Source organism: Rhodococcus sp. C3V, assembly GCF_029269915.1.
GTDB lineage: Bacteria > Actinomycetota > Actinomycetes > Mycobacteriales > Mycobacteriaceae > Rhodococcus_F > Rhodococcus_F qingshengii.
In genome coordinates, this window is record NZ_JARJBE010000009.1 from 170,898 (window position 1) to 282,385 (window position 111,488).

Here is a 111,488-nt window from a genome sequence, read left to right on the forward strand (position 1 = left end):
CGGCGTCGTAGTGAACCGTCCGGTCCGACGCTCAGCGCGCGCGAACGTGAGGTTCTCGGATTGATCGCGCAGGGCGCCAGCATCCCGGTCATCGCCTCACAACTCTTTCTTGCGCCCTCCACCGTCAAAACCCACGTGCAGCGCCTCTACGAGAAACTCGGAGTCAACGATCGAGGCGCGGCCGTCGCCGCTGCAATGCGGCAGGGATTGTTGGAGTGAGCAAGCGTCACCGAAGCACGTACGTGACGTTCATGGCCGGGTAACCCGAGGTCATCGTCACCGTGACGTCGTGGCTGTCGGGGGCGTGCGTACCGCCGGCATCCGCCCTGGTCTTCGAGTTGGTAGCACTGAAGACAAACACCCCACCGTCGTCGGAGCGGTACGTGAGCACGATGGGGAAGTCGTTCTGGTTCTTGCTCGTGGCCACAACGTTCACGTTCATGTTGGGGAGGATGTAGTCCGCCGGCGGGACGACCCAGTCGCCGTTCGGATTGGACGCGTGGACCAGATACAGGGCCCCGCGGCCCGAATTGCTGATCATCGCCGTCGTGACGGATGTGTCGGTCATCGACTTCACCGTGTTCGTACCGGCGGAGCGGGCAACCAGAGCTGCCATGCTGAGGCCGGAGAAGGAAAGTGCTTCAGGTCGAATTGTGTTGGTGCTCATCATGTTCTCCTCGATTTGTCGGTCTCGGTGACCGTGTGTTTCTGTGATGAGACAACTATGGCCCCGAAATCCCTTCGGGTCTGTCCACCTACGGGTCCGAGTGCTGGACGACATCGCTGTCCCCCGATCGGTGGACACAGCGCTCTCCGCCCACCCAGTGTCATGGGGTGGAGGCTTCGCCCACCCCGTGTCATGGGGTGGAGGCTCCGCCCACCCAGCGGGAGAACCTGTTCCTCTACCATTCAACCCACTCGTAGCGTGGCCACCATGACCGATCCTGACTTCTCCACCGCACCACTCGACGTCGTAGTCATCGGCGCCGGCGTCGCCGGCATGTACGCCATGCACCGACTTCGCGAGCAGGGGCTGCGTGTCCACGGCTTCGAGGCGGGCTCCGGAGTGGGCGGCACGTGGTACTTCAACCGCTACCCGGGCGCACGCTGCGATGTCGAGAGTTTCGACTACTCCTACTCGTTCTCCGAAGAGTTGCAACAGGATTGGGACTGGAGCGAGAAGTACGCCGCGCAACCGGAGATCCTGTCCTACCTCGATCACGTCGCCGATCGCTTCGACCTACGCAGTGGGTTCACTTTCGATACCCGTGTCCTGAGCGCACAGTTCGACGAGGACTCGTCGACGTGGCGAGTGCACACCGACGGTGGTCATGACGTCACCTCGCGGTTCGTGGTGTGCGCCACGGGCAGCCTCTCGACCGCGAACGTTCCGAACATTGCAGGTCGCGAGACTTTCGGCGGTGAGGTCTTCCACACCGGCTTCTGGCCGCACGAGGGCGTCGATTTCACCGGCAAGCGAGTGGGAGTGATCGGCACCGGATCGTCGGGCATCCAGTCCGTTCCGTTGATCGCCGAGCAGGCCGATCACCTCTTCGTGTTCCAGCGGTCCGCGAATTACAGTGTGCCGGCGGGAAACACGCCTCTCGATGACAAACGACGCGCAGAGATCAAGGCCGACTACGCCGAGCGTCGAGCGCTGTCCAAGCGCAGTGGCGGTGGATCTCCGTTCGTTTCGGACCCTCGCAGTGCGCTCGAGGTATCCGAGGCCGAGAGAAACGCGGCCTACGAAGAGCGGTGGAAGCTCGGCGGTGTCCTGTTCGCCAAAACCTTCGCCGACCAGACCAGCAACATCGACGCCAACGCGACGGCGGCCGCATTTGCCGAGGCCAAGATCAGATCGGTGGTCGAAGATCAGGCCATCGCCGACCTGCTGATCCCGAACGACCACCCCATCGGGACCAAGCGGATCGTGACGGACACCGACTACTACCAGAGCTACAACCGTGACAACGTGAGCCTGGTCGATCTCAAGAGCGCACCGATCGAGGCAATCGACGAGGCCGGGATCAAGACGACCGACTCGCACTACGAACTCGACGCATTGGTGTTCGCCACCGGCTTCGATGCGATGACCGGGGCACTCGATCGCATCGAGATCCGCGGCCGCAACGGCGAGACCTTGCGAGAGAACTGGCATGCGGGTCCGAGAACCTATCTTGGTTTGGGAGTTCACGGCTTCCCGAACCTGTTCATCGTCACCGGGCCGGGCAGCCCGAGTGTGCTGTCCAACATGATTCTCGCTGCCGAACAGCACGTCGACTGGATCGCCGACGCGATCAACCACCTCGATTCGGCGGGCATCGACACCATCGAGCCGAGTGCCGAAGCCGTGGACAACTGGCTCGAGGAGTGCTCACGCCGGGCGTCGGCAACATTGTTCCCATCCGCGAACTCCTGGTACATGGGAGCCAACATCCCGGGAAAGCCGAGGATATTCATGCCCTTCATCGGAGGCTTCGGTGTCTACTCCGACATCTGTGCAGACGTGGCAGCAGCGGGATACCGAGGCTTCGAACTGAACAGCACGGTGCACGCATGAGCCGGCTGGAGGGCAAGCGGGTACTCGTGACGGGTGCTGCCGGAGGAATGGGACGCTCACACTGTGAGCGGCTCGCCGAGGAAGGCGCGTCCGTGATCGCGTTGGATGTCGAACAGGCACAATCGGGGTTGGCGGAAACCGCTCAGGCAGTGCGTGATCGAGGCGGTATCGCGGTGACCGGTGTGGCGGATATTCGGGACTTCGACGGTCTGGCCGCCGTCGTGGCCGAGTGCGTTACCGAACTCGGCGGGTTGGACGTCGTGGTCGCGAATGCAGGTGTGTACGACACGCCGGGACCGTCGTGGACCATCGATCCTGCAGTGTGGAACCGCTCGCTGGACGTCAATCTGACCGGGGCGTGGCACACCGTCAAGGCCTGCGTTCCGCACTTCGGCGACGGTGGATCCGTCGTTCTGGTCAGCTCGACAGCGGGAATCAAAGGTATTGCCGGAGCAAGTCATTACAGCGCAGCCAAGCATGCCGTGGTGGGCCTGGCCAGAACGCTGGCCAACGAGTTGGGGGCGCAGAGTATCCGCGTCAACTCCGTGCATCCGGGTTCGGTACGTACCCCGATGATCATCAACGAGCGAGTGTTCGCGAACCTGTGCCCGGACATCGAGAATCCCACCGAAGCAGACGCTGCTGCAGTGCTCAGCGCTCGCAACTTGCTGCCCGTTCCCTGGGTCGATCCGGTGGACGTCAGTAATGCGGTCCTGTTTCTCGCATCCGCGGAGTCCCGCTACATGACCGGCTGTCAGTTGGTTGTCGACGCCGGCCTGACCCAGAAAGTGTGAATTGATGACTTCTCGATTGGAAGGCAAGATCGCGCTGATCACGGGTGCGGCACGAGGAATCGGGCGGGCTCAGGCCGTGCGTTTTGCCGAAGAGGGCGCGGACATCATCGCGGTCGACGTGTGCACTTCGGTGGAAACCACAGTCACGCCGCCCGCGACGGAGGCCGATCTCGATGAGACAGTGGCGCAGATCCGGGCGCTGGGGCGAAAGGTCGAATCTGCGGTAGTGGACGTTCGGGATCTCGAGGCACTACGCAGTGCCGTGGACTCGGCCGTCGGAATGCTCGGTGGTCTCGACATCGTCTGCGCTACAGCTGGTATCACGTCCTCCGACGGGGCCCTGACCATGTCGGAAACGATGTGGCAGACCATGCTGGACGTCAATCTGACCGGCGTCTGGCACACCACGACCGTCGCGGCTCCGCACTTGATCGCGCGGGGCGGGGGATCGATGACACTCACAAGCTCCATCGCCGGACTTCGGGGGCTGGTCGGAGTCGCGCACTACACCGCAGCCAAGCATGGAGTCGTTGGTCTGATGCGTTCGCTGGCAAAGGAACTGGCTCCGCACAACGTACGCGTCAATACGGTCCATCCCACCAACGTCGACACCCTCATGATTCAAAACCCGTTGGTGCGCGGCAAGTTCCGCCCCGATCTCGAGAACCCGACGCGCGAAGAATTTGCTGCCGCAGCGATGACGATGAACATGCTCGCCATTCCGTGGATCGAACCGGTGGACGTAGCGAACGCTGCTCTGTTCCTGTCTTCCGACGAGGCTCGCTACATCACGTCGGTCGCCCTGCCGGTGGATGCAGGAAGTTCGTCCCGCTGAGGTTTCGAACAGCTGAAATCTTGAACAGCTGAAATCTTGAACAGCTGAGGTTTTGACACGCTGAGTTCCGCCACGGTGTGTAGCGTCGGTTTCACCTAACCGAAAGGCGTATACCGTGGCGGAACGGCGCTATCTGGAAGTCACCGTCGGGACCAACATCGTGATGGTCCTCGACCACCGCACGGTGGAGGTCTTCGACCGCACCGCCGCGAGCACGAGCGAAGTGGCTCGTTGGCATGTCGAACACATTGCGGTGAAGGCGAAACCGTCGAAGTCGGGACTGAAACTCACCATCGGGAACAGGCTCGCCGACGACTCGATCGCGGTAGCGGGTCCACGGGCATCGCTGACTGTTCCGCCGGAGAACGAGGCAGCCGTCATCGCGTTCTTCGACGAGGTCAAGGCTGCTCGGGTGTGAATCGGCAGAAGACCTTCGGCGCGGATGATTCGGGTTCTCTAGTCGAGCACGTCGTGCGCTGCCACGAAGATCGGGCCGGACGCACTTTTGTCGGGATCTCGGGAATCGAGGCTTCCGGAAAATCGACGATCGCGGACGAGTTGGCTGCCGGTATCTCGAAGTCGGGCCATGACTTCATCATGATCCATGGGGACGAGTTCTCGACTGCGAAAGCGGTACGGAACAAAGATCCTGACACGGTGCGTGGGTATCTCGAGGATGCGTACGACTATTCGAACCTGAGTAGCCGTGTGATGGTGCCGCTACGGTTGGCCGAAGTTACCGAAATTTCCTACGTCTCGACTGATCCGGAGACAGACGAATCGGTGGTGTCGAAGCCACGAGTCCCGGATCGCGCCATTGTGATCGTCGAGGGAGTGCTGCTTTTTCGCGGACTGATGCGAGATCAGTTCGACCTACGAATCTGGGTTGAAGCAAGCTTCGACGAGTCCTTGCGGCGTGCGAAGGGACGTCCGCGAGATGTGAGCTATTACGGGACGGCCGAGGCGATAGCGTCCCGGTACGAATCCCGGTTTCATCCGGCGCAGAGGATTCATCTGCGTGACGATCGACCACAACTGACCAGCCACGTAATCGTGCGTGGCTAGTCAGTCGAAAGGCCGGCGATATCAAGCTTTACGCGCGGCGGCATGGGCCCCGGCGACACGGCCGAATGCGAAGGCGTCGGCAATGTGGAATCCGCCGTCCTTCGCCGCGCTGTAGGTGGAACTGACCGCGCCCGCGGCGTAGAGGCCAGGAATCGGATTGCGGGCAGTATCGAGTACGCGGGAATGACCGTCGCGGCGCGGCCCACCGCTACTCCATCCGAGCAGTGGCGACCCGGAGACGGCGTAGAACGGAGCGGTAGCCACCGGGGCCAAAGTTTCGGGATTGCGGCCGAACGAATGGTCGATGCCGTCCGCGCACGCCTCGTTGTAGCGTCGCACGCTCGTTTCCACGACTGTTGGGTCCAGTCCTAGTTTCTCGGCGAGTTCGGCGAGCGTGTCCGCCTTTAGGATCCATCCCTTGTCGATCTCGGCTTGATTGTCCGAGCTCCACTCGTACCCTTCGTCGAGAACCCTGTGGCCGACGGGCAGTGCGTCGCGGCCGGGGCTCAGCTGTCCGGCCAACCTCATCGTCTCGTCGAAGACGACGTTCATCGGTTGCACCGGAAAGTGTTGGTAAGAACCCTCTCTGAACACATGACCATGCCGCATTTCGGCTGACTCGTCGGTGAAGCGTCTACCTTCCCGGCTGAGGAACACATAGTTGTGCGCGTTCCACAGTGCGAGGAAGAATCCAGTCGGATTTTCGAGGTCGCCGGGAATTCCCGTAATGGTCATCATGTTGTTCATGTGCCACAGATCGGCGCCCACGGCCTGTGCCATGCGGTGACCGTCGCCGGTTGCCGATGGTGAGCCCCAGATCTTCGGATTCTCCAGACGCAAGTAGTCGCGCACCATCGTCGGATTTGCTTCGAATCCTCCGGTGGCAAGGATGACGCCCCGGCGTGCCTTGATCTGCGAAGTCTTTTCACCCGAACGGATCTCGACTCCGGTCACCGCTCCGGATTCATCCGTCAGCAGTCCGGTGGCTTCGGTGTCGAATAGTGTTGTGACGCCGCGTTCAGCGAGAGCGGAGACGAGGAACCGGTAGAGAAGTTCATTGCCCATCTTCCCTTCGACGGTGTCCATCCCTGCGTAACAAGAACTTCCGTCAAGTTCGGCGAACTCTGCCGCGGAATGGAAATCGCCGGTCATCGCTACAGTTGCACCCAGACTGCGGATCCAGTCGGACAGTCCGTGAGTGTTCTCGGCCCAGGCATCGATGACGTCCTCGGCAACGGGGAACTCCCCGTTCAACGAACGCAGGAAGGTTCGGGCGGCAGCGGGGTCCTGGTTGACGAACCATCCACTGCCGGACAGTCGAGTGTTGCCGCCCGCGGAATCAGGTCCGCTCTTTTCCAGAATCACGACCGATGCGCCGTCGGCGTGCGCTTGGAGCGCTGCGGCCGATCCGGCAGCGCCCGATCCGATGACGAGTACGTCGACAATATTATCCATGTCACAGAAGGTATTGCGGAATGGTGGTGCGGCGAACCCACCTTCCCGATGAGCGAGAAAGCCAGTGGTCGACGCCGCAGAGACGTCGCCCCGCAGGCACGTCGGGGGCCAGGCGAGGTAGCGGTTCAGTGCGTCGGGGGTGGCGCCAAAAGTGCGATATCGCGCTGTGACGTTTTCGAGACCCTAGCGTTATAGATGTGGTTGTGTCGGCGAAACCTGCCGGTGGCAGAGTTCGTCTGGAACGCAGTGACCGACACGGTTGGTTATCCGACGCACAGTGATTCATCGCTGATTCGAGCGGTGGGGCACGCCGAGTCCAGACAAGAGGCTTTCATGACTACGATCAACGAACGTTCTTCAGCTGCAAATGTTCTCGATCTCTTTGACAGCGCCGGCCGAGAAGGGCATCGGTACAGTATCGACGTGGAAAGCTACACCCCTTCGTATGCGGTACTGAGACTTGCCGGAGAATTGGACATGGGTCAGCGGGTGGAATTGGTGCACGCGCTCGACCGACTTCTCCTGGTCGGAACCGATATTCACGTCGATCTCTCCGGCGTGACCTTCATGTCGTCCGGAGTGGCGAATGCCGTTGTCGATGCTGCGGGGCGTGGCAACAACCGCATTCGCTTGTTTGCCCCGACGCGAGCGGTCTCCATGATCTTTCAGGCTCTCGGCGCCTCCGAACTCATTGCGGGCGATGCCACGTCGACTGCTGATGCTCTCGGTGCTTGAGCCGGAAACAACTCCCACGAACGATGTGAAGTGAGCAGTGCTCGATACGCGTTAACTTGGTATCTGGTCTGATCTGCGTGTCGATGTGCACTTTGCGGCGCGGGATCGGGTTGTCGTCACCGGGTTGCGCCGAGATTTGCGGTAGTCTCGTTCGGTGTCGAGCAGCCGGCGCTGCCATCGACGCGTCCGGCCGCATGAACGCTTGGTGGTCCCGACTCGTAGTGAAGAGCCACACCATGGCGTATGACACCAGCAACGGTTCGACATCGTCGAATTCTCCGATCACCCAGTTCTCCGATGTGATTGGTCTGGAAGTAAGCATGCAGTTCGCACCGATACGCCGCCTCGACGACCACGCACTTGCAGGCGCCGAGTTGCAATTGCGTGGGCCTGACAATTCCTCTCTGTGTTCGGCGCATGCCCTCCGTCGCGCCTCGCAATTGATGCAGCAACGCTCGGAATTCGACAGTCACAAACTGGCCATGTCCCGTACTGCACTCGCATGCACCGTCGCGGATCGCCTGCCGTTGCTGGTGGCAGTCGACTCGGCTTCCCGAGCAGCTCTGAACGCTCCTGGTATCGAAGGAGCGACGAGAAATCTGCAACGGATCGTCATCACGGTTGACAGCGCATCGGTGCTTACCGATCCCCACAACTCTCTGGCAGTGATCAGAGAAGCCCGCGCGGGCGGTCGTCTGATTGCACTCGACGGTGTCGGCATCGACAGGCACTCGGCGACACTTCTGTCTTTGGTCGAACCCGACATCATTATCACTTCCGCTGAATTGCTTTCCAAGGCAGCATATTTCGAAGTGGGAACGACGGTGCACGCGCTCGGCGCCTACGTCGAGCGATCGAACGCGATTATCCTTGCCGAGGGTGTCGACTCGGAATCGTCCCGTCTTGCCGCAATCACCATCGGAGCCACATACGGAACGGGTGAGTTGTATCCCGCAGTCGACGATCCGAGTTCACTATTGTCCGAACCGGTCGTCGCGATGCCCGACAGTCCGGTGTGGAGTGATCCCATCCCCGAGGTGGGCACTCCCTACTCGATCGTGTCTGCTCACAGCCGGATCCGGCGCGGTACCAAGCGTCTGTTGATCCAACTGAGTAAGTCTCTCGAAGCGCAAGCCGCCACATCGGGTTCCTCGATGCTTGTTCTGGGCACCTTTCAACAAGCCGAGCATTTCACCGCATCCACAACAGCACGGTGGCGTCACCTCGCCGACACCGTAGGGTTTGCCGGTGTCTACGGTGTCGGACTGTCCGTGATGCTCGACGGTAAGGTTCAACACGCGCCACTCGACCCGGGTGATGATCTCGTCAACGAGTGGACGGTCGTCACTCTGGGACCGCACCATGCGGCGATGCTGTCGGCGCGAGATCTTCATGACAACGGTCCAGATCTCGAGCGGACCTTCGACTTCGTGCAAACCTACGATCGCACCGCCGTCACCCAGGCAGCGCACTCTATTCTTCGTCGTTACCCCACGACGAATTCGTGAAACCGGTGCCGAGGGTCTCGACGTTCGCCGCGAGCGCTGCCCGACCGGCGATCGTGGCTAAGGATTGGCCGGGCGCCGCGCAGCACGTCTCTTTGCTGCAGAGTTGAGTAGATACCTTTCGGCGACCGTGTAGTCCGTGACGGTTGCGCCATCCGGCGCTGTGGTGTGGGTGAGCAGTTCGAGATAGCGGCGACGGAAGACATGGGCGTCGGATTCTGCGAGTAGGAACTCCGCCGCTGCGACGACCTCTGGTTTCGGAGCAGCGCGTGCATGCCGGTTTCGGGCAGGCCGAGTGCTCATGTTTTCCTCTGGATTTCGAAAGCGTCTGTGCCGGTAGTCATGTGCGAGTTGATCTTGACGTCGGTTCGGTCGCTACCGGTCATGAGAAGTCGTGAGTGGTTTCAGATCGATCGGCTGTCCGTCGGAGGGGAACGGCAAGGACATGTAGTTGAGAGGGGCGGTGTAGCCGGGCGCGACCTGCCAATCGAAGCGTGTGAGCAGGTGGTGCATGATCGCTTTGATTTCGACGCCGGCGAAATGCATGCCGAGGCATTTGTGCACGCCTCCACCGAACGGTTCCCAGGCATACCGGTGCACCTTGTCTTCACGTCGGTGGTCCGCGAAACGTTCGGGATCGAAATGTTCGGGGTCGGGCCAGTACTGCGGCATGTGGTGAGTGAAATGTGGCACCACTGACACGTAGGTCCCAGCGGGTACGAAGTGGTCCTGTATCTGGGTGTCACACACCGCTCGGCGAGCCATGACCGGCACGGGAGCGACGAGTCGGAGGCATTCTTTCATCACCAGGTCCAAGCCGGCGAGTTGGTCGAGTTCGGCATAGCTCGGCGTCGACGTACTCAGTGCGAGTGATTCCGCTCGACATCTGTTCTGCCACTGCGGATTCTGGCCGAGATATTGCATCATTGTCGAGATGGTGATGGTGGAGGTGTCATGTGCGGCCATCAGCAGGAAGATCATGTGATCGATCACCTCGCTGTCGCTGAAGCGCTGTCCGGTGTCTGATTCGATGTGACAGAGAACGGAAAACAGGTCGTCGGTTTCGCGTGAACGGCGCGCAGGTAGGTAGCGGCGGAAGAAGTTTTCGAGGGTTCGGCGCCCGTCGAGGCCGCGCTTCCATCTGGTGCCGGGAACTCGATAACGGATCACCGAGGTTGCAGCTTGCACGCAATCGACGAAAGCTTTTTTCACAGAGTCGATTTCGTTTTCAGTGGTCCCTTCCGCGCCGCCCATGAAGATGTCGGTCGCCAGGTTGAGTGTGAGAGCTTTGAGGGCGGTGTAGGCGCGGAACCCTTCGGACGGAGACCAGGCGTCGAGCGCGGAGGCGATCGCGGGATTCAGCACGTCCACGGTCTTTTCGAGACGCGATCTCGTGAAGGCTTGTTGCATGATGCGTCGTTGTCGTAGGTGCTCTTCGGAGTCGAGAAGCATCAGACCCCCGTGAAAGAAGGGACCGATGAGCACTGACCAACCGTCGCTGTTGACAAAAGCGCGGTCCTTGTTCTGGAGAACTTCTTGGCATGCGTCGGGTCCGAGGGCTGCGACCCACCGTCTACCGGCCATCGAGAACCACGAGACTTCGCCGTAACGATCCCAGCGTTTTTGCATCAGAGCGAGAGGGTCGCGGATGTATTCGAAAGTTTGCCCTATTCCGGGTAGTCCCGAATTGCCTGAGATGGGACGCAACTGCGACCGGATGGGTGGAGCGGCCAGGATTTTCGACATCACGTACCTGCCTTCCGTTTGCATCTGACAGTAGCGCCTGTCAGATGGGGGTAGTCTGCGTCACAGTCGCGTCGTCTGTCAAGATCGACTCATGGCTTCTCCCACACCCCGTCGATATGCCGGTCTGAGTGGTGAGCAGCGGGCAGCGCTTCGGCGTGAAAGCCTGCTCGCAGCAGGACTGGACGTGTTTGCGGCCGCGGGCAGGCAGGGTGCCACCATGACCGCCATCTGCGCGCATGCCAAGCTGACAGAGCGATATTTCTACGAGAGTTTCACCAGCAGGGACGAACTCCTCCAGCAGGTTTTCGACGGAATCGTCGACGAGGTGCGCGTGGCCGGAATGGCTGCACTCCGAACGACCGATGGGACACGGGAGGAGCGCGTGCGGAGCGCCATTGCTTCGTTCGTCAACATCCTGACGGACGATCCTCGAAAAGGGCGTGTCGCGATGGTCGAGTCGGTGGCTTACGAGCCGCTGCGCACTCACCGGCGGGGAGCGCTGCGTGGGTTCGCGCAGATGGTGGCCGACGAGGCTGCGCTCTTGTACGGCGATCGAGCTTGGCCTCCCCATCAGGGTGAGATCAACGGATTACTGTTCGTGGGCGGCCTGGCCGAATTGGTGACGGCCTGGCTGAACGGCGAGATCGACATCACGCCCACTGAGATCGTGGATGCCGCAACCTACCAATTCACATCCACAGCGCACCGATGAAGCGCGAGGTCGGCGATGAGGGTCGCCAACTCTAGTCGGCGGCATGTGTCGTGATGCGAGGCAGTTTCGGGTCTGAATTGTCGATGACACTGTCCGCGCGGGTCCAGGGCTCTGCAGCCGCGAAGTACAGACGTTGGCCGCCGACATAACGGTTCATCGACGGGTGTTCCGGATCCGCGTTCGTTCCGTCGCGAAGGTTCATTCGCTCGGCGGTGATCTCGAAAGGCACGTCGAGAAAGATCGAATAGTCCCATCGGGAAGCAAATTCGTCCCGATGCAGAAAGAGTCCCTCGACGAGGACTACGGCTCCATCGGCTGCATGCAGGTACGCGTCGCTGTCCCGTCGTAGTCGGTACTCGCGGTTACCTCCCGGTCTCAGAGGGGCGAGAACATGACGTTCGAGGGCGTCGTAGTCGTAGCTGTCGAGCCAGAAGCCTTCCGGTGACAGCCGACCTCTGCGATGGCGAATCTCCGGCGGATTGAGGAAGTCGTCGACGTGAATCACAATGACGGGGCGTTCATTCAGCTGTGCTGCAAGACTTTTCGTGAATGTCGTCTTGCCGCTCCCGTCGACGCCGTCGATCGCGACGACGGGAGAGCCGCGCAGCGCGTTTATTTCGGCGGCCAAGGTCTCGAAGACCGTCTTGGTGCTCATCGAGCAGTTCTTCCCGCGCTCGTAGCGACGCGAAGAGGCCCGGTGTCGTACAGGATTCGGTGGCCGTCTTCGAGGACGCGTCGAGTGCCCGCGTCGAGCGGAAGGTCGGCCCAGCTCTCGCTCGCGAAATTCAGTTCGACGAGGAGGCCGGACCGTAGGCGGAAGCGTCGTTCTCGGACTGGCCCCCAGTTGGCGGCTCTGATGAATCGCGCGTCGGGGCGGAGCCGGTCGAACCAGTCTTCATTTGCGAGCGCGTTCGCGTCGTCGGCCAGGATCATCAGATCAAGATCACTCGCCATACGCTCCGCGCCGCGCGCGTAGGACCCGACCAGCGCTACAGCTTTGACGTCATCGTGCTCAGCGGCCCATCGTTCGACGTCGACGAGCAGCGCGTTCACCGCACGTCTTCGTCCCTTCAACCTTGCTGACATACCGGCATCATTCCCCATCGCCACCATTGTCCGTAGCTTCGCCGAGACCTCTATCCTGGAACTGTCGGTGACAAGCCAGGGGAGGGATGCGTATGTCCAAGGAAGTATCGGCGGGTCTGGCTGTTGGTGCGATGGTTCTTGTTGCAGGCTTGATCTGGACTGGATTTCCCCTCGACACGTATTCGATTGTCGCCGTGATCTTTGCAATGTGCGGTGGATTCATCACTTGGATCTACGTACGCGCAAATGAAGAGAGCACCGGAGACGCTGCGACGAAAGAAAGAAATCAATGAAGACGATCATCGTGTGTACCTCTGTCTCCCATGGCAATACGAAGCTGATCGCCGACGTCATCGGAGAAGTTCTCGATGCTCGCGTGGTCGAGCCCGGTAACATCGACGCCGCGCAGCTCGCCGACTACGACCTGGTTGGGTTCGGCTCCGGCATCTACCTACGCTCGTACCACGCAGATTTACGCTCGTTCGTCGAGGCACTCCCCGAAGAACGGCGATCCAAGGCTTTTGTCTTCGCCACCAGTGGTTTTCCTGACAAGGGGATTCATCGCTTCTCGCGTCCACTGGTTCAGTTGCTCGAACAGAAGGGCTTCGATGTGGTCGCAGCCTTCTCGTCCCGTGCGTGGGATACCTATCTCCCGTTCAAGCCGTTCGGCGGTATCCGGAAGGGGCGGCCGAACGCCGACGACTTGGAATCGGCGCGCATGTTCGCCGAAATGCTACGCGGAAGCGTTCAGGACAGCTTGCCCGGCACCGGGTAGCTGCGCAGGCTCATCTCCAGCTCACCGGCGTCGGCAAGGTCGTTGATCGTCTGGCGCAGAGCGCCACACGTCCGTTGAGCGTTGGCACGGCTGTTCACGCGACCCAACTCCGGGCACACTTCCTGCGACTCTTCGAGCCATTGGACGCTGGTGTGCGCTTCGCTGTACTTCTCGACGAGGACGCGATTTCCGCAGTTGCGGCAACTGACCTGACGCATCAGCGTGCAATCAGATCGGCCGGTGACCAGAAGGCGCGCATGCTCGTGATCTTGGCGTCCTCGTCGAAAGTCATGACGTCGATCGGTTCGACCTCGTAGACCTGATCGCCCACCGGTGTGACGACGCGGAAGTGGAAGGCCGCGCTGGATCCGCTCACCCGCAAGGTAAGCAGTTCCGTCTCTTGCGAACCGCCCTCGAGAGCGCCGTAGAACTCGGTGATCGCGGCCTTGCCGACGCGGGGTTCGCTGCCGACCGGGTCTTCGAGCGTCGCGTTCTCGGCGTAGAGGGCGGCGATGTCCGCTGACGATCCGCGAGCCACGGCGTCGAGGTAGGTGGTAACCGTCGCCGTGATCGCGGCCGTGGTGTCTGGTTCGAGAGTGGTCATCGAGTTAGTCCGATCAGTCGAGAAGTTCAGGGTCTGACAACTACTTCGGACGCTATCGGTGCGGGCTCGATTCGGCGCCGGCATCTCCCACGCAGCGGGACAGCCTGAGCACTCAGGCGTCGAAGCGCCCGAACCCGCCGCGATAGAACAGAAGCGGACCGTCGTGGCGCAGCACGTTCAGATCGGTGATGCGTGCGACGACGATGGTGTGATCACCGGCGTCGTGCTCCTGCTCGACCGTTGCTTCGATGCGGGCGAGCGCGCCGCTGAGCGCCGGAGCACCGTTGCCGGCGGCATCCCACTCGACGCCGAGGAACTTGTCCGTCCCGCCGCGCGCGAACGCCGAACACATGTCCTGCTGATCGTGGGCGAGAACATTGATGCAGAGAGTTCCCGTTTCGCGAAGCTTCGGCCAACTTGTCGACGTCTTCGCCGGGCAGAACGAGAGCAACGGGGGATCAAGCGATACCGAGACCAGGGACTGGCAGGTGAAGCCGAGGGGTGAACTTCCATCGTGAGCGGTGATGACGGTGACGCCGGTGCAGAAATTGCTCATCACGTTGCGAAGTGTGCGTCCGTCCAGAACTGGCGGCTCGGCGTTTTCCACGGTCATGTCGTCTCCTTGTTCAAATCTTTTGTCAAAAACTCTGCAAACAGCCTTCGGAAGCAACGATGTGTGGCGCCGCGGCCGTAATCCAGCGGCAGTCCCACTCAATGGCAGCAATGGCTTCTCGGCACGGGTCAGGACCGACCGAGTGTCAGGTGGAGGGGTCTCGGGCAAATTTGATCCCGCTCAGCGGTCCGTTCGGATTCTACGAAACCAGCAAATGACCAGTGATTGTTAGACTTCGGGCATGTCCGAACCTGATGACGTGTCCCGAGGACTTCCCGCTACCAGCTGGGCAGTGCTCGGGATGCTGACGTTCGGGGAGGAATTGACCGGAAACGATTTGAAGAAGTGGGCTGACTGGAGCGTCGGCTTCTTCTACTGGAGCCCGTCCATCAGCCAGGTGTACGCAGAACTGAAGAAGCTCGAAAGCATCGGGTTCGTGGAGTCCCGGGTCGTCTCCGAACCAGGGGTGCGAGGCAAGCGCCTCTACTCGATCACCCAATCAGGAACCGACGCAGTCCGGACGTGGTCACGGGAGGCGCCGGTGGAAGTCCCGGTGCTCAAGCACGGTGTGATGTTGCGTCTGTGGATGGGACACCTCAACGAACCCGAGCGACTGAAGGCGCTGGTGGAAGCCCACATCGCCAATGTCGAAGAGCAGATTCGACGCGCGAAACTCCACGCAGATCATGCCGAGAACGAGCCGGCCTGGTCGTTCCCGGTCATGACGTTGCGATGGTCGGAACGGTACTTCCGAGCCGAGATCGAACTTGCTCGCGAACTGCTCGACGACATCGATCGTGCGACCGCCGAGTTCGCGAACGTCGCCGAGCACGACCGACTGGGATCACCGTTGCCCTCGACGCCTGGCAAATGGAAGAACGTCGAGGAGTACGTGTTGGCGCTCGAGCAAGCCGGGCTCACCGGCAACGGTTCGAGTATCTGAGTCAGGCCCCGGCTGCGGTCGGCATGTTGCGCAGCAGATGACGACGTTGCAAAGTCGGAGTGACGCTCAGCGATCCGCCGTCGATGCCTCGCCAAATGGCAGCGGCCGCCATACGGACCGGCGCTGCGCTGACGTGGTCGAGGCGGAGGGCCTTCGACGGCGCGCAGATGGATACCGCGGCGACGGCGCGGCCGATGGGGCCGATCGGTGCCGCAAGACAGCTGAATCCCGGTAGGCCGTTTCCGGATTCGAAGGCAACCCCGGACTCGCGGATTCTGGCGAGGTGGGGCAGTGCGTAGCCCGAGGACTTCGGCGAACCGAACGCGAGCAGTGCCTGACCGATCGCAGTGGTCTCGGCGCGGCGTCGACCACCGACACGCGTCGGCACTGCGGCGGCGAGGCGTCCGCCGATCTTCTCCATGTAGACCACATCGGGCCCGTCGAGGATGCCGAGGTGAACCACAAATCCGGTGACTCGGTAGAGCTCATGGAGAAGGGGCATGGCTGCAGCGTGGAGGCGGTCCTGATGAACCGCGAGCGATCCCAGTTCGACGAGGCGCATACCGAGTTCGTAGTCACGGCCGTCGCGACGCAGCCAACGCATCGAGACAAGACGTTCGAGCATGCGGTGGGCAGACGAGCGGGGAAGGCCCGTGCTCCGAACGACTTGAGCGAGCGTCAACCTGCCGGGACCGTCGAAGGCGTCGAGAACCAGCGAGACGCGATCGAGAATTGCTGTCGGGGCCGAATCGGCGCCTAAAGCATCCACAGCCTGCAGTGTCATCGTGTACCTCACTTCTCTTAGAGCTCCACAACCAGTGAACTGGCTATTTCAATTAGAAATAGTGTCATAGAGTTACGGATTTGTGAAGTGGATCACCGGTCTGTTTTCGGGCGCGTCGCGGTGGAAACGACGAGGGGGTTTGCGCGAATGCTCGCGCAAACCCCCTCGTCGTTTAACTACTGGCAGGTATTACATCGCCACCGGCAGGTATTGATCGCCACCGGCGGTACTACATAGCTGCCAGTGGTTCGCTTCCGGACCAGTCGTGGCCCCAGTAGCTGTCAGCGGTGATCTCCTCGGAGGAGTACGAGTCCTGATCCACCCTCGCGCCCTCGGTGCCGAACTCGATGTCCCAGCCGCCGGGTGCGCGGACGTAGAAGGAGATCATCTTGTCGTTGGTGTGACGACCCAGGGTCGACGACACGGAGAATCCGTCCTTCATCACGCGGTCGAGTGCCTGGCCGACGGCGTCGAGGGTGTCCACCTCGACCATGATGTGAATCAGGCCGGGTGCGCCGCCGTGCGGTGCCGGGCACAGGGCCAAGCTGTGGTGACGCTCGTTGACGCCCATGAAACGGATTCGCAGCGGCCCGAATTCAGGCGGGGCCGGCAGGCGGAAGGCGCCGCGCGGGTAGAAGCCGAGCACCTCGGTGTAGAAGTCGAAGCTCGCAGCACTGTCCATGACGGGGAGTACGACGTGGCCGAGACCCTGTGAGCCGGTGACGAATCGAGCGCCGAAGGGCGTCACCACGGGGCTGTGGTCGAGGATCGCTCCGTGGAAGACCTCGATGGCTGCTCCGCCGGGATCGGTGAAGGCGATGACCTCTTCGACCCGTCGAGCATCTGCTTCGGCGAGCGAAAGCTGCTCGACCTCGGTGCCGTTCTTTTCGAGTGCTTCTTGAACGCGGCGCAGTGCGGCGTGGTCGGCGACCTCCCAACCGATGTTGACGATCTCGTCGCGCTCACCCTCGACGACGACGATGCGAGCAGCACGCTCGTCGAGTCGTAGGTAGAGCGCGTTCTCGTCCGGCCCACTGCCCTTGGCGAAGCCGAGAACGTCGAAAGCGAAAGTGCGCCAACGTGCCATGTCGTTGGTCGAGATCTTGACGTAGCCAAGTCCCTTGATGTCGGTGCGTGTCATCGTGTCTTTTTCCTGTCGATTTCTTGTGTCGAAGTCTGATCAGATCATCGCCCGCAGCGGACCCTGCGGGTCTGCGCCGAGACGGCTCAGTGATGCGGCGTGGAAAACGGTGCTCGGCACGTGAATTGCGTGATGCTGTCCAGCATGAGCATCGCGCCAGAATCGCTGAAGCGGCTTGTCCATCCGCAATGCGTTGCCACCGCAGCGTGGGTAGACCTGATCGATTGCGTTGACGGCGCGCCAGGCGGCCTGTACCTGAGTCTGACGTCCCTCCGCGCGCTGCTCGAAGGTCACTTCCTTGCCAGCGTCCACTCGATCCCACATGCGGTCGACGTTGGCAAGCAGGGTGTCGCGCGCAGCCCGGATGTCGGCGGTTGCCTGACCGATGGCGAACAAGGTGTACGGGTCGTCCTTGATCGCCGTGCCCTGCGCGTTGATGCGATCGGCTTGGTACTCGTTGGCGTGGAAGAGCATTCCCTCGCAGATGCCGATCGTGGCGGCGGTGATTCCGAGGGGGAAAATGTTCGACCACGGCATGAGGTACAGCGTCTCGGTGCGCCCGTACTTGCGCACTGCCGTGCCGTCGATGACCTCGTCGCAGTCCATGACACGGTAATCGGGGACATACGCATCCTTGACTACGAGATCCTTGGAGCCGGTGCCGCGAAGTCCCATGACATCCCACGAGTCTTCGATGATCTCGTAGTCGGTGCGCGGAATGATCACATGGAGCATGCGCGGCGGCATCTCCATGTTGCCGTCCTTGTCGCACGCCATCGCGCCGAGGAATGCCCAGTCGCAATGGTCGGTACCGGAGGAGAACTGCCAGCGACCGGAGAACTTGTAGCCGCCGTCGGTGGGGATGCACATTCCGCCGGGCATGTACGGCGATGCCATCCAGGTGTCGGGATCGGATCCCCAGATCTCCTGCTGCACCTTGGGATCCGCGAACGCGAGTTGCCACGGGTGAACTCCGACGATCCCGTGGACCCAGCCGGCCGACGGGTTCAGTGAAGCCATGCGCATGACGGTTTCGGCGAATTCGCGCGGATGCGCCTCCATGCCGCCATGCTCCTTGGGCTGCAGCATGCGGATGGAACCGATTGCCTTCATCTTCTTGGCGGTGTCGTCGGCCACCCGGCCGATCCGCTCGGCCTCGATGCCTTCGGCGAAGATGTCGTCGGCCATCGCGTTGATCTGTTCGAGCACTTCGTACGTCATGTTGTTCCTTGCATCCAGTCTGGTTGTCTCAGCAGTGTTTTCGACTGCGGATCAGGAGGTTGTCTCGAGTGCCTGGGCGTCGCGTGCGGCAACGTTTTCGGCGACTTCCCGCTTCCAGCTCTCCACTGCGCGGGTGGTGTCGATCTCGAATTCGAAGCGCTTCGTCATGTCTTCCGTGACATTCTCGACGTCGGTGTAGAACTGGTTGTACCAGCGACGCAACTGGTAAACCGGGCCGTCCTCCTCGGAGAGCAGTGGGTTGTCGATCGGAGCTTTGTTCTTCCAGATCTCCACGTCCTGAAGGAATCCCATCTCGACGCCCTCGGTGAACTGCGCGGCCATCGCGGCAGTGGACTCGTCGTCCATACCGGGTAGCTTCTTGACCATCGCGCCGTACTGCAGGACGAACGCATTGTTCGAGATCGGGTAGTGGCAGTTGATCAGGACGGTCTCGATGATCTGCCCGTTGGCTTCGCTCTTGATCCAGTCGATCATGTACGACGGTCCGAAATATGAAGCATCCGAACGGAGCACAGCGTTGGGATCGCCGTAGTTGGTGCCGCTGATGACGTCCTCACGTCCCACCGATTCCATGTACTGGCTCGCGACATGACCTTCGAAGATGTTCTTGAAGTACTTGGGGAACGAGTAGTGAACGTAGAAGAAGTGGGCCATGTCCACGACGTTGTCGACGATCTCGCGGCAATGAGAGCCTTCGATGGTGAGCGTGTTCCAGCTCCAGTCGCTCCACTCATCGCTTCCGAAGCCCTCGATGTCGGGGATCGTGACCTCGGCGGGCGGGGGATTTCCCTGGGGATCGTGCCAGACGAACAGCTGACCGTTCTTCTCGAGAGTGATCCATGCCCGCGTCTTGGCCAGCGGCGGAACGCGTCGTGCGTAGGGGATCGCCGTACATTTTCCGTTACCGCCCCAACGCCAGTCGTGGAACGGGCAGGCGATCGAATCGCCCTTGACGGTTCCGTGAGCAAGGTTGCCACCCATGTGGCGGCAGTATGCGTCGAGAATCTTGATGTCGCCCTTGCTGTCGGCGAAGACGACAAGGCTGGTGCCGAATGCCTCGATCTGGTGGGGCTGACCGTCGCGATAGGTATTGCTCAGTCCGAGGCAGTGCCATCCACGTGCGAACCGTGCGGGAGGCGCTGCCGCTTCGATTTCTCGAATTTCCTCGCCGGCGCCCGTCTGCGTCGGGGTGTCCGTAGTGGTGAGTGGGCCGGTTCCGAGTGCCATGTCTTCCTCCGAGCCGCGTCTTGCGACGCTCCAGTGATGTGATCCGTCTCATACAACGACGAAGCGTCCGCTGGAGATACGGCAGTTCCCGCTGGATGGAACGCCTACTCGGTGACCTGCAGAGATTCAGCTCGCGAGTGTCGCCACATCGTCGATCGCGTAAGTCGCCCAGGCCCGGGCAGTGACGACCCCAGCGGGATCGGTAGCGACCAGAGCTACGTCGGCCACGCTCTCGTGGTCCTTCTCGTACGTCGCGAGCACTGTCACGGAGCAGTGCAGATCTGCTCCCGTGGAAGTCGCGGTGGAACGTCCGCGGAAGCGTCGTAGTGACGCCGAGCCGTAACGACGAGCAGCGAAATCAGCAAGGGCGGCAACGGAATCGGTTCCGGTGCCCGCTGTCGGGACTTCCCGGACGAAGACCTCGGCCACCAGATGTCCGGTCTGGTCGTGGTATTCGGTGATCCGCTCGAGTGTCGAACTCAACGCCCTCACGGATCCGGTGAGCAGTGCGCCGGGATCGGGGCGTCCGAAGAACACGACGTCCTGCTCGACGACGGCCCCGTCGGGTGCCGAGCGCACGGTGCCGTACAACGAGTCGAAATCGGAGAGGAGCGTGGTGGCAGTACGCGGAGCAGTTGCCGTGAAGTGGGCGGTACCGAGGTTGGTAGTCATGACACTCTCCGTTGGACGCGACCGAGACGCTGTCGTCTCGGTGGGTACATCGACGCTAACCACCGCTCTCGCGGGTGACGACGGGCTTCCCGCTGATCGGGAGCATTCTCGGATTCGATCGAAGAGGTGGAACCTGTTCCAGTTTTGTGCAATTCTGGATATCGTATCCGTGACCGGGAGCACATCTCGATGACTGCACGCGCCGAGCAGAAGGAAGACCAGATGACAGACGAGTTCGCTGACCTGCACCGACCGGTATACGGTCCGGACCTGCTCATCACCGCTCTGGAACGCAATCACGACAAGCCCGCGCTGTACCTCGGCGACGTGATCCTCACCGGCGGTCAGATGCGCGATCAGATCAGCTGCTTCGCCCAGGCGCTCGCGTCTTTGGGAATCACTCAGGGCACCAGCACCGCGATGCTGTCGAAGAATCGCCCCGAGGTTCTGATCAGTATGGGCGCGACCATGATCACCGGCTGCCGGGCGAGCGCCTTGAACCCGATGGGATCGCTCGACGACCACAAGTACATCGTCGACGACGCCGAGATCGAGACGCTGATCTTCGATCCCAATGCCTTCGAAGAGCGTGCCGCCGAGTTGAAGGCGTCGTCACCCTCGTTGACCAACGTGCTCTCGATGGGGCCGTCCGAGGTGGGAATCGACATCCTCGCGCTGGCTGCCACGTTCGAGCCCGCGCCGCTGAAGGCAGCGCACGTCGACGCCGAAGACGCCAGCAGCATGGTTTACACCGGTGGAACGACCGGCAAGCCCAAAGGTGTTGTCGGATCCTTCCGTTCGGGTGCTGCGCTCAATCAGATCCAGATGTCGGAGTGGCAGTGGCCCGAGGACAACCGCTTCCTCATCTGCACGCCACTCTCACACGCAGGTGCAGCGTTCTTCATCCCGACCTTGCTGCGCGGCGGTGCGTTGATCGTCCTGCCTGCCTTCGAGCCAGGTGCTGTGCTCGAAGCGATCGAGAAGCACAAGATCACGGCAACCATGTTGGTGCCCACCATGATCTACATGCTCATGGACCACCCCGATCTGCCCAAGCGGGACATCTCGAGTTTGCAGACGCTGTTTTACGGAGCGTCCGCGATGTCTCCCGCCAGACTGCAGGAGGGCATCAAGAAGTTCGGTCAGATCTTCTTCCAGTTCTACGGTCAGACCGAGTGCGGCATGACTATCTCGGTGCTGCGCAAGGAAGAACACCTCGCCGACGATCCGGCCCGCCTCGCCACGTGTGGGCGTCCGGTGCCGTGGCTCGACGTCCGGTTGCTCGACGACGACCTCAACGAGGTGCCGCAGGGAGAACTCGGTGAGATCTGCGTCCGTGGCCCGCTGATCATGAAGGGCTACTGGAAGAAGCCGGCCGAAACCGCCGAGGCGTTCCGGGGTGGTTGGCTGCACACCGGCGACATCGCGCGCAAGGACAAGGACGGGTTCATGTCCATCGTCGATCGCAAGAAGGACATGATCGTGACCGGTGGTTTCAACGTGTTCCCCCGCGAAATCGAAGACGTGATCTCGGCGCATCCGTCCGTCGCGTCGGTGGCGGTAGTCGGTGTGCCGGACGACAAGTGGGGCGAAGCCGTCAAGGCCTGTGTCGTACTTCGTGCCGGACTGACCGTCGACACCGAGGAACTGGTCGACAAGGTGAAGGCAGCCAAGGGTTCGGTTCACGCTCCCAAGAGCATCGACTTCGTGGAATCACTCCCGCTGACACCGCTGGGCAAGCTGGACAAGAAGGCGCTGCGCGCGCGGTACTGGGAGACCAGCGCCCGCGCGGTCTAGGAACCAGCGTCGTGTAGCGAAGGGTCAGCGTTTCCAGACGTAACGACGTTCCGGGCGGCCCACCACTCCGTATTTCAGCGAAGTGGTGGACCGCCCGGTTTCGTAGAGGTATTCGAGGTAGCGCCTCGCGCTCGCGCGTGAGATGCCGACCCTCTCGGAAATGTCTGTGGCCGAGGCGGGTTCGGTTTCGTCTCGTAGTGCTGCCTCGACCAGCTGAAGGGTCTCAGGACTGAGTCCTTTCGGTAGACCCTTGAGGGACGACGCCGTTGTCGCGCCACCTGCCACGCCGAAAGCCTCGTCCACCGCCTCCTGTTCTGCTTCGCCGGAGCTGTCGAGATTCGCATATGTCGATCGGTAACGCTCGAGACGCTCACGGAGAACCTCGAACGTGAAGGGCTTCATCAGGTAATGCACGACGCCGCTGCGCAGCGCTTTCTTGACCGAGCCGGCCTCGCGCTCACTAGTGATGACAAGAACATCCAGCTCCGGTGCCAGCTCGCGAAACGGGGCGATCAGATCGAGTCCGGTGGTGCCGGGCAGGTGGACGTCGAGAAGCACCAGGTCGGGTTGCAACTCACCGACTGCGGCCAGCGCGGTCTCGGCCGAATGGGCAACGCCGCACACTTCGAAACCGTCTATCCGTGAGACGAATCCGCTGTGCACCTTCGCCACCATGAAGTCGTCGTCGACCACCAGTACCCGGATCATGCGCCCTCTCCGTCGTGTAGGACTGCGCTGAAGACAGTCCACTCGATGTCCTCTGCCGAACGAGTGCTCACGGTGACGTCGCCGCCCCGCCGACGACACGTCAGGCGCACCAGCGCCAAACCGAAACCGTGTCCGTCACTCGATTGTCCCTTGGTGCTCCAACCCTGGCCGAACACTCTGTCGCGATTCTCCGGCGCGATACCGGGGCCGGCGTCCTCGACCCGCACTTCGACCGCGGTGCCGCGGCCCCGAATCGACAACCGAACCTTGCGGCGCGCGGCTTCCGGCATCTCACCGACGGCGTCGACGGCATTGTCGACGAGGTTTCCGACCACTGTCACGAGATCTCGTCCGAGTCTGCGGTCCACCGGTTCCAGATGCGTGTCCGCCGCCAGCTCGACCGTGACCAACCCCTGTGCAGCAGCACCTATCTTGGCGATCACGAGTGCGGCGGTGCCGACGTCGGCGATCTTCTCGGTCACGGTCGCGCTGACCTGCGCGCGCTCCATGGTCAGACCCTCGACGTAGCCGACCACCTCGTCGTATTCGCCGAGCTGGATGAGGCCGGAGATGGTGTGCAGTTGATTGTCGAACTCGTGGATGTGGGCGCGTAGTGCGTCGGTGCTGGTTTTGGTCACGTCGAGTTCTTCTTCCACGGAGCGCAATTCGGTGCGGTCGCGGAAAGTGGTGACCGACCCGATGGTGCGGCCTTTCGATTCGATCAAGACGGTGTTGAGGACGAGCAGGCGATCGCCGACAAGAACCAACTGATCGGATTCGGTTGTGCCGGAGGTCAGTACACTCTGGAGGCGGTCGTCGAGACCGAGGTCCCGCACCGATCTACCGGCGCTGCCGCGTGGGATGTCGAGGAGTTGGTGGGCACTGTCGCTCATCAGCACCACCTTTCCCTGCGCGTCGAATGCGATGACGCCTTCCTTGAGACCGCGCAGCATTGCTTCACGTTGGCGAACCAGGTCCAGGATCTCGCCGGCTTCCATGCCGAGAGTCTGCCGTTTTACCCTGCGGGCCAACAGGATCGACCCGACGCCGCCGAGAAGGGATGCCACCGCGAGGTATACCAGGAGATTCGGTGCAGACTGCAGCAGCCGTGTCCAGATCGAGGGGTACTCGATGCCGACGATCGCGGTTCCGGTAATCGCTCCTTCGCTGCCGAGAATCGGAACGTGCGCCTCCACGGCCTTGCCGGAGGGCGTGTCGACCAAACCCGTCCACGACCGATCCTCCGTCTGACGTGCGTCGATGCCGACATCACCGGGACGCGTCGAAATGACGACACTGCCGTCGGCGTCGGCAAGCGAGACGTAGGTGACGCCCGAGATGGCGCGTACCGAGTCGACCGAACCTTGTAGTCCGGAGCGGAGACGGGTCTGCGCCTGGGGGAGTAGCTCGCGTACTGCCGGATTGGCTGCGAGCGATTCCGCTGCCGAGAGTGCGCGACGTCCCTCCTCGCGTTGGAAACTCGCGGACGACTGCGCGAGGGAGAGGGCGGTGACGCACACGAGAACTGCAACGACGATCAGAAGTTGCAGTTCGAGAAGTTGTGTCGCCAGAGTGTGCCGGCGGCGAAACAGCCGGGCAAACAGAGACGACTTGCTCTCTCGCTCCGCCTGCTCGTTTCCTGAGGACACCAGCCAGACCCTAGCCTTCAGTTCGATGCCGGGAAAGCGGCCGTTCGTGAGCACAATGAGCACAAATCAATTTGCTTTCCCAATGGTGACCCCAGTCACAAAGTGCGTCAGTATGAAACCTGTTCACACATCGGTACCGGCAGACAAGGACGAAGCCATGAGCACATCGAAGCGGCTGAGCAGGCATATCGCCCTGCTCGGTGCCTGCGCGATGACTCTCGTGCTCTTGACCGGATGCACTCCGGTCGAGTCCTTCGTCGCCGGTGGCCGAGCGGGTGAGAGTTCCGAAGAACTGCGCGTGCTGGTGCCCTCGGTGGCCGGTGGTGGTTACGACCTGACCGCCCGGACCATGGTGCAAGCACTGGCCGACGAAGGGACCGTCGACGCCGACGTCGTTGTGCTGCCCGGATCGGGCGGCATCGTCGGACTCAACCGGTTGGCTCTCGAAAGCGGGAATCCCGACCTACTCATGGTCATGGGGCTCGGAGTTCTCGGTTCGCTCGAGATACTGCCGTCCGAGCACACACTTGCCGACGTTACACCGATTGCGAGACTCGTCGAAGAACCGGAAGCGCTACTGGTTCCAGCAGATTCACCGTACAAAACTCTCGCCGATCTGACGCAGGCCTGGGTGGCGGATCCGTCGTCGATCTCGATCGGCGGTGGTTCGAGTGAAGGTGGACCGGACGGGTTGTTCCGCCTTCTGTTCGCACGGGCGGTCGGCGTCGATCCGTCGCGCTCCCCGTACCGCATCTACGACGGCGGCGGCGAACTGCTTCCCGCACTGCTCACGAGGCAGGTCGACGTAGCCGCCACCGGTATCGGTGAGTACCTCGATCAGATTGCGGCAGGCACGGTTCGGGTCCTTGCGGTCAGCTCGCCGGCCCGTACCCCGGCGGTGGATGCGCCCACGATGGCGGAGTCTGGCGTCGACGTCACGTTCACCAATTGGCGCGGCCTCATGGCGCCGCCGGGCCTGACGGACGATCAGCGTCAGCACTTGCAGAATTTGGTGCGGGATCTGGCGGCAAGTCCGCGCTGGAACGAGCTGTCTCGCCGAAACGGTTGGAACAGTGCAGTTCTCACCGAACCCGAGTTCTCCGCATTCCTCACCGATCAATCCCGGTTCGTCGACGCAACACTCGATCCGCCCGGCATCAACTGAGCACTACCGAAGTTTCGTTTCACCTCCACGAAGGTCACCGGCTCGATTTGCCGTGCCGTTTTTCTCGGCAATTCAGCACTAAAGGAGTTCATCATGCTCGTCACACTCGGCTTCCTCATGGTTGCGGTGTTCATGTTCCTGATTCTCACCAAACGCGCGACCCCGGTGGTGGGACTGACTCTGGTTCCGGTGGCCTTCGGACTACTTGCCGGGGCGGGCCTCGGAATCGGCGACATGATCACCGACGGCATCAAGTCGCTCGCACCCACCGCGGCGCTGTTGTTCTTCGCGATCATCTTCTTCGGAATCATGATCGACGTCGGCCTCTTCGATCCGCTGGTCAAGCTCATCTTGCGGATGGTGCGAGACGATCCGATGAGGCTCGTGGTCGGAACCGCAGTGCTCGCGATGGTGGTCTCGCTGGACGGAGACGGTTCGACGACCTTCATCATCGTGACCTCGGCGCTGCTTCCGCTCTACCTCAAACTCGGTGTCAGTCCCGTCGTTCTGACGGTGATCGCCGGCCTGTCCAACGCGACCATGAACATCATTCCGTGGGGCGGCCCGACCGTCCGGGCCGCGAGCGCGCTGGGACTCTCACCCTCCGACGTGTTCGTGCCGATGGTGCCGTCGTTGATCGTCGGCCTGATCATGGTGCTCGGATTCGCGATTCACCTCGGGATCATGGAGCGCCGCAGGATCGGGACTTTGGTCCTGACTTCTGAGCGCATCCTCGAAAAGGTCGGAAACGGTGGAAGTTCCAGCACCGGTAGCGCCGGCACCGGCGGCTCGAACGACTCCGAGGACGACGGCGGCGACACCGGACGATTCATCGACGGCCTCGACCCCAAGCGAGACACCTTGCGGCCGAAATTGCTCTGGTTCAACGCTGCGCTGACGACGATCCTTCTCGTCGTACTCGTGATGGACATCCTGCCCATCCCGGTGCTGTTCATGATCGCGTCGTCGATCGCCCTCGCGGTGAACTTCCCGGCGGTCAAGGATCAGGGTGAAGCAATCGCACGCCATTCGTCGAGCATCGTCTCGGTGGTCGCGATGGTGCTGGCAGCAGCGGTGCTGACCGGCGTTTTCCAGGGAACCGGCATGGTCGAGGCGATGGCAGAGTGGCTGCTGCAGGTCATCCCCGACGCGATGGGCCCGCACCTCGCCGTCATCACGGGCGTCCTGAGTATCCCGCTCACGTTCTTCATGACCAACGACGCGTTCTACTTCGGTGTGCTGCCGGTGCTGTCCGAGACTGCAGCGCAGTACGGCATCGAGCCGGTGGAGATGGCGCGCGCCTCGATCACCGGGCAGGCCGTGCACATGCAGAGCCCGCTGGTCCCGGCGATCCTGCTACTGGTCACACTCGCCGGTGTTTCTCTGGCGGATCACCACAAGAAGGTTCTGTGGCGAGCGGGCCTGATCTCGATCACGATGCTCGTGGTCGGCGTCGGATTGGGGCAGATCCCCTTCTGAGCGCGATCAGTTGTGGAAGGGGCACCGGCCTTGGTCGGTGCCCTTCTTCTTTTTTGTCACGAAATTGGGCCGGATGTCGAGATCGGGCTCGTCGTACAGGCGGTGGAACGTCGGCGTGAGCGAGCTGGACATGGGCGGGTTCACCCATGACCAGTCGGTCGGGCACTTGCGCCCGGCCTTGTCCTCACGCGCGATGTGATCGATGAATTGCTTTGCGACAGTGTGATGGTCGACCATGATGACGCCGGCCTTGCGGTAGCTGTGGATAACTGCACGGTTCAGTTCGACCAGTGCGCGGTCCTTCCAGAGCGTGCGGTCGTGGCTCATGTCGAGCTCCATCATCGCTCCGATGGTGGGCAACATGTTGTAGCGATCGGTGTCGCTGAAGTTGCGTGCGCCTACCTCGGTGCTGACGTACCAACCGCTGAACGGCGTGCAGGGATAAACGATTCCGCCGATGTCGAGGTTCATGTCCGAGACCGCAGGGACGGCATGCCATTTAAGCCCCAGATCAGCGAACCAGCTGTATTCGGGGTGCTCGATCTCGACCTCGAGAACCAGGTCGGTCGGGACGTCGAAGTACTGCAGGGGTTCGTCGGGAACCGAAATCAGTACGGGGAGAACGTCGAACGGCGTACCGGCGCCCTTCCACCCCATCGCGGTGACCTGAGCAGTCAGATCGACGTGCCACGGGTCGCCCAGAATGGTGCCGTCAGGCTGCCGGTAGCCGGCGTAGCGGATCAGTTGCGGGCTGAGGATTCGGTACTCCTGACCGTCCTCGCGGGGGAGTGGCCCGACCGTCACGACCGACTGCAGAGCGCCGCCGTTGGTCGACAGTCGCAGGTGCTCCCAGCATGCTTCGGCGAGAGCGGAAGCCGTGACGGCATCGCGCGCGTCGATGAGTTTGAGGGTCCGCCAATGCGCGCGACCGACGCACCTGGCGTGGTTTCGCCACGCGAGTTTGGCGCCGACGAGCAATTCCTCCGCTGTGTGCGTGTAGGTGCCGGTCCGATGGAGTTCACGCAAGGCCTCACGCCGCCGAGACGTCGGGAGGTGGCCCAGTTCCGGAGAGTCGAAAAATTCGACGCACTCGAGTTCCCGACGTTGAAGCTCGGTCAGCGTCGGGGTAGTGGAGGCGATCTGGGACGTAAGCCCGCTATCGGTGGGCAATTCGTCCTGTCGAACAAAATCCACGGCACGACTCCTGTTTGGCTGGTTGAGATTTCGCTGAACGTTAGCTCGGCGATCGAGAGTGTCGAAGCTCTTGTTTATCTTGCACGCAAGAATAAGAAAGGGACGGTCACACCGCGAAATGGGGTCGCATTGTGACACTTGTCCAGAATGATTTACGAGTCAGACATTTGTGACATAAGCTGCAGACGAAATTCCGCGGCGGGTCTTGCCGCGTCTAGTCGGGACGAGGATGAGCGTGGATTCGCAAGCAATCTCTCTGGTCCGGTCGAGCTTCAAATCCGTCGCTGCGGTAGAAGATGGTCCGGAACGGCTCGCCCGTACCTTCTATTCGATCCTGTTCGCTCGATCGCCCGAAACCCGGGAGTTCTTTCCGGCAGCGATGGATGTGCAGCGTGACCGGCTTGTCAGCGCTATCGCTCACGTCGTCGAACGCCTCGACGAGTCCGACGCGATACTCGAGTACCTCGCACAGCTCGGCCGCGATCACCGTAAGTACGGCGTCACCGACGAGCACTACACGGCAGTCGGCAATGCCTTGATCGAAGCACTCGAGACCTTCGGTGGCGCCGAAATGTGGACCGACGAGGTCGACAGCGCGTGGCGTAACGCGCTCGCGATCATCTCGGCGGCGATGATGGATGCCGCCAACGCGGAAGACGGTCCGCCCGCGTGGAGTGCCACGGTCATCGAATGCCGCCCGGTCATCAAGGGCGTCGCCGTCGTGCGGCTGCAACTCGACCAGACGATGGAGTACCGCGCCGGTCAGTACGTCAGCGTGCAGGTCGCCGCGAGGCCACGGATGTGGCGCTACCTCTCTCCGGCCACGCCGTACGACGGGACCGGAATCCTCGAGTTCCACATCCGCCAGGTCACCGGCGGGTGGGTCAGCCCGGTCATGGTGAACCAGACCGCTGTCGGTGACACCTGGGTGGTCGGTTCGCCCATCGGCGCCTTGGGGATTCCGGAGAACTCCAAGGACCTTTTGATGATCGCGTCGGGAACAGGTGTCGCGCCTCTTCGCGCTCAGATCCTCGAACTGATCCGACGCGGCAACACTCGCAAGGTCCAACTGTTCTACTCCGGACAGCATCCGTGCGATCTCTACGACCTTCCGCATCTGTGGAAGCTGGCCGAGAAGTACCCGTGGCTCACGATCATCCCGGTCTCCGAAGAAGACGAGAATCCGTGGTGGCACACCGAAGCGGAGCCACTGCCGCCGATCGGCATGAAGCGGCGCATCGTCGGCAAGGTCGGTAAGGTCGTGACCTCGTTCGGGGACTGGGCGGGCTACGACATTCAGGTCGTCGGCAGCGAATCCATGGTCAACAGCACCAAATTCAGGCTTCGCGCAGTGGGCATCGACGTCGATACCGTTCGCAACGACCCGACGTACTGACCGTCAGTACGGATCGAACTGAATGACCTCGGCCGGCGTTCCGGCCTCGATCAATCGATCACGCGTCGACCGAACCATGGCCGCCGATCCGCACACCAGGACCTGATGTTCGGTGAACGCACCGTACGACGCGACGACGTCGGCGAGCGTGCCTTCGATGAGATGATCGTCGCCGAATCCGATGTCGACGTTCAACCGGTCGAACCATCCGTCGGGCGGGCCGCCGTCGGAGAGATCTTCGACGACAGGAATGGGCTGCAACCACGGAAACTGGTCGGCGAGCAGCCACAGCATGTCCGCAGCGTAGAGATCACGAAGCGTTCGGCCACCGAAGAAGAGGTACACCTGCGGCGGGTTCGGGGTCTGAGCCAGATCGAGAATGATCGACCGGAGTGGGGCCAAACCGGTTCCGCCCGCGACCATGATGACGGTGGGGCCGTTCTCGTCGACGGACAGGTTGCCGCGCGGGTCGAGGATCTGCCAGACGTCACCAGGCTGGGTGTCCTTGACTATCGAACCGCTGACCCAACCACCGGGAACCGTCTTGACGTGAAACTCCAACTTCCCGTCGTGTGAGGGAGGCAGTGCGGGGGAGAGTCGACGGAGCAACCGCGAATTCTGCGGGACGCTGACGTCGACGTACTGGCCCGGTCGGAACGGGACGACGTCGCCGACAAGACGAACAACCGCCAGATCCTCACGGAGACGGTGATGTTCGACGACTGTGCTCGACCAGGTTCGCTGGGCCATGAAAGTTCTCCTGTAGTCAGTAGAGCGGGTCGTGCCGGATCTGGTCGAGCGGAGTTCCGCCGGCACGCAAGGCGTAGACGGTTGTCTTGATCATCGACGGTGACCCCGAGATCTGCACCTGGCGGTCGGCCCACGAACCGAACTGCGCGACCACTTTTCCGATCGGTCCGATCAGCCGGCTGTGCATTCCGAACGGTGGTTCGAGCACCGGTCCGTTGTGCCACCAAGGGTTTTCGGGTTCTTCGGAAACCGGTACGACGGTCAACCACGGGTTGCTGAGCGAGATGTGCCAGAGGGTTTCGAGGTCGTACAGATCGCAGGGATAGCGGCCGCCGACGAACAGGTGCACGCGCGGGTTGTGCGCGCGTTGAGACATTTCCATCACCTGTGCCCGCAGTGGAGCGATACCGGTGCCGGACCCGATCATGAGAACGTCACGGTCGCTGGTGAAGTCGACCTCGAGACCGCCGAGGGGAGTGGACATGACCCAGCGGTCACCGACGTTGGTCTCGCTGACGATCGCGGGGCTGACCCATCCTCCCGACACCTTGCGGATGTGGAACTCGAGCTGACCGAAAGGGTTGGTCGGAATCGCCGGTGAGTAATACCGCCACATTTTCGGGCGCTGGGGAATCTGAACACCTACGTATTGCCCCGCTCCGTACGGAATGGGTGGGTCGGCTTCGAGGCGCACAATCGCCAGATCGTCGAGGACTCGTTCGTGGCTGACCACGGTTGCGCCCCAGAGCGCCGGGGTCGTATCGGATTCGGCGCCGTCGGCCATCGTGCTGACGACGAGGTCGGTGAACTGAGACCAGGCCTCGTCCAGCTCCGGCGTCCACTTGTAGCGGCTGTGCGCGCTCGTGCCGTACATCGACCGAACCGCACGCTTCAGAGCGACGCCGGCGGCCTCGTAGTGCTCACGCTCGACGCCGTAGCGACGGTGGTCGCGGCCGAGTTGGGTGAGGAACTTTCGGATTCGGCGATGCTGGGGCAGATTCTTCACGACGAACTCGATGGCTCTGAAGAAACGGTGGCCCTGCGATTCCATCCCGGCGGGGAACAATGAGCGGTACAGAGGATGTTCCGCAAAGAGGCCGGTGTAGAACACTGCCGAGAAGTGCGCACGGCTCTCTTCGTCGTCGGTCAGAGAATCGAGGCTGGATTGCAGACGGGCGATCACTGTCGGATCCAATCCATCCCCCTTTCGCACCAGCTGCAACTCTCGCCACAATTCTAGTACGGCTGAAAATGTGACCTACGAAACCAACTCGGCCTGGCGAAAACAAACTTGAGCGGAATAGACTCAAGTTTGTCCGCGTTGAGCATATTGACACAGTCGCAATACCAACCGGTCGCGGCTCTTCCCGTTCGACTTCGCCAGAAAGGTGACAAGTGGACTCGTTCACACCAACAACCAAGACCCAGGCTGCGATGACGGCTGCACTGCAGTCGGCGTCGTCGGCGGGTAACCCCGATATCCGGCCTGCCCATCTGCTGGTCGCATTGCTCGACCAGACCGACGGCATCGCTGCCCCACTACTCAAAGCTGTAGGCGTCGACCCCACGGTCGTACACCGTGAAGCACAGGCAATCGTCGATCGCCTACCCAAGACAACCGGCGCAAGCTCCACCCCGCAACTCGGGCGTGAGGCACTCGCGGCACTCACTGCTGCTCAGCACCTCGCCACCGAGATGGACGACGAATACGTCTCCACCGAGCACGTCCTCTACGGACTGGCCGGCGGCGACTCCGACGTCGCACAGTTGCTCGTACGGCACGGCGCCACCCAGGACGCATTGCGTGAAGCCTTCACCACCGTCCGCGGTAGCGCTCGCGTCACCAGCCCGGAGCCCGAAGGCACCTACCAAGCGCTGGAAAAGTACTCCACCGACCTCACCGAAGCCGCACGAAGCGGCAAGCTCGACCCGGTGATCGGTCGCGACACCGAGATTCGCCGTGTCGTGCAGGTGCTCTCGCGTCGTACCAAGAACAACCCGGTACTCATCGGTGAGCCCGGCGTCGGCAAGACCGCGATCGTGGAGGGCCTTGCCCAACGCATCGTCGCGGGTGACGTCCCGGAATCGCTGCGAGGCAAGACCGTCGTGTCCCTGGATCTCGGGTCCATGGTCGCCGGTGCCAAGTTCCGCGGTGAATTCGAAGAACGCCTCAAGGCTGTCCTCGACGACATCAAGAACAGTGCCGGACAGGTCATCACCTTCATCGACGAGTTGCACACCATCGTCGGCGCCGGAGCCACCGGTGAATCCGCGATGGACGCAGGCAACATGATCAAGCCGATGCTCGCCCGCGGTGAGCTGCGACTGGTCGGTGCCACCACGCTCGAGGAGTACCGCAAGTACATCGAGAAGGACGCAGCACTCGAGCGTCGTTTCCAGCAGGTGCTCGTCGGTGAGCCCTCGGTCGAGGACACCATCGGCATCCTGCGTGGTCTCAAGGAGCGCTACGAGGTGCACCACGGCGTACGCATCACCGACTCCGCGTTGGTGGCGGCTGCCGCGCTGTCGGACCGCTACATCACGTCGCGGTTCCTGCCGGACAAGGCCATCGACCTCGTGGACGAAGCCGCATCACGTCTGCGTATGGAGATCGACTCGCGTCCCGTCGAGATCGACGAGGTGGAACGCACTGTTCGCCGACTCGAAATCGAAGAAGTGGCACTCGAGAAGGAGACAGACGACGCGTCCAAGGCTCGGCTCGAGAAGCTGCGTCAGGAACTCGCCGACGATCGCGAAAAGCTCAATCAGCTCAGCACCCGCTGGCAGAACGAAAAGCAGGCCATCGACTCGGTGCGCGTGCTGAAGGAACAGCTCGAAACCCTGCGAGGAGAGTCCGAACGCGCTGAGCGTGACGGCGATCTGGGCAAGGCAGCCGAGTTGCGCTACGGCCGTATCCCGGCGCTCGAGAAGGAACTGGAAGAGGCAGCAGCCGCTTCCGGAGCTGCCTCCGACGGTGACGTGATGCTCAAGGAAGAGGTCGGGCCCGACGACGTCGCAGACGTGGTCGCAGCCTGGACCGGAATCCCCGCCGGCCGGATGATGGAAGGCGAAACCGAGAAGCTACTCCGCATGGAGTCCGAACTCGGCAAGCGCGTCGTCGGCCAGACCGACGCCGTCGTCGCCGTCTCGGATGCGGTTCGCCGCGCCCGAGCAGGTGTCGCCGACCCCAATCGGCCCACCGGTTCCTTCCTGTTCCTCGGCCCGACCGGCGTCGGTAAGACGGAGCTCGCCAAAGCCTTGGCGGACTTCCTCTTCGACGACGAGCGCGCGATGATCCGCATCGACATGAGCGAATACGGTGAGAAGCACTCGGTGGCCCGACTCGTCGGTGCCCCTCCGGGATACGTCGGTTACGAAGCCGGCGGCCAGCTCACCGAAGCAGTTCGGCGACGCCCGTACTCCGTGGTCCTCTTCGACGAGGTCGAGAAGGCACACCCGGACGTGTTCGACGTCCTGCTTGCAGTGCTCGACGAAGGCCGACTGACCGACGGTCAAGGCCGCACGGTGGACTTCCGCAACACCATCTTGATCCTGACCTCCAACCTGGGATCCGGTGGCACGCGGGAGCAGGTCATGGATGCGGTACGCCACGCGTTCAAGCCGGAGTTCATCAACCGCCTCGACGACGTGGTCATCTTCGACTCGCTCTCCGAGGAGCAGTTGGAGCACATCGTGGACATCCAGCTCGAGCAGTTGCAGAAGCGTCTGGCTGCGCGTCGTCTCACCCTCGAGGTGAACGGTGCGGCTCGGATGTGGCTCGCAGTGCGCGGCTACGACCCGCTGTACGGCGCTCGGCCATTGCGTCGACTCGTTCAGCAGTCGATCGGCGACCAGCTCGCCAAGCTGCTCCTGGCCGGCAAGGTCCAGGACGGCGACACCGTGCACGTCGGTGTCAGCGAGGACGCGGATCAGTTGGTTCTCTCCTGATTCGGTAAGCGGAATGCCCCGTCGATCCACTTGGATCGGCGGGGCATTCGCATTTTGTTCTACCCTGGATGGCTGGATGCTCGAACCGAGGACGAGTGCACCCGCGCCTCTCCGAACGACTCCGACGCTCTTTCGTCCCAACCGAAGGTGAGCCAGGCATGACCGATGAGAACGATCCGCGTAACTCGGGTGGGCCGCGCCGTGAGGATCCCGAGGCCACCGAGGTGTGGGGGCGTCCGCCCGACCAGCCGACGGAGCAGTACGGGACGGTGTCCGGCCAGAATCCGAACCAGCCGACGGAGTATTTCGGTCAGCAGCCGGGGGCACAGCAGTATCCCTACGGGGGCCCGGATCAGAACACGGAGTATTTGGGGCAGCAGGGTCAGCAGCCGAATCCCACTCAGGCGTTCCCTGCCTACAACCCGCAGTTCGATCCGCAGGCGCCGCCGCCTGGTGCGACGCAGGCCTATCCGCCGTACACCGCTCAGCAGTACGGGAACCCGGATCAGTACGGGAACACGCAGCAGTACGGAAATACACAGCAGTATCCAGTTGCCGGTGGTGGCGGTGGAGTTCCGCCGGAACAGCCGTTCATCGACGATGGATCGTCGGGCGGCGGTAAGAAGCGCAAGCTCGCGACGTGGGTGGCCGCCGGTGTGGTCGGGATCCTGGTCGCCGTGATCGCGATCATCGCGTTCTCGGCGTTCGGCTCGAACGACAAGGGCACCCAGACCGCTTTCGTTCCCCCGACCACCACGACGCAGGCGCCCACCACGACACCGCCGAAGGCCAGCACCACGGCGCCGACTCCGACGACGGATTCTCCGCTCAGCCAGCTTCCAGGCGGGCTCGGCGAAGTCATCGGTGACGCCGGGGGAGCCGTCGGCACCGTGAAGTCGAACGACGGCGGCACGTTGGTCATCGATTCGATCGGGGGTTCGCAGGTGACGATTCTGACCACCGCGGACACCACGCTCATCGCGCTCAACCGCGCCACCATCGCCGATCTGCAACCGGGAGACAACATCGTCGTGGACGGAACGCCGGTGGAGAACGGCACGATGACCGCCAACACGATTCTGAGTACGTCGCTGCCGAAGTTCGGCAACTGAGTCGTTCACGACACATCGGGCGAGTCCACCAGGGTGTCGCGGGAGGTTGAGGCCGCGAGTCGCTACCCTGGAGGGTGATGACTGGAATGTGGTTCGGACTGGCAGCAATTGCACTCGCAGGCGCGGGTGCGCTTCTGTACGTCGACAGGACGAGGCGAGATCAATCCGGGCGAGTGCGTCAGATCTGGGCCAAGGCGCAGGGTTACACGTACACGGCCACTGACGATCAGCTGGCAGGCGAATGGCACCGCGCGGTCATGGCCAAGCAGGACTACCTCACTGCTACCGACGTCGTCCGCGGCCGCCGTCGCGGAGAACAGTTCGTGCTGTTCGACCTGGAAGAGACCGCAACCATCGTGGCCGTTCGCCGCGAGATCGGGTCGGACGTCGACATCGATCTTCGGTTGAAGTCGACGGCTCCGCCCAAGGACGGCGACCTGAACCTGTTGGGTGCGATCGGTTCCCGGGTGGTTTTTGCAACGGACCTCGAGATTGCTCGTCGCGTCTGTGATCAGCGCATGGTGGCGTTCACCGAATCGGTTCCGCCGTCGATCAGCATGCTGTGGAGCGAAGGGCAGTGGACGCTCGGTTCGCTTCCGGTGACCAGTAACGGCCGGGACTGGGACGCGGCAATCGAGTCGGTTGCGCGCCTGTCCGGCATTCTGCATGTCCTGCCTCCCGTCACCGATCCCAACGAACTCGAGGTCGATCACGATCCGAGCCGCCCGCGGCCGGGCGCCGAGAAGTCTCGCCCAACTCCGGATCCGGTAGAACAACCCCGTTCGCGTCAAGAGCAGCCGCCCCGTGACGCTCCGCCGCGTGAATTTGCCCCGCGTGAGTCCGCACCGCGTGAGCCCGCACCGCGGGAATCTGCGCCACGTCCGGATCAATCGCTGCGCAAGCCCGAGGCGGCTGACAAGCCGGCTCAGCGCCCGGCGTCGCAGCGCTCGGGCACAATTCGCCCGGTCGACTGACCTTTAAGGTTCCCGTCCAGGCGCGATAACCACTAGCGTGGCCGGTATGTCGACTTCCCACTCGGATCGCCCTGTGCGTCCCGTTGCCCTGGTGACCGGACCCACCTCTGGTCTCGGCGCCGGTTTCGCCAAGAAATACGCCTCCCTCGGATACGACCTGGTTCTCGTCGCACGTGACGAGGTCAGATTGCACGACCTCGCGTCCGAGTTGAAGACGATGTTCGGCACCGAGTCGGAGATTCTGGTTGCCGATCTCGCATCGGAGGCCGGACGCGACACGGTCGCGCTTCGTTTGGAGAAGGGCGTCGAGGTGTTGGTGAACAACGCCGGATTCGGTACCTCCGGCGAGTTCTGGACCGCCGATCCAGCGCTCCTTCAGTCTCAACTCGACGTCAACGTCACCGCCGTGATGCGGCTGACCCGTGCGGCGCTGCCCAGCATGATCGCGTCGGCGCACGGAACGATTGTCAACGTGGCGAGCGTCGCGGGCCTGCTGTCCGGGCGGGGTTCGACGTATTCGGCAAGCAAGGCCTATGTCATCTCGTTCACCGAAGGGCTGTCCGGCGGGTTGGCCGGGACGGGAGTGCGCGTGCAGGCGCTGTGCCCGGGCTTCATTCGCACCGAGTTCCACGAGCGCGCGGGCATCGAGATGTCCACGATCCCCAAGCCGATGTGGCTGAGCGTCGACCAGGTGGTTGCGGCGTCGATGAAGGATCTCGGTGACGACAAGGTTATCAGTATTCCGGGATTCCAGTACAAGGTCCTCACGACGGCCGGGCGTCTCGTTCCCAAGGGGCTGGTTCGCCGGCTGACCAACATCGTCGGACGAGGCCGCGGGCGCACGTAGCCCAGAGGCGGAAGCCGGACGTAGCCCAGAGGCGGAAGCCGGACGTAGCCCAGAGGCAGAAGCCGAACACAAGGTAGTGGTCGGTAGGCTGAGCACTCATGAGCGATCGTGAGGATTTGGCTGCGCTGGTGCGCGAATTGGCTGTTGTACACGGAAAGGTGACGTTGTCCTCGGGCAAGGAAGCCGATTACTACGTCGACCTTCGCCGCGCGACACTTCACCACAAGGCAGCGCCGCTGATCGGCTCGCTGCTGCGTGAACTGGTCGCGGACTGGGATTTCGACGCCGTCGGCGGTTTGACGATGGGCGCCGATCCGGTCGCTATGGCGGTGATGCACGCTCCCGGCCGACCGATCGATGCGTTTGTCGTCCGCAAGGCTGCGAAGGCCCACGGGATGCAGCGCCAGATCGAGGGCCCGGACATCGTCGGCAAGCGTGTCCTGGTTGTCGAGGACACGACCACGACGGGCAATTCGCCGTTGACAGCAGTTAAGGCCCTGCGCGAGGCAGGGGCCACCGTGGTCGGAGTCGCTACGGTCGTCGATCGCGCGACGGGTGCGGATGCGGTGATCGGTGCCGAGGGCGTCGAGTACCGCTCGCTGCTGGGCCTGGAAGATCTGAACCTGAGCTGACGCCCCGTGAGTGGTTAAGGAGTCCCTGCACTCCTCAACCACTCACAGGGGTCAGTCGCCTACGGTGACGGCGAGTGCTTCGTCGACGCTGTGCGGCGCGGGATCGTGGTCGTCGACGTGAGCGAGAACCTTACGTCCGCTCGACAGGACGAATACGGCGGCGAGGGTGAGCACCGCGCCGACCCAGAACGGCATGTGGACGTTGGATTCGCCGAGCTTGCCGGCTACCCACGGAGCAGCGGCGCCGCCGACGAATCGGACGAAGCTGTAAGCAGCCGAGGCGGTCGACCGCTCCACGGGAGCTGAGATCATGACGGTTTCGGTGATGAGTGTGTTGTTCACGCCGAGGAACAAACCGGCGAGGACGACACCGACGATCAAGACGATCTTGTTCTCGGTGAAGAGCGCCATCATGCCCAGGTCGAGTGCGAACAGGGTCAGTGCCAGCATCATCATCGGCAGGGTGCCGAAGCGTCGTTGCAGGCGAGGGGCGAGGAAAACCGACGAGATCGCCAGCATCAGGCCCCAACCGAAGAAGATGAATCCGATCGGGTACGCCCCCATGTCGAGGGGGAACGGCGTGTACGCGAGCAGCGTGAAGAATCCGTAGTTGTAGAGCAGCGCGGTGATGGCAACGGTGAGTAGCCCGCGGTGCCGCAACGCCTGGAAGGGCGCAGCGATGGACGTGTGGTGTTCGGGCTTGGGTGCGCTCGGAAGCATCACCACGATGAGAATGAAGGCGACCGCCATCAGGGCTGCGACGCCGAAGAACGGTGCGCGCCAGCTGATGTCACCGAGAACTCCGCCGACCAGCGGTCCGACTGCGATACCGATGCCCAATGCAGCCTCGTACAGGATGATCGCCCGTGCCACGCCGCCGCTGGCCGCGCCGACGATTGCCGCGAGCGCCGTTGCGATGAACAGTGCATTGCCGAGTCCCCAGCCCGCACGGAATCCGACGATCTGGCCGATGGTGCTGGAAGCGCCTGCCAGAGAAGCGAACACGATGATGATGGCAAGGCCTGCAAGAAGTGTTTTCTTGGCGCCGATGCGGCTGGACACCACACCGGTGATGAGCATGGCCACGCCGGTGACGAGCATGTAGCTGGTGAACAGCAGCGAAACCTGCGACGGTGTGGCGTCGAGTTGTTCGCCGATCGGTTTGAGGATCGGATCGACCAATCCGATACCCATGAAGGCGATGACGCTGGCAAAGGCTACCGCCCACACCGCTTTCGGTTGTTTCAGGAGGCTCGGCGGAGCCTCGTTCTGGTGCGTTGATGTCGCGGTCGTGTTGCTCACGGCCACCTCCTTTTTCAGTGGTGGGTGTTTCAGCTGGGATCGGAAGTCTTGATGATGGACCGCAATTCGGCCAATCCGTCGGCCAGTTTCTTGATCTGCTCGGGCCCGAGTTCGACGAAGTGGGGGACTAGAGCGTCGGCGATCTCGTTTCGACCGTCGTTCAAGATCTTTCGGCCCTTGTCCGTCATGGCCACTCGAACTGCCCGGGCGTCCTCGGGGTCGGCGCGGCGTTCGACGTAACCGTTCTCGCCGAGTTTGCGCAGTAGTGCAGTGGCAGAGGGCTGCGAGCTTCTGTCGAGTCGAGCGAAGTCGCTGATCCGCATTTCGCCGTATTCCTCGAGTAACGAGAGTGCGCGCAGCCAGGCGCGTGGGTACTGATCGGACGCGAAGGAGCCTGCCAGCTTCGCGAAGCGGTGCGTATTGCTCACGAGGTCGACGAGTAGTTCGTGCAGTTGCTGTTCTTCGTCTGTCACGAAAAATATTATTGCATAGGTTAACTATGTAAATCAACGAGTCCGTGGAAGGTGGTCCGTCACGGCGGTGGCTACCAGCGACGGCACATCGAGGTCGGGTGCGACGAGTGCGAGGCTTCGATTTGCCGCCAGCACTGCGATGCCGTGGGTTCCGGTCCAGATGTTCAACGCAGATGTGGTGGGATCGGAGGCGTCGGCCTCTTCGGTCAGGGATTGCAGGGCGGCGAAGAGTGGGAGAGAAGACTCTCGGAGGTTGCTGCCTGCGCCCTCGAGGAGGTCGTGGCGAAACATCAACTCGAACATCGCCGGTCGCTCCTGGGCGAATGACACGTATTCGATTGCTGCCGAGATCAATCGGCTACGAGCGGATTGTTTGCCGGCGAGGACGGGATCGAGTCTGTCGGCGAGATCGCGCAGGCCGTGTGAGGCAATTGCGGCTAGCAGGCTGTTGTGGGTCGGAAAGTATCTCCGCGGGGCGCCGTGCGACACGCCCGCCCGACGCGCTATCTCCCGTAGCGTCAGTTCTGTGGCGCCGTCGGCATCGAGAATCTCGACGCCGGTGGCGACGAGTGTTTCGCGAAGGCTGCTGACAGTCATGGAGGACAGTGTCTACTATTCTCGTCGTAGACACTGTCTACTAGACGGAAAAGGTGATGCCCTGTGCTCTATTGGCTGTTCAAATACGTCCTGATCGGCCCGGTCCTCTGGCTGTTCGGGCGGCCGACGATCGAGGGTCAGCACCACATCCCCAAGAAAGGGCCGGTGATTCTCGCCGGCAACCATCGGGCAGTCGTCGACTCGTTCTTCCTGGTTCTCATGGTGCGCCGACGCATCACCTTCGTCGCGAAGAGTGAATATTTCACCGGGACCGGTGTGAAGGGCGCGATGCAGCGCTGGTTCTTCGGTGGGGCCGGTCAGGTGCCGATCGACCGTAGCGGCGCCGACGCCTCCCGTGCGGCGTTGGACACGGCCATCGGGATTCTCGACAAGGGTGGTGTCTGGGGGATCTACCCCGAGGGAACACGATCACCCGACGGTTGCCTGTACAAGGGAAAGACCGGAGCGATTCGAGTTGCATTGGAAACCGGGGCGCCGGTCATTCCCGTCGTCGTACACGGCGGCGACGCAGTCAACCCGCCGGGTACGCGGATGTGGCGCTTCAGCAAGGTCCGGATCACGGTAGGGGAGCCGATCGACTTCTCTCGGTACCGCGAACTTCGTGGCTACCAGGCCGTCGTGCGTGCGGCGACGGACGAATTGATGGCAGTGCTCTGTGACCAGTCGGGGCAGGAATACGTCGATGTTAACGGCGCGGCCGTCAAATCCGGCGATGCCGCCTGAGTGACCCAGTACGGTCGCTGTTGGACGTGTAACCAACAGGAGGATTGTGATGGCGGGCAAGTGGGGCATCGAGCACGCAGTTTTTGCGGCGGCGACGGCAGCGACAGTGGTCGGGGCAGTAGTCGGTAACGAGCGGGTTCAGCAGATCGCGAAGCCGTTGATCGCACCCGCTCTGGCCGCCCGAGTGCTGCGCAAGCGCTCGGAGACGGAAACTGCCGATACCGCACTGCTTCTGGCCGGTCTCGCCGCTGCAACTGTCGGCGACGTGTTCATGATCGACCCGGACAACGATGCTCGTCTGATCAAGGGCGCGTCCTCGTTCGCGGTGATGCAGGCCAGTTACTCGGCGCTCCTGCTGCGGCGCGGCGCTCGGCCGACCCGCGCTGCCCTGCGGCCCCGCATCAGCGGTTGGTCGACGGCGTCCGGACTGCTCCGTGCCAAGGCCCCGAGCGTGTCGACGCCGCTCACCGGATACGGATTGATGTTGGGAACCACCTCGACGTTGTCGGCGGACCCCGCTCTGGCACCGCAGTCAAAGGCCGTGCTCGACGTAGTCGTCCCGAACAAGGATCGACGCTCCTGGCTCGGATTGGGCGGAGTGCTCTTCACCGCATCCGACGGACTGATCGTGGTGCGTCGTCTGTTCATCCGCGGGACCGCCGGCCGCGCTGCTGCCGAGGGTGTGATCCTGGCGTCGTACGCGGGAGCGCAGCTGATGCTGGTGGAAGGCATGTTGGCGCTGGGACGCAAGAAGAGCGTCTAGTCCTTCACGGGCACAGCATGATTCGGTCTCGGTTCTTCGGGTCTACCATGACGGTGACCGTGGATCCGGGAGTGATCTTATCTTTGTACTCGGGTCGGATCTCGTACTCGATCCGGCCCGAGTACGAATCGGAACCTGGAACCGTGAGGTGGAGTGCGAGCTTGGCCAATTCGCCGTCGACGGTTCGGCGCAGGGGTGTGACGGTGTCGATTCGTGCCCACCCTTCGAGGCCGTGCTTTTCGAGTTTGCGCTCGGCGCGGGTCGGGCGGTTGGCCCATGCCATTCCGAATCCGAGAACCGAGCCGAAAGCGGCGAGCAGCCCGCCGATCTGATAGGGCAGCGTGCCAGGCGGAGTGTGCTCGACCAGCCATCCGAGCCACACGGCGAGCACGATCAGATACCCCACCGCGATGAAACACACGGTGTGTACGACGCGACGGTGATTCATCAGATTTCCTCCACATCCAGGATAGCCTGACCGGATGAGCGAACCGAACGTCTTCATCACCGGTGCTGCGGCTGGAATCGGGCGGGAGACGTCGCTGTTGTTCGCGCGCAACGGATACCGCGTCGGCGCGTTCGACATCGACGACGCCGGCCTTGCCTCCTTGAAGGCCGAGATCGACGGTTTCGGCGGCAGTGTCGTGACGGGTGTCCTGGACGTCACCGATCCGGCCGGATGGGCGCAGTGTCTGGCCGATTTTGCCGGGGAGTCCGGGCGTCTGGACATCCTGATCAACAATGCGGGCGTGCTCTCGTCGGGACGGTTCGAGGATATTTCTCTTGCGGCGCATCGCCGAATGGTCGACATCAACATCACCGGCACCCTCAACGGCACGCACACGGCTTTCCCGTACCTCCGCGATACCGTCGGCGCCCAGGTGGTCAATCTGTGCTCCGCTTCGGCGATCTACGGCCAGCCCGAACTGGCGACGTACGGTGCAACCAAGTTCGCGATCCGCGGCCTGACCGAGGCGCTCGATCTGGAATGGGCACAGCACGACATCCGTGTTCTCGCGCTCTGGCCGTTGTTCGTCCAGACCGCGATGGTCACTGGAATGGACACCGGAGCCACCAGATCGTTGGGTATCAAGCTGACTGCAACCGACGTCGCGCAGGAACTGTGGGCGGCCACACGCGGCGCCGGTCGGATGCACAAGGTTCACTACCCGGTCGGAACTCAGGCGAAGCTCTTCCTCAGCGCGTCGCGGTTCTCGCCCGCGTGGCTCTCACGGCTGATGAACAAGCGCGTCACCAGCACTTAGTCGACCACACGATAGAGTGCACTGTCGGCTGTTGCTGGGCCAAGATGACGTGTGTGGAGGTAGTCGGGTGGTTCGTGTTCGGGTGGGGTTCGTCTTGTTGGGCGTCGGGTCGGCGCTCGTGCTCGCAGGGTGCAGCGGGGAGGCGGATTCAGCGCCGACCGTAGCGGCGCAGCCCAGTTCGTCCACCACTACCGCAGTGCCGACGACAACCACCACCGTCGCGCCCGTCGTCCCCACGACCACCGAACCACCGACCACGACGCTGCCACCGACGACGACACTCACGGACGTGCAGTTCGAGCGCAACGAGTCGTACTACTTCACCACTCCCGACGGAAACTTCCAGTGCGGCATCATCAAGTTGCCCACCAGAATCGAAGCCGGGTGCGAGGGAACGACCACTCCCGTTCCGCCGCGGCCGGAGAGCTGCATGGTCAACTGGGGCAACGGTATTCGCGTCACCGACCAGGGTGAGGGTGCTTTCATGTGTTCGGGCGGAGAGGTGTACACCTCTGGCGGCCCCGACGCCGATCCGGTGTTGGCGGCCGGTCAACCGCTGAGCAAACTGGGTTTCACCTGTACGACCACCGCGACAGACGTCTCGTGTGTCAACGATCAGACCACGCACGGCTTCACCGTGGCTGCAGATTCCAACGAGGTGTTCTGATGACCGAAGTCGCAGCCGACGACGTGTCCGGCGGAGCCGGTGAACCGGGACCCACCGAGTGGGGCGAGAATCCCAACGGCGTCGGACCCTGGGCCGAGGAGCACGACACGGAACCGCCGACCGACGAGCGCTACGACCCGGTACTTCTGGCCGAGGGTGATCGTCGAAACGTCTTGGACGAGTATCGGTACTGGACGCGGGAAGCGATAGTCGCGGATATCGACTCGCGCCGTCACACGATGCATGTCGCCATCGAGAACTTCGCGCACGACGCCAACATCGGCACGGTGGTCCGCACGGCCAACGCGTTTGCCGCGGCCGCGGTCCACATCGTGGGGCGTCGGCGCTGGAATCGGCGGGGCGCCATGGTGACCGATCGATACCAGCACATCGTTCACCATGCAGACATCGGCGAACTCGTCGAGTACGCCCGTGAGAATTCACTCACGATCGTGGCCGTCGACAACACCCCGGGGTCGGTGCCGCTGGAAACGGCAAGCCTGCCGCGGGAGTGCATCCTGCTGTTCGGTCAAGAAGGCCCCGGAGTGACCGATCATGCGAAAGAGGTTGCGTCCATGACGGTCTCGATCGCACAATTCGGTTCGACTCGCAGCATCAACGCCGGTGTCGCGGCCGGCATCGCGATGCACGCGTGGGTACGTGAGCATGCCGATCTCGCCGATTCCCGCTGATCTCGCCCGCGAATTCCGGCTAGCGTGTAGCGCCTCGACCAGACAGGATAGGTAGTTATGCAGGAAGTGTGGGCAGAGCGGGCCGATGCGGCTGAGGGCGCGATAGTCAGTCGTCACCTTCGGCGCCTGTGGGGAATGCCCCGGACAGCACTCGGCGTGGTTGCCTGGCCTGCTGTTCGACGCGAGCGGATGTTCAAGCCGTGGCACTACTGGTGGCAAGCGCACCTGCTCGATACTGCGATCGACGCACTCGAACGTGACCCGACCCCCAAGCGTCGTCGCCGGGTCGCGAAGGTTGCCCGCAGTGTGCGGGTCCGCAACGTCTCGGCGTGGACCAACAACTACTACGACGACATGGCGTGGCTGGGCCTTTCGCTCGAACGTGCGCAACGCATGTTCTCGGTCGATCACCGAACCGCGGTTCAGGCGCTCGAATCGCAACTCTTCGATTCGTGGTCCCCGGCCGACGGCGGCGGTATTCCGTGGTGCAAAGGCTCCGATTTCTACAACACGCCGGCAAACGGACCCGCCGGAATCATGCTGGCGCGCACCGGAAAACTCTGGCGTGCGCAGGCAACGGCCGACTGGATCGACGAGACGCTGCGGGATCCGGACTCCGGACTGATCTTCGACGGTATCCGCCGCGACGGCACCCTCGAGCGCGCGATCTACTCGTACTGTCAAGGCGTCACGCTGGGGTTGGAAACCGAGTTGTCGACGCGATTGGGCGAACCGCGCCACCGCGAGCGAGTCCACAAACTCGTCGACGCGGTGTACGACGGCATGACCGAGTACGGAGTTATCACGGGCGGTGGCGGAGGCGACGGCGGACTGTTCAACGCAATCCTGGCTCGCTACCTCGCGTTCGTGGTGGTGAACCTGTCCTGGGAGACTCACGAGGACCTGCGAGCGCGCGAACTCGCAGCGCAGATCGTTCTCTCCTCCGCGGAAGCTGCCTGGAACAACAGACTGCAGATCGAAGGCCTGCCGCTGTTCGGGCACGACTGGACCAAGGATGCTCAGTTGCCGAGTCTGTCCGGCGACATCGCCACCTTCGCCGCCGGAACGGTGCGCTCGTCGAGCGTGCCCGAGCGAGACCTCTCGGTGCAGGTGGGTGGGTGGATGCTCATGGAGGCGGCCTTTGTCGTCTCGGCGGCTGGATACCCGCGTAAGCGTTAGGCTTTTTCCTCATGGAATCCCGGCACGTGGTCGACACGGACGGCGTACGTCTTCACGTCGATGTCGGTGGGGCAGGGGCGGACGTTCTGGTTCTCTCCGGCGGCCCGGGATGCGTTCACTATCTTGCTCACGACGAGCTGGTTCCGGAAGGAATGCGCGCGTGGTGCCCTGAGCCACGCGGAGTCGGCCGGTCCGGTGGCGGCGCTCATACGATGGCGCAGGCCGTTGCGGACCTCGAACTCGTCCGACGCACGTTCGAGATCGACAGCTGGGTCGTGCTGGGGCACTCGTGGGGATCCGACTTGGCGGTGCGGTACGCACTCGACTGTCCGGAATCGGTGTCCGGCGTCGTCGGCATCGCGGGGCACGGCCTCCACAAGGACCGGACATGGTCGAAGCAGTACGAAGCGGGAATCGAGCCGGACCCGCAGATACCTTGGGAACCTGTTGTCTGGCAATCGCTTCAAGAATCGTTCATCGAATGGATCCATGAACCACAGCTGTTTCGGCAGTTGGCCGACTCACCAGTGCCCATGACATTTCTCGCGGCGGCCGACGACATTCGCCCGTCGTGGCCGTTGCAGCAACTGGCCGAGCTCGTGCCTAACGGCAGTTTCGAGGTCGTCGACGGTGTCGCGCACAACTTCTGGCAGTCTCACCCGCTCCTGTGGAGGAAGATCGTCACCGAGGCTTGTGCGGCGCACTCTCGGCTCTCCTGATTTCCACCAGGATCCGCTCCGCGACGGTCTGGTATCCCAGGCTCCGATTGACGGTCAGCATCGGGTGATTCTCCGCGTTCACCGTTGTGTAAATCTTTCGCACGGAGGGAAATTCAGCTGCCAACACAGACGCTTGTTGCTCCTTGACCCACTGAGCGAGACCGTGTCCGCGGTGCTGGGGAAGTACCACGGTGTCGTGCTGCGATGCGTGGGTGCTGTCATGTTCGTCCACCGTCACCACTGTCGCTGCGGCTACTTCGCCGACGCCGTCGTCGACCGCGCAGCACACCAGGAGTACTCGAGAGCCACCCGTCATCTTCTGTTCCCACGATCTGACCTCGTCGGCTCCCCAATTACGTTCGGGCACCTGCAGTTCAGCGCCCGGCGCGTCGAGGAGTCGGTTCAATGCCTCCGAGAAGGAGTGGATCAGCTCGTCCGGGGTTCGGTTGCGCCAACTGACGATTCGATAGCCGGGGCGGGTGCTGTGTGCGGTGGGAGGGCTGAGGTGCTGAACCTGGTTGGCCAACCGAAGCAACACGCGGTGACCGTCGAACGATCGCAGGAAATGCTCGGCTGCGCTTCCGACGAGCGCCGTCACTCTGATTCTTCGCACGCCGAACCCGGCGATGTCGACTTCGACGAGTTCGGCAAGCGCTCGTCCTACCCCTCGTCGCTGCGCGTGGGGTGTCACGTACATCCGAAACTCTGCGAGATCGGCTTCGGCCGAGTTGCGTCGTGCCTGGGCGATGCCGAGGACCTCGTCGGTGCCGGCGTCGCGTGCAATCCAACGCCGTACATCGGCCGAATTGTCCTCGGCCTCGATCATTTCCATCAGCGCAGTCGCTGTCGGCGCAGTCCCGGACAGGTGACGCTGGCCTTCGGCGAACACCTCACACCACTGATGAAGAACAGTTGCTGTCGCTCCGGACGGTACGAACTCGGCTACAACTACGCGGCTCACCCATGTGACGATACCGACCTGCCCACCCTGAGTTGGAATCACGCGAACCCTAACCCTGTCGGACTGCGGCGGCAGTTGCCAGCATTCAGGCATGTCTGATTCTCCGCGCCAACTGAGCCTCAACGCGTTCATCCACCCCGCCGGTCATCACGAAGCGGCGTGGCGTCATCCGTGGACAACCCCGGAACGTCTGTTCGACGTCACGTATTTCCAGGAGATCGCTCGCACTGCTGAGGCGGCGAAGTTCGACGGAATCTTCTTCGCCGACGGTCCCGCGTTGCGCAGCGACGTCGAGCACGGTCCCGCAGGGACATTGGAGCCGATCACCTTGTTGACGGCCATTGCAGTGGCGACCGAGCGAATCGGATTGATCGCGACGGCGTCGACCACGTACTACGAGCCGTACAACCTGGCTCGGCTGTTCGCCTCGCTCGACCACATCTCGAACGGACGCGCGGGGTGGAACATCGTCACCACGGGTACGGATCTGGCGGCAGCCAACTTCGGGCTGGCCAAGCACCCGGATCACGGGGACCGGTATTCGCGTGCAAGGGAATTTGTCGACGCGGTGGTGCGGTTGTGGGACAGCTGGGAGGACGACGCGATCAGTCTGGACCGGGAGAACGGAATCTACGCGGACAGAAACAAGATTCACGAGATCAACTACGTCGGGCGGCATCTGCGGGTGCGGGGACCGTTCAACGCACCGCGAACTCCGCAGGGATACCCGGTGCTGGTGCAGGCCGGTGCGTCCAACGACGGTCGCGCGTTTGCCGGTCAGTATGCGGAGGCGATTTTCACAGCGCACCAGAGACTTTCCGATGCGCAGGCGTTCTACACCGACATCAAGTCGAGGGCTGCGCAGTTCGGGCGCAACTCCGATCATGTCAAGATTCTGCCGGGAATCAGCCCGTTCATCGGTGACACCGAGGAACAAGCCAAGGCGCTCGAGCGAGAATTCAACGAGTTGACTTCGCCGGAGTACGGGCTCGCGCAACTCGGTGCACTCACCGGGACCGATGTTCGGAATCTGGAATTGGATGCACCGGTTCCCGTCGAATTGTTCGCGGCGGCAGGTGATGTCACCGACAACAAGCAAAGTAGATTGCAGGTGATCGCCGGCATCGTCGAGCGTGAGCGTCCGACGGTTCGGGGACTGCTTCATCGTTTGGCGGGTGCGCGCGGACACCGGGTGTTTGCCGGAACCGCCGAGCAGGTGGCTGACACGATCGAGGAATGGTTCACCAGCGGTGCTGCTGACGGCTTCAACGTCATGCCGCCGTACTACCCGGGTGGGCTCGAGATCTTCACCGAGCGTGTGGTCCCGATCCTGCAGGATCGCGGTCTTTTCCGGACTGAATACACGGGTACGACCCTTCGTGATCATTTCGGTTTGCCGAGGCCCGAGAGCCAGTTCTCGGGTAGTGCCTCTGCAGTGCAGTAGGCCCGCCCGCTGTTGTCCATAATGACAATGGTTACCATTAAGGAATGAAGCAGCTACCGGTAACCGTGCTGTCCGGATTTCTGGGCGCAGGCAAGACCACACTCCTCAACCACATTCTCGCCAATCGCGATGGCCGGAGGGTCGCCGTCATCGTCAACGACATGAGCGAGATCAACATCGACGCGGCCCTCGTCGCGGGCCAGGGTCATCTCGACCGCACGGAAGAGAAGTTGGTCGAGCTGACCAACGGATGCATCTGCTGCACGCTGCGTGAGGATCTGATCGACGCCGTCGGCGCTCTCGCGCGAGAAGGACGGTTCGATCAGTTGGTGATCGAGTCCACCGGCATCTCCGAACCGATGCCGGTGGCGGCCACCTTCGACTGGGAATTCGAGGACGGATTCAGCCTCGGCTCGCTCGCGAAGCTCGACACCATGGTGACCGTGGTGGACGCGTCGACCTTCCTCGGCGAACTGGCAAAAGGCGAACGACTGGACGAGCGCAACCTCGAAGCCGGGGAGGGGGACGGACGCAGCATCTCCGATCTCCTGGTCGATCAGGTGGAGTTCGCCGACGTCATCTTGCTGAACAAAACCGACCTGGTGAGCCCGCGGGCGGCAGGAACCGTCGAGGCGACGCTTCGTAGGCTCAACCCCACCGCTCAACTGATTCGAACAGATCACGGCAAAGTCACCCTCGACCGTGTCCTCGAAACCGGTCTCTACAACCCGGAACTTGCTGCGCAGGTACCCGGTTGGGACGAGGAACTGGCCGGTGGGCACACCCCGGAAACCGAGGAATACGGAATACGCAGCGTCACATACCGCGCCTCGCGACCCTTTCATCCGACGCGACTCGAGGCCGCGCTCGGTCAGTTCGCCGGACTCCTGCGGAGCAAGGGATTCTGCTGGATCGCCAGTCGGCCCGAGTTCGCCGCGATCTGGTCGCAGGCAGGCCCCAACCTCGTCATCGAACCGGCTCAACTGTGGGCGTCGGCGGCGGAGGTGCCAGGGCAGGAGATCGTGTTCATCGGAGTGAAACTGGACCCGGCGGCGCCGTCACGAATCCTCGATCCGGCTCTGCTGACCGATGACGAACTACGCGAAGGGCCGCGGGCATGGACTCGCTACGAGGACCCGCTGCCGGCGTGGGACCAGGGCCACCTGCACTGAGCAGTCAGCTTCTAGTCGAGGACTTCTTCGACCTCGACGTCTTCGGCCGGTCGGGCCATCTCCTTGCGGTACTGCCAGATTCCCAGCGCAGTACCGATGACCAAGCTGACCATCATCACGATCAGCACGGCGGGCAGCAACCACGGCACGCGATCGAGGAACGAGCCACCGTAGAAACCGAGTAGCAGGAGCACGGGCGCCCAGATGATCGCGCCGATGGTGCTCGCGATGGTGTAGCGCGTGTGGTTCATCTTGGCTGCGCCCGCGACCATCGGGCACAGGGTGCGCACCCACGGAACCCAGCGAGCAATCAGGACCGCCCAGAACCCGTGTTTTTCCAACAGGATGTTCACGCGGTGCAGGTTCTTCTCGGTGAAGTACTTGCCGCCCTTACGGGCTTTGATGTGATTGCCGGTCCGGTGGCCGATGACGTACCCGACCTGGTTGCCGGCAATGGCCGCGATCATCGCACCGACAGACAACGCCCACACGTGGCCCGCGCCGGATTCGTGGCCGGCAAGAACGATTCCGGCTGTGATCAGAAGCGAATCACCGGGGAGAAACAACCCGAGGATGATCGCGCACTCGATGAAGACGAACGTGACGACGATGATCCAGACCAACAGAGGCCCGGCAGTCTCGAGCGGGGAGAAACTGCCGGATGCGAGCGTCATCGTCGTCAGTTCTTCGCCTCGTTCTGCAATCAGGGGGTGGGGTCTTCGGGGACTGTCACCGTCGAATTGTCCGTAGTGGAAGTATTCGCCGTTTCACCACGTCTCGACGCCAGAATTCGCTTCCCGATTTCGAAGACGATCGGCAGAACCGACACCAGTACGATCAAGATGAAGATGTAGTCGACATTGTCGCGGATGAATTCGATCTGCCCCAGGAGGTAGCCGAGCAAAGTCACGCCGGCACCCCACAGGATGCCGCCGACGATGTTGTACGTCAGGAACAGTGAGTACTTCATCTTCGAAGCGCCGGCGACAACCGGAGCAAAAGTACGCACGATCGGCACGAACCGAGCCAGGATAATGGTGATCGGGCCGTGCTTTTCGAAGAAGGCGTGTGACTCGTCGATGTACTTCTTCTTGAAGAACCGCGCGTCGTCCGTCTTGAACAGGGCAGTTCCGCCCTTGGCGCCGATGTAGAACCCGACTTGGTCACCCAGAATCGCGGCGATCGGAATGGTCACCAGGAGCACCCACAGCGGCGCGAACGGTTCGATCTCGGTGGACTTGGACGCCGCGATCAGCCCTGCGGTGAAGAGGAGCGAATCGCCGGGCAAGAGCGGAAACAGCAGGCCTGATTCGATGAAGACCACCAGAAGCAATCCCACCAGAACCCACGTTCCGAAGGAATTCAAGAGGTTCACGGGATCGAGGAAGCCGGGCAGCAAGGCCAGGTTCGTCACGGATTCAGTTGCTGCCTGCACATTCACGGTGGCCAGAGTACCGGCCGAATCTGAGTGTTTCCCACCACCGCAGGTCATCGCGTCGGTGGCGGCGGGCCGAGACCGCAAAGAGACGTGACGAGTCGGACTTGCCATACTGCTAGGACCACACGAAGCGCTTTCACATCGCCGAGCGCTCCGAACGACACGTATATGGAGGACTCCCGCCGTGCCTATCGCAACTCCCGAGGTCTATGCCGAGATGCTTGGTCGGGCCAAGGAGCATTCCTTTGCCTTCCCCGCCATCAACTGTGTCGGCTCCGAATCCATCAACGCAGCCATCAAGGGCTTCGCGGACGCCGGCAGTGACGGCATCATCCAGTTCTCGACGGGCGGCGCCGAGTTCGGTTCCGGTTTGGGCGTCAAGGACATGGTCACCGGCGCTGTTGCGCTCGCCGAGTTCGCACACGTGATCGCGGCAAAGTACGACGTCACCATCGCGCTGCACACCGATCACTGCCCGAAGGACAAGCTGGACACCTACGTGCGTCCGCTGCTCGCGATCTCGCAGGAGCGCGTCGACGCCGGTCGTAACCCGCTGTTCCAGTCGCACATGTGGGACGGCTCGGCTATCCCGATCGACGAGAACCTGGCCATCGCCAAGGAACTGCTCGCCCTCTCGAAGGCTGCACGCATCATCCTCGAGGTCGAGATCGGTGTCGTCGGCGGCGAAGAAGACGGCGTCGAAGCCGAGATCAACGACAAGCTCTACACCTCGAGCGAAGACTTCGAGAAGACGGTCGATGCTCTGGGCATCGGCGAACAGGGCAAGTACCTCCTTGCCGCCACCTTCGGCAACGTCCACGGCGTCTACAAGCCGGGCAACGTCAAGCTCAAGCCCGAGGTACTCGAAGAGGGCCAGAAGGTCGCCGCTGCCAAGCTCGGTCTGGCTTCCGGTTCGCAGCCCTTCGACTTCGTCTTCCACGGTGGATCGGGATCGTTGAAGTCGGAGATCGAGGACTCGCTGAACTTCGGCGTCGTCAAGATGAACGTCGACACCGACACCCAGTACGCGTTCTCCCGTCCGATCGCCGGACACTTCTTCACCAACTACGACGGCGTCCTCAAGGTCGACGGCGAGGTCGGAAACAAGAAGGCATACGACCCGCGCAGCTACCTCAAGAAGGCCGAAGCCGGCATGACGGCTCGCGTCGTCGAGGCGTGCAACGACCTGAAGTCGGCCGGACGCTCGGTGTCGGCAGGCTGATCGGTTTCACAACTGCGCTTCACAGAACAAAATGCGCGCCGGCGAAATTCTCGCCGGCGCGCATTTTCTGTTCAGGTACCTACTTGCTGGGATCGCAGACCTTCCACGTGCCGTCCTGGCGCTCGAGGTCGAACGTGCGCCACGACTGCTCGCCCGTGCTCGGCAAACTCGCCTGGACCTGAGCGATCGCGGTGTCGTCGGTGATGCGCACCGCGTCGACGGCTCCGACCTGCGGGATCGTCTTCTGCGCGACGGCATTGTCGTGGACCTGCGCGAACGCTGCGTCGGGAATGGTGCGGTAGTACTCGCCCAACGCCCCACAGGTCGACGTTCGCAGCGTTGCCAGATCGCCGGTCTGCAGAGCGTCGACGTACGTCGAGATGGCGGTCTGGACCTGAGCTTCGGGTGAGCTTTCACCGCTACCGCTGTTGGACGAGACGAATACGGCGACGCCGATCGCCGCGAGGACGGCGACGCCGGCCGCTGCTGCCGCGATGTACCAACCCTTGCCGCTGCGCTTGGTTTTCTCCGGCGCGGCGGGCTCGATGCGAGTCGGCATCGGCTGAGGCGGCGGTGGGGTCGCTGCGACACCCACACGTTGAGGCGCGGCGCGCTGCTGCGGTGGTGGTGGGGTCGGAGCCTGCCGGGGTGGTGGTGTCGGCTGCGTGGCTTTCGGAATCGCGACGGTGGCGGGCTCCGGCTTGGGCTGGGGTGTCGGTGCTGCTGTGGGTGCCTGAGTTGCCTTGGGGATCGCGACGGTTGGTGCGCTGGCAGCTTTGGCGTCGCCGTCCGCTTTCGAGGCCTTGTCTGTCTTCTGGATCGCCACAGTCGCAGGTTCGGTCGGGGCCGACTTCTCGGGCGCACCCTTCGGTGCTGCGCTCTTTTTCGAGTTGTCGTCTTTCGAGTCCGGCACGGGTAACCCTTCGGTCTTATGCAGCAATGACCATGTCAGGGTAACGACCGGTATGTAGCCTGCATAACTCCGACCGTCGGCGAGGCGGTCCTGTGGCAGAAAGGCGTAGCGGGCACAATGAGCGCATGACCCAATTCGGTGACCTGCTCGGACCCAAGCCCACTCTGCTTCCCGGCGACGACGACGCGGAATCGGCACTGCTCAACCACGCTGATCCGGCCCAGGTAGCGGCCGACCACCCCACTGCCTCCATTGCGTGGGCCTACCTGGCCGAGGGTGCCCTGGACAAGGGCGAAACCATCACGGCCTACGCCTACGCGCGTACCGGATACCACCGCGGACTGGACCAACTGCGTCGCAACGGTTGGAAGGGTTTCGGTCCCGTGCCCTACAGCCATGAACCGAACCGTGGTTTCCTGCGTTGCGTCGCAGTCCTGGCCAAGGCCGCGAAGACGATCGGTGAAGCCGACGAGTACGCGCGTTGCCTCGATCTGCTCGAAGACTGCGATCCCAACGCCGCCGAAGCGCTTGGCCTCGGTTAGCAGTTTCCGTCCGAGCCGGGCCGGCATCAAGGACCGGGCTCGCAAATCGGTGCGTCGGCTTCAGACGTCGGCGCTACCGATCATTCAATGTGCCTTGGCGGCCGGATTGGCGTGGTGGGTTGCCACCACGGTGATCGGGCACCACGCGCCGTTCTTCGCGCCGATTGCCGCTGTGGTCTCGCTCGGTCTGTCGTTGGGTGCACGACTACGACGCTCGTTCGAGTTGGTTGCGGGAGTCACGGTCGGTATCGGAATCGGTGACCTGATCATCTCCGGTATCGGGAGCGGACCGTGGCAGATCAGTTTGGTTGTCGTGCTGGCGATGTCCGTCGCGGTGCTTCTCAACAGCGGGCCGATCTTCTCCATGCAGGCGGGAAACTCGGCTGTGCTGGTGGCGACGCTGATCCCGCCGGGCGGCAGCGGCGGTCCCGATCGAATGATCGATGCCCTTGTCGGTGGCCTGGTGGGTATCGCGGTGGTCGCGATCATCCCCACCCACCCGGTACGACGCGCGCGCAAGGATGCTGCATCGATCCTCGGAACCGCTTCCGAGGTACTGCAATTGGTGGCAGACGGCCTCGTCGCGAATGACCCGGACCCGATCGTGAAGGCACTGCAGAAGGCGCGCGCAACTCAGGGTGCCATCGACGGGTTGCGCAGTAACCTTCTCGGCGGGCGCGAGATCAGCCGAATCTCCCCGCTGTACTGGAACAGTCGGCCTCGCCTCGAAAGGCTCATGGCGACAGCCGATCCCATCGACAACGCGATGCGCAACATTCGAGTGCTCGCGCGTCGTTCGTTGACGTTGGTCAGGGACGACGAGATCCTCGATCCGCGTCTGGTGGCTCAGGTCGAGCGCTTGTCGAAAGCCGTCGAAGTTCTCGAGGACATGATCCTGGCGGAGCCGGGGGAGCAGCCTGATCAGGCCGAAGCAGCGCGCGTCCTGCGCTCGGTGGCGAAGGAACTGAAACCGGCGATAGTGGAGAACGCAGGCCTGTCCTCGACGGTGGTGTTCGCCCAGATTCGATCGCTGGTCGTCGACCTGTTGCAGGTCGCGGGCATGAAGCGAATCTCGTCGATCGCCACTCTGCCGCCCACCGTGCCTCATCCCGCCTACGAGCCGGATCACTGACCTCTGCCGTTTCCCGCTCACTGAGCAACTCATTGTATGTATGCGAATGTATGCATATGCTCTGAGAAGGACTTGGGAGGGAACAGGACAAATGGGAGCAGGGCACGGTCATTCACATGGCCACTCGGCAGCAGATTCGGTCGGCGTAGGACCGTCACCGCAACGCATCAGAAAAATGGCGATCGCGCTTGCGATCCTCGTTGCGTTCCTCGTACTCGAGGCCACGGTCGGCATCCTGATCAACTCGTTGGCTCTGCTTGCCGACGCCGGTCACATGCTCACAGACGTGGTGGGTATGGCCATGGGACTGACGGCGCTGCTGCTCGCGAAGAGGGGCAGCACCACCGCTGCCAGGACCTTCGGTTGGCACCGCGCCGAAGTGCTGACCGCCATGGCCAATGCGGTGATGCTGCTGGCCGTCGCCGCCTGGGTCTTCTACGAGGCAATCGGCCGCATCGGTAACGAACCCGAGATCCCGGGCGGCGCCCTGATCATCACGGCGGCCGCCGGCCTGGCCGCGAACATCGTCGTGATGCTGATGCTGCGCGGCGATTCCAAGGACAGCCTGGCCGTGCGTGGTGCCTACCTCGAAGTGCTTGCCGACGCCGTCGGTAGCGTCGGCGTTCTGATCGCCGGTGGCCTTGTCCTGCTGTTCAACTGGACGTGGGCAGACGTCGTCGTCGGTGTTCTCATCTCGCTGTGGGTGGTGCCGCGTGCGATCAAACTGGCCGCAGCATCGCTGCGCATTCTGACGCAGGCGTCGCCGGCCGACGTCGACGTCGAGGCAGTCGAGGCCGACCTGGCCGCGCTGCCGAGCGTGATGGGTGTTCACGACCTACACGTCTGGACGCTCACCACCGGCATGGATGTCGCGACGGTCCACCTGACCAGTGACGCGAATTCGTCGAACGTTCTGGAATCCGCGCGCACCGTCCTCGAGAGTCACGGTCTTTCCCACGCCACCGTTCAGGTGGAATCGTGTGCCAACGGCGAGCATTGCGAGAAGAACGTCACTTGGTGAAGCGGGTGATCTCCTTGCCCGGCTTCCAGAGATCGACATACATGTGTTCGTCGTCGACAGTCGTGTGCACCACCTCGTCGATGTCGAGGACAAAGAGGTGCAGAGGCTTCGGAACCTCGTAGGTGTAGCTTACGAGCACGGCTTCGAACTCGTCGCCGGTCACCTCGCGTGCGAGTCCGGCGATCTTCGCATCGCCGCCCTCCATGGTGTGCTCACCGGGATTGCTGTGGAGGGCGTAGCGCCCGTCACGGATGAGGTCCTTCGCCTTGAGTGCGCCGAACATCGAACCGAGCACCAGACGCCCGTCGAGGATTTCGACTTCGGTGCCGCTGACCCGCGGTGAACCGTCCTTGCGCAGCGTTGCGAGGACGTGATGCTTGTGGGCTTTGAATCGTGCTTGGACCGCGACGGCAAGAGCGGGTACTTCTTCGGAGAACTGCTTCCAAGTGACCATGACGGTCATTGTGCGCCGCTATTCCTGACAACTTCTGTCAGTGATTCTCGGTAATGTTCGGTCCATGAGATCCGCGCGGTTGCTCCAACTCATGCTGCGTTTGCAGGGGAGTCGCGGCGTCGTCGCCGAGCAGTTGGCCGACGAGTTCGGTGTGTCAGTGCGGACGATCTACCGCGACGTGGCCTCGTTGTCGGCTGCCGGTGTGCCGATCTGGACCGAGAGCGGCCCCGGTGGTGGCATCCGTCTGCTCGACGGATGGCAGTCCAAGTTGTCCGGCATGACGGACGACGAGACGTCCGCACTCATGCTGTTGGGTGTGCCGTCCATCGCTGCAGATCTCGGACGATCAGACGCCGTCGGTTCGGCGGGGGCCAAACTGCTCCGCTCCCTGCCCGGTCCGCTGCGCGAGAGCGCACGGTTGTGGCAGGACCGCATTCTCGTGGACGTTCCGGGTTGGTTCGGCGGCGTCGACGACATCTCTGCGCTTCCGATCGTCACATCCGCTGTGCTGGACTCACGTCGACTGCGCTTCGCCTATCGCGATCGCGAGCGGACGGTCGAACCGCTGGGTCTGGTCATCAAAGCCGGAATTTGGTATCTCGTGGCAGGTTTGAACGGACGTACGCTCTCGTTCCGGGTCGGCCGCATCAAAAACGCCGTCGTAGAAGATGATTCGTTCGCCCGCCCGGCGGATTTCGACCTGCCGTCGTGGTGGGCAGCGTCGATGACCGAGTTCGACCGGTCGCTGCTTCGCTTCGACTGCCGGGTGCGGTTGTCGCCCGAGGGGAGGCGCAGGCTCCCCGATGTGGTGGGCGAGCTTGCCGCTGCAGTCGAAGTGGGGCCAGAGGACAACGACGGATGGGTCAGTGCCGAGCTGAAACTCGAGAGCGAAGCTGTCGCGCTCTCGCAGCTGATCGGGCTGGGAGCCGACGTCGAGGTGCTCGAACCCTCGTCTTTGCGTGAAGGGATACGCACCGTGGCGGAGCAGATGGTGCTCCGCCACGGGCACGACAGCTAAGCCGTCGCAGAACGCTTTGCGAGCATGCGGGTGATACCCAGTTGAGCGGCGACGATAACGGCGCCAACCACCAGGCCCAGTGCTGCCGAGGCAAGTGTGTTGACGATCCACGCCAGCACGCCACCGACTCCGGCGATGTCACTGACTGCTTCTTCGCCGTGATGAACGGCGTCGTAGAGCGGGTGGAAGCCCAGTTCGTCGATGCCGACCAACAGGATGTGGCCACCGACCCACAGCATCGCGGCGGTACCCACGACCGAGAGCACCGACATCACGTGAGGCATGCCGCGAACGAGGCCTCGGCCGACCTTGTGGGTGAAGCCAGACGACGTCTCGGCGATCTTCAATCCGATGTCGTCCATCTTCACGATCAGTCCGACGACGCCGTAGACGACCACGGTGATGACGACCGCCACGACGGCAAGGATCACCAATCGGCTCCAGAAGCCTTCGCCTGCGATGGTGTTGAGTGCGATCACCATGATCTCGGCGGACAGGATCAGGTCGGTGCGGACGGCGCCCGAAACCACTGCTTCTTCGTCGCGAGGATGCTCGTCAGCGGCCTCGTGGTGGTCACCGTGGCCGAAGATTGCACCCCAGATCTTGTGAACCGCTTCGTAGCTGAGGTAACAGCCGCCGACCATCAACAGTGGCGTCAGCAGCCAGGGGAGGAACTGACTCAGCAGCAGGGCGATCGGAAGGATGATCAGCAGCTTGTTGCGCAGCGATCCGATGGCGATGCGCTTGATGATGGGCAACTCGCGTTCGGCTGCGAGCCCACGGACGTACTGCGGCGTGACGGCTGCGTCGTCGATGACCACGCCGGCCGCTTTGGCGGTCGCCTTACCGGTTGCGGCGGCAACGTCGTCGATCGAGGCGGCAGCCATGCGAGCCAGGGCTGCGACGTCGTCGAGCAGGGCGAAGAGTCCGCCGGCCATCACAGACCTCCAGTGGAATCAGTGGAAAAAGGTGGCCGGACCGAACCGGTGACGCAGTTACTTGATCGCACGAGGTCTCTATCCATGATCGTCGTAGGTGAGGTCAGGTCACCTGGAACGATACCGGGGGCATCCGTCAGGGACGACCTCGCGAGGTCGGTTGCCCTTCGTCACGAAAGGTCTTCCCGACCCGGTGCTCGCGTGTAAGACTGCACAGAAGATCGATCGAAACGGGGCACTATGCGTGAACCAGACACTGCACAGGTCGCCAAGACTTTCGACGCAATGGCGGCGCACTACGACCGACAGATCGGGCGCTTCGAACGCTTTGTGCTCGGTGACGCCCGGAAATGGGCCGTGGACCAGGCGCATGGCCGCGTGGTCGAGATCGCCGTGGGTACCGGACTGAACCTGCCTCTCTACGGAGACGACGTCGATTACGTCATCGGCGTGGACATCTCGACTGCGATGCTCGATCAGGCCAGGCTCAAGGTCTCCGAAGGAGTGAAGACCGAAGTCGACCTACGACTCGGAGACGTGCAAGCACTCGATGTTCCCGACGAGTGCGTGGACACGTTGGTCTCGACCTACGCCTTTTGCACGATCCCCGATCCGGACCGAGTTGCGAACGAAGCATTTCGAGTCCTGGTACCCGGTGGTCGATTCGTCCTCGCCGAGCACGGACCGAGCAAGAACGTTGTTGCTCGTACGTTGATGAAGGTCGTCGAACCGCTTTTTGTTCGGTTCGGTGCCGATCATCTCACCCGTCAACCGGTTGAATACCTCGAAAACGCCGGTTTCCTGATCGACGAGGTGCAGCGCAGCGGCCGGGGCGGAATCGTGTTTCGGGTCGTTGCGCGCAAGCCGGATCCCGAATGGACGGCACTCGGTCACTGATGTCGGAATGCCGTCCATCGGGGATCGCTCAGCCCAGACGCTCCAGGATGGTCGCGTTTGCCAACCCACCTGCCTCGCACATGGTCTGGAGTCCGTAGCGCGCGCCGCGCTGCTCCATCGCGTTGACCAGGGTGGTCATGATCCGCGTTCCGCTGCCGCCCAGTGGGTGGCCGAGCGCGATGGCGCCGCCGTGGACGTTCACCTTGGACAGGTCGACGCCGGTGTCCGCTGCCCACGACAGGACGACGGGGGCAAAGGCCTCGTTGACCTCGAACAGATCGATGTCCGAGACCGTCAATCCCGCACGGGCCAGGACCTTCTGTGTAGCCGGGATGACCGCGGTGAGCATGTAGAGCGGATCGTCGCCGGCAACTGCGAAGCTGTGCAATCGTGCCTTCGGGGTGAGGCCGAGTTTCGCGGCGATCTCACTGGTCGTGATCATCACCGCCGAACTGCCGTCCGAAAGCGGGCTGCTGTTGCCCGCGGTGATGGACCAGTCGATCTGTGGGAATCGCTGTGCGTAGTAGTCGGATTCGAAGGCGGTCCGTAGGCCGGCCAGGGTCTCGACCGTGGTGCCGGGGCGGATGGCCTCGTCGACCGACAGCTGCGGGAGCGTGGCGAGTTCCTTGGTGAAGTACCCACTCTCGGTTGCCAGCGCGGCTTTCCGATGACTCGACGCCGAGAACTCGTCGAGTTGGGTGCGGCTCAGTCCCCACTTGGCGGCGATCAATTCGGCGCTGATGCCCTGCGGTACCAGACCGTCCGGATAGCGCTCTTCGAAACCCACGCCGAGTGATTCGCGCCCGATGCTGCTCGAGCCCATAGGGACTCGGCTCATCGACTCGACTCCGGCAGCGACAACGATGTCGTACGCACCGGCAATGACGCCCTGAGCGGCAAAATGAACTGCTTGTTGGCTACTTCCACACTGTCGGTCGACGGTGGTTCCCGGTACCGACTCAGGGTAGCCTGCGGCGAGAAGGGCAGTGCGAGTGACATTCTGGCTCTGTTCACCGACTTGGCTTACCGCTCCACCGATGACGTCGTCGATCAATGCTGCATCGATTCCAGTGCGTTCGACTACCGCCTTGAGGCTGTGGGCGAGGAGGTCGACGGCGTTGATGCCGTGCAGGGCGCCGTTCGCCTTTCCCTTGCCGATCGGAGTGCGAACGGCTTCGACGATAACTGCGTCTCTCATGACAAATTCCTTTCAGGGATGGCGGATTCAGCAGGGACAACCGGGGTGGGTGTGGTCGCAGGCGTCATTCCCAGTGATGCCAGGGCAGACACAAGCGCGACGGCAAAGATCACCCACCAGGCCTGGCGGAAGGTGTCGTAGTCGACAGCAGAGCCGAGAACCGCGATCAGAACGCTCACGCCGAGAACGGTTCCGATCTGTCGGCTCATGCTGACGATTGCGCTACCGGTGGCCGATCTGGCAGGTGCCAGATCCGCCGTGGCCTGCGACAGAATGGTCGGCAGGGCAAGACCGACACCGATCCCGGCGATGATCCAGCCTGGTAGGAGTCCGGTCGCGTAGTTGGGCGTCGTATCAACCGAGACGAGAACGAGTACGGTTCCGACTGCCCACAGAAGGCTGCCGAGTGCGGCGACGCGTCCCGCCGAGTACCTGCGCGTCAGCGATCCGCCGGCGATGGCGAACAGCGGAACGAGAAGCGGACCCGGTGAGACGGCGAAACCGGTTCGCAGAGCGGAGTATCCCCAGGCTTCCTGGAGCCACAGGATGTTCGAGAGAAGACCCGCGGCGAATGCTGCGCTGAACAGGATGGCGGTGACGTTGGACCAGGCAAACGAGCGGATCTTCAGAAGATCCGGAGCAATCAACGGAGTCCGGTGACGAGAGTTGCTCCACCAGAACGAGAGTAGTGTCACGGCAGCCACGGCGAAGGCGATCAGAACGCGATTGTCGGTCCATCCCCAGTCCGGACCCTGGACGAGTGCCAGGGCGAGAGAGCCGATTCCGACGGTGAGGAGGGCAGCGCCGACGAAGTCGATACCGGCATCGGGATCCTTGTGTGTTGTATCCGGTACGAGTCGGACTGCGAAGTAGAGCAACACGATGCCCACTGGAACATTGATCAGGAAGACCCAGCGCCACGAGGCCTCTACGAGGATGCCGCCCACGACAGGGCCGAATGCAGCTGCTGCAGCGCCGGCGGCTGCCCAGATGCGAACGCCGGATTGACGTTTCGCGGCGGGAAGCGCATTGATCAGAAGCCCGAGGCTGGCCGGGGTGAGCGCTGCGGCGCCGACTGCCTGGACGATACGGAAGACCACCAGTGCCCACAAGGACGGGCTGAAGGCACAGGCGGCGCTGGCGAGGGTGAACAGTGCGAGGCCGGCGATGAAGGCGCGCTTGTGCCCGATCCTGTCCGCCCAGCGTCCGAGGGGTATCAACAGTGCGGCGTAGACGATCGCGTAGCTGTTGAGGATCCAACTGAACTCGCCGAGCGAGTGACCCGGGTAGCTCTTGGCGATGTCGCCGAAGGCCACGTTGACCACAAAAAGATCGAGGCTGGCGACAAACGGCGCCCCCGACAGTATCGCGAGCAGGGGTCCGATCCGCACCGGCTGGCTATGAAGTTCCATAGTCAGCAATCTAGACTCTGGCTATGGTTATGGCAAGCCAGGGGGTATGGTGAAATGCATGGACGCTGTACGACTGACCGGAGTGCTCGAAGATCGCGACGCCTGGCGGGCCACGCACTGTTCGATCGGGCGGGCCATGGAAGTGGTCGGCACTCGATCCGCGATGCTCATTCTGCGAGAGGCCTATTACGGCACAACGCGTTTCGACGACTTCGCGTCGCGAGTCGGCATCACCGAGGCGGTTGCGTCGGCGAGGCTGAAAGAACTCACTGAGGCGGGACTGTTCGAGCGTGTGCCGTACAAGGAGCCTGGAAAGCGGACGCGGCACGAGTACGTGCTCACCGAGAAGGGCCGTGACCTGCTGCCGGCGGTTCTCGCGCTGATGCAGTGGGGCGACAAGTATCTGCACGGCGGAAAAGGTGGACCGTTGGAGGTGGCCGACGACGCTACTGGTGAGCGCGTTCGCGTCGAGGTGCGCAGTGAGTCGGGTCGTGAAGTGCCTTTGGGGGAGTTGCGAGTCTCTGTCAACGAATCGCGTCGGCGGTTGCGCGAATAGCGATGCATCTCAACAGCTCTCGAGTGTAGGTCTTCTTGAAGTTGTCCGGTTTGTCTCTGGTTATCGAAAGTATGTTCGATTAAACTTTGAGCATGGACAGTCGGGAAGCGTGGCAACTGGATGGCGAGGACCTCAAGGGTGAGGTTCTGGATCTGGTGCGCGCCCGACACGAGTTGCAGTCGCGGATGGTGTTGCTGATCGTGGAGATGTTTTCCCGGGAGGTTCTCGGCGGGAAGGGTTTTCGGGCGATCGCTCAGTGGTTGCATGGTTCGACGAATCTGGAGATCGGTGAGTGCAGTCTGCTGGTCGGGTTGGCGCGGTTGTTGATGCTCGAACCTGTTGTCGCGGATGCGTTTCATCGCGGGGATGTTGATGCGTTGAAAGCGCGGCAGGTGGCGTCGTTTTGTCAGCATCCACCCAAGAACATGACCCTGGCGGATGTGGACAAGGCTCGCGGGATTCTGTTGGGGTTGGCGTCGAAGAACATCGCCGATTGCGATGCGGTGCGGGCGGCGATCCGGCGGATCGAGAAGCAGTACGGCAAACGCGAGGACGGCGTCCCGGTCGGCGAGGATTCCGAACGTAACGAGTTCTACGCCTCGAAAGGCTTGTACGGGCGGGTCACTGTGAAGGGTGATCTGGATGCGATCAACGGGGCCCGGTTGATCACGTTGTTGTCGAGCCTGTCGGCTCCGACGCCGGAGAAGGACGGCGTGAAGGACACCCGTACGCCGGCATTACGGCGTGCGGACGGGTTCTGCGAACTACTGCGGCGGTACGAGCGGGCGGGGTTGGGTCCGATCGAAGGCGGAGTGAAACCACACACGACGGTCACCGCCAGCGCAAAAGACATGACAGACCTCAAGGCGTTGAAAGACCTCCTGCCGTCCACTGAGGAGTTGGGGTTTGCGTGGACGGATTGGGTGGGCCCCATCAGTATCGATACTGCCCGGATGTTGGCGTGCGACTGCACGGTCACCCGGATCCTCCTGGATGAGAGTGGTGTTCCGCTCGACTGCGGTAAGGAAGCGAGAACGGCGACGGTGCCGCAGCGGCGGGCGTTGGCGGTTCGGGATGGTGGGTGTGCGTTTCCGGGGTGCGGGACTCCGTCGGGGTGGTGCGATGCCCATCATATTGTTCACTGGAACGATGGTGGCCCAACGGATCTCGATAATCTGATTCTGTTGTGCGGTCATCATCATCGGACGCTGCATCACACGGAGTGGCGGGTGGAGATCGGTCCGGATCGGAAGACGGTGTTCTATCCGCCGATGTCGGTGGATCCGTATCAGCATCCGATCGGCGGGAACAGCCCACCCACAGCGGCGTGAATCGCGACAACTGAAGACGTGAGCACCGGGGCACCTCTACGCCCCGGTGCTCGAGCTCGCGTTTGGGAGTTTTGTGGCAAGGCGTCAGCTCAGTGACTTCTTGAACCCGATATGGGAGGCCACAAATCCGAGTCGCTCGTAGAAGTCGTGAGCTTCTTTGCGAGTTTGATCCGAAGTGAGCTGCGCCAGAAACGCGCCGCGCCGGGCACCTTCTTCGCAGGCCCATCGGATCATCGAACTGCCGATGCCTTTACTTCGGTAGTCCTCGTGGACGCGAACTGCTTCGATCTGCAGTCGCGTGGCACCCATCCGGCTCATACCCGGAATGAAGGTCAATTGCATTGTACCGATTACCGCGTCGCCGACCAGAACGGTGACGAGAAGTTGAGCCGGATCCTCGTCGATTCGCTTGAACGCGTCCTCGTAGATCGTTCGGGCTTCGGGGTTGGTCGTCTCCCGGGTGCTGCCGATCGGGTCGTCGGCGAGCAAGTCGATCAGTGCCTCCACGTGTCGAATCTCGGCCCGCGTGAGGGTGTACTCCACTCCGCCGGACTGAAATGACGTCGCAATCATCGATGCTCCCCTGAAGAAGAATGAATGTCTGAAATGTCAGACTCTCACGAGTCTCCTCCAGCGCACTCGATCACGTCCAAAAACGCATGAGGGCGTTACCGAGCATGGCGTAGTAGTCGGACACACCGCTCAATTCGAAGATCCAGTAGATCGCGTCGAAGAAGACGACATTGATCTGTGGGACGAACAGGAGCGCAACCAGCAGGAGCAGTCCGTACGGCTTGAACTGGTCGAGTTGGTGCCGTGTGTTGGGTGCGAGGTAGGGCTCCAGTGCGTTGTAACCGTCCAGACCCGGGACTGGGAGCAGGTTCAAAACTGTTGCCATGACCTGCAAGAAGGCCAGGAAACTGAGGCCGGCCCAGAACGTCAGATGCTCGGCCGATGAGCCGTACGTACGTATGACGACGAGGAGGATCACGGCGGCGACGGCATTCGTGAACGGACCGGCGAGCGATATTCGGGCCTGCACCTTGGGCGGGAACATCCCGGTGCGCAGGTACACGGCGCCGCCGGGAAGCCCGATGCCGCCCAATGCGATGAACAGCACCGGCAGACCGATCGAGAGCATCGGATGGCTGTACTTGAGCGGGTTGAGCGTCAGGTAGCCACGAGCCTCGACGTCGGTGTCTCCATGACGCCACGCCAGATAGGCATGCGCGAATTCGTGCAAGCAGAGCGTGACCACCCAGCCGGCAACCACGAGGACAAAAACACCCGCGCGGCCCGCGATGGAACCCCACGTCGAGTTCCAAGCGACGATTCCGGCGATGACAGTGATCGCAACGACGCCGAGGAAGACAGGGCTCGGCCGAACCGCCGACCGTGCTGCTCCGGTTCTCACCTGACCAACAACCAAGTCTTGTCGTGCCGGTAGAAGGTCGAACGCTTCAGATCGCGTGGGTTGGCCACCCCGTCGCGAACCAGTCGCGCTGCCGGCGAGCCCAGTTGAATGGCTCGGCCTTCCAGCCAGCGTCGCCCGCTCCAGCGGCTCTTGCGGTCGACTGATGCCTTGATCCCGGGGAGCTTGGGGCTCGGCACTATCCGGATGCCGGGGACTGTGCCGGAGAACAGCTTGTTGTCGTCGACGTAGGCCTCGCCGATCAGTTCGTCTGCATCCGCCGGACCCGTGACAGTTGCTGCACCTACCAGCGCGATTCCAGCGTCGTCGCGAATGAGCGGCACGGTGTGGACTGTGCCTTTCAAGGCCGTGCGCGCAGCTCGTGCACCGGTCGCGAGTTTGTACGCGTCGGTTGCGTCGGACCTGTTCTCGGTGACGTAGGCGAGTTCGACGTTGAGTCGCTCCAATCGCATCAACCGCGTCAATGCCGCGGCAAACGCGCCGTCGTTACCCACGACGATCAAGCGAGGCTCCGTCACGACCTGCAGTTGGGACAGTGCCTCGTCGAAGTCTTGCTTCTCCGGAAGTTCAGGGACAGTGAACGACGTGAGTTCACCCAGGGGGAGTGGAACCGGCGAATCGCCACATTTGAGCACCACAGGGGTCAAAGCCACTCCTAGCTCGATCAAGACTTCTTCTCGGGTAGTGGGACCTCGCCACCCTTCCCCGAAATGGCCGTCCGAATCACTGCCGACGATCTTAGTGCGAGTCTCTGTGTCGACTCGCAATCGTGATGGTCACCGGCCAAATTCTGGACCGTCAGGTCTGGTCTGGTGCTCTGGGCTAGACTGCTCCTTCGGTCACTGCAACAGTTCGGCGCTGCATCATGTGCGCGGAAGCCAGGCAGTACCAATGCGGCGGGACAACTGCTGCACGTCGACCGTAGGAGACAACGTCATGCCGGCAATCGTCCTGATCGGCGCCCAGTGGGGCGACGAAGGTAAGGGCAAAGCTACAGATCTACTGGGCGAGCAGCTTCAGTGGGTCGTGCGATACCAGGGCGGTAACAACGCCGGACACACCGTGGTTCTGCCGAACGGTGACAAGTTCGCACTGCACCTCATCCCGTCCGGAATCCTCACCCCCGCCGTCAACAACGTCATCGGTAACGGTGTCGTCGTCGACCCGGGTGTGTTGTTGACCGAATTGGCAGGCCTGGAAGAGCGCGGCGTGGACACGTCCCGCCTGCTGCTTTCTGCTGATGCGCACCTGATCATGCCGTACCACGTGGCCATCGACAAGGTCACCGAACGCTTCCTGGGAGCGAAGAAGATCGGCACGACCGGCCGCGGTATCGGCCCGTGCTACCAGGACAAGATCGCCCGTGTCGGTGTCCGTGCCGCGGACGTCCTTGACGAGAAGATCCTGACCCAGAAGGTCGAAGCAGCACTCGAGTTCAAGAACCAGGTGCTGGTCAAGATCTACAACCGCAAGGCACTCGACCCGCAGCAGGTCGTCGAAGAGGTACTGACGCAGGCCGAGGGTTTCAAGCACCGCATCTCGGACACGCGCCTGGAGCTCAACCTCGCCCTCGAGCGCGGCGAGACCGTTCTGCTCGAAGGTTCGCAGGGCACTCTGCTGGACGTCGACCACGGCACGTACCCGTACGTGACCTCGTCCAACCCCACTTCGGGTGGTGCGGCGGTCGGTTCGGGAATCGGTCCCACCAAGATCACCACCGTGCTCGGCATCCTGAAGGCGTACACGACGCGTGTCGGTTCCGGTCCGTTCCCGACGGAGCTGTTCGACGATCACGGCGCATACCTGGCGAAGCAGGGCGGCGAGGTCGGTGTCACCACCGGACGCGCTCGTCGTACGGGATGGTTCGACGCTGTCATCGCGCGCTACGCGACGCGCGTCAACGGCATCACCGACTACTTCCTCACCAAGCTGGACGTGCTGAGCAGCCTCGACACCGTGCCGATCTGTGTCGCGTACGAGGTGGATGGTGTCCGCCACGACGAAATGCCGATGTCACAGAGCGACATTCACCACGCCAAGCCCATCTACGAAGAGATGCCCGGCTGGTGGGAAGACATCTCGGAGGCTCGCACCTTCGAGGAACTGCCGCAGAATGCGCAGAACTACGTGCTTAGGCTCGAAGAGCTTTCGGGTGCGTTCATCTCCTGCATCGGTGTCGGCCCCGGCCGCGACGAGACGATCGTCCGGCGCGAGATCGTCCGCTAGTTCGTTCCCTCGAAATCCCCGCTCATGCAAGCATGAGCGGGGATTTCGAGTTTCAAGCCAGCTTCGACAAGTGCGCGGTGACGGTCATCCAGTCGGGAAACTTGGTGCTGCCGAACTTGATCCACTCGCCCTCGAATCGATCTGCTCCGTTTGCTCCGCGGTCGTCGACGAGGTAGTCGCCCCGATTGAGGTGTTTGTGGTGCGAGAGGATCAGACGTTTGTACGCGACGCTGCCTTCCTCCATTCCGAGGTGCTCTTGTACCCACAGAACCTTGTCGTGCCAGGCTGTGGCGTTCTTCCACGGCGCTGTCGAGAGGATGTAGGTGTCGAACTGCTGTGCCAGTTGGTGGTAGGCGTCGATAGCGCCGTCGAGAGGATCCATGCGAGAGAAGATGTGCGGCGCTTCGTCGAGGTCGTTCTTGTACTTCTCTCGGACGCCGTCGGTCAGGCGATCGATGCCCGACTGGAAGTTGACCAAGGTGTTGTCGAGATCGACGTAGAGAATCTTTTTGGAAGCCGGCATGGGAACCCTCTCTGGAGACTTTCTGAGTGCGAAAGAGTCCAGTTTTACGCAACTGGACTGAGATCAGTGAATTCTTCCCCCTGATCACAATCGCACGGGGGTCTGACAGCGTCGTTCTCGCGGTCTGAAGTCTTGTCGTGGAAGATGCCGCCGAGGGGTGCTGCCAGGCGAAACTGCTCCAAACGAATGTATGTACCTTCACCTTCGGCGGGCGCGAAGAAGTAGACGAGTGCCACGAAGAGTCCGATGCCGATCAGGGTTGCGAAGGTAGTCATGGACATATGATCAACTCGACTGGTATTGAATTACATAGCCAAGTTGTCGATACTGGACTGCATGATGACTCGAGTTCTCGGTGCCCGTTCGCTTGCTCGCGATCTGGGATCCTGGCAGGAAGAGTCCGGACGCAGGCCCGCGTACCGTGCGCTTGCCGACGGTATCCGCCTGCTTGTGCACGACGGTCGCGTTCCGCTGGGGGTCGCACTGCCGAGTGAGCGTGAACTTGCGGCGGTACTCGAACTCAGTCGAACCACGATCACGTCGTCGTACTCGGTGCTGCGAGACGAGGGGTACCTGATCAGCAGGCAGGGGTCGCGAAGCACCGTGGCATTGCCTGCCGGCGCGCGGCCGAACGGGTTGATGTTCCGCTCCCATCAACCCGGGCCGAGTGGACCCGTCGTCGACCTCAGTTACGCGGCGATGGCAGCTCCCGCCGCTCAGGTCGAACTGGCGTATGCGTCTGCGCTGCAGGAACTTCCGAACTTCCTTCCCACACACGGGATGGAACCGGTCGGGATCGCCGACTTGCGTGACGTGATCGCGCAGCGCTACACGGCGCGGGGTCTTCCCACCACCGCCGAACAGATCATGGTGACCTCGGGTGCGCAGCACGCGCTTCGATTGTTGCTGTCGGTGCTCACCTCACCCGGCGAGCGAGTGCTGGTCGATCATCCGACGTATCCCAATGCGCTGGAAGCTATTCGGCGAAACGGCGCTCGGCCCGTGCCGGTTCCGGTCCGACCGGAGTTCGCGGCAGCCGGAGCCTGGGATCTCGACGGGATTCGAAGTGCAGCAAGGCAAACCGCTGCCAGAATGGCATACCTGATCCCCGACTTTCACAACCCGACCGGCCTCTGCATGGACTCTTCCGGCCGCGCCGAGCTTGCGAAGATTGCGCACGAAACGCGAATGACTCTGGTCGTCGACGAGACGATGGTGGATCTGTGGCTCGACGCACCACCGCCGGCGCCGGTCGCCTCACATGGGCGAGGCGCAGCGAAAACCGAAGTGGTGACGCTCGGTTCGACCGCGAAGTCGCTGTGGGGCGGGCTACGTGTCGGTTGGATTCGCGCCGATGCCGCGCTCATCACCCAGTTGGTGGGGGCGCGTGCCGCGGTCGACCTCGGTACTCCCGTCATGGATCAGTTGGCAGCCGCCTACTTGCTCGCCGACGACCGCTCGTTGCTCGAACAGCGTCGCGAAGTTCTGCGAGAACAGCGTGCGGTACTCCTCGGTGCGGTGGCCGAGCATCTGCCGGACTGGCGTCCCACCATCGGTTCCGGCGGAATGTCGGTCTGGATGCGAATGTCCGCGCCCGTCTCGACGGCGTTGGCGGCGGTGGCACCCAACTTCGGCGTACTCCTTGCCGCCGGCCCCCGTTTCGGCGTCGAAGGTGCGTTCGAACGATTCATCCGCGTGCCGTACGCACGTTCTCCCGAGGACCTCATTCGCGGCGTTGCGTCCATCGCCGCTGCGTACGACACTCTTGCGACGGATCGCGACACGGCAGACCAACGAATGGTCGTCGTCTGAGAACTGGGTACACACCGTGAAAGTGGTGTGAAACCAGGAGGTAGGGCATGACGGCGGTAGACGGTACAGGCGCAGCGGGAACCAGTGCGGCGGAAGCGCTCGCAGAACGATTGTTCGCGGCCACGCTCGGGGCATCGGAGCTGCAGGCCGTGTATCTGGGCGACCGGTTGGGCTGGTACCGCGCGCTGAGCGATCACGGCCCGCTCACGTCGACGGAGCTGGCGGACCGGACAGGGACCGTCGAAAGATATGCGCGGGAGTGGCTCGAGCAGCAGGCCGTCGCCGGTTATGTGGACGTCAATTCGGATGCCGATCGCCGGTACAGCCTGCCGCAGGCCCACGCCGATGTTCTGGTCGACGACGAGAACCTTCTTTTCCTGGCGCCGCTGGCGAGGCTGTTCGTCGCGACGACGTCGTCGATGCCACGTCTACTCGACGCTTATCGTCACGGTGGGGGAGTCACGTGGGAATCGATGGGCCCCGATGCTCGCGAGGGTCAGGCGCTACTGAATCGGCCGATGTATCTCCATCAGCTCTGTCAGCAGTTTCTGCCGGTGGTCACCGACCTGCACGCCACACTTTCGGACGGCGGGCAGGTCGCTGATCTCGGGATGGGGGAGGGCTGGTCGTCGATCGCGCTCGCCCTCGGATACAGGAAGATCGAAGTGCACGGCTTCGACGTCGACGCGGCGTCGGTGAATGCTGCCCGTCGTAACGCTCATGATCGGGGGGTGGACGACCGCGTGCATTTCTCGTTGGTCGACGTCGCCGGACAGGCTCCTGAGGCCGGGCGAGCCGATGCCGGGACCTACGATGCCGTCTTCGCTTTCGAGTGCCTTCACGACGTTCCGGATCCGGTGGGTTTTCTTTCCACGGCTCGGGCGATTGCCCAGCCGGGCGCTCCGGTGATCGTGATGGACGAACGAACGGCGGATGAGTTCGATCCCGAGGCGGGCCCGATCGAGCAATTGCTGTACGGATTTTCGCTGACCTGCTGCTTACCGGACAGTCTTTCGCATCCGGGGAGCATTGCCACCGGGACGGTGATGAGGCACTCGACACTCGAAAGCTATGCCAAGGCGGCAGGTTTCGAGCGGGTGGACGTGCTGCCGATCGAGCACGAGATGTTCAGGTTCTACAGGTTGGGCTGACGCCCCGTGCGCCTTTTTGGTTGCAGTAACTACCAAAAAGGCGCACAGGGGCCGAAGGCCCTAGGTCCAGACCGTATCGATATCCGTCGCCTCACGCGCCGGCGCAGCAGGCGTCGTGGTGGGCGTGCGCGAGAAGCGCGGTGCGGGAGCATGCTGGGTGACGCCGTCCAGTTCGATGAGCGAACCGCGAGCCGCGATGTGTTCGTTGGACGGAGCCTCGGCGAAAGTCAGGACAGGGGAGACGCAGGCGTCGGTGCCGAGGAAGATCTTGGCCCACTCGTCGCGAGTCTTGGACAGGAACTTTTCGGTGAAGAGCTTCTTCATGTCGTCCCACTTGGACGTGTCCATCTGGTGAGGGAGCGTCGCGGGATCGAGTTCGAGGCCCTCGAGCAGCAATGCGTAGAACTGCGGTTCGATGGATCCGACGGCCATGTACTTGCCGTCGGAGGTCTCGTAGGTGTCGTAGAACGGAGCGCCGGTGTCGAGGAGATTGACGCCGCGCTCGTCGGACCAGACGCCGCGACCGCGGAATGCCCACATCATGTGGGAGAGCGCGAGGGTTCCGTCGACCATTGCCGCGTCGACGACCTGGCCCTTACCGGACGTCGAGCGCTCGACGAGAGCCGACAGAATGCCGAAGATCAGGAACATGGAACCGCCGCCGAAATCGCCGACCATGTTGAGCGGCGGGACGGGACGTTCACCCTTGCGTCCGATGGCGTTGAGGACACCGGTCAGTGAGATGTAATTGATGTCGTGACCGGCGGCGTTGGCGAGCGGTCCTTCCTGTCCCCAGCCCGTCATACGGGCGTAGACGAGGCGCGGATTGCGCTCCGAGACCACGTCGGGTCCGAGTCCCATGCGTTCCATGACGCCGGGGCGGAAACCCTCGATGAGGACGTCGGCGCGGCCCAGGAGATCGAGCACTTTCGCGACGTCGGCCGGGTCCTTCAGGTTGGCCTCGACGATGCGGCGGCCGCGCTTGATCTGGTCGGTTGCGTTCGAGTCCTGCGGAATCTGCCCTGCGCGCTGCACGATGACGATGTCGGCGCCCATGTCCGCCAACAGCGTCGCGGCGTGCGGGCCCGGTCCCAATCCAGCGAATTCCACGATCCGAATGCCCGCGAGCGGGCCCTTCTTCTCCACAGCTTCTGCAGACACACGCACTCCCAATTCAGACGGTGACAACACTTCTGACCCGACGGTAACGTGTCGAATCGATCAGGTGCGCTCCGGGGCACTGTGTCCACCGAGGGAGGCGCCGATCACTAGACGGCGGCACCCTCGAACTGAGCGTTGTAGAGACGGAAGTACGCGCCCGCCGCTGCGATGAGTTCGTCGTGTGTGCCCTGCTCGACGATCTTGCCCGCCTCCATCACGACGATTAGATCGGCGTTACGGATGGTGGAGAGCCGGTGCGCGATGATGAAGCTGGTCCGCCCGACGCGCAACGCGGACATTGCTTGCTGCACAAGCTGTTCCGTACGTGTGTCGACCGAGCTCGTCGCCTCGTCGAGAATCAGCAGCGACGGCTCCGACAGGAATGCACGAGCGATCGTGATGAGCTGCTTCTCGCCGGAGCTGATGTTCGACGCCTCCTCGTCCAGCACGGTGTCGTACCCGTCCGGGAGGGTGTGGATGAAGCGGTCGACGAAGGCAGCGCGTGCGGCTTCGTGAATCTCGTATTCGCTGGCGTCGAGTCGGCCGTATGCGATGTTGTCGCGGATCGTGCCGCCGAAGAGCCAGGTGTCCTGCAGAACCATGCCGACGTGCTTGCGCAAGTCGGAGCGGCGCATCTGCGAGATGTCGACGTCGTCGAGAGTGATTCGGCCGGAGTCGACTTCGTAGAAGCGCATGAGCAGGTTGACCAAGGTGGTCTTGCCGGCACCGGTGGGCCCGACGATGGCGACCATCTGCCCGGGCCGGGCCGTGAGGTACACGTTCTCGATCAACGGCTTGTCCGGCTCGTACCGGAACGAGACGTTCTCGAACTCGATGTGACCGACGTTGCGATGACGTCCGGCGGGCTCGGGGAGAAGCGGCACGTCGATGTCGGGCGACTGCTCGGGTTCGTCGAGAAGCTCGAAGACCCGCTCCGCCGACGCGGCTCCGGACTGCAGGCTGGTCGACATGGACGCGATCTGCGTCAGTGGCTGGCTGAACTGGCGCGAATAGACGATGAAGGCCTGAACGTCACCGAGTGACATGTTGCCGCTGGCGACCTTGAGAGCGCCGACCACAGCGAGCAGCACGTAGGTGATGTTTCCGACGAAGTTCATGACCGGCATGATCAGGCTGGAGAGGAACTGTGCGCCGAAGGACGCGTCGAGGAGCTTCTTGTTCTGCTCGGCGAATTCACGCTCGGCTTCGGCCTGATGCCCGTACACGCGTACCAGGTCGCGACCGCTGTAGTTCTCCTCGATCTGCGCGTTGATCTTGCCCGTCTCGGTCCACTGAGCCTTGTACAACACCTGTGCTCGCTTGGCGACCCTGGCAACGAGGAGCACCGATACCGGCACCGCGATCAGTGCGATCAGGGCGAGCATCGGAGAGATGACGAACATCATCGTCAGGACGCCGAGGACGGTGAGCACCGACGTCAGGAGCGAGGTCAACGTCGACGACAGCGTCGACGAGATGTTGTCGATGTCGTTGGTGACGCGGCTGAGGATCTCGCCGCGCGGTGTCTTGTCGAAATACGGAAGGGGGAGACGGTGAAGCTTCGCCTCCACCGAGGCACGCAGGTTGTAGATGGTCTTCTGGACGATGATGTTGAGGAGGAATGCTTCCAACCAGGCAAGCAGCGACGAGAGCAAGTACACGCCGATCGCGAGCATGACGACCTTGCCGATGGCGTCGAAGTTCAGACCCACACCGGGAACGACGTCGGTCGAGTTGGCGACAAGATCGGCGAACGTCGAATTCCCTGATGCCCGGATGGCGTCTGCGGCCTGCTCGCGGGTCAGTCCGGCGGGCAGGCTCTTGCCGATGAACCCGGCGAAGATGAGGTCTGTCGCGTGACCGAGGATTTTCGGCACTGCGACCGACAGCGCGATGCTGGCGATCGTCGCAACGACGACACAGAAGACCGCAAACTTGTGCGGCTGCAGAAGCGAGAGAAGCCGCTTCATCGTCGCCTTGAAGTGGCGAGGTTTGGTGTCCGTCGCGGTCAGCGCGGGCTTCGGCTCTTTGTCGGGGGTCTCGGGGTTACTCGACTTCGCATCCCCGTCCGCGGATTCAGGTTCGCTCGGGATCTTGGCGAACACCACCGTCGGGGCATCGTCGAAGTACTGGCTGTTGGGGCCGCCCCATGTCGGGTCCTGCGGGCTGGTCATGCGCTCATCTCCGCGGGAATCTGTGAAGCCACGATCTCTTGGTACGTCGGACAGTTGGCCAGAAGGAACTGATGGTCGCCGAGGCCGACCGGCGCACCGTCTTCGAGGACCATGATCTGGTCGGCATCGATGATGGATGCGACGCGCTGAGCCACGATGATGACCGTCGAATGAGTCGAAACCGTCCGGAGTTCGCGTCGGACCGCGGCGTCCGTATGCATGTCGAGAGCGGAGAACGAATCGTCGAAGACGAAGATCCGGGGTCTGCGGACCACCGCTCTGGCGATGGCGAGACGTTGTTTTTGTCCGCCCGAGAGATTGCCGCCGCCCTGGGCGATCGGTGACTCGAGACCGTCGGACAGCTCCCGGACGAAGTCGTCTGCCTGGGCGATGGTGAGGGCTGCCCAGATGTCGTCGTCGGTGGCGGTCGGGTTTCCGTAGCGGATATTGCTCGCGATCGTGCCGGCGAACAGATAGGCCTTCTGGGGCACGTATCCGAAGTTGGCGAAGAGTTCGTCCTGATCCCAGCCACGGACGTCCAAGCCGTCGACCAGGACGGCGCCGGCTGTGACGTCGAAGAGTCGGGGGATGAGTGATACGAGGGTCGATTTGCCACTACCGGTACTGCCCACGATCGCGGTGACCGTGCCTGGCATGCATCGCATCGAAACATTCGACAGAACCGGCGTTTCTGCTCCCGGATACGTGAATCCGGCTCCACCGAACTCGACCACGCCGTATGGGCTGGTCGGGCGAAGGGGCTGGGCCGGCGCGGGCACGGTCGCCTCGGTGTCGAGTACTTCGGTGATGCGGTCGGCGCACACGGCGGCGCGGGGGATCACGACGGCCAACATGGTCGCCATGACCACCGACATCAGGATCTGCATGACGTAGGCGAGGAAGGCGCTGATCTGTCCGATCTGCATGTCCCCGGTGTCGACCAGATGCGCGCCGAACCACAGGACCGCCACGCTCGACAGGTTGGCGATCAACATGACGGTGGGCAGCAGAACCGCCTGGTACCGGCCGATGAGGAGCGAAGTGTCGGTCAGTTCCTTATTGGCCTTGTCGAAGCGGATCGTTTCGTCGGGTTCGCGAACGAAGGCGCGAATGACACGCATACCGGTGAGCTGTTCGCGCAGTGATCGATTGATGTTGTCGATCCGCGTCTGCATCGTCCGGAAATGCGGGATCAGCTTGGCCACCACGACCGAGACGGTGATGCCGAGCAGTGGTACCGAAATCGTCAGGAGCCAGGACATCTGCAGGTTCTCGCGCAGAGCCATGATGATGCCGCCGATGCACATAAGTGGGGCGCTGACGAGCATCGAGGACGTCAGCATGACCAGGGCCTGGATCTGCAGGACGTCGTTGGTGTTGCGTGTGATCAGCGTCGGCGCACCGAAACTGTTGAATTCGCGATCCGAGAAACTGCCGACTGCCTTGTAAAAGGCGCCTCGAACGTCGTGGCCGAAGCCCATCGACGATTTTGCAGCCAGATAGGTCGATGCGACCGACGCGATGATCGACGCAAGCGAGACCAGGAGCATGATCCCGCCGGTGGACATGATGAATCCGGTGTCGCCTCGGGCGACGCCGTCGTCGATGATCCGCGCGTTGAGTGTGGGGAGGACCAACGACGCGATGGCCCCGAAGAGTTGCAGTGCGAGGACCCCGGCAAGCAACCAGCGGTACGGCGGCAGGTACGTCTTGAGGAGTTTTGCTAGCACGACGGTTCCCGGTGAGTTGCCTCGGTTGCCGCTCGTTCGCGATTGATCACACGCACACGGTATGACAGATCGCGGTCGAGGTTGGCACCGACTCTGACGATTGCATCCTTTTGTCCTAATTGACTGTGATCTCGAACACACTCGAATTCGAGATTGGATTCAGGTCACAGCACCTGAACTGCAGGTTTACATATTCATCCAATGTGTCACGTTTTCGCTTGGACAGAAACAAACTGGACGTACGTATTTAGCTTGGCTACAAAGACGTGGAGCGAACAAAACGTGCGCCGCGTCATAGATATTCATGCAAGGAGTCACATATGGGATCCCTCGGAAACCTCCTCAAGGCCAACGGTATGGGCTGGGGCATTCTCCAGCTTCTGCCCCTGGTCAACATGCTCAAAACCCTTCAGGGGCTGGACACCGCGAGCTCGAACTCCTGACGTCGACCTCGAGAAATCTTCCGAAACAACACAGGAGTAGTCGCATGACCTCGATTCAGAATCTCGACGCCTTCCTCAAGAGCGTTCTTGCATACGTGACCAAGTTGAACGCGGGATCGGCAGACGGCTCGGGTTCGGCCGGTTCGGCCGCCGAGTAGTTCTCGGTCCTCACTTCATCTCAACTGCATTCCGACAAAAGGAGGCCCGACATGGGTTCATTCGAAGACTTCAGCGGCGTCGTCAAGACGTTCATTCCGGTGCTCAAGGACCTGTTCACGGCACTCGGTGGTGGCTCTCTCACCCCTGGGACGGGATCGGCGGCCGATAAGTAAGTCCAGTTTGTCCGAAAGTGTGGCTCGCAGTTGTCTGCGGGTCACACTTTTCGGCTCTTCACTGTGAGCTAAATCACATTATGGGACATTCTAGAGGGTGAATTTGCGCTTTGAACTGCAATTATCCGTAAAGGTGTGACCGAAAGTCCGCATTGATAGCTATTAGGTAGCTAGACAAGTGTGGAAAGCCGGTCTATAAATGCAGGCAGCGCCAAGTAAGTGCGCTACATCACAGCTCGGGATGTTGTTCGGGGGGCGGTTCAGCCATCCGTGCGGCAGAAGTTCCCGAACCATCTCGGCCACCGCCTGCGGCCGGAATGGCGCTGGAACATCACATCACCTCACATACAGGAGAACCTCCTATGTTCGGATCACTCAGCACCCTCGGACCCCTGCTCACCGCGCTCGGAGCTTTCCTCAAGTCCGTTCCCACCGAATCGCTGTCCGGAGAGGGCGAGGGCTCGTCCACCGGTTCACTCTCGGGTCTGTCCAGCGGATCTGCCGAGTAGTCATCCCTTCCGGCAGATCAATTCGGCTCTGCCGATCGGATTGCATGCAGGTGCCCTCTGTCCACTGTCGTGGCCGGAGGGCATCCGCGTTTGCGGAGATGTTCGCAGTTGCCGTTTGGCATGTGAACACAGAACTGCGAGTGGCAGCACCTGCGTACGATAGTTCGACGACATCGGCATACGGTCACCGCGACGTCCGGTGCTCCCGAATTCAGAGGTAGCCGACCGCGAGGTGACGCATGGTAGGGACGAGTCGCTTTCTGCGCCTTCTCCTAGTGCTGGCCGTCGTACTTGCGGCATCGTTGATCGGCATCCTCACGCGCCCACCAGGTTTGCTCGCGACTTTCTGGTGCGCCAACGCCATTCTGCTGGGAATGATGGTCAGATGGCCGGTCCTGATCGAATGGCGGACGTGGATCGCCGCGGCCGTCGGATACGTCTGCGCTGACCTGATTACGGGCAACTCGCTGTCGCTTGCCCTGCAGCTGAACGGGGCCAACCTCGCCGGAGTGACGCTCGGTGTTCTCGTTCTGTACTACTTGAAGCGCACACCGTTCCGATTGGTCGATTCGCAGTCGCTGGTATGGATGGTCTTCGTCTCGTTCGTCGCGGCGACTGGTACCGCGGCCACGGCCGGCGCCTTGGACCGGCTCTTACGCGGTCAGTCCTTTGCCGACACGTTTTTCCACTGGGGTGCCACCGAGGTCATGGCGTACCTGCTGGTCCTTCCTCTCATTCTCACTCTCACCATCCCGTCGAGCCTTGCCGAGTTCCGCAGGAAACTGACCGCCAGAACTGTCGCCGCTCTGAGCGTTCCGCTACTCGCCACTGCAGCCTGCGTGCCGATCGCCCTCAGTATCGAAGGGCCGATTGCGCTGGTCTTGCCGATTCCAGCTCTCCTCTGGTGTGCCACTCGCATCTCGGTTCCGAGCACGGCGTTCGTTTCCGTGGTCTGGTCGGTGTGGTCGCTGATGATGGCGGGCAGCGGTCGACTCGACATCGGCGACCAAGCCACCTCGAGCTGGAACGAGGACGTCATCACGTCCATTGCGGTCACCTTGATCGCGTTGGGGCCGATCGCGGTGGCCTGCGCGACCGAGGAACGTCGTGCTGCCGAGCGCGAACTATTTCTCGCGGTCGAATTCGACCATTTGACCGGGGTGCTCTCGCGGGGTGCCTTTCTCGGACATGCGGAATCGGAACTTGCCGATGCGGCCCGCACACAGTCTCCGGTCGGCCTGCTGATGCTTGACCTGGACCACTTCAAGAGCATCAACGACACTCACGGACATATGACCGGCGACAGCGTTCTCGCGAACTTCGCCGAACGGGCCGCTGCCCGATTGTCCGACGGAGATCTGATCGGAAGGCTCGGCGGCGAGGAGTTCGCCATTCTGCTTCCGAACTGCAGCTTCACGCGAGCAGTCAACGTCGCCGAGGCCGTCCGCGGCGCGCAAGTCGAGTACTCGGCCGAATCAGACGTGACGAGCACCGTCAGTGTCGGAGTCGCGTGGGTCGATCATGCGACGCCGGCGCTGTCGACCCTCATGAGCGTCGCGGACGAGGCTCTGTACGACGCCAAGCGTGGCGGGCGCAACCTCGTGAAAGTGCGCCAGGTCGGCAACGACGCGTTGCCGCAACAGAATTCCGGGCCGGACACGGTCACCCGCACCTATCGCAAACCTGCCGTACCTCGAACGATCAGGCAAGGTTTTCACCGCGAAGGTGTGGCGGACGGCCGATAACCGCGCTGACCTGCAGCGGGATTGGCATATAGTCGCACCCATGCAGCTTGATTCGACGCCTTCGCCCCTGCCGACGCTTCCGCTCCGATTCGGAACCCCACTCACCGAGAACTCCATCCGCGTGATGATGTTGGGATCAGGCGAGTTGGGTAAGGAAGTTGTCATCGCGCTGCAGCGTCTGGGTGTCGAAGTGATTGCGGTGGATCGGTATCCCGATGCCCCTGGGCACCAGGTGGCTCATCGTGCTCATGCCGTCGACATGACCGATCCGGAAGCACTGCTTGCCGTCATCGAGTTGGAAAAGCCTCACTTCGTGGTTCCCGAGATCGAGGCCATCGCGACGGATGCGCTTGCACTCGTCGAAGAACGCAGGGGTGCGGTGGTCATTCCGACCGCCCGAGCCACCCAGCTCACGATGAACCGTGAGGGAATCCGTCGACTCGCGGCCGAGGAGTTGGGCCTGCCCACTTCGCCGTACGCCTTCGCGGACTCGCTTGCCGAAGTACAGGCAGCGACAGACCGAATCGGTTTCCCGTGCGTCATCAAGCCAGTCATGTCCTCGTCGGGCAAGGGGCAGTCGACGGTTGGATCCGCCGAAGATCTCGACGCCGCATGGGACTACGCGATGGCCGGAGGTCGTGTGAATCACGGCCGGGTGATCGTCGAGGGCTTTGTCGATTTCGATTACGAGATAACGCAATTGACAGTTCGAGCCGTCGGTGAGAGCGGTCAGGTCGAGACGTCGTTCTGCGAACCGATCGGGCACCTGCAGGAGGCCGGAGACTACATCGAATCGTGGCAGCCGCAGCAGATGTCCGCGGTTGCCCTCGCCTCGGCCCGAGACGTCGCCGAGAAGGTGACCACGGCTCTGGGAGGGCGAGGCATCTTCGGCGTCGAGCTATTCGTGAAGGGCGACGACGTCTTCTTCTCCGAAGTGAGCCCACGGCCGCACGACACCGGTTTGGTGACTCTGCGGACGCAGCGACTTTCGGAGTTCGAACTGCATGCCCGCGCGATCCTGGGCTTGCCGGTCGACACGACGCTCACGTCTCCCGGAGCGTCGGCAGTGATCTACGGCGGAGTGGAGGCAAAGGGGATCGGATTCGACGGCGTCGCCGAGGCGCTCGCGGTTCCCGAGACGGACCTGCGACTCTTCGGCAAGCCGGAGAGCTTCAGGCGTCGTCGCATGGGTGTTGCAGTGTCGACGGCCGCCGATGTGCCTACTGCACGCGACCGTGCTCGCGAGGCTGCGTCGAAGGTGCGTCCCGTCGGATGAGTCCAGCGGCCGAGGTCCTCGTCGGGCTGGTGATCCTGGTCGGTCTGATCGGTGTCGTCGTTCCGATTCTCCCGGGGACGCTTCTCGTTTTCGGTGCAATTCTGGTGTGGGCGATCATGACCGGTGGTGCCACGGCGTGGACGGTGTTCGCGCTGTCCACGCTGGCACTGGTGGTCACCGGGATCGTGAAGTACACGTGGCCGGGCAAGCGGATGAAGTCCGGGGGAGTGCCCAACCTGTCGGTGGTGGTCGGCGGCGTCGTCGGCATCATCGGGTTCTTCGTGATTCCGGTCGTGGGGTTGTTCCTGGGATTCATCGTCGGAACGTATTTCGCGGAACTAGCGCGGCTGCGCCGTTACGACATCGCTTGGTCGTCGACGCTTCACGCGGTGAAGGCAGTCGGATTGTCCATGCTGGTGGAACTGTTCGGAGCGCTGATCGCGGCGGGGCTGTGGCTGGGAGCCGTTGCGTTCACCTGAGCGCAGCGGTACCAGGAGCGGGCGTTGTCGCACATGACCGCGGGCAGGTCGTCGCCGACAGCGTCGGCGATCACGTCCAGGTCGTGGACCTCGAACGCTCGACGTGCCCGTGTACCGGGTAGATCGGTGCCGAACATCAGCGCAGCGGGATTGACCGCGTGGATCTGGCGCAGCACATCGCTGACGTCGGAGATGGTGGTACGGCCGAACCCGGTGGCTTTGACGCGCACTCCGCGGTCGACGAGGTTGAGGAGATACGGCAGTCCGCGGGTGGACATTCCCAAATGGTCGATGCTCACCGCGGGCAATTTGGCGAAGACCGGTTCCAACGACAGCAACAGCGTGGCATCGACGTAGAACTCGGCGTGCCAGCCGACCAGATCGAAAGCGCGGTTGGCGAGATCGGCGAGCAGACGCAGGTCGGTGGCGCCGCGGCGCAGGTTGAACCGGACGGCACGTACTCCCAGTGCGTCCAGGGCAACGATGTCTTCATCCGTCGCATCGAGCGGCAAAGCAGTGACGCCCACCCAGCCTTCGCCGAGTTCGGACAAGGCAGCTTTCAGGTATTCCTGGTCATTGCCCTGGTACGAAGCGGTCACCACCGCGCCGCCGTCAACGCTGAGGCCCTTCAGCGAGGCAATCCGGGCGCGGTAATCGGCCACGGTGAAGGGCTCAGGCAGGTACCCGTGATTCTCGACCAGCGGGAAGCGCGGGTCGATGATATGCACATGGGCGTCAAACACGGGGTCTATTTTGCCCTGTTGCCCTGGGTCCCTGCACACACCACCGGCCCGATGTGAGCTGGGTCGCGTCGGGCCGGTGGAGGGCTTCTGTTCAGTTACTTCCGCGCACTCAGTTCGCGCGGTCGGGCTCGGATGCCTTCAGCATGTCGTGACGCTCGACGACCTTGATGCGCTCACGGCCCTCGGGCTCGCCCAGGCTGCGCTCGTGCGCGTCGAGGCGGTACCAGCCCTGCCAGGTCGTGTACGGAACCTGCTTGCCTTCGAGGAACTCGATGACGGCGTTCTCGTCGGGGTTCGCGGCGCCCGCGAAGTCGACGGAGTCCTCGAGAAGATTCGCGACTGTTTCGTTGGCGTCACCCTTGGTGTGGCCGATGAGGCCGACGGGGCCGCGCTTGATCCAGCCGGTGACGTAGGTGGCCGGCATGAACCGGGCTGCGCCCTCGGCGTTGTCGTCGGCGACGACGCGTCCGGCATCGTTGGGGACGGTGCCGGCCTGGTCGTCGAACGGCAGCTGCGTGATGTTCTGCGAGAGGTAACCGACGGCGCGGTACACGGCCTGGACATCCCAGTCCTTGTACGTGCCGGTGCCCTTGACGTTGCCGGTGCCGTCGAGCTGAGTGCGCTCGGTGCGCAGGCCGACGACTTTGCCGTCTTCACCGAGGATCTCCGTGGGAGATTCGAAGAAGTGCAGGAACAGCTTGTGGGGACGGGCTCCGACGTCGCGAATTGCCCAGTCCTGCAGCGTATTCGCAACCATGTCGACCTGCTTGGAGTTGCGGCGAGCCTGCTCGGAACCCTCGTCGTAGTCGATGTCCTCGGGGTCGACGATGACCTCGATGGTCGGCGAGTGGTCGAGTTCGCGCAGTTCGAGAGGGGTGAACTTGGCCTGGGCCGGGCCGCGGCGTCCGAAGACGTGAACCTCGACGGCCTTGTTGTTCTTGAGGCCCTCGTAGACGTTGGCGGGGATCTCGGTCGGCAGCAGTTCGTCGCCGGTCTTGGCGAGAACGCGGGCGATGTCGAGGGCAACGTTGCCGACGCCGAGGACGGCGACCTTCTCGGCTTCGAGCGGCCACGTACGCGGTACGTCGGGGTGGCCGTCGTACCAGGAGACGAAGTCGGCCGCGCCGTAGCTGCCGTCGAGTTCGATGCCCGGGATGCCGAGCGCACGGTCGGCGTTGGCGCCGGTGGAGAAGATGACCGCGTCGTAGAACGACTGCAGGTCGTCGAGGGTGATGTCGGTGCCGTAGTCGATGTTGCCGAGCAGGCGTACCTGAGGCTTGTCGAGCACCTTGTGCAGGGCGGTGATGATGCCCTTGATGCGCGGATGATCAGGCGCGACGCCGTAACGAATCAGGCCGAAGGGCGCGGGCATGCGCTCGAAGAGGTCGATGCTGACGCCGCGGCCGGAAACTGCGGTGTCGGATTTCATGAGGGCGTCGGCGGCGTAGATGCCGGCGGGGCCGGCGCCGACGATCGCGACCCGGAGTGGGCGGTTGGAGTCAGTCATCGTGAGGACAGCTACCTTCTTCGAAGTTCGGACAACATATCGACAAGTATCCAATTTAGCCGAACCTAAGCACAGTGCCTCGGTTGCGGCCGAACGGATCCACACTCTCACTCGATCGGTTGTGGGTAAACCTATTCTTTCCTCCCATTCTCCTGTTGTCTCGGGTATCCGGGGTAGGGGCCTGATCCTTGACGGGCCACAATTTCAAGTTGTGGGGGACTATTGGCGTTATGAGTGACGAGCTGCGCGAATCCGACAACATCGATGGCAAGAAGGCGTCTGCGGGGCCGTTCCTCTTGGCTGTCGCCATCGTCGCCTTGATCCTGGGTGGAATCTTCGTCGCATCGTGGATCTCGCCGGCCGAGGAGAACGTCACCGAGTCGGACCGCGTGAGCCGCTCCGTCACCGACTACGTCGATGCCGAGAATCGGAATGACGCGGCGACGATCAAGACCCTGACCTGCGCGAGCTTCAATTCGAGCAACGGTCCGATGGCCGGCGTCGACGGGACGGTCGAGCTGAAGGGTGTGGACGGGGTCGCGGTCAACGGCGATCGCGCCCGGGCCGACGTGACGATCACCGGTGGCGGAGCGGGCGAGCGAGTCTCGACCTGGGCCCTGACCCGTGACGGCAACCGTTGGGTCGTCTGCAACTGACGGCCCGCTCAGGCGCTCACGGCAGTCTTGTGAAAACATGGACTACGTGAGTTACGCAGGCGATCTGACGCCGGAGCAAGCCTGGGAGCTGCTCCGCGAAAACCCCGACGCCGTGCTGGTCGACGTGCGGACCGATGCGGAGTGGAAGTACGTCGGTGTCCCCGATGTGTCCTCCCTCGGCAAGCAGGCCGCACTGATCGAATGGGTGAGCCACCCGACTGGCGCGCGCAATGACAACTTCGTCGACCAGTTGAAGGAAGCCGGCATCACTGCTGATTCCTCCGGGTCGGAGCGTCCGGTGATTTTCCTGTGTCGATCCGGACAACGTTCCATCGGTGCGGCGGAAGCTGCGACTGCGGCGGGCATCGGCCCGTCGTACAACGTGCTCGACGGGTTCGAAGGCGCATTGGGTGCCGACGGACATCGCGGACTTGTAGGTTGGCGGGCCATCGGCTTGCCGTGGAGGCAGCAGTGAGCGGAATTCCCCAGGGTGGCGCATTTCAACGGGCGCTGCCGGACGACGTCGGTCTCGGCACTCTCGGTGTTCGCGGCGGACTGATGCGTACCGGGTTCGAGGAGACTTCCGAAGCGCTGTTCCTCAACTCCGGATTCGTCTACGAGAGTGCAGAAGCCGCCGAACAAGCCTTCACCGGCGAGGTGGATCATTTTGTCTACTCCCGCTACGGCAACCCGACGGTCAAGATGTTCGAAGAGCGCCTGCGTCTCATCGAAGGTGCAGAAGCCTGCTTTGCGACTGCCAGCGGAATGTCGGCAGTCTTCACGGCGTTGGGCGCACTGTTGGCCAACGGCGACCGATTGGTGGCTGCGCGCAGCCTCTTCGGATCCTGCTTCGTCGTGTGCAACGAGATTCTTCCGCGCTGGGGAGTCGAGGTCGTCTTCGTCGACGGTGAAGACAACGCGCAGTGGGAAGAGGCGCTGTCCGTGCCTACCACGGCAGTGTTCTTCGAGACGCCGTCCAACCCGATGCAATCTCTCGTCGACGTTCGACGGGTGTCGGAGCTTGCTCATGCAGGCGGTGCAAAGGTAGTGCTGGACAACGTCTTCGCGACGCCGCTTCTGCAGCGCAGCCTCGATCTGGGCGCCGACGTCGTTGTGTACTCCGGCACCAAGCACATCGACGGTCAGGGCCGCGTGCTTGGTGGCGCGATCCTCGGTACCGAAGAATACATCAGCGGTCCCGTTCGAGAACTGATGCGGCACACCGGTCCTGCGCTCAGTCCATTCAATGCGTGGACTCTGCTCAAGGGCCTGGAGACGATGCCGGTCCGTATTCGGCACTCCGTGGCTTCGGCACTCGAGATCGCCGAATTCCTCGAAGGACACTCCGGCGTCAAGTGGGTCAAGTATCCGTACCTGACGTCGCATCCGCAGCACGAGCTCGCGAAGTCTCAGATGAGCGGTGGCGGAACGGTTGTCACGTTCGAGCTCGATGCGCCTGACGGAGAGGGCAAGAAGCGGGCGTTCGAGGTTCTCAACGGTCTGCGCGTCATCGACATCTCCAACAACTTGGGAGATTCCAAGTCGTTGATCACTCACCCCGCCACGACGACGCACCGGGCCATGGGTCCGGAAGGCCGTGCAGCAGTGGGTCTTACAGACGGCGTTGTCCGTCTGTCCGTCGGTCTCGAAGACACGGCTGATCTGTTGGCTGATCTGAAGCGAGCACTCGGCTGAATCGCTGGAGCGCCTTGCCTCGAACTTCCGACGGCAAGGCGTTCTACGGTGCGGGCGTGAGACCCAGTTGTTTGACGTCGATCGTCAACGCCGTCGTATTCAGTGTGAGACCTGAGCTTGTCGTGTCGGTGGGGTAGATCGTGAACAACACCTGCGCCGTCAGATTGGTGTTGTTCAGGGCCGACGTGACCGCGATGAGGTTCGGCGTCGGTGCTGTGCTGTCGTACAGCAGATTGTTGCTCTGATCCGTGACGTACGTGCGAAGGTCGATGTTGGCGGCCGCGAGCCCGCCGCTCAACTTGGTCTTGTCGACTGTCACGTTCGCTTTCAGACGTGGGCCGGTGGCCATCACCTTCGAATCGCAGAAATACGTGTAGTTGAATCCGGGCTTGAGCCGGTAGGTAGTGATGTCCGGGATATATACGAGTGGATTCGGATTGGTGGGCGCGTTGACGTAGACCTGCGAATACCAGCCCCCGCCGCTCGTGGTCACGCACGCTCCCAGATCCAGGGTCCCGGACTGGACAGCGGCGCTTGTCAGGGTCGCACTGTCGGTCCACTTCGCCAATGTGCCCGAACCGCCGAGCAATACGGCTCCGGCCGCGGCAACTGCCATGGCAGCTTTCGTTGTCTTTCTCATCACGGCACCAGCGCCTTGATCTCGTCCGGCAGTTCGCTCGGGGCAGGAGATTCGGCCCAGACTCCCGTTGACGTGTCGATGACGGTGACTCCGGAAGGGGTGATTACGTATAGCTGATCGGTACCGGTGAGCCAATGCAGGACAGCGTCGCTGTCGACGGTACCTCGATAGACTTCAGTACCTGATGAATTCGACACGGACACAACGGTTCCAGTGGAAGTCGAGAGCTTCTGTGCACTGTGACCGGTAGTGGTCACCGGGGCGTCGACGGGAACCTCGCTCGGAGTGGTCGTGGCTGGTGGCACCGTTGTCGTTGTCGTTGTGGGCGGCGGCGAAGTTGTAGTCTGTGACGAGGTGGTTGTCGACGGTGCAGTTGTGCTGGTGGTTGTCGCAGCCGGCGCCAATGTCGTGGTGGGCGTGGTGGATGAGGCGGTCGTGGAAGTGACGGCCGTGGAAGTGACGGCCGTGGTAGGAGTGCTCGGAGCGTCTGCCGCCAGTGCCGGCGCTGCCGATCGACTGAGAGCAGATGTCCCGCTGATCGGACCGCCACACGAGTAGAGCAGGCCGACGAGAATGCTGAATTGGTAGCCGGAGTACGACGGCGTGACCGACGTGCCGCTCAGTCCATGGATTTCGATGTTGTAGGTGCCGACGATGAGCGGGAACGCGACTGTTGTACCGCCCGAGCCGTATCTCATGGAGCCTGTAGTAGACGTTGCGGTGTAGTCATTCGATCCCAACAAGGATCCGTTGCTATCGCGGGCAATGAGACGGTATGAGCTTCCGACAGTCGCGGGCCAGGTGATCGTTACTGCGACCGGAACAACGACCGCAAAATTCACTGCGCAACTGGCTGTGCTTGGAGACGTGGGAAAGGTTGCAGCAGTGCCGAACTGAATGCTTGTTGCCGTGGCTTCGTCGGTGTACCCCGCCTTGGTGCCACCGATCTGGGACGCACCGACAACAGTGAGGCCGACCGTTGCCAATGCGACGATTGCCTTGAAGGCGTGGGAATCGCCGTGCGCGTCCTGACGATCCAGGCTGGGTTCCCCTTCATCCGGTCTTTTTCGTGGGCGAAATGCGATGTACAGCAGTCCTCCGACGGCAATCGCACCAAGCACAAGCCCACTCGGTCCGGACAGCCAGACTGCCACGTAGCCGAGGCGGTTGATGCTGAAGAAGACGCGATCGGCTTCGGTGATGACGTAGGGATCGGGATCGGCGATCGGATTTGCATCACCACGCAGTTGTGCGACGGCAAGGTTGTTGCCCTGCTGATCTATTGATTCCACACGATGGGTGATGCGCGTGTTTTGGCTGTCGGAGACGCTGACGATGTCACCGACCAGCACTTCCGAAGCAGGCACGGTGCGCGCGAATGCGAGAGCACCGGTATCGATCGTGGGTGACATCGATCCACTCCGAAAGATCAGCGGGGTGATACCGAAAGCCAGACCGGCGATGAAAATGATGATGGATACCAAGCCTGCGAGGGCTCCCAGACTGAGTAGGACTTCCCGTACCCGGTTCGGCATCGAGGCCTTTGCATGTTTTTTCGTGTGTCGGGCCATTGCCATCACACCTTTGCCGCGAAGGTCAGGACGATGTTCGACGTGCTGTTCGTCGGCGGTGTCGGTGTTGTCGGAAGCTGCACCGAGACACATAAATTCTCGGTAGCCCCGACCGCCAGTGGGCGGTCGGGGCTACCGATGGCTTGATTCGCGGTGAGTGTCAGCGCGAGCGAGGACACAACGTTGGCGCCGTCAGTGCACTTGTTGGCAACAGTTCCGTTGGAGGAAACCGTCATTCGTAGAGAGGTCGTCAACGCACCACTACTCGTAGACGTGATCGTGTACTTCAGCGGGACAGTTGTCCCTGTGCCCAGGTTGTTGACCTTGATCAGAGCGGTATTCGAATCGCCGGGAATCATTCCGGACTTGCCAAGCTCACTGAAATTCAGAGACCTGGTCAGAATGGGCTGGGCAATGCTGTTCAACTGCAGATTGATGGAACCCGTCGTGATGTTGCCCGAGGTTGCCGTGGCGGAAGACGTCCAGGCCGCGAGCGTGGTCACACCGCCGACGCCAAGCACCATCCCCAGTGCGAGCAGCGCGCGAAAACGCGTGCTGGTCAACAGGTGACGAATCCGGTGGGCCGGACGGTCAGGGCGCGAGGGCATCGTGCTGGCCTTTCTCGATCTGGGCGGAGTCTGCGGGCTCGAAAGGTGCAGGGTCAGGAGCGAATCGGGCTCGAGCTCGCTCCTTCCGGCCGTCACGGATGCCGCTGATCATCATGTACGACGCGTACAGCAGTAGAGCGGTCACTACGATCACCACGATCACGGTGCGCTGCTCTCCCGTCAGCCAGGTGTTCACGTAACCGAGATAAGGCAGGCTGTACCAGACCTTTCCCCGGATCTGCACCGGCCGTACTTCCTTCTCGTCAGGCTCACCGTTCGCATCGCCCTGGGTGATGAAAGTTCTTTCACCCTTCTGGTTTTCACTTGTGGCGATGATCCGGTGCGTGACGACGGTCGGCTGACCCGATTCCAGCTGGTACGTAATAGGTGTACCGATCCCCAGTTCGGACGGATCGACAGGTTTGACGACTACCAGTGATCCAGGGTTGTACGTCGGGCGCATCGAACCGGTCAGAATCGTGAAGCGCTGTGCTCCGGCAAAGAAGGGAACGACAATGGTTGCGACGATGACTGCCGAAATTGCCAGCAGCAGTGTCCAACTGACGATAGAGGTGATCCACCAGAGTGGGCCGGTGCGATCGGTGCGATCGGTGCGCTTCGTGGAGTGTTTTGTCATACCGGACCTGCCTGGAAGGTCAAGGTCGTGGTGCTTGTTGCACCTGAGACCGCCCCGACGCCTACCGTGAGTCGCAAGCACAGAATGTACGTACCGCCTGAGACCAGCGGACTCGGCATGTACGCCGGTGAAACCGGGTACTGCAGCGATGCATTCATCGATCCGGACGTCAGTGGGGTCACTGCCGGAGCCGCGGTGTTGACGCCGGCAGGGCAGGCGCCTTCGTTGGCGACTCCGTACGTGGTCAACGTGAATCCCGTAAATGCGGTCGTCGACTGCATTCGCCATTGCAGAGGATCAGCCCCCGAATTCTTGACGGTGAGCGGTGCTTGCACCGTGTTTCCCGGGACAACGGGCGTCGCGGCCGTCGTCAAGTTCGCCAGGGTGTACGCCGCACTGGTTCCGGCAGATGTACCAACCGTGAGGTTGACGCTGGCGGCTGTCGCCGTACCGCCATTCGCGCTCGCCGAATCGGACCACAGCGCGAGCGACTGCTGCGACGATGCGAACACCGCTACAGCAGCCACCGCGACTGCGATCGCTCCCCAGACCTTTATCCTCATGAAATTACGGGGCCGGTGTCAGTGCTGTCTGAGTGACGACCAACTTCATCGCCGACAAGTTCAGCGACTGGTTCTGCGCGACCTGATTGGCCACCTCGTTGAAGTTCAGCCGGACTCCGACGTGGACGATCGTTCCGTTCTGGGCTTTGGTGATCTGCGAAATCGGGTTGCCACCAGTGTCCTTGATTGTCGTCACGGGCACGACAGCAGCGGCAAGCTCGGCGCTGTTCGCACCCGGAACGATTCCGGCCGTATCAGCGGTCAGAACAGCCGCGAGACGATCGCCCACTGCGGTCACAGTGACGTCGCAGGTGTATTCGATGCTCTCGGTGGTGACTATTCGGTAAGCCGAGATGTTGGTGATCGCGGTCTTCGTCGGGTTGAGGGAGTTCCACCCGCCACCGACCGGTGCGCAAGAGCTCAGGTCGAGGGCGCCGGACGTGACGGGCCCGCCGCCACTGACGTCGGCCGAATCGCTCCAGACTGCGAGCGAGCCGGCACCGCCGAGGAGGAGGGCACCGGCCGCCGCAGCAGCGATCGCACCCTTGGTCTGCTTCTTCATGAAAATCTCATTTCATGTCTGGGACCCGAAATGGGGCCATTCAGACATGAGTATCAGACACGGCAAACGATTCGTTACCACTTTTCGAAAAATCAATTTTACGACTGGAGTCCAACTGTCACTCGGTGTCGAAATGATCTTTGACCTGCGTCTAACTACTCGTTTGTAAGTTTGGTGCGAATAAAACCGTTGGTTTGTTCAGTTGGACAAAGCGGACGAGTCGGAACTTGGCAAATCTGCTGTTTTTTACCAGTTAATTACCGAGTTTCGGTTTTGTTTTGCAATTTGAATCAATTGTTTGTGTTGCTACGGAATGGATCGGTTGTTGTTCCCACAAGATCGGCGACCGACTCGAGGACGATGGTCGGGCGGTAGGGATAGAGCTCTACCGACGCGCGGGTCGAGATCCCGGTCATCACCAGAATCGTCTGCAGTCCGGCTTCGAGGCCACAGACGATGTCGGTGTCCATGCGGTCGCCGATCATCAACGTATTGGCGGAATGAGCGCCGATGGACCGCAGGGCTGAGCGCATCATCAAGGCGTTGGGCTTGCCGACGTAGTAGGGATCGCGTCCGGTTGCCTTGGTGATGAGTGCCGCGACCGAGCCGGTGGCCGGCAGCGAGCCGTCACGCGACGGCCCGGTGGCGTCCGGGTTGGTGGCGATGAACCGCGATCCACGCTCGACCAGGCGAATGGCGGTGGTGATTGCCTCGAAGGAGTACGTTCGCGTCTCGCCGAGGACGACGTAGTCGGGGTCGCTGTCCGTCAGGACGTAACCGATGTCGTGCAGGGCAGTGGTCAGGCCCGATTCGCCGACCACGTAGGCGCTGCCGCCTGGCCGCTGGTTGGCCAGGAACGTCGCGGTTGCGAGCGCTGACGTCCAGATCGACTTCTCCGGGATGTCGAGTCCCGAATTGAGCAGGCGTGCTCGCAGGTCACGCGGGGTGCGGATGGAGTTGTTGGTGAGCACCATGTACGGGATGTCGTTCGACGCCAGCTCTGCCAGGAACGTGTCCGCTCCAGGTATCAAGTGCTCCTCGTGGACGAGAACCCCGTCCATGTCCATGAGGTAGGTCCAACCGGTCTGATCTTCTGTACTGGTCATTACTCCAGTATGTGCGGGTGGCGCCCGATGTGGGCGGTCAAGCGAGAAGGCGCCACAGGCCGATCAGGCCGACGACGACAATCGTGTAGCGCAATGCAGTGGGGGACAGGCGCCGTCCGTAGCGGGCGCCGAGGACGCCACCACCGAGTGAGCCGACGGCGATCAAACCGGCTGCTGCCCAATTGATCTGATCGAATGCCAGAGTGATGTACATCCCTGCTGCAACGATGTTGACGAGCAGCGACAGCAGGTTCTTCGCGCCGTTCATGCGCTGGAGGGTTTCCGGGAGGATGGCACCCATCACACCGATGAGAAGGATGCCCTGCGCGGCAGTGAAGTATCCGCCGTAGATGCCGACTGCAAAAGTGCCGGCGGTCAGGAGCATCAGCCTCTTGGTGGACAGCGTCGTTTCTTCGGTGGAACGCTTCTTGGCCCACGCCTGGATGCGTGGTTGGAGGAGGACGAGCGCGAGAGCGAGGACCAAGAGCACCGGAACGATGGTCTCGAACAGTTTCTCGGGTAGGTGCATGAGCAACCACGAACCGAGTAGTGCTCCGGCGAGGGACGCCGGAATCTGCCACTTCAGTCGGTCCCACTGTCCGGACAGCTCACGTCGGTAGCCCCAGGTACCCGAAACTCCGCCGGCGACGAGCCCGACCGCGTTGGACATGGTTGCGGTCACGGGCGGCATGCCGAAGGCGACCAGGGTGGGAAACGTGATCAGCGTTCCACTGCCGACCACGGCGTTGATCGCGCCCGCGCCGATACCGGCCAACAAGATGAAGAAAGCGTCGAGTCCACTCACTCCGCAGACGGTACGGCAGAGGAAAAGTCAGTCCGGACGGCGGTCCCGGTCTTCATTCGAACGCTCCATTCAACACGCCGAACGCGGCTTCGGACACCGTTGGAATCAATGCGATTTCAACATCGTGGACCCTTCATTTCCCTTGCAGTGCAGGGAAATACAACATTTGACGACTCGACATTTCGCGTCTAGTCTTTGCTCACCATCCAGAGCGACCGAGAGACCTGGCTCGTCGACGTCGCAGCAACCCCCCGAGTGATCGGGAGCGGGTGCTACCGCCAGGACCGATGGAAGGCATCACATGGGTACCACTTCGCACGCTGCGCACAAGCGACGTCACATCGATCTGTGCCGCACCGCTTCGTGTCACTGTCGCTGACCGAACTCTCGTCGTCTTCGCAACTCGAGCGCACCAACTCGAGGACACAGCTGCGTTCCCATTTCCCCGAAAGGTCTATTCGTGATGTCCACTCCGTCAGGTAGCGCGCCGTGAGCGCGCCCACCGATGTCCGCCCCGAAAAGTCGGTGTCCGAGTCGCAACTTCCCGACTCGGAGCTTGTCGTCGCTCGCACCTGGCACCCGCTGCGCTGGGTGATCAGTGCGGTCGTGCTGGTCCTGCTTGCTCAGTTCATCCACGGGCTCGTCGTCAACCCCGGCTGGGACTGGCCGACGTTCGCGCAGTACTTCACCGCGAAATCAGTGCTCGCCGCGCTGTGGATGACGATCAAACTGACCTTGTGGGGGACGATCCTCGGTTTCGGTCTCGGTGTCTTCCTGGCGCTCGGTCGGTTGTCGAAGAATCCGGTCCTGCAGGTGATCGCCTGGACCTACATCTGGGCCTTCCGCTCGATTCCACTCATCGTGCAGCTGCTCTTCTGGTTCAACATCACATACCTGTACCAGACGCTTTCTCTCGGAATACCTTTCGGTCCCGAGTTCTTCACCTTCCAGGTCAGCGGTGTGATCGGCGGATTCACCGCAGCAGTCATCGGTTTGGCGCTGCACCAGGCTGCATACTCGGCCGAGATCATTCGCTCCGGAATCATCTCGGTGGATCACGGTCAGATCGAAGCTGCTCACTCGCTCGGTATTCCGCGCAGTCGCCAGTTCTTCAAGATCGTTCTCCCGCAGGCAATGCGGGCGATCCTCCCCAACGCCGCCAACGAGGTCATCGGACTCTTCAAGGGAACGTCGATCGTCTCCACCATGGCAATCGCCGAACTGTTCTACCAGGTGCAGGTCATCTTCGGCCGCAACGGACGAGTCGTGCCCCTGCTGATGGTCGCCACGATCTGGTACATCATCCTCACGACGTTGCTCTCGATCGGTCAGTACTACGTGGAGCGCCACTATGCACGAGGATCCGCTCGTGCTCTTCCGTTGACTCCGGTACAGAAGGCGCGCAAGAAGTTCGAAGAGATTCGCGATGCGCGTCTCGATATTCCGAGAGGTGCTACCCGATGACCGCAGAACTGGCCGAAGATACGGTGTATGCCGTCGAAGCACGCGGAATTCACAAGTCTTTCGGTGCCTTGGAAGTACTTGCCGGCGTTGATCTCCTGGTTCGCAAGGGCGAAGTGACCGTCATTCTCGGTCCGTCGGGTTCCGGTAAGTCCACCTTGCTGCGCACCCTCAATCACCTCGAGAAGGTCGACCGCGGGACCGTACGGATCGACGGAGAACTGATCGGGTACCGGCGCAAGGGAAATCGGCTCCACGAACTGCGTGACCGCGAGATCCTGAAACAGCGTTCGCACATCGGATTCGTGTTCCAGAACTTCAACCTGTTTCCGCACCTGACCGCGTTGGAAAACGTGGTGGAAGCGCCGCTCTCGGCCCAGAAGCGTGATCGTGACGAGGTGTACCGCGAGGCCCGCGCACTGCTCGAGCGAGTGGGAGTGGGGGACAAGGCGGACGAGTATCCCCGCCAACTCTCCGGTGGCCAGCAACAGCGCGTCGCGATAGCGCGAGCGCTGGCACTGCGGCCGGCGGTCATTCTCTTCGACGAGCCGACGTCGGCGCTCGACCCGGAACTGGTGGGCGAGGTTCTCGAAGTCCTGGCTCAGCTGGCCCGTGACGGCGCCACCTTGGTGATCGTCACACACGAGGTCGGATTTGCTCGGGAAGTGGCGGACACTGCGGTCTTCATGGACGGCGGCGTCATCGTCGAACAGGGCCCGCCTTCGCAGGTGATCGACAATCCGGTCCACGAACGGACCAAAGCCTTTCTCTCCCGCGTCCTCTGACGCGACCCAGACTCATTCCCGGAAGGAAAAATTGATGTTCTCCACATCCCGTCGCGCGACTTTTCTGATCTCGGCGCTTGCCACCGTCGGATTGCTCAGCGCTGCATGCAGCAGCGCGGACGCCGAGTCCGACGGCGCCCAGGTCACCGCTGCTGCGGGTTACAACCTCACGGCCGATCAGAACCGCATCACCACCGACAAGGTGGATTCAATCGCCGCCGAGCTACCTCAGGACATCCGCGATCGTGGCACGCTGCGCGTCACCGGTAGTGCCGGTTCCGCTCCGCCGCTCCGTTTCTACGCCGACGACGACACCACCCTCATCGGTTCCGAGACCGACTTCGCCTATCTGATCGGTGACGTTCTCGGCTTGAAGGTCGACCTGCAGACAGCAGATTGGGCACAGAACTTCGTCCGGATCGACTCCGGTGAGGCCGACGCCTTCCTCTCCAATGTGACTGTCACAGAGGAGCGTAAGGAGAAGTACGACTTCGCGACCTACCGTCTCGACACCCTCGCCTTCGAAGCCAAGAAGGGTGCCGGAATCTCCATCAAGGAACCCAAGGACGTCGCGGGCAAGAAGATCGCCGTCTCCTCGGGCACCAATCAGGAAGCGCTGCTGGTCAAGTGGAGTGAGCAGAACGTCGCGGCCGGCCTGGCGCCTACCGACATCTCCTACTACCAGAACACCACCGACTACTACCTCCCGCTGCAGTCCGGCCGGATCGACGCCTACTTCGGCCCGAACCCGTCGTCGCAGTTCCACGCCAAGCAGTCGGGGGAGACCGAGGTTGTCGGTGAGTTCTCCGGGGCCGGCGACACCCTGCAGGGGCAGATCGCGGTGCTGGTGAAGAAGGACAACGGCCTGATCAAGGCGATCAACGACGCGATCAACCACACGATCGAGAACGGCACGTACCAGCAGATCCTCGAGCGCTGGAACATCACCAGCGAAGCCGTCGACACGTCCCTGATCAACCCGCCCGGCCTTCCGAAGACCAAGTGAGCTCTCGTCCATGAGTGAGATTCTCGATGTGATCGTCATCGGCGGAGGACTCGTCGGGTCCTCCGCCGCATGGCGGCTCGCGGCACGCGGACGTAGCGTCATTCAGTTGGAACAGTTCGGGCCGAGTCACAAGCACGGTGCGTCGCACGGTACTTCGCGTATCTACCGGCAGGCCTACGACAATCACCTGTACACAGGTTTGGCGGCCGGCGCGCTGCCGCTGTGGCGGGAGTTGGAGACCACGACGGACATCGGGTTCGTGGAACTCACCGGTGCCGTTGATCACGGCCTGCCGCAGGCAGTGCAGTCCAAGGCGAAGATACTTCGCGAGGCGGGCATCAAGGGTGAGATCCTCACCCCTGCCGAGGCGTCCGCCCGTTGGCCGGGGCTGCGATTCGACACCACGGTGCTCCATCACCCCGACGCAGGCCGGCTGCACGCGGACCGCGCAGTGACCGCTCTGAAGGCAGGAGCGGTGTTTGCCGGTGCCGAGGTCCGTCACGATGTTCGGGTGTTGGCACTCGCGCGAGCGTCCTACGGCGTGGACGTGGTGACGGACAGTGGAACGCTCGCAGCTCGTCAGGTCGTGATCGCGGCCGGTGCGTGGACTGCAGATCTGATCGCAGACAGCGGTCTCGGCTCCGAGATCGTACTGCCGACGCTGCGCACGACACAGGAACAACCGGCACACTTCGCACCGCTCGATCCCGGAGTCGAGTGGCCGAGTTTCGTCCACCACACCGGCGCAGAATTGGAGACCGCGGGGATCTACGGGCTCGGTTCCGAGGACGGGATCAAGATCGGCGAACACGCGACCGGGCCGGTGGTGACTCCGCAGACCCGTGACTACACCCCTGATGTCGACGGAGAGCAGCGATTGGCCCAGTACGCCGAGTCGTGGTTGCCCGGCGTCGATTCCACCCGTGTCGAGTCGATCACGTGCCTGTACACGAGCACGCCGGACAGTAACTTCGTCATCGACCGAGTCGGCGCCGTCACAGTGGCGGCGGGGTTCTCGGGGCATGGGTTCAAGTTCGGTCCGGCCTTGGGAGAACTTGTGGCGGACCTCGTCGACGGAACCACCCTCGCTCCGGAAGTTTTCAGGCTGGGGGAGCGTTGACCAGATTCATGGAGGAAAGTGTTGTGGCACTGGAGCTCGGAACTCGACAGCTCGAGGGTGTCGGAGCGGTAGAGGTCTATTCGGTATCGCAGGACGATCCCTTGGCAGCTCCACTGATCGCGGAGTTGGCACTCGAATACAGTTCGCGTTACGGCGGTACTCACGAAGCGATGCTCGAGGATCTCACGACGTATCCGGCAGAAGAATTTGCCTACCCGCAGGGTGCGCTTCTGGTGCTCACCCACGACGGTCTGCCGATCGCCGGCGGTGCGTTTCGTCAATTCGATTCCACCACTGCCGAACTGAAGAGAATCTGGACATCGGTCGACCATCGGAAGCGCGGCCTCGGCAAGGCCGTCGTTCGCGAGTTGGAACGAGAGATCGAACTTCGCGGATACAGTCGGGTGTTCCTCACGACAGGGCCTCGGCAACCGGAGGCCGTCGCGCTGTATCTGTCCAGTGGATACACACCGCTTTACGACGCTTCGCTCTCGCCCGAAGAAGTGGGCGTCCACCCGTTCGAGAAGCAGCTTCGGGTGCTCGAAAATGTGACTCGAGCAGCAATTCCTACCGACCGGGTTGACAACACCCGGGTTTGACCTCGTACACTTGCGGACGACCATCCAGAGCGACCGAGAGACCTGGCTCATTGAAGTCGCAGCAACCCCCCGAGTGATCGGGTGCGGGTGCTACCGCCAGGACCGATGGAGGAACACGAAATGAAGGCAGTCGAAGGCGGTTTCGATACCGCCTGGTCGCGTCGTCACGTAGACCTGTGCCGCACCGCGGGATCTTTCTGTACCAACTGACCTCGGTCAGTCATTCACACTCAGGCGAGTCGTCGACAAGTCTGTTTTCTCCTCTCTCACAAGTGATTCGTGCTCGATCGCCTTTTTGGTCTCAGGCGACGGGTGCGCTCTTCGGCATGCCTCTTTAGGAGTTCTTGGTGTCTTCGCCCTCATTCGGTGCCCGCAAACGCGCGACCGTAATCGCCGGTATCGGTGCTGTCTCGGTTCTCGGCACCGTCCTCGCCGGCTGCAGCAGCGGGAGTGACAGTGCTGCCGACGCAGGCCCCGCCCAGTCCGGCGGAACCCTTCGCTACGGTCTGTCGCAGGCGCCGACGTGCGCCGATCCGGCCCAGGCCGGCAGTAACCAGACCGTGTATGTCACTCGGACAGTGGTGGATTCGCTTACCGATCAAAATCCCGACACCGGAGAGATCACGCCGTGGCTCGCCAAGAGCTGGGAGATCAGCCCCGACGCCGCTAGCTTCACGTTCGTCCTTCGCGACGACGCCACCTTCAGTGACGGCACACCGGTGACGGCGGATTCGGTGAAGAAGACCTTCGACTCGGTCAAGAACCTGGGACCGAACGCGTCGTTGGCGAAGAGTTACCTGTCCTCGTACACCGGTACCGACGTCGTAGATGCTCACACGGCGAAGATCAATTTCTCCGGACCCAATGTTCAGTTCCTGCAAGCAACTTCGACGCCACAGCTCGGAATCCTCGCCGATTCCACCACCGCGCTGGCATCCGAGCAGCGCTGCCCCGGTGCAGCGGTGATCGCCTCCGGACCGTTCGTGTACACCGACTGGCAGCAGGACAAGAGCGTCAAGATCGCCAAGCGTGCGGGATACAACTGGGCGTCGGATGCGGTCGCGCATCAGGGCGAGGCGTACCTCGACGGCGTCGACTTCACGGTGGTTCCCGAATCCGGTGTGCGGGCGGGCAGCGTGGCCTCCGGCCAGCTCGATGCGGTCAGCGATGCGCTTCCGCAGGATGCGCCGCAAATCGAGGGCGCGGGTGGACGAATCCTCACAAGGCCGAACCCGGGTGTGAGCTTCTTCTTCCAGCCCAACGTCAGTCGCGGCGTTCTCGCTGATCAGGCTGTTCGTCAGGCCATCATTCCCGCGATCAACCGCCAAGAACTCGTCGACACCGTTCTGGATCCGTCGTTCTTCCCGGCCACGAGCCCGCTGGCTCACACCACTCCGCTCTACAGCGACGAATCCAGTGTCGTGACGTACGACGCCGACAAGTCGGCGAAACTCCTCGACGCGGCTGGTTGGAAGACCGGCAGCGACGGTATCCGCGAGAAGGACGGGCAGAAGCTCACTTTCAGCGTCACCTTCAGTCCGGTGTTCTCGGGTAACCAGGCCATCCTCGAGCTCGTGCAGCAGCAGCTCAAGAAGGTCGGCGTCGACCTGCAGCTCAACCTGGTCTCGAACGGTGAATGGACCGAGAAGGGAGTATCGGGTGATTACGATTCGCTGTATTACAACAGCACTCGCGCGGACGCCGACATCTTGCGGGCATCGTTCAGCACCGAAGGCCGCAACCTGAACCGTCGCGGCGCAGATCCGGAGCTCGACAAGGTACTCACAGACCAGCTTGCAGCCACGGACAACGGCCAACGCGGCGAACTGGTTTCCACCGCACAGGAATTGATCCTCGACCGTGGACTCTCCATCCCCACCATCGAGCTCTCGCAGGCCATCGGCGCCGGATCGAGTGTGCAGGACCTGAACTTCGAAGCCTCCTCGCGCCTGCAGTTCTACGACGCATGGTTGTCGGGTAAGTAATCATGACTCGATACGTACTCACCCGACTGGGCCAGGCCGCAGTGGTTCTGTGGGCCGCCTTCACCATCTCGTTCGTGATTCTGTTCCTCCTGCCGAGTGATCCCGTCAGCATGGCTGCCGACTCGTCCGGTCAGGGTGTTGCAGTGGATCAGGCTGCGCTCGATCAGCTTCGGGCACGGTACGGCTTGGACCAGTCGGTGTGGGTGCAGTACTGGACGTCGCTGACGAATGCTCTTCGCGGCGATTTCGGTACGTCCATCTCCACCGGTCAGTCGGTGACGGATGCCATCTTCTCGGCGCTGCCGAGCACTCTGGTCTTGGCAACCACCGCTTTGGTTCTGGCCGTGTTGTTCGGAGTGGCGATCGCGTTCTTCGCTACCTACACCCGCAAGCGGTGGCTCGCGAATCTGTTGTTCTCGCTGCCGCCGCTGGGTGTGGCAGTGCCCACTTTCTGGGTGGGCCTGATTCTTCTGCAACTCTTCTCGTTCCGTCTGCACATCTTCCCGGCATTCGGAGACAAGGGATTCGCAACGGTGATTCTTCCGGCGATCACCTTGGCGATCCCGACCGGCGCGGTGATCGCGCAGGTGCTCACGACCAGCCTGCAGTCGACGCTACGTTCGCCGCACGTGGAGACTGCGTACGCCAAGGGCGCAAGCCGTTGGCGCGTGCAGACCCGTCACGCGTTGCGACTGGCGAGCATTCCGGCATTCACCATTGCCGGTGTGCTGGTCGGCACGCTGCTGGCGGGCTCGGTGGTTGTGGAAACGGTGTTCTCCCGCGCGGGCGTCGGCCGTCTGACACAGACGTCGGTGATGGCGCAGGACATCCCGGTGGTGCAGGGAGTCGTTGTGTTCGCCTCTCTCGTGTTCGTGCTCGTCAACCTCGCGGTCGACCTCTTCTACCCCTTGATAGATCCACGGATCATCCAGACGAAGAAGAGTCACACCGAAAAGTCGAATACCGAAAGCTCGACCGATCTGGAGCCGGCTCATGTCTGACACATTGATCGAACCCCTACTCCTCGATCCGAGCGTCGAGGCGAAGGCACCTGTTGTTTCGCGCCGAAAGTCCACGGCCATCGGCTGGATCCGAAAGCCAGGCTTGGTGATTCCGGTGTTGATCGTGTTGCTTGCCATCGGCTTTGCCGTCGCACCCGGATTCTTTGCCAGCGGCGATCCGTTGTCCGGTGTCCCGGCGGACAAACTGCAGGGCCCGAGCCTGGCTCACTGGTTCGGAACCGACAATCTCGGTCGTGACCTGTACACACGGTTCGTGCACGGCGCCGCGCTGTCCCTGACCGCAACCTTGGTGGCGGTCGGAATCGCATTGGTGGCGGGATCGATAATCGGTTTGCTCGCGGGCTTTGTCGGTGGCGTCGTCGACGCCGTGCTGATGCGCATCGTCGACGTGCTGCTGTCCATTCCGGCGCTGCTGCTCTCGTTGGCACTGGTGACCGCACTCGGCTTCGGCACCATCAACGTCGCCATTGCTGTCGGCGTCAGTATGGTCGCCAATTTCGCGCGAGTGATGCGTGCCGAAGTGATGCGGGTGCGCGGAGCTCAGTACGTCGAGGCCGCGTTCAGTTCGGGTGTGCAGTGGCTCGGTGTCCTGCGTCGGCACGTGCTTCCCAACTCCTACGCGCCGGTGGTCGCGCTGTCCGCTGTCGAGTTCGGGCAGGCAGTACTGGCGGTGTCGGCTCTGAGCTTCTTGGGATTCGGCGCCGTTCCGCCTACCCCGGAATGGGGATCGCTGGTATCCGAGGGACGTAATTTCCTCGCCAATGCCTGGTGGATGACCACACTTCCCGGTCTCGCGATTGTCGCCGTGGTCATCTCGGCACACCGTATCGGCCACGAGATCGAAAGGAACAACCGGCGATGAGCACGACCGAGGAACAGTTGCTTTCCGTCACCGACTTACAGATCGCCTACGGCGCCGAGCCCGCGGTATCCGGCGTGAGCTTCACCGTCGGTCGGGGCGAAGTAGTTGCGGTGGTCGGGGAATCGGGTTCCGGTAAGTCGACCACGGCCCACGCGATATTGGGTCTGCTCGCCGGCAGTGGCCACGTCACCGGCGGGACCGTCGAGTTCGAGGGTGAACAGATCGACTCGTATTCCGACCGTGCGTGGCAGCGAATCCGCGGCGCGCGTATCGGTTTGGTGCCGCAGGATCCGACGACCTCGCTCAACCCGGTGACGAGGATCGGCGACCAGGTTGCAGAAGTCCTCCGGATCCACGGCCTCGCAGACCGTCGCAAAGCCCGGTTGGACGCCGTCGAGGTGCTCGAGCGCGCGGGTATCGACCGGCCGGAAATCCGAGCACGCCAGTACCCGCACGAGCTCTCCGGCGGTATGCGGCAACGCGTTCTGATCGGTATCGCGCTTGTCGCGAACCCGGCCCTCGTAATCGCCGACGAGCCGACCAGTGCTCTGGACGTCACGGTTCAACGGCGCATTCTCGACCATCTCGACGAGCGGATTGCCGAATCCGGTGCCGCCGTGCTCCTGATCACGCACGACCTGGGTGTGGCCGCAGACCGCGCGGACCGGATCCTGGTGATGCAGGGCGGCAGGATCGTCGAATCCGGCCGCACCGCAGATATTCTGGACAACCCGCGAGACGAGTACACGAAGAAACTTCTGAGCTCTGCGCCGAGCCTGTCCTCGGGACCAGTCGTTCGCCCGGTCCGCCAGGACACCAGCCCGCTGCTGACCCTGACGGGAATCACCAAGCACTTCAACGTCGGACGCGGGAGTTCGATCACCGCGGTGAACGAAGTGTCGCTGACTGTTCCGAGGGGTCAGACGGTGTCGCTGGTGGGGGAGTCGGGCTCCGGCAAGTCGACCACGGCGCGCATCGCCGTGCGGTTGGAGCAGGCGGATGCCGGCACCATCTCCTTCGACGGACACGACATCACGAAGGTCAAGGGCAGCGATCTGCGCGAGCTGCGCCGAAAGATCCAGCTCGTGTACCAGAACCCCTATGCATCACTAGACCCGAAATTGTCCGTCCAGGACATCGTTGCGGAGCCGCTGCGGGCCTTCAAGGTTGGTGGACGCAGCCAGCAGCAGACTCGTGCGGCAGAGTTGCTCGATCAGGTTGCACTTCCCGAGCAGTTTCTGAGCCGCAAACCGGCCGAACTCTCGGGCGGCCAGCGTCAACGGGTGGCGATCGCTCGTGCGCTCGCGTTGAAGCCGGACCTGCTCGTTCTCGACGAACCTGTGTCCGCTCTCGACGTCTCGGTGCAAGCGCAGATTCTGGCGCTACTCGACGAGTTGCAGCGCGAACTGGGCCTGACCTATCTCTTCATCTCCCACGATCTTGCGGTTGTTCGCCAGATCAGCGACGTCGTCGGCGTCATGCAGGCCGGGCGATTGCTCGAAATCGGCACTACCACCGAGATTTTCGACAATCCCCGAAACGAGTACACACGCACACTTCTCGACGCGATCCCCGGGCGGGATCATTCGACACGAAAGGCCGAACATGTCCGAGCGTAGTTCCGGAGCATTCCTGGTCGGCCTCGAATTCGAGGGAACCGGAGCTCATCCGTACTCCTGGCGACGCGAGGATTCGCGCGCCGAAGATCTGTTCACGCCCTCGTACTGGGTGGACCTGGTGACCGCCGCGGATCGGGGTGGGGTGGATCTGGCGTTCCTCCCTGACTCGTTCGGACTGCAATCCGAAGGCCGGCACGCAGTGCGCGGGAGATTGGAGGCGGTGGCAACTGCGGCGCGGCTGAGTGCCGTGACCTCGCGCATCGGTCTGATCCCCACTGCGACAGTCACGCACACCGAGCCGTTCCACATTTCCAAGGCCGTCGCGAGTATCGACTACTCGTCTGCTGGGCGGGCCGGTTGGCAGGTCGCGGTGTCCGACACCGCCGAGCAGGCGGCGTTGTTCGGCCGAAAGACAGTGCAGGGTCCTGAGTCCGCGTGGGAGGAAGCGTCCGAGGCTGTCGAGGTGGTCAGTCGGCTGTGGGACAGCTGGGAGGACGACGCCGAGATACGGGACGCTGCGAGCGGACGATTCATCGATCGGGACAAGCTGCACTACATCGACTTCGAGGGAAAGAACTTTTCCGTCAAGGGCCCGTCCATCACGCCGCGCTCCCCGCAGGGGCAGCCGCTGATCGCCGTCGACGCGAGCAGGCCGGAGGCACGCGAACTCGCGGTTGCGCGCGGAGATCTGATTCGGATCTCGGCAACCGATCTCGCCGAGGCCAAAACTACGGCCAAGCTGGTCCACGCGAGTGCCGCCGCCCTCGGGCGCAGCGTCAGGGTTCTCCTCGACGTCGACGTGCTCCTCGGCGCCGATCGCGGAGCCGCCGACGACGCTCTGGCGGAACTCGAGGAATGGGCGGGAGCGCCGTACGCCCCGCACTCGCTGTTCTATCGCGGTGACAGTGCCGGCCTGACTGTCCTCCTTCGCGAGATCGGTGGGCTGGCCGGGGTCGACGGTGTTGTCCTGCGTCCCTTGGCTTTGGCTGCCGCAGTGGAGAAGATCGCGGCGGACGTGGTGCCGACTCTCAATCCGCGACCGACTACCGGCCCGACGCTGCGCGAGCGGTTGGGTTTCGAGTTGCCCGTCAATCAGTTCGCGTAGCGCGAGCAAAGAACAGGAACACCGATGACACAGAACAGGATTCGCAAGCAAGTTCACCTGGGTGCTCACTTCCCCGGCGTGAACAACACCACGGTGTGGACCGATCCGGCGTCCAAGAGCCAGATCGAGTTCAGCTCGTTCGAGCATCTCGCCCGCAGTGCCGAACGCGGATTGTTCGACTTCTTCTTCCTCGCAGAAGGGTTGCGCCTGCGCGAGCATCAGGGCAAGATTCACGACCTCGACGTGGTCGGCCGCCCGGATACGTTCAGTATTCTCAACGCGGTTGCCGGTGTGACAACGCATCTCGGCCTGGCCGGGACGATCAACACCACGTTCAACGAGCCGTACGAGTTGGCCAAGCAGTTCTCGACGCTCGATCATCTCTCCGACGGCCGCGCCGCCTGGAACCTGGTCACCTCCTCGGACGCCTTCACCGGCGAGAACTTCCGCCGCGGTGGCTATCTGGAGCATTCCGAGCGGTACGCACGCGCAAACGAGTTGGTCGACGCAGTACGGACGCTGTGGGACAGTTGGAGCATCGATCGTCCGATCGTCGACCGTGAGCGCGGCGTTTTTGCCACCGACCAGCAGGTCGGTCAGTTCCACCACGCCGGTAAGCAGTTCGATATCACCGGACGCTTCGAAGTTCCTCGGAGTCCCCAAGGGCACCCAGTTCTGTTGCAGGCAGGTGATTCCGACGAAGGACGCGAGTTCGGCGCCGCCAAGGCGGACGCGATCTTCACCGGGCACGGAACGCTCGAAGCAGGCAAGGCGTTCTACGCCGACGTGAAGGGACGCCTGGCCAAGTACGGACGCACGCACGCAGACCTCAAGATTCTCCCCGCCGCCACCTTCGTCCTCGGTGACAACGCCGCGGACGCACAGGAGAAGGCATATCACATCCGGCGGCAGCAGGTCGGACCCCAGACTGCCATCGCTTTTCTCGAACAGGTCTGGGGCAGAGACCTTTCGCAGTACGATGCCGACGGCCCGTTGCCGAAGGAAGATCCGTCGGACGACGTCAACATCACCCGTGGACGCGTCCGCCACGTCAAGGATCCACGAGCGGTCGCAGATCAGTGGCGTGCCAAGGCCGAGGCCGAAAACCTCAGCATCCGTGAACTCATCATCGAAGTGACTGCCCGCCAACAGTTCGTGGGTAGCGCCGCCGAAGTCGCTGCCGAGATCGACAGCTACGTCCAGGGCGACGCGAGCGACGGATTCATCCTCGTTCCCCACATCACCCCCGCGGGCCTCGACGAATTCATCGACACCGTCGTACCGGAACTTCAGGACCGCGGCAGTTTCCGGACCGAGTACTCAGGAACCACCCTGCGCAGCCATCTCGGGCTGCGCCACCCGCACGAGCAGGCTGAAGGAGTCCGCGCATCATGACCGTTACCGACACTTCCACCAGCACCTTCACCGGCGATTGGAATGCCTGGCACGCCTCGCGCGACGCCACCTTCGGCGAACCCCTCGGCTGGCTGAGCCTGACTGCGTTGCATTGGCTGGTGGACACCGATTCCACCTTCGCCGACCTGCCCGGTGCATGGCGCGCCGACGCGAAGGCCGTTGTCGTCACCGCGACGCCCGCAGACGACTTGTCGATCGACGGCGTCGCAGTGGACGGTTCGGCCACTCTGAATCCGATCGAGGGGGCGCCGGGACTGATCGTCAAGCAGGGCGCGCGGTTGGTCGAGGTCATCCGCCGCACCGGCGAGGTGGCTCTGCGGATCCACGATTCGTCGGCCCCGGCTTTGGCGCAGTTCAGTGGTATCCCGACCTTCGAGCCGAACCCGCAGTGGCGCATCGAGGGTGTCTTCACAGCTTTCGAGGAGGCTCGCACGGTGACGACGGGCGCGGTCGTCGAGCGCCTCGAGCATCATCACGACGCCCGAGGAACCATCAGCTTCGAACACGACGGTGCAACGTATACGCTGATTGCGTTCGCGGGCAAGGACAACGGCTTTCACATCCTGTTCACCGACGCGACCAGTGGTGTGTCCACCTACCCGGCCGCACGCTCGCTGCACGTGAGCGCACCTGAACCCGGTGGCGCGGTAGTCCTCGATTTCAATCGGGCGTCGAATCTTCCCTGCGCGTTCACCGATTACGCGACGTGCCCGGTGGCCCCCGCCGAGAACCGCCTGGCGTTCGCGGTGGAAGCCGGCGAGAAGACACCGGACACCCGCTCCGAAAGCGGACCGAGGTGAGCGCGCCGCTGTCCGTACTCGACCTCTCGCCGATCAGTGAGGGCGGAACGGCCCGCCAGGCTTTGCGGAACTCGCTGGACCTCGCTCGTTCTGCCGAAGCGTGGGGATACAAGCGTTACTGGGTCGCCGAACACCACTTCGTCGGTGTTGCGTCTTCGTCGCCAGCAGTGCTTGTCGGGCTGATCGCGGCCGCCACCAACACCATTCGCGTCGGCTCGGCCGCCGTGCTGCTGGGCAACAACACGGCGGCTCAGGTGGTCGAGGCCTTCGGTACCGTCGAAGCGTTGTATCCGGGTCGTATCGATCTCGGCATCGGGCGCAGCGGACAGCGTCGGGTGGAGGCACTTCGCGCGGTCGCTGCCGGAACGCCTGCGCCGGCAGAATCGAAGCGAGAGAACGTCGTACGCGACGGCGTCGTGATCCCGGCGCCCTTCGATCCAACCGGTCTTCTCACGTCACCGAGATTGCAGGCGTCGTTCGAGGCATTGGCGTTTCCGGGCGCGCAGGCGCCCGATTTCGAGCAGCAGGTCGACGACATACGCTCGCTCCTGAACGGTACCTACAGAACCCGCGACGGCATCGAATTGCACGCCAGTCCCGGCGAGAATGCCGACGTCGAACTGTGGGTGTTCGGAAGCAGTGCGGGCCCCAGTGCCGAGCTCGCCGGACGACTCGGAGTGCCGTTCGGTGCGAATTACCATGTGGCGCCCTCGAGTACGCTCGATGCCGTCGAGGCATACCGTGCAGCATTCCGACCGTCGGCAGTTCTGTCGGAGCCGTATGTCGTCGTCTCCGCGGATGTTGTTGCTGCGGAAGACGATGCGACGGCGAGGGAGTTGGCGTCGACCTTCGCGCACTGGACGCACAGCATTCGCAGCGGACACGGCGCCATCCCGTACCCCGATCCGGCCACAGCGCTCCCACTTTCCGACGCCGACAAAGCAGTGGTGGAGGATCGGCTGATCACGCAGTTCGTCGGTTCACCGTCTACCGTCGCCGACAGGCTCGACAGTTTGCAGAAGCTCACCGGAGCGGACGAATTGGTGATCACCGGGGTGACCCATCGGCACGAGGATCGTCTGCGCTCGTACGAGCTGCTTGCCAAGGAATGGGGACTACCCGCACTACTGGCAGCGTGAGTTTGCCTTGGTCCATTAGTGTCGAGTGATGTTTTCACCTCGAGATGCCCTTGCGGTTGCTCTTGACGTAGCGCGTGAGGGCATGGAGCTCGGGGAGATGCCGATCGGCGCAGTCGTGTTCGACGACGACCGTGTGCTCGGGCGGGCGTATACGCAAGAACGGGCACTCGGCCGACGGGTAGTCCATGCGGACCTTCAAGCGCTCTTGCAGGCCGACGAGACTCTCGGATTCACTCGAGCGTCCGGTGAATTGACATTGGCGGTCAATCTCGAACCATGTCTCATGTGTATGGGTGCCGCGATCACGCTCGGTGTGACCCGGGTGTGGTTCGCTCTCGAATCCCCGAACGACGGTGCGGCGGAACTCGTGCAGCTGTGGGGGCCGCCTGTGGAACTTCCGTTTTTCCGTAAGCCGCGTGAAGTCCTCGGCGGCATCCGCCGTGACGAAGCGCGAAATCTGTTCGCTGAATACGCCACCGGCACTGGCCCCGCCGGGATGCGGGACTGGGCGCGCAGTCTCACCTGACGCCATGGCTTGTAAAGAGGGCCGTGAGGCTCACGCCCCGATAGCGCCCGCGATCATCGGCCACGACGCGCGCATGTCGGCTTCGAAGAGCCCCCAGGTGTGGGTGCCTTCGGGTCGGAAGCTGAACGTCGCGGGAATGCCGAGCTGACCGAATCGCCCCTGCAGGGCAGCGGTGCACATGTTGGTGATGCCTTCGAGGACCGCGCCGGGAACGACGCCGGCGGCCATCGCCAGCGAGTTGATTCCGTCCACCGGGCCGGGGAGGCCGTTGCCGGTCGAGATGAACAGCGCTGTGCCACGCAGTTTCTCGGCGTTGATCAACGGGTCGTGCGCCGCCCACTGCGGGCTACCCCACGGCCCCCACATGTTGGCCGCGTTGCCGCCGCCGAGTATCTCGACCATCGAGCGCACCGCTGCCTGGCCGAGCGGGTCGCCGGCGCGCGGACAGCCGCTGTACGAGCCGACTGCGCGGTAGGTGCCCGGCGACTGGATCGCGAGGTCCAGAACCGGTCCGCCTGCCATAGACACACCGCCGAGTGCGTTGACACCGGTCGTGTTGTACCGAGCGTTGACCGCCGCCGGTAGTTCCTTGGTGAGGTACGTCTGCCACTTGTTACGGCCCAGCACCGGATCGTCGGCGTTCCAGTCGGTGTACATGCTGAACTTGCCGCCGACCGGCATGACCACGTTGACGTGTTTGTCGTCGAAGAAGTCACGAACTCCGGTGTTGTTGAACCACGAGATCCCGTCCTCGCCGCCGCCGACACCGGTCAACAGATAGAAGGTCGGGGCCGGGCCTCCTCCGGCCGGCGAAATCACGTCGTTGGCGATCCAGCGGTCCATCGAGGGGGAGTAGACGTCGATGCGACTGACCACGGAATCCGCGCTCGCGGTCGGCGCGCTGAGGCCGAGAAAGCCGGCGGCCATGGCCACCGCCATCGTCAGCCGAACCGTGAAACGACGTGTCTTCATATTTCCCCCCAGGCGCAAGCCGGACAGCGTATTTGTGCCTTCCAACAGTGGCACAATGCGAAGAGGAGTGACGAATGTCCGGGTAACAGTCGTATAAGAAGATGGAGACAATTGCGTGGGATCGCAGTCGCACCACCCCGAATCCGACGTGATTCGGCTGGCCTTCGGGCTGGCCGCGATCACGGCTGGTGCGGCGCGCAGAACCGCTGGTCTCGCACTTGATTCCGTGCAGCGGATCCCTGTCGTCGGTGACGCACTCGACGGCGCGATCACCCAGGTCACCACTCGCGGCACGGAAGCGATGCACTCGACAGTGGAGTTCGCCGACTCGACCTTGCGGACGGTGATCAAAGCTGTCGTCGACGCTGCTCTGTCCGAAGTCGACATCACCAAGATCGTCGTCGACCACGTGGACATCGACAAGATCGCCGAGAACATCGACGTGGACAAGATTGCCGAACGGGTCTCGCTCGAACCGATCATCGACCGGGTCGACGTGGACGAGATCGCAAGCCGCCTCGACGTCAAAGCGGTGATCGATCGCCTCGATCTCGACGGGATAGTCGACACGGTCGACCTCGAACGCCAGGTCAACCGCATCGACCTCGTCAAGATCGCCGACCAGGTCATCGAGGGCGTCGACCTGCCCCAGATGATTCGTGAATCGACCGGTTCACTCTCCACGGAAGCCGTGCACGGAGCTCGAGTGCAGGGCATGCAGGCGGACGACGCTGTCGCCGGCTTCGTCGGGCGACTCTTCGGCCGCGACAACGCACCGTCATCAGATAAACCGTCATCAGATAAACCGTCGACAGAGACCGATCCGAAGACGAACGCAGGCGAACGCTAGTGGCCCAGGAGAGTTCCGGCCCAGCCGGCATCGTCACCCGTGGACTCGCCGGACTGATCGACCTGGGCGTCGTCCTGCTCCTGATGGGTTCCGTGTACGTGGGCTTCGCCTTCGTCCGACTGCTCTTCTCGCCACAGAGTTTCACTTTCTCGGAACCGGGAATCTTCCTGTCCACGACGGCATTTCTCGGTGTCTCGGTGGCGTATCTGACCGCCTGCTGGGCGACCACCGGTCGGACTGTCGGGTCCCTCGTGATGGGGCTGCGGGTGATCACGTCCGGGCATCGCCTCGTGCGCTGGCCGTTGGCCTTCATCCGTGCGGTGCTCTGCGTGCTCTTCGCCTTCGGATTGCTGTGGTCGGCGGTCGATCGACGACGACGTTCGTTGCAGGACATCGTTCTGCGCACCGAGGTCGTCTACGACTGGCGTCAGGACCCGGATCTGGTGGCACCGCACGGAGGTGAGCACGCATGAGTGAACCGAACCGCCCGGACGAGCGCTTCACCCTTGCCAGCGAGCGCACCTTCCTCGCCTGGATGCGTAGCTCACTCGCCCTGCTGGCCGGAGGCATCGCCGTCGTCCAGTTGGTACCGGAATGGAGTACCGGGTGGGTTCGCACGACTCTCGGTCTGACCCTTATCGCACTCGCGGCGGCAGCCGCACTGGTAGGTATGCGACGCTGGCTACAGGTGAAGAAGGCGCTCGAGGACGGAGCGGCGATGCCGGAACCGCACGCATTGTGGCTGTTTGCACTGGCACTGGCCGGGGTTGCCGTCGCAGCCGGCGTGGCAACGGTGGTCACCAGCCTCGCTCGCTGAGATACGCAGAGAAGTCCCAGCGGTGTCTGGATAGTCTGCAAAGAACGTGAAGCATGTCAGAGAAGTAAACGAAACAGACGACAAGGGAGTGCACGGTGGCGCAGGAACTCAAGCTCGGATACAAGGCATCGGCTGAGCAATTCGGCCCTCGCGAACTGGTAGAGCTGGCAGTTCTGGCAGAGCAGCACGGCATGGATTCCGTTGCGGTGAGCGATCATTTCCAGCCGTGGCGCCACAACGGTGGCCACGCACCGTTCTCGCTCGCCTGGATGACCGCCGTCGGTGAGCGCACCGAGCGCGTGCAGATCGGCACGTCCGTGATGACGCCGACGTTCCGCTACAACCCGGCAGTCATCGCTCAGGCGTTCGCGACGATGGGATGTCTCTACCCGGGACGCATCATGCTCGGCGTCGGCAGCGGTGAGGCTCTCAACGAGATCGCCACCGGCTTCCAGGGCGAGTGGCCCGAGTTCAAGGAACGCTTCGCGCGGCTGCGTGAGTCCGTGCGGTTGATGCGTGAGCTGTGGCTGGGCGATCGTGTCGACTTCGAAGGCGAGTACTTCACCACTCGTGGCGCGTCGATCTACGACGTTCCCGAGGGTGGCATTCCCGTGTACATCGCGGCCGGCGGACCCGTTGTCGCCCGGTACGCGGGACGTGCCGGTGACGGCTTCATCTGCACCTCCGGAAAGGGCATGGAGCTCTACACCGAGAAGCTGCTTCCAGCCGTTACCGAGGGCGCAGCCAAGGCCGAGCGCGACGTCGCCGACATCGACAAGATGATCGAGATCAAGATCAGCTACGACACCGATCCGGAGGCTGCACTCGAGAACACCCGCTTCTGGGCTCCGCTGTCCCTGACGCCGGAGCAGAAGCACAGCATCGAGGATCCGATCGAAATGGAAGCCGCTGCCGACGCTCTGCCCATCGAGCAGGTGGCCAAGCGCTGGATCGTCGCTTCCGATCCGGACGACGCCGTCGAGCAGGTCAAGGCCTACGTCGATGCCGGTCTCAATCACCTGGTGTTCCACGCACCGGGCCATGATCAGCGCCGGTTCCTCGAACTGTTCGAGCGTGACCTCGCGCCTCGCTTGCGTGCTCTGGGCTGATCCTCGAGATCAAC

General features: G+C 62.6%; 119 protein-coding genes and 2 riboswitches (1 of these 121 only partly in view). Of the genes, 69 read left to right on the plus strand and 50 right to left on the minus strand.

Going from position 1 to position 111,488, the window contains the following annotated elements:
• Window positions 1–219 carry the 3' end of a response regulator transcription factor gene (locus tag P3G66_RS22840; protein ID WP_003944425.1) on the plus strand. The gene continues 441 nt to the left of window position 1, outside the view, so the window shows 219 of its 660 coding nt (coding positions 442–660); the start codon falls outside the window, past its left edge; it ends in the stop codon at window positions 217–219.
• Between the two features lie 7 nt (window positions 220–226).
• On the opposite strand, the gene P3G66_RS22845 is transcribed toward P3G66_RS22840, so the two are convergent.
• Window positions 227–667, minus strand: a complete 441-nt coding sequence (locus tag P3G66_RS22845; protein ID WP_276117139.1) for a hypothetical protein — start codon at window positions 665–667, stop codon at window positions 227–229.
• A gap of 267 nt (window positions 668–934) precedes the next feature.
• On the opposite strand from P3G66_RS22845, the gene P3G66_RS22850 reads away from it, so the two are divergent.
• From P3G66_RS22850 to P3G66_RS22870, 5 genes are all read left to right on the plus strand, one after another.
• Window positions 935–2,560, plus strand: a complete 1,626-nt coding sequence (locus P3G66_RS22850) for an NAD(P)/FAD-dependent oxidoreductase (protein ID WP_070162101.1) — start codon at window positions 935–937, stop codon at window positions 2,558–2,560.
• Window positions 2,557–3,354, plus strand: a complete 798-nt coding sequence (locus P3G66_RS22855; RefSeq protein ID WP_007726713.1) for a mycofactocin-coupled SDR family oxidoreductase — start codon at window positions 2,557–2,559, stop codon at window positions 3,352–3,354. Before P3G66_RS22850 ends, P3G66_RS22855 begins: the two co-directional genes overlap by 4 nt.
• 4 nt (window positions 3,355–3,358) lie before the next feature.
• Complete coding sequence (locus tag P3G66_RS22860; RefSeq protein WP_042924153.1) at window positions 3,359–4,189, plus strand: mycofactocin-coupled SDR family oxidoreductase; 831 nt, start codon at window positions 3,359–3,361, stop codon at window positions 4,187–4,189.
• A 115-nt stretch (window positions 4,190–4,304) separates the two neighbouring features.
• Window positions 4,305–4,607, plus strand: a complete 303-nt coding sequence (locus tag P3G66_RS22865) for a hypothetical protein (protein WP_007726715.1) — start codon at window positions 4,305–4,307, stop codon at window positions 4,605–4,607.
• Complete coding sequence (locus P3G66_RS22870; RefSeq protein ID WP_003944437.1) at window positions 4,604–5,254, plus strand: hypothetical protein; 651 nt, start codon at window positions 4,604–4,606, stop codon at window positions 5,252–5,254. The genes P3G66_RS22865 and P3G66_RS22870 overlap by 4 nt, the downstream gene beginning before the upstream one ends.
• 21 nt (window positions 5,255–5,275) lie before the next feature.
• Here P3G66_RS22870 and P3G66_RS22875 read toward each other — a convergent pair whose 3' ends face one another.
• Complete coding sequence (locus tag P3G66_RS22875; protein WP_054827521.1) at window positions 5,276–6,709, minus strand: FAD-dependent oxidoreductase; 1,434 nt, start codon at window positions 6,707–6,709, stop codon at window positions 5,276–5,278.
• Between the two features lie 423 nt (window positions 6,710–7,132).
• Between P3G66_RS22875 and P3G66_RS22880 the strand changes: the two genes are divergently transcribed.
• Both P3G66_RS22880 and P3G66_RS22885 read left to right on the plus strand, forming a co-directional pair.
• The gene (locus P3G66_RS22880) at window positions 7,133–7,444 is read left to right on the plus strand and encodes an STAS domain-containing protein (protein ID WP_228232503.1); all 312 of its coding nucleotides are present in this window, start codon (window positions 7,133–7,135) and stop codon (window positions 7,442–7,444) included.
• 236 nt (window positions 7,445–7,680) lie between these two features.
• The gene (locus P3G66_RS22885; protein WP_082900991.1) at window positions 7,681–8,952 is read left to right on the plus strand and encodes a DICT sensory domain-containing protein; all 1,272 of its coding nucleotides are present in this window, start codon (window positions 7,681–7,683) and stop codon (window positions 8,950–8,952) included.
• Window positions 8,953–9,009: 57 nt separating this feature from the next.
• Here the strand turns inward: P3G66_RS22885 and P3G66_RS22890 are convergent, their stop codons facing one another.
• Window positions 9,010–9,252, minus strand: a complete 243-nt coding sequence (locus tag P3G66_RS22890; protein ID WP_064114255.1) for a hypothetical protein — start codon at window positions 9,250–9,252, stop codon at window positions 9,010–9,012.
• A 72-nt stretch (window positions 9,253–9,324) separates the two neighbouring features.
• Window positions 9,325–10,695, minus strand: coding sequence for a cytochrome P450 (locus P3G66_RS22895; protein WP_276117140.1), 1,371 nt, complete (start codon window positions 10,693–10,695; stop codon window positions 9,325–9,327).
• A 91-nt stretch (window positions 10,696–10,786) separates the two neighbouring features.
• Here P3G66_RS22895 and P3G66_RS22900 point away from each other — a divergent pair, with 91 nt between their 5' ends.
• On the plus strand, window positions 10,787–11,407 hold the full coding sequence (locus tag P3G66_RS22900; protein WP_003944296.1) for a TetR family transcriptional regulator: 621 nt from the start codon (window positions 10,787–10,789) through the stop codon (window positions 11,405–11,407).
• Between the two features lie 31 nt (window positions 11,408–11,438).
• Here P3G66_RS22900 and P3G66_RS22905 read toward each other — a convergent pair whose 3' ends face one another.
• Together P3G66_RS22905 and P3G66_RS22910 are read right to left on the minus strand one after the other, a co-directional pair.
• Complete coding sequence (locus P3G66_RS22905) at window positions 11,439–12,062, minus strand: AAA family ATPase (RefSeq protein ID WP_276117141.1); 624 nt, start codon at window positions 12,060–12,062, stop codon at window positions 11,439–11,441.
• On the minus strand, window positions 12,059–12,493 hold the full coding sequence (locus tag P3G66_RS22910; protein WP_037131485.1) for a nucleotidyltransferase domain-containing protein: 435 nt from the start codon (window positions 12,491–12,493) through the stop codon (window positions 12,059–12,061). Before P3G66_RS22910 ends, P3G66_RS22905 begins: the two co-directional genes overlap by 4 nt.
• Window positions 12,494–12,585: 92 nt before the next feature.
• Between P3G66_RS22910 and P3G66_RS22915 the strand changes: the two genes are divergently transcribed.
• Window positions 12,586–12,786, plus strand: coding sequence for a hypothetical protein (locus P3G66_RS22915; RefSeq protein WP_054825584.1), 201 nt, complete (start codon window positions 12,586–12,588; stop codon window positions 12,784–12,786).
• Window positions 12,783–13,268 carry a flavodoxin family protein gene (locus tag P3G66_RS22920; protein WP_054825585.1) on the plus strand — a complete coding sequence of 162 codons (486 nt, stop codon included), beginning with the start codon at window positions 12,783–12,785 and terminating at the stop codon, window positions 13,266–13,268. The genes P3G66_RS22915 and P3G66_RS22920 overlap by 4 nt, the downstream gene beginning before the upstream one ends.
• On the opposite strand, the gene P3G66_RS22925 is transcribed toward P3G66_RS22920, so the two are convergent.
• The 3 genes from P3G66_RS22925 to P3G66_RS22935 form a co-directional block, all read right to left on the minus strand.
• Window positions 13,241–13,486 carry a hypothetical protein gene (locus P3G66_RS22925; RefSeq protein ID WP_003944366.1) on the minus strand — a complete coding sequence of 82 codons (246 nt, stop codon included), beginning with the start codon at window positions 13,484–13,486 and terminating at the stop codon, window positions 13,241–13,243. The genes P3G66_RS22920 and P3G66_RS22925 overlap by 28 nt on opposite strands.
• Window positions 13,486–13,872, minus strand: a complete 387-nt coding sequence (locus P3G66_RS22930) for a nuclear transport factor 2 family protein (RefSeq protein WP_003944423.1) — start codon at window positions 13,870–13,872, stop codon at window positions 13,486–13,488. Before P3G66_RS22930 ends, P3G66_RS22925 begins: the two co-directional genes overlap by 1 nt.
• A 112-nt stretch (window positions 13,873–13,984) precedes the next feature.
• On the minus strand, window positions 13,985–14,485 hold the full coding sequence (locus P3G66_RS22935) for a flavin reductase family protein (protein WP_276117142.1): 501 nt from the start codon (window positions 14,483–14,485) through the stop codon (window positions 13,985–13,987).
• A 241-nt stretch (window positions 14,486–14,726) separates the two neighbouring features.
• On the opposite strand from P3G66_RS22935, the gene P3G66_RS22940 reads away from it, so the two are divergent.
• Window positions 14,727–15,428 (plus strand): PadR family transcriptional regulator, encoded by a 702-nt coding sequence (locus P3G66_RS22940; protein WP_003944324.1) that lies wholly within the window; start codon window positions 14,727–14,729, stop codon window positions 15,426–15,428.
• Between the two features lies 1 nt (window position 15,429).
• On the opposite strand, the gene P3G66_RS22945 is transcribed toward P3G66_RS22940, so the two are convergent.
• The 5 genes from P3G66_RS22945 to P3G66_RS22965 all read right to left on the minus strand — a co-directional run bounded on the left by P3G66_RS22945 (window position 15,430) and on the right by P3G66_RS22965 (window position 20,494).
• Window positions 15,430–16,212: an IclR family transcriptional regulator gene (locus P3G66_RS22945; protein WP_007726735.1), complete on the minus strand. Its 783-nt coding sequence runs from the start codon at window positions 16,210–16,212 to the stop codon at window positions 15,430–15,432.
• Window positions 16,213–16,441: 229 nt separating this feature from the next.
• Window positions 16,442–17,353, minus strand: coding sequence for a biphenyl-2,3-diol 1,2-dioxygenase (gene bphC / locus P3G66_RS22950; protein ID WP_007726736.1), 912 nt, complete (start codon window positions 17,351–17,353; stop codon window positions 16,442–16,444).
• A gap of 39 nt (window positions 17,354–17,392) precedes the next feature.
• Window positions 17,393–18,574: an acyl-CoA dehydrogenase family protein gene (locus P3G66_RS22955; protein WP_003944352.1), complete on the minus strand. Its 1,182-nt coding sequence runs from the start codon at window positions 18,572–18,574 to the stop codon at window positions 17,393–17,395.
• A gap of 51 nt (window positions 18,575–18,625) precedes the next feature.
• On the minus strand, window positions 18,626–19,822 hold the full coding sequence (locus tag P3G66_RS22960) for a Rieske 2Fe-2S domain-containing protein (protein ID WP_003944428.1): 1,197 nt from the start codon (window positions 19,820–19,822) through the stop codon (window positions 18,626–18,628).
• A 126-nt stretch (window positions 19,823–19,948) separates the two neighbouring features.
• On the minus strand, window positions 19,949–20,494 hold the full coding sequence (locus P3G66_RS22965; protein ID WP_007726737.1) for a hypothetical protein: 546 nt from the start codon (window positions 20,492–20,494) through the stop codon (window positions 19,949–19,951).
• A 222-nt stretch (window positions 20,495–20,716) separates the two neighbouring features.
• On the opposite strand from P3G66_RS22965, the gene P3G66_RS22970 reads away from it, so the two are divergent.
• Window positions 20,717–22,291 carry an AMP-binding protein gene (locus tag P3G66_RS22970; RefSeq protein WP_270008720.1) on the plus strand — a complete coding sequence of 525 codons (1,575 nt, stop codon included), beginning with the start codon at window positions 20,717–20,719 and terminating at the stop codon, window positions 22,289–22,291.
• A gap of 24 nt (window positions 22,292–22,315) precedes the next feature.
• On the opposite strand, the gene P3G66_RS22975 is transcribed toward P3G66_RS22970, so the two are convergent.
• Complete coding sequence (locus tag P3G66_RS22975) at window positions 22,316–22,999, minus strand: response regulator (RefSeq protein ID WP_003944308.1); 684 nt, start codon at window positions 22,997–22,999, stop codon at window positions 22,316–22,318.
• Window positions 22,996–24,648: an ATP-binding protein gene (locus P3G66_RS22980; RefSeq protein ID WP_230359592.1), complete on the minus strand. Its 1,653-nt coding sequence runs from the start codon at window positions 24,646–24,648 to the stop codon at window positions 22,996–22,998. The genes P3G66_RS22975 and P3G66_RS22980 overlap by 4 nt, the downstream gene beginning before the upstream one ends.
• A gap of 112 nt (window positions 24,649–24,760) precedes the next feature.
• Between P3G66_RS22980 and P3G66_RS22985 the strand changes: the two genes are divergently transcribed.
• Together P3G66_RS22985 and P3G66_RS22990 are read left to right on the plus strand one after the other, a co-directional pair.
• A complete protein-coding gene (locus P3G66_RS22985; protein ID WP_193595530.1) occupies window positions 24,761–25,813 on the plus strand; it encodes a tripartite tricarboxylate transporter substrate-binding protein in 1,053 nt (350 codons plus the stop codon).
• 93 nt (window positions 25,814–25,906) lie between these two features.
• The gene (locus tag P3G66_RS22990; RefSeq protein ID WP_003944372.1) at window positions 25,907–27,292 is read left to right on the plus strand and encodes a citrate:proton symporter; all 1,386 of its coding nucleotides are present in this window, start codon (window positions 25,907–25,909) and stop codon (window positions 27,290–27,292) included.
• 6 nt (window positions 27,293–27,298) lie between these two features.
• Here the strand turns inward: P3G66_RS22990 and P3G66_RS22995 are convergent, their stop codons facing one another.
• The gene (locus tag P3G66_RS22995; protein WP_042924169.1) at window positions 27,299–28,486 is read right to left on the minus strand and encodes a nitric oxide synthase oxygenase; all 1,188 of its coding nucleotides are present in this window, start codon (window positions 28,484–28,486) and stop codon (window positions 27,299–27,301) included.
• Between the two features lie 235 nt (window positions 28,487–28,721).
• On the opposite strand from P3G66_RS22995, the gene P3G66_RS23000 reads away from it, so the two are divergent.
• On the plus strand, window positions 28,722–29,882 hold the full coding sequence (locus P3G66_RS23000) for a globin domain-containing protein (RefSeq protein ID WP_003944359.1): 1,161 nt from the start codon (window positions 28,722–28,724) through the stop codon (window positions 29,880–29,882).
• Between the two features lie 3 nt (window positions 29,883–29,885).
• Here P3G66_RS23000 and P3G66_RS23005 read toward each other — a convergent pair whose 3' ends face one another.
• Window positions 29,886–30,632 carry an FAD-binding oxidoreductase gene (locus P3G66_RS23005; protein WP_003944435.1) on the minus strand — a complete coding sequence of 249 codons (747 nt, stop codon included), beginning with the start codon at window positions 30,630–30,632 and terminating at the stop codon, window positions 29,886–29,888.
• 16 nt (window positions 30,633–30,648) lie between these two features.
• Complete coding sequence (locus tag P3G66_RS23010; protein WP_070160640.1) at window positions 30,649–31,845, minus strand: FAD-binding oxidoreductase; 1,197 nt, start codon at window positions 31,843–31,845, stop codon at window positions 30,649–30,651.
• 182 nt (window positions 31,846–32,027) lie between these two features.
• Here P3G66_RS23010 and clpB point away from each other — a divergent pair, with 182 nt between their 5' ends.
• From clpB to pyrE, 5 genes are all read left to right on the plus strand, one after another.
• On the plus strand, window positions 32,028–34,580 hold the full coding sequence (clpB, locus tag P3G66_RS23015) for an ATP-dependent chaperone ClpB (protein WP_007726750.1): 2,553 nt from the start codon (window positions 32,028–32,030) through the stop codon (window positions 34,578–34,580).
• A gap of 158 nt (window positions 34,581–34,738) precedes the next feature.
• Complete coding sequence (locus tag P3G66_RS23020; protein ID WP_276117143.1) at window positions 34,739–35,692, plus strand: hypothetical protein; 954 nt, start codon at window positions 34,739–34,741, stop codon at window positions 35,690–35,692.
• Between the two features lie 86 nt (window positions 35,693–35,778).
• Window positions 35,779–36,666, plus strand: coding sequence for a hypothetical protein (locus tag P3G66_RS23025; RefSeq protein WP_003944407.1), 888 nt, complete (start codon window positions 35,779–35,781; stop codon window positions 36,664–36,666).
• Between the two features lie 46 nt (window positions 36,667–36,712).
• Window positions 36,713–37,513: an SDR family oxidoreductase gene (locus tag P3G66_RS23030; protein ID WP_037131478.1), complete on the plus strand. Its 801-nt coding sequence runs from the start codon at window positions 36,713–36,715 to the stop codon at window positions 37,511–37,513.
• A 98-nt stretch (window positions 37,514–37,611) separates the two neighbouring features.
• The gene (gene pyrE, locus P3G66_RS23035; RefSeq protein ID WP_003944385.1) at window positions 37,612–38,145 is read left to right on the plus strand and encodes an orotate phosphoribosyltransferase; all 534 of its coding nucleotides are present in this window, start codon (window positions 37,612–37,614) and stop codon (window positions 38,143–38,145) included.
• Between the two features lie 51 nt (window positions 38,146–38,196).
• Here the strand turns inward: pyrE and P3G66_RS23040 are convergent, their stop codons facing one another.
• From P3G66_RS23040 to P3G66_RS23050, 3 genes are read right to left on the minus strand one after another with little or no spacing between them, the layout of a single operon-like run.
• On the minus strand, window positions 38,197–39,453 hold the full coding sequence (locus P3G66_RS23040) for an MFS transporter (protein ID WP_003944384.1): 1,257 nt from the start codon (window positions 39,451–39,453) through the stop codon (window positions 38,197–38,199).
• Between the two features lie 23 nt (window positions 39,454–39,476).
• Window positions 39,477–39,920 carry a MarR family transcriptional regulator gene (locus tag P3G66_RS23045; RefSeq protein WP_003944339.1) on the minus strand — a complete coding sequence of 148 codons (444 nt, stop codon included), beginning with the start codon at window positions 39,918–39,920 and terminating at the stop codon, window positions 39,477–39,479.
• Window positions 39,921–39,953: 33 nt separating this feature from the next.
• A complete protein-coding gene (locus P3G66_RS23050; RefSeq protein ID WP_007726755.1) occupies window positions 39,954–40,517 on the minus strand; it encodes a TetR/AcrR family transcriptional regulator in 564 nt (187 codons plus the stop codon).
• Between the two features lie 63 nt (window positions 40,518–40,580).
• Here P3G66_RS23050 and P3G66_RS23055 point away from each other — a divergent pair, with 63 nt between their 5' ends.
• Together P3G66_RS23055 and P3G66_RS23060 are read left to right on the plus strand one after the other, a co-directional pair.
• Window positions 40,581–41,261 carry a lysophospholipid acyltransferase family protein gene (locus tag P3G66_RS23055; RefSeq protein WP_276117144.1) on the plus strand — a complete coding sequence of 227 codons (681 nt, stop codon included), beginning with the start codon at window positions 40,581–40,583 and terminating at the stop codon, window positions 41,259–41,261.
• 49 nt (window positions 41,262–41,310) lie between these two features.
• A complete protein-coding gene (locus P3G66_RS23060; protein WP_007726757.1) occupies window positions 41,311–42,024 on the plus strand; it encodes a lysoplasmalogenase in 714 nt (237 codons plus the stop codon).
• Window positions 42,025–42,028: 4 nt separating this feature from the next.
• Here the strand turns inward: P3G66_RS23060 and P3G66_RS23065 are convergent, their stop codons facing one another.
• Entirely contained in the window at window positions 42,029–42,472 is a 444-nt protein-coding gene (locus tag P3G66_RS23065) for a hypothetical protein (protein WP_007726759.1), read from the minus strand.
• A gap of 34 nt (window positions 42,473–42,506) precedes the next feature.
• Here P3G66_RS23065 and P3G66_RS23070 point away from each other — a divergent pair, with 34 nt between their 5' ends.
• The 5 genes from P3G66_RS23070 (at window position 42,507) to P3G66_RS23090 (ending at window position 46,546) form a co-directional block, all read left to right on the plus strand.
• Complete coding sequence (locus P3G66_RS23070) at window positions 42,507–43,289, plus strand: SDR family oxidoreductase (RefSeq protein WP_003944309.1); 783 nt, start codon at window positions 42,507–42,509, stop codon at window positions 43,287–43,289.
• A 67-nt stretch (window positions 43,290–43,356) separates the two neighbouring features.
• Window positions 43,357–43,956, plus strand: coding sequence for a DUF6636 domain-containing protein (locus P3G66_RS23075; RefSeq protein WP_042452185.1), 600 nt, complete (start codon window positions 43,357–43,359; stop codon window positions 43,954–43,956).
• The gene (locus P3G66_RS23080) at window positions 43,956–44,648 is read left to right on the plus strand and encodes a TrmH family RNA methyltransferase (protein WP_042452183.1); all 693 of its coding nucleotides are present in this window, start codon (window positions 43,956–43,958) and stop codon (window positions 44,646–44,648) included. Before P3G66_RS23075 ends, P3G66_RS23080 begins: the two co-directional genes overlap by 1 nt.
• 57 nt (window positions 44,649–44,705) lie before the next feature.
• Window positions 44,706–45,827: a glycoside hydrolase family 76 protein gene (locus P3G66_RS23085; protein WP_003944321.1), complete on the plus strand. Its 1,122-nt coding sequence runs from the start codon at window positions 44,706–44,708 to the stop codon at window positions 45,825–45,827.
• Window positions 45,828–45,838: 11 nt separating this feature from the next.
• Entirely contained in the window at window positions 45,839–46,546 is a 708-nt protein-coding gene (locus P3G66_RS23090; protein WP_054187134.1) for an alpha/beta hydrolase, read from the plus strand.
• On the opposite strand, the gene P3G66_RS23095 is transcribed toward P3G66_RS23090, so the two are convergent.
• The gene (locus tag P3G66_RS23095) at window positions 46,509–47,507 is read right to left on the minus strand and encodes a GNAT family N-acetyltransferase (protein ID WP_275231809.1); all 999 of its coding nucleotides are present in this window, start codon (window positions 47,505–47,507) and stop codon (window positions 46,509–46,511) included. The two genes, P3G66_RS23090 and P3G66_RS23095, sit on opposite strands and share 38 nt — an antisense overlap.
• A gap of 91 nt (window positions 47,508–47,598) precedes the next feature.
• Between P3G66_RS23095 and P3G66_RS23100 the strand changes: the two genes are divergently transcribed.
• Both P3G66_RS23100 and P3G66_RS23105 read left to right on the plus strand, forming a co-directional pair.
• On the plus strand, window positions 47,599–48,951 hold the full coding sequence (locus P3G66_RS23100) for an LLM class flavin-dependent oxidoreductase (RefSeq protein ID WP_075832523.1): 1,353 nt from the start codon (window positions 47,599–47,601) through the stop codon (window positions 48,949–48,951).
• A 44-nt stretch (window positions 48,952–48,995) separates the two neighbouring features.
• The gene (locus tag P3G66_RS23105; protein WP_275231811.1) at window positions 48,996–50,123 is read left to right on the plus strand and encodes a GTP-binding protein; all 1,128 of its coding nucleotides are present in this window, start codon (window positions 48,996–48,998) and stop codon (window positions 50,121–50,123) included.
• A gap of 11 nt (window positions 50,124–50,134) precedes the next feature.
• On the opposite strand, the gene P3G66_RS23110 is transcribed toward P3G66_RS23105, so the two are convergent.
• Complete coding sequence (locus P3G66_RS23110) at window positions 50,135–50,797, minus strand: DedA family protein (protein WP_003944306.1); 663 nt, start codon at window positions 50,795–50,797, stop codon at window positions 50,135–50,137.
• Window positions 50,798–50,826: 29 nt separating this feature from the next.
• Entirely contained in the window at window positions 50,827–51,564 is a 738-nt protein-coding gene (locus P3G66_RS23115; protein WP_003944390.1) for a VTT domain-containing protein, read from the minus strand.
• Between the two features lie 181 nt (window positions 51,565–51,745).
• Between P3G66_RS23115 and fbaA the strand changes: the two genes are divergently transcribed.
• Entirely contained in the window at window positions 51,746–52,783 is a 1,038-nt protein-coding gene (gene fbaA, locus P3G66_RS23120; protein ID WP_007726777.1) for a class II fructose-bisphosphate aldolase, read from the plus strand.
• A gap of 79 nt (window positions 52,784–52,862) precedes the next feature.
• Here the strand turns inward: fbaA and P3G66_RS23125 are convergent, their stop codons facing one another.
• Window positions 52,863–53,696, minus strand: coding sequence for a nuclear transport factor 2 family protein (locus tag P3G66_RS23125; RefSeq protein ID WP_276117145.1), 834 nt, complete (start codon window positions 53,694–53,696; stop codon window positions 52,863–52,865).
• Window positions 53,697–53,821: 125 nt separating this feature from the next.
• Here P3G66_RS23125 and P3G66_RS23130 point away from each other — a divergent pair, with 125 nt between their 5' ends.
• The 3 genes from P3G66_RS23130 to P3G66_RS23140 all read left to right on the plus strand — a co-directional run bounded on the left by P3G66_RS23130 (window position 53,822) and on the right by P3G66_RS23140 (window position 56,391).
• Complete coding sequence (locus tag P3G66_RS23130) at window positions 53,822–54,238, plus strand: DUF3151 domain-containing protein (protein ID WP_276117146.1); 417 nt, start codon at window positions 53,822–53,824, stop codon at window positions 54,236–54,238.
• Complete coding sequence (locus tag P3G66_RS23135; RefSeq protein ID WP_003944297.1) at window positions 54,225–55,370, plus strand: FUSC family protein; 1,146 nt, start codon at window positions 54,225–54,227, stop codon at window positions 55,368–55,370. Before P3G66_RS23130 ends, P3G66_RS23135 begins: the two co-directional genes overlap by 14 nt.
• A 91-nt stretch (window positions 55,371–55,461) precedes the next feature.
• Window positions 55,462–56,391, plus strand: coding sequence for a cation diffusion facilitator family transporter (locus P3G66_RS23140; RefSeq protein WP_007726784.1), 930 nt, complete (start codon window positions 55,462–55,464; stop codon window positions 56,389–56,391).
• Here the strand turns inward: P3G66_RS23140 and P3G66_RS23145 are convergent.
• On the minus strand, window positions 56,381–56,845 hold the full coding sequence (locus P3G66_RS23145) for a pyridoxamine 5'-phosphate oxidase family protein (protein ID WP_276117147.1): 465 nt from the start codon (window positions 56,843–56,845) through the stop codon (window positions 56,381–56,383). The two genes, P3G66_RS23140 and P3G66_RS23145, sit on opposite strands and share 11 nt — an antisense overlap.
• A gap of 64 nt (window positions 56,846–56,909) precedes the next feature.
• Here P3G66_RS23145 and P3G66_RS23150 point away from each other — a divergent pair, with 64 nt between their 5' ends.
• Window positions 56,910–57,863, plus strand: coding sequence for a YafY family protein (locus tag P3G66_RS23150; protein WP_276117148.1), 954 nt, complete (start codon window positions 56,910–56,912; stop codon window positions 57,861–57,863).
• Here the strand turns inward: P3G66_RS23150 and P3G66_RS23155 are convergent.
• Window positions 57,860–58,801: a DUF808 domain-containing protein gene (locus P3G66_RS23155; RefSeq protein ID WP_007726787.1), complete on the minus strand. Its 942-nt coding sequence runs from the start codon at window positions 58,799–58,801 to the stop codon at window positions 57,860–57,862. The genes P3G66_RS23150 and P3G66_RS23155 overlap by 4 nt on opposite strands.
• 240 nt (window positions 58,802–59,041) lie before the next feature.
• Here P3G66_RS23155 and P3G66_RS23160 point away from each other — a divergent pair, with 240 nt between their 5' ends.
• Complete coding sequence (locus P3G66_RS23160; RefSeq protein ID WP_042924200.1) at window positions 59,042–59,698, plus strand: methyltransferase domain-containing protein; 657 nt, start codon at window positions 59,042–59,044, stop codon at window positions 59,696–59,698.
• Window positions 59,699–59,726: 28 nt separating this feature from the next.
• Here P3G66_RS23160 and P3G66_RS23165 read toward each other — a convergent pair whose 3' ends face one another.
• Window positions 59,727–60,896: a thiolase family protein gene (locus P3G66_RS23165; protein WP_042452159.1), complete on the minus strand. Its 1,170-nt coding sequence runs from the start codon at window positions 60,894–60,896 to the stop codon at window positions 59,727–59,729.
• Complete coding sequence (locus P3G66_RS23170) at window positions 60,893–62,308, minus strand: MFS transporter (RefSeq protein WP_276117149.1); 1,416 nt, start codon at window positions 62,306–62,308, stop codon at window positions 60,893–60,895. Before P3G66_RS23170 ends, P3G66_RS23165 begins: the two co-directional genes overlap by 4 nt.
• Window positions 62,309–62,366: 58 nt before the next feature.
• Between P3G66_RS23170 and P3G66_RS23175 the strand changes: the two genes are divergently transcribed.
• Window positions 62,367–62,864 carry a helix-turn-helix domain-containing protein gene (locus P3G66_RS23175; protein WP_003944415.1) on the plus strand — a complete coding sequence of 166 codons (498 nt, stop codon included), beginning with the start codon at window positions 62,367–62,369 and terminating at the stop codon, window positions 62,862–62,864.
• A 92-nt stretch (window positions 62,865–62,956) separates the two neighbouring features.
• Window positions 62,957–64,195 carry an HNH endonuclease signature motif containing protein gene (locus P3G66_RS23180; protein WP_269617038.1) on the plus strand — a complete coding sequence of 413 codons (1,239 nt, stop codon included), beginning with the start codon at window positions 62,957–62,959 and terminating at the stop codon, window positions 64,193–64,195.
• Window positions 64,196–64,279: 84 nt separating this feature from the next.
• Here the strand turns inward: P3G66_RS23180 and P3G66_RS23185 are convergent, their stop codons facing one another.
• From P3G66_RS23185 to P3G66_RS23195, 3 genes are all read right to left on the minus strand, one after another.
• Entirely contained in the window at window positions 64,280–64,768 is a 489-nt protein-coding gene (locus P3G66_RS23185) for a GNAT family N-acetyltransferase (RefSeq protein ID WP_020968817.1), read from the minus strand.
• Between the two features lie 70 nt (window positions 64,769–64,838).
• On the minus strand, window positions 64,839–65,609 hold the full coding sequence (locus tag P3G66_RS23190; RefSeq protein WP_003944319.1) for a site-2 protease family protein: 771 nt from the start codon (window positions 65,607–65,609) through the stop codon (window positions 64,839–64,841).
• A complete protein-coding gene (locus P3G66_RS23195; protein WP_080961056.1) occupies window positions 65,606–66,280 on the minus strand; it encodes a hypothetical protein in 675 nt (224 codons plus the stop codon). Before P3G66_RS23195 ends, P3G66_RS23190 begins: the two co-directional genes overlap by 4 nt.
• 283 nt (window positions 66,281–66,563) lie before the next feature.
• Between P3G66_RS23195 and P3G66_RS23200 the strand changes: the two genes are divergently transcribed.
• Window positions 66,564–67,853: an adenylosuccinate synthase gene (locus P3G66_RS23200; RefSeq protein ID WP_003944351.1), complete on the plus strand. Its 1,290-nt coding sequence runs from the start codon at window positions 66,564–66,566 to the stop codon at window positions 67,851–67,853.
• A gap of 52 nt (window positions 67,854–67,905) precedes the next feature.
• Here P3G66_RS23200 and P3G66_RS23205 read toward each other — a convergent pair whose 3' ends face one another.
• Together P3G66_RS23205 and P3G66_RS23210 are read right to left on the minus strand one after the other, a co-directional pair.
• A complete protein-coding gene (locus P3G66_RS23205; protein ID WP_065454891.1) occupies window positions 67,906–68,376 on the minus strand; it encodes a hypothetical protein in 471 nt (156 codons plus the stop codon).
• Window positions 68,377–68,420: 44 nt separating this feature from the next.
• Complete coding sequence (locus tag P3G66_RS23210) at window positions 68,421–68,651, minus strand: hypothetical protein (protein WP_003944349.1); 231 nt, start codon at window positions 68,649–68,651, stop codon at window positions 68,421–68,423.
• Window positions 68,652–68,712: 61 nt separating this feature from the next.
• On the opposite strand from P3G66_RS23210, the gene P3G66_RS23215 reads away from it, so the two are divergent.
• Together P3G66_RS23215 and P3G66_RS23220 are read left to right on the plus strand one after the other, a co-directional pair.
• Complete coding sequence (locus P3G66_RS23215) at window positions 68,713–70,188, plus strand: PLP-dependent aminotransferase family protein (RefSeq protein ID WP_019749471.1); 1,476 nt, start codon at window positions 68,713–68,715, stop codon at window positions 70,186–70,188.
• Between the two features lie 47 nt (window positions 70,189–70,235).
• Window positions 70,236–71,339 (plus strand): class I SAM-dependent methyltransferase, encoded by a 1,104-nt coding sequence (locus tag P3G66_RS23220; protein ID WP_276117150.1) that lies wholly within the window; start codon window positions 70,236–70,238, stop codon window positions 71,337–71,339.
• 60 nt (window positions 71,340–71,399) lie between these two features.
• On the opposite strand, the gene P3G66_RS23225 is transcribed toward P3G66_RS23220, so the two are convergent.
• The 3 genes from P3G66_RS23225 to P3G66_RS23235 all read right to left on the minus strand — a co-directional run bounded on the left by P3G66_RS23225 (window position 71,400) and on the right by P3G66_RS23235 (window position 76,404).
• A complete protein-coding gene (locus tag P3G66_RS23225; protein WP_042924245.1) occupies window positions 71,400–72,500 on the minus strand; it encodes a CaiB/BaiF CoA-transferase family protein in 1,101 nt (366 codons plus the stop codon).
• A gap of 107 nt (window positions 72,501–72,607) precedes the next feature.
• Window positions 72,608–74,674 carry an ABC transporter ATP-binding protein gene (locus P3G66_RS23230; RefSeq protein ID WP_003944426.1) on the minus strand — a complete coding sequence of 689 codons (2,067 nt, stop codon included), beginning with the start codon at window positions 74,672–74,674 and terminating at the stop codon, window positions 72,608–72,610.
• Window positions 74,671–76,404 (minus strand): ABC transporter ATP-binding protein, encoded by a 1,734-nt coding sequence (locus P3G66_RS23235; RefSeq protein ID WP_007726810.1) that lies wholly within the window; start codon window positions 76,402–76,404, stop codon window positions 74,671–74,673. Before P3G66_RS23235 ends, P3G66_RS23230 begins: the two co-directional genes overlap by 4 nt.
• A gap of 320 nt (window positions 76,405–76,724) precedes the next feature.
• On the opposite strand from P3G66_RS23235, the gene P3G66_RS23240 reads away from it, so the two are divergent.
• The 6 genes from P3G66_RS23240 (at window position 76,725) to P3G66_RS23265 (ending at window position 81,188) form a co-directional block, all read left to right on the plus strand.
• Window positions 76,725–76,847: a hypothetical protein gene (locus tag P3G66_RS23240; protein ID WP_003944443.1), complete on the plus strand. Its 123-nt coding sequence runs from the start codon at window positions 76,725–76,727 to the stop codon at window positions 76,845–76,847.
• Between the two features lie 209 nt (window positions 76,848–77,056).
• A complete protein-coding gene (locus tag P3G66_RS23245) occupies window positions 77,057–77,179 on the plus strand; it encodes a hypothetical protein (RefSeq protein WP_019749478.1) in 123 nt (40 codons plus the stop codon).
• A 362-nt stretch (window positions 77,180–77,541) separates the two neighbouring features.
• Window positions 77,542–77,688, plus strand: a complete 147-nt coding sequence (locus tag P3G66_RS23250) for a hypothetical protein (protein WP_003944356.1) — start codon at window positions 77,542–77,544, stop codon at window positions 77,686–77,688.
• Between the two features lie 239 nt (window positions 77,689–77,927).
• Window positions 77,928–79,433, plus strand: coding sequence for a sensor domain-containing diguanylate cyclase (locus P3G66_RS23255; protein WP_276117151.1), 1,506 nt, complete (start codon window positions 77,928–77,930; stop codon window positions 79,431–79,433).
• A gap of 40 nt (window positions 79,434–79,473) precedes the next feature.
• Window positions 79,474–80,709 carry a formate-dependent phosphoribosylglycinamide formyltransferase gene (gene purT, locus P3G66_RS23260; RefSeq protein ID WP_276117152.1) on the plus strand — a complete coding sequence of 412 codons (1,236 nt, stop codon included), beginning with the start codon at window positions 79,474–79,476 and terminating at the stop codon, window positions 80,707–80,709.
• Entirely contained in the window at window positions 80,706–81,188 is a 483-nt protein-coding gene (locus P3G66_RS23265) for a DUF456 domain-containing protein (RefSeq protein ID WP_007726816.1), read from the plus strand. The genes purT and P3G66_RS23265 overlap by 4 nt, the downstream gene beginning before the upstream one ends.
• Here P3G66_RS23265 and P3G66_RS23270 read toward each other — a convergent pair.
• Together P3G66_RS23270 and P3G66_RS23275 are read right to left on the minus strand one after the other, a co-directional pair.
• Entirely contained in the window at window positions 81,092–81,931 is an 840-nt protein-coding gene (locus tag P3G66_RS23270; RefSeq protein ID WP_223304639.1) for an amidohydrolase family protein, read from the minus strand. The two genes, P3G66_RS23265 and P3G66_RS23270, sit on opposite strands and share 97 nt — an antisense overlap.
• A 109-nt stretch (window positions 81,932–82,040) precedes the next feature.
• Complete coding sequence (locus P3G66_RS23275) at window positions 82,041–83,438, minus strand: FAD-dependent oxidoreductase (protein ID WP_003944405.1); 1,398 nt, start codon at window positions 83,436–83,438, stop codon at window positions 82,041–82,043.
• Window positions 83,439–83,668: 230 nt separating this feature from the next.
• Here P3G66_RS23275 and P3G66_RS23280 point away from each other — a divergent pair, with 230 nt between their 5' ends.
• The 3 genes from P3G66_RS23280 to P3G66_RS23290 are packed head-to-tail and all read left to right on the plus strand — an operon-like array spanning window position 83,669 to window position 85,789.
• Window positions 83,669–84,094 (plus strand): hypothetical protein, encoded by a 426-nt coding sequence (locus tag P3G66_RS23280; protein WP_064114298.1) that lies wholly within the window; start codon window positions 83,669–83,671, stop codon window positions 84,092–84,094.
• Window positions 84,095–84,140: 46 nt separating this feature from the next.
• Window positions 84,141–84,569: a rhodanese-like domain-containing protein gene (locus P3G66_RS23285; protein WP_007726822.1), complete on the plus strand. Its 429-nt coding sequence runs from the start codon at window positions 84,141–84,143 to the stop codon at window positions 84,567–84,569.
• On the plus strand, window positions 84,566–85,789 hold the full coding sequence (locus P3G66_RS23290) for an O-succinylhomoserine sulfhydrylase (protein ID WP_276117153.1): 1,224 nt from the start codon (window positions 84,566–84,568) through the stop codon (window positions 85,787–85,789). The genes P3G66_RS23285 and P3G66_RS23290 overlap by 4 nt, the downstream gene beginning before the upstream one ends.
• A gap of 43 nt (window positions 85,790–85,832) precedes the next feature.
• Here P3G66_RS23290 and P3G66_RS23295 read toward each other — a convergent pair whose 3' ends face one another.
• From P3G66_RS23295 to P3G66_RS23330, 8 genes are all read right to left on the minus strand, one after another.
• Window positions 85,833–86,429 carry an alternate-type signal peptide domain-containing protein gene (locus P3G66_RS23295; RefSeq protein ID WP_047269470.1) on the minus strand — a complete coding sequence of 199 codons (597 nt, stop codon included), beginning with the start codon at window positions 86,427–86,429 and terminating at the stop codon, window positions 85,833–85,835.
• A complete protein-coding gene (locus P3G66_RS23300) occupies window positions 86,429–88,000 on the minus strand; it encodes a signal peptidase I (protein WP_276117154.1) in 1,572 nt (523 codons plus the stop codon). Before P3G66_RS23300 ends, P3G66_RS23295 begins: the two co-directional genes overlap by 1 nt.
• A 5-nt stretch (window positions 88,001–88,005) precedes the next feature.
• Entirely contained in the window at window positions 88,006–88,608 is a 603-nt protein-coding gene (locus P3G66_RS23305; protein WP_052959797.1) for a SipW-dependent-type signal peptide-containing protein, read from the minus strand.
• Window positions 88,592–89,245, minus strand: coding sequence for a signal peptidase I (locus P3G66_RS23310; RefSeq protein WP_276117155.1), 654 nt, complete (start codon window positions 89,243–89,245; stop codon window positions 88,592–88,594). The genes P3G66_RS23305 and P3G66_RS23310 overlap by 17 nt, the downstream gene beginning before the upstream one ends.
• Window positions 89,242–89,808: a hypothetical protein gene (locus P3G66_RS23315; protein ID WP_276117156.1), complete on the minus strand. Its 567-nt coding sequence runs from the start codon at window positions 89,806–89,808 to the stop codon at window positions 89,242–89,244. Before P3G66_RS23315 ends, P3G66_RS23310 begins: the two co-directional genes overlap by 4 nt.
• A gap of 4 nt (window positions 89,809–89,812) precedes the next feature.
• Entirely contained in the window at window positions 89,813–90,370 is a 558-nt protein-coding gene (locus P3G66_RS23320; RefSeq protein WP_047269467.1) for an alternate-type signal peptide domain-containing protein, read from the minus strand.
• Between the two features lie 290 nt (window positions 90,371–90,660).
• Entirely contained in the window at window positions 90,661–91,476 is an 816-nt protein-coding gene (locus tag P3G66_RS23325; protein WP_003944345.1) for an HAD-IIA family hydrolase, read from the minus strand.
• Window positions 91,477–91,513: 37 nt separating this feature from the next.
• Window positions 91,514–92,281 (minus strand): sulfite exporter TauE/SafE family protein, encoded by a 768-nt coding sequence (locus tag P3G66_RS23330; protein ID WP_003944404.1) that lies wholly within the window; start codon window positions 92,279–92,281, stop codon window positions 91,514–91,516.
• 199 nt (window positions 92,282–92,480) lie between these two features.
• Window positions 92,481–92,575: riboswitch (SAM riboswitch) on the plus strand.
• 195 nt (window positions 92,576–92,770) lie between these two features.
• Between P3G66_RS23330 and P3G66_RS23335 the strand changes: the two genes are divergently transcribed.
• The 15 genes from P3G66_RS23335 to P3G66_RS23400 all read left to right on the plus strand — a co-directional run bounded on the left by P3G66_RS23335 (window position 92,771) and on the right by P3G66_RS23400 (window position 107,726).
• Window positions 92,771–93,745, plus strand: a complete 975-nt coding sequence (locus tag P3G66_RS23335; protein ID WP_003944440.1) for an amino acid ABC transporter permease — start codon at window positions 92,771–92,773, stop codon at window positions 93,743–93,745.
• A gap of 23 nt (window positions 93,746–93,768) precedes the next feature.
• Window positions 93,769–94,527: an amino acid ABC transporter ATP-binding protein gene (locus tag P3G66_RS23340; protein ID WP_269465955.1), complete on the plus strand. Its 759-nt coding sequence runs from the start codon at window positions 93,769–93,771 to the stop codon at window positions 94,525–94,527.
• A 34-nt stretch (window positions 94,528–94,561) separates the two neighbouring features.
• Window positions 94,562–95,533, plus strand: coding sequence for an ABC transporter substrate-binding protein (locus tag P3G66_RS23345; RefSeq protein ID WP_007726832.1), 972 nt, complete (start codon window positions 94,562–94,564; stop codon window positions 95,531–95,533).
• A 10-nt stretch (window positions 95,534–95,543) separates the two neighbouring features.
• The gene (locus P3G66_RS23350; RefSeq protein ID WP_276117157.1) at window positions 95,544–96,653 is read left to right on the plus strand and encodes an FAD-dependent oxidoreductase; all 1,110 of its coding nucleotides are present in this window, start codon (window positions 95,544–95,546) and stop codon (window positions 96,651–96,653) included.
• A gap of 8 nt (window positions 96,654–96,661) precedes the next feature.
• A complete protein-coding gene (locus P3G66_RS23355) occupies window positions 96,662–97,252 on the plus strand; it encodes a GNAT family N-acetyltransferase (protein WP_276117158.1) in 591 nt (196 codons plus the stop codon).
• Window positions 97,253–97,269: 17 nt separating this feature from the next.
• Window positions 97,270–97,364, plus strand: a riboswitch (SAM riboswitch).
• An 8-nt stretch (window positions 97,365–97,372) separates the two neighbouring features.
• Entirely contained in the window at window positions 97,373–97,462 is a 90-nt protein-coding gene (locus tag P3G66_RS31975) for a putative leader peptide (protein WP_310504006.1), read from the plus strand.
• 137 nt (window positions 97,463–97,599) lie between these two features.
• Window positions 97,600–99,237 carry an ABC transporter substrate-binding protein gene (locus P3G66_RS23360; RefSeq protein ID WP_003944291.1) on the plus strand — a complete coding sequence of 546 codons (1,638 nt, stop codon included), beginning with the start codon at window positions 97,600–97,602 and terminating at the stop codon, window positions 99,235–99,237.
• Between the two features lie 2 nt (window positions 99,238–99,239).
• Complete coding sequence (locus P3G66_RS23365; protein WP_003944382.1) at window positions 99,240–100,238, plus strand: ABC transporter permease; 999 nt, start codon at window positions 99,240–99,242, stop codon at window positions 100,236–100,238.
• A complete protein-coding gene (locus tag P3G66_RS23370; RefSeq protein ID WP_007726838.1) occupies window positions 100,231–101,121 on the plus strand; it encodes an ABC transporter permease in 891 nt (296 codons plus the stop codon). Before P3G66_RS23365 ends, P3G66_RS23370 begins: the two co-directional genes overlap by 8 nt.
• Entirely contained in the window at window positions 101,118–102,740 is a 1,623-nt protein-coding gene (locus P3G66_RS23375) for an ABC transporter ATP-binding protein (RefSeq protein ID WP_007726839.1), read from the plus strand. Before P3G66_RS23370 ends, P3G66_RS23375 begins: the two co-directional genes overlap by 4 nt.
• Window positions 102,727–103,845: an LLM class flavin-dependent oxidoreductase gene (locus P3G66_RS23380; protein WP_058038523.1), complete on the plus strand. Its 1,119-nt coding sequence runs from the start codon at window positions 102,727–102,729 to the stop codon at window positions 103,843–103,845. Before P3G66_RS23375 ends, P3G66_RS23380 begins: the two co-directional genes overlap by 14 nt.
• A gap of 24 nt (window positions 103,846–103,869) precedes the next feature.
• Window positions 103,870–105,240 carry an NtaA/DmoA family FMN-dependent monooxygenase gene (locus P3G66_RS23385; RefSeq protein ID WP_058038522.1) on the plus strand — a complete coding sequence of 457 codons (1,371 nt, stop codon included), beginning with the start codon at window positions 103,870–103,872 and terminating at the stop codon, window positions 105,238–105,240.
• Entirely contained in the window at window positions 105,237–106,061 is an 825-nt protein-coding gene (locus P3G66_RS23390; protein ID WP_276117159.1) for a DUF1684 domain-containing protein, read from the plus strand. Before P3G66_RS23385 ends, P3G66_RS23390 begins: the two co-directional genes overlap by 4 nt.
• Window positions 106,058–107,200 (plus strand): LLM class flavin-dependent oxidoreductase, encoded by a 1,143-nt coding sequence (locus tag P3G66_RS23395; protein ID WP_064074670.1) that lies wholly within the window; start codon window positions 106,058–106,060, stop codon window positions 107,198–107,200. Before P3G66_RS23390 ends, P3G66_RS23395 begins: the two co-directional genes overlap by 4 nt.
• 28 nt (window positions 107,201–107,228) lie before the next feature.
• Window positions 107,229–107,726, plus strand: a complete 498-nt coding sequence (locus P3G66_RS23400; protein WP_218960351.1) for a deaminase — start codon at window positions 107,229–107,231, stop codon at window positions 107,724–107,726.
• Window positions 107,727–107,756: 30 nt separating this feature from the next.
• Here P3G66_RS23400 and P3G66_RS23405 read toward each other — a convergent pair whose 3' ends face one another.
• Window positions 107,757–108,698, minus strand: coding sequence for an alpha/beta hydrolase family protein (locus tag P3G66_RS23405; protein WP_003944347.1), 942 nt, complete (start codon window positions 108,696–108,698; stop codon window positions 107,757–107,759).
• A gap of 115 nt (window positions 108,699–108,813) precedes the next feature.
• On the opposite strand from P3G66_RS23405, the gene P3G66_RS23410 reads away from it, so the two are divergent.
• From P3G66_RS23410 to fgd, 4 genes are all read left to right on the plus strand, one after another.
• Complete coding sequence (locus P3G66_RS23410; protein ID WP_042925894.1) at window positions 108,814–109,548, plus strand: hypothetical protein; 735 nt, start codon at window positions 108,814–108,816, stop codon at window positions 109,546–109,548.
• On the plus strand, window positions 109,548–110,021 hold the full coding sequence (locus tag P3G66_RS23415) for an RDD family protein (protein WP_003944375.1): 474 nt from the start codon (window positions 109,548–109,550) through the stop codon (window positions 110,019–110,021). The genes P3G66_RS23410 and P3G66_RS23415 overlap by 1 nt, the downstream gene beginning before the upstream one ends.
• Window positions 110,018–110,365: a DUF202 domain-containing protein gene (locus P3G66_RS23420; protein ID WP_003944317.1), complete on the plus strand. Its 348-nt coding sequence runs from the start codon at window positions 110,018–110,020 to the stop codon at window positions 110,363–110,365. The genes P3G66_RS23415 and P3G66_RS23420 overlap by 4 nt, the downstream gene beginning before the upstream one ends.
• Before the next feature lie 95 nt (window positions 110,366–110,460).
• Window positions 110,461–111,474, plus strand: a complete 1,014-nt coding sequence (gene fgd, locus P3G66_RS23425) for a glucose-6-phosphate dehydrogenase (coenzyme-F420) (RefSeq protein WP_054186924.1) — start codon at window positions 110,461–110,463, stop codon at window positions 111,472–111,474.
• Window positions 111,475–111,488 lie beyond the last annotated feature (14 nt).

Excerpts from the sequence above, each read along its gene's own strand:
- P3G66_RS23205 (WP_065454891.1), bottom strand. The coding sequence starts at position 68,376 with ATGCCGGCTTCCAAAAAGATTCTCTACGTCGATCTCGACAACACCTTG.
- P3G66_RS22940 (WP_003944324.1), top strand. The coding sequence starts at position 14,727 with ATGTCCGAACCTGATGACGTGTCCCGAGGACTTCCCGCTACCAGCTGG.
- P3G66_RS23100 (WP_075832523.1), top strand. The coding sequence starts at position 47,599 with ATGTCTGATTCTCCGCGCCAACTGAGCCTCAACGCGTTCATCCACCCC.
- P3G66_RS23380 (WP_058038523.1), top strand. The coding sequence starts at position 102,727 with ATGTCCGAGCGTAGTTCCGGAGCATTCCTGGTCGGCCTCGAATTCGAG.
- P3G66_RS23210 (WP_003944349.1), bottom strand. The coding sequence starts at position 68,651 with ATGACTACCTTCGCAACCCTGATCGGCATCGGACTCTTCGTGGCACTC.
- P3G66_RS23385 (WP_058038522.1), top strand. The coding sequence starts at position 103,870 with ATGACACAGAACAGGATTCGCAAGCAAGTTCACCTGGGTGCTCACTTC.
- P3G66_RS22875 (WP_054827521.1), bottom strand. The coding sequence starts at position 6,709 with ATGGATAATATTGTCGACGTACTCGTCATCGGATCGGGCGCTGCCGGA.
- P3G66_RS23145 (WP_276117147.1), bottom strand. The coding sequence starts at position 56,845 with ATGGTCACTTGGAAGCAGTTCTCCGAAGAAGTACCCGCTCTTGCCGTC.
- P3G66_RS23300 (WP_276117154.1), bottom strand. The coding sequence starts at position 88,000 with ATGGCCCGACACACGAAAAAACATGCAAAGGCCTCGATGCCGAACCGG.
- P3G66_RS22965 (WP_007726737.1), bottom strand. The coding sequence starts at position 20,494 with ATGACTACCAACCTCGGTACCGCCCACTTCACGGCAACTGCTCCGCGT.
- P3G66_RS23275 (WP_003944405.1), bottom strand. The coding sequence starts at position 83,438 with ATGACTGACTCCAACCGCCCACTCCGGGTCGCGATCGTCGGCGCCGGC.
- P3G66_RS22925 (WP_003944366.1), bottom strand. The coding sequence starts at position 13,486 with ATGCGTCAGGTCAGTTGCCGCAACTGCGGAAATCGCGTCCTCGTCGAG.
- P3G66_RS23240 (WP_003944443.1), top strand. The coding sequence starts at position 76,725 with ATGGGATCCCTCGGAAACCTCCTCAAGGCCAACGGTATGGGCTGGGGC.
- pyrE (WP_003944385.1), top strand. The coding sequence starts at position 37,612 with ATGAGCGATCGTGAGGATTTGGCTGCGCTGGTGCGCGAATTGGCTGTT.
- P3G66_RS23165 (WP_042452159.1), bottom strand. The coding sequence starts at position 60,896 with ATGAGAGACGCAGTTATCGTCGAAGCCGTTCGCACTCCGATCGGCAAG.
- P3G66_RS23090 (WP_054187134.1), top strand. The coding sequence starts at position 45,839 with ATGGAATCCCGGCACGTGGTCGACACGGACGGCGTACGTCTTCACGTC.
- P3G66_RS23110 (WP_003944306.1), bottom strand. The coding sequence starts at position 50,797 with ATGACGCTCGCATCCGGCAGTTTCTCCCCGCTCGAGACTGCCGGGCCT.
- P3G66_RS22855 (WP_007726713.1), top strand. The coding sequence starts at position 2,557 with ATGAGCCGGCTGGAGGGCAAGCGGGTACTCGTGACGGGTGCTGCCGGA.
- P3G66_RS23220 (WP_276117150.1), top strand. The coding sequence starts at position 70,236 with ATGACGGCGGTAGACGGTACAGGCGCAGCGGGAACCAGTGCGGCGGAA.
- P3G66_RS23200 (WP_003944351.1), top strand. The coding sequence starts at position 66,564 with ATGCCGGCAATCGTCCTGATCGGCGCCCAGTGGGGCGACGAAGGTAAG.
- P3G66_RS23025 (WP_003944407.1), top strand. The coding sequence starts at position 35,779 with ATGTGGTTCGGACTGGCAGCAATTGCACTCGCAGGCGCGGGTGCGCTT.
- P3G66_RS23400 (WP_218960351.1), top strand. The coding sequence starts at position 107,229 with ATGTTTTCACCTCGAGATGCCCTTGCGGTTGCTCTTGACGTAGCGCGT.
- P3G66_RS23005 (WP_003944435.1), bottom strand. The coding sequence starts at position 30,632 with ATGGCCCAGCGAACCTGGTCGAGCACAGTCGTCGAACATCACCGTCTC.
- P3G66_RS23295 (WP_047269470.1), bottom strand. The coding sequence starts at position 86,429 with ATGAGAAAGACAACGAAAGCTGCCATGGCAGTTGCCGCGGCCGGAGCC.
- P3G66_RS22850 (WP_070162101.1), top strand. The coding sequence starts at position 935 with ATGACCGATCCTGACTTCTCCACCGCACCACTCGACGTCGTAGTCATC.
- P3G66_RS23175 (WP_003944415.1), top strand. The coding sequence starts at position 62,367 with ATGGACGCTGTACGACTGACCGGAGTGCTCGAAGATCGCGACGCCTGG.
- P3G66_RS23355 (WP_276117158.1), top strand. The coding sequence starts at position 96,662 with ATGGAGGAAAGTGTTGTGGCACTGGAGCTCGGAACTCGACAGCTCGAG.
- P3G66_RS22970 (WP_270008720.1), top strand. The coding sequence starts at position 20,717 with ATGACAGACGAGTTCGCTGACCTGCACCGACCGGTATACGGTCCGGAC.
- P3G66_RS23315 (WP_276117156.1), bottom strand. The coding sequence starts at position 89,808 with ATGAGGATAAAGGTCTGGGGAGCGATCGCAGTCGCGGTGGCTGCTGTA.
- P3G66_RS22975 (WP_003944308.1), bottom strand. The coding sequence starts at position 22,999 with ATGATCCGGGTACTGGTGGTCGACGACGACTTCATGGTGGCGAAGGTG.
- P3G66_RS23250 (WP_003944356.1), top strand. The coding sequence starts at position 77,542 with ATGTTCGGATCACTCAGCACCCTCGGACCCCTGCTCACCGCGCTCGGA.
- P3G66_RS23080 (WP_042452183.1), top strand. The coding sequence starts at position 43,956 with ATGACCGAAGTCGCAGCCGACGACGTGTCCGGCGGAGCCGGTGAACCG.
- P3G66_RS23105 (WP_275231811.1), top strand. The coding sequence starts at position 48,996 with ATGAAGCAGCTACCGGTAACCGTGCTGTCCGGATTTCTGGGCGCAGGC.
- P3G66_RS23070 (WP_003944309.1), top strand. The coding sequence starts at position 42,507 with ATGAGCGAACCGAACGTCTTCATCACCGGTGCTGCGGCTGGAATCGGG.
- P3G66_RS22990 (WP_003944372.1), top strand. The coding sequence starts at position 25,907 with ATGCTCGTCACACTCGGCTTCCTCATGGTTGCGGTGTTCATGTTCCTG.
- P3G66_RS23375 (WP_007726839.1), top strand. The coding sequence starts at position 101,118 with ATGAGCACGACCGAGGAACAGTTGCTTTCCGTCACCGACTTACAGATC.
- P3G66_RS22845 (WP_276117139.1), bottom strand. The coding sequence starts at position 667 with ATGAGCACCAACACAATTCGACCTGAAGCACTTTCCTTCTCCGGCCTC.
- P3G66_RS23185 (WP_020968817.1), bottom strand. The coding sequence starts at position 64,768 with ATGATTGCGACGTCATTTCAGTCCGGCGGAGTGGAGTACACCCTCACG.
- P3G66_RS31975 (WP_310504006.1), top strand. The coding sequence starts at position 97,373 with ATGAAGGCAGTCGAAGGCGGTTTCGATACCGCCTGGTCGCGTCGTCAC.
- P3G66_RS23390 (WP_276117159.1), top strand. The coding sequence starts at position 105,237 with ATGACCGTTACCGACACTTCCACCAGCACCTTCACCGGCGATTGGAAT.
- P3G66_RS23180 (WP_269617038.1), top strand. The coding sequence starts at position 62,957 with ATGGACAGTCGGGAAGCGTGGCAACTGGATGGCGAGGACCTCAAGGGT.
- P3G66_RS23325 (WP_003944345.1), bottom strand. The coding sequence starts at position 91,476 with ATGACCAGTACAGAAGATCAGACCGGTTGGACCTACCTCATGGACATG.
- P3G66_RS23320 (WP_047269467.1), bottom strand. The coding sequence starts at position 90,370 with ATGAAGAAGCAGACCAAGGGTGCGATCGCTGCTGCGGCGGCCGGTGCC.
- P3G66_RS23345 (WP_007726832.1), top strand. The coding sequence starts at position 94,562 with ATGTTCTCCACATCCCGTCGCGCGACTTTTCTGATCTCGGCGCTTGCC.
- P3G66_RS22935 (WP_276117142.1), bottom strand. The coding sequence starts at position 14,485 with ATGACCGTGGAAAACGCCGAGCCGCCAGTTCTGGACGGACGCACACTT.
- P3G66_RS23130 (WP_276117146.1), top strand. The coding sequence starts at position 53,822 with ATGACCCAATTCGGTGACCTGCTCGGACCCAAGCCCACTCTGCTTCCC.
- P3G66_RS23155 (WP_007726787.1), bottom strand. The coding sequence starts at position 58,801 with ATGGCCGGCGGACTCTTCGCCCTGCTCGACGACGTCGCAGCCCTGGCT.
- P3G66_RS23365 (WP_003944382.1), top strand. The coding sequence starts at position 99,240 with ATGACTCGATACGTACTCACCCGACTGGGCCAGGCCGCAGTGGTTCTG.
- P3G66_RS22860 (WP_042924153.1), top strand. The coding sequence starts at position 3,359 with ATGACTTCTCGATTGGAAGGCAAGATCGCGCTGATCACGGGTGCGGCA.
- P3G66_RS22955 (WP_003944352.1), bottom strand. The coding sequence starts at position 18,574 with ATGACGTACGAAGTGCTCGAACAGATCAACGCGATGGCCGACGACATC.
- P3G66_RS22920 (WP_054825585.1), top strand. The coding sequence starts at position 12,783 with ATGAAGACGATCATCGTGTGTACCTCTGTCTCCCATGGCAATACGAAG.
- bphC (WP_007726736.1), bottom strand. The coding sequence starts at position 17,353 with ATGACACGCACCGACATCAAGGGACTTGGCTACGTCAAGATCTCGACC.
- P3G66_RS23030 (WP_037131478.1), top strand. The coding sequence starts at position 36,713 with ATGTCGACTTCCCACTCGGATCGCCCTGTGCGTCCCGTTGCCCTGGTG.
- P3G66_RS22930 (WP_003944423.1), bottom strand. The coding sequence starts at position 13,872 with ATGACCACTCTCGAACCAGACACCACGGCCGCGATCACGGCGACGGTT.
- P3G66_RS23310 (WP_276117155.1), bottom strand. The coding sequence starts at position 89,245 with ATGACAAAACACTCCACGAAGCGCACCGATCGCACCGATCGCACCGGC.
- P3G66_RS23405 (WP_003944347.1), bottom strand. The coding sequence starts at position 108,698 with ATGAAGACACGTCGTTTCACGGTTCGGCTGACGATGGCGGTGGCCATG.
- P3G66_RS22890 (WP_064114255.1), bottom strand. The coding sequence starts at position 9,252 with ATGAGCACTCGGCCTGCCCGAAACCGGCATGCACGCGCTGCTCCGAAA.
- P3G66_RS22945 (WP_007726735.1), bottom strand. The coding sequence starts at position 16,212 with ATGACACTGCAGGCTGTGGATGCTTTAGGCGCCGATTCGGCCCCGACA.
- P3G66_RS23370 (WP_007726838.1), top strand. The coding sequence starts at position 100,231 with ATGTCTGACACATTGATCGAACCCCTACTCCTCGATCCGAGCGTCGAG.
- P3G66_RS22885 (WP_082900991.1), top strand. The coding sequence starts at position 7,681 with ATGGCGTATGACACCAGCAACGGTTCGACATCGTCGAATTCTCCGATC.
- P3G66_RS22900 (WP_003944296.1), top strand. The coding sequence starts at position 10,787 with ATGGCTTCTCCCACACCCCGTCGATATGCCGGTCTGAGTGGTGAGCAG.
- P3G66_RS23085 (WP_003944321.1), top strand. The coding sequence starts at position 44,706 with ATGCAGGAAGTGTGGGCAGAGCGGGCCGATGCGGCTGAGGGCGCGATA.
- P3G66_RS23140 (WP_007726784.1), top strand. The coding sequence starts at position 55,462 with ATGGGAGCAGGGCACGGTCATTCACATGGCCACTCGGCAGCAGATTCG.
- P3G66_RS23230 (WP_003944426.1), bottom strand. The coding sequence starts at position 74,674 with ATGACCAGCCCGCAGGACCCGACATGGGGCGGCCCCAACAGCCAGTAC.
- P3G66_RS23280 (WP_064114298.1), top strand. The coding sequence starts at position 83,669 with ATGAGTGACGAGCTGCGCGAATCCGACAACATCGATGGCAAGAAGGCG.
- P3G66_RS22985 (WP_193595530.1), top strand. The coding sequence starts at position 24,761 with ATGAAACCTGTTCACACATCGGTACCGGCAGACAAGGACGAAGCCATG.
- P3G66_RS23160 (WP_042924200.1), top strand. The coding sequence starts at position 59,042 with ATGCGTGAACCAGACACTGCACAGGTCGCCAAGACTTTCGACGCAATG.
- purT (WP_276117152.1), top strand. The coding sequence starts at position 79,474 with ATGCAGCTTGATTCGACGCCTTCGCCCCTGCCGACGCTTCCGCTCCGA.
- P3G66_RS23255 (WP_276117151.1), top strand. The coding sequence starts at position 77,928 with ATGGTAGGGACGAGTCGCTTTCTGCGCCTTCTCCTAGTGCTGGCCGTC.
- P3G66_RS23065 (WP_007726759.1), bottom strand. The coding sequence starts at position 42,472 with ATGAATCACCGTCGCGTCGTACACACCGTGTGTTTCATCGCGGTGGGG.
- P3G66_RS23060 (WP_007726757.1), top strand. The coding sequence starts at position 41,311 with ATGGCGGGCAAGTGGGGCATCGAGCACGCAGTTTTTGCGGCGGCGACG.
- P3G66_RS23420 (WP_003944317.1), top strand. The coding sequence starts at position 110,018 with ATGAGTGAACCGAACCGCCCGGACGAGCGCTTCACCCTTGCCAGCGAG.
- P3G66_RS23350 (WP_276117157.1), top strand. The coding sequence starts at position 95,544 with ATGAGTGAGATTCTCGATGTGATCGTCATCGGCGGAGGACTCGTCGGG.
- P3G66_RS23305 (WP_052959797.1), bottom strand. The coding sequence starts at position 88,608 with ATGCCCTCGCGCCCTGACCGTCCGGCCCACCGGATTCGTCACCTGTTG.
- P3G66_RS23265 (WP_007726816.1), top strand. The coding sequence starts at position 80,706 with ATGAGTCCAGCGGCCGAGGTCCTCGTCGGGCTGGTGATCCTGGTCGGT.
- P3G66_RS22905 (WP_276117141.1), bottom strand. The coding sequence starts at position 12,062 with ATGAGCACCAAGACGGTCTTCGAGACCTTGGCCGCCGAAATAAACGCG.
- P3G66_RS22895 (WP_276117140.1), bottom strand. The coding sequence starts at position 10,695 with ATGTCGAAAATCCTGGCCGCTCCACCCATCCGGTCGCAGTTGCGTCCC.
- P3G66_RS23170 (WP_276117149.1), bottom strand. The coding sequence starts at position 62,308 with ATGGAACTTCATAGCCAGCCGGTGCGGATCGGACCCCTGCTCGCGATA.
- P3G66_RS23245 (WP_019749478.1), top strand. The coding sequence starts at position 77,057 with ATGGGTTCATTCGAAGACTTCAGCGGCGTCGTCAAGACGTTCATTCCG.
- P3G66_RS22960 (WP_003944428.1), bottom strand. The coding sequence starts at position 19,822 with ATGGCACTCGGAACCGGCCCACTCACCACTACGGACACCCCGACGCAG.
- P3G66_RS23050 (WP_007726755.1), bottom strand. The coding sequence starts at position 40,517 with ATGACTGTCAGCAGCCTTCGCGAAACACTCGTCGCCACCGGCGTCGAG.
- P3G66_RS23020 (WP_276117143.1), top strand. The coding sequence starts at position 34,739 with ATGACCGATGAGAACGATCCGCGTAACTCGGGTGGGCCGCGCCGTGAG.
- P3G66_RS23150 (WP_276117148.1), top strand. The coding sequence starts at position 56,910 with ATGAGATCCGCGCGGTTGCTCCAACTCATGCTGCGTTTGCAGGGGAGT.
- P3G66_RS23215 (WP_019749471.1), top strand. The coding sequence starts at position 68,713 with ATGATGACTCGAGTTCTCGGTGCCCGTTCGCTTGCTCGCGATCTGGGA.
- P3G66_RS22910 (WP_037131485.1), bottom strand. The coding sequence starts at position 12,493 with ATGTCAGCAAGGTTGAAGGGACGAAGACGTGCGGTGAACGCGCTGCTC.
- P3G66_RS22915 (WP_054825584.1), top strand. The coding sequence starts at position 12,586 with ATGTCCAAGGAAGTATCGGCGGGTCTGGCTGTTGGTGCGATGGTTCTT.